This is a genomic window from Novosphingobium anseongense, assembly GCF_037482895.1.
Taxonomy (GTDB): domain Bacteria; phylum Pseudomonadota; class Alphaproteobacteria; order Sphingomonadales; family Sphingomonadaceae; genus Novosphingobium; species Novosphingobium anseongense.
The window spans coordinates 1,695,205-1,808,108 of record NZ_JBBHJZ010000001.1; the positions used below are offsets into that span (position 1 = coordinate 1,695,205).

General features: G+C 63.2%; 109 protein-coding genes and 1 pseudogene (2 of these 110 only partly in view). 53 read left to right on the forward strand and 57 right to left on the reverse strand.

The genetic code is table 11. The features are described 5' to 3' along the window. Nucleotides 1-140: the 3' portion of an HU family DNA-binding protein gene (locus WG901_RS08005; RefSeq protein WP_339586480.1), read on the forward strand. It extends 136 nt beyond the left edge of the window; 140 of the gene's 276 nt are visible here — the last part of the coding sequence; the start codon falls outside the window, past its left edge; its stop codon occupies nucleotides 138-140. A gap of 153 nt (nucleotides 141-293) precedes the next feature. On the opposite strand, the gene rlxS is transcribed toward WG901_RS08005, so the two are convergent. From rlxS to WG901_RS08020, 3 genes are all read right to left on the reverse strand, one after another. After that, nucleotides 294-2,273 (reverse strand): relaxase/mobilization nuclease RlxS, encoded by a 1,980-nt coding sequence (rlxS, locus tag WG901_RS08010; protein WP_339586481.1) that lies wholly within the window; start codon nucleotides 2,271-2,273, stop codon nucleotides 294-296. A 349-nt stretch (nucleotides 2,274-2,622) separates the two neighbouring features. Further along, a complete protein-coding gene (locus tag WG901_RS08015; protein ID WP_339586482.1) occupies nucleotides 2,623-2,757 on the reverse strand; it encodes a hypothetical protein in 135 nt (44 codons plus the stop codon). 332 nt (nucleotides 2,758-3,089) lie between these two features. After that, nucleotides 3,090-3,410, reverse strand: a complete 321-nt coding sequence (locus WG901_RS08020; RefSeq protein WP_339586483.1) for a DUF736 domain-containing protein — start codon at nucleotides 3,408-3,410, stop codon at nucleotides 3,090-3,092. A 363-nt stretch (nucleotides 3,411-3,773) separates the two neighbouring features. Between WG901_RS08020 and WG901_RS08025 the strand changes: the two genes are divergently transcribed. Then, complete coding sequence (locus WG901_RS08025) at nucleotides 3,774-3,998, forward strand: hypothetical protein (RefSeq protein ID WP_339586484.1); 225 nt, start codon at nucleotides 3,774-3,776, stop codon at nucleotides 3,996-3,998. An 11-nt stretch (nucleotides 3,999-4,009) separates the two neighbouring features. Here WG901_RS08025 and WG901_RS08030 read toward each other — a convergent pair whose 3' ends face one another. The 6 genes from WG901_RS08030 to WG901_RS08055 form a co-directional block, all read right to left on the reverse strand. Then, complete coding sequence (locus WG901_RS08030) at nucleotides 4,010-4,537, reverse strand: Ros/MucR family transcriptional regulator (protein WP_339586485.1); 528 nt, start codon at nucleotides 4,535-4,537, stop codon at nucleotides 4,010-4,012. A 221-nt stretch (nucleotides 4,538-4,758) separates the two neighbouring features. After that, on the reverse strand, nucleotides 4,759-6,534 hold the full coding sequence (locus tag WG901_RS08035; RefSeq protein ID WP_339586486.1) for a ParB/RepB/Spo0J family partition protein: 1,776 nt from the start codon (nucleotides 6,532-6,534) through the stop codon (nucleotides 4,759-4,761). Between the two features lie 88 nt (nucleotides 6,535-6,622). Beyond that, nucleotides 6,623-7,087 carry a DUF2958 domain-containing protein gene (locus WG901_RS08040; RefSeq protein WP_339586487.1) on the reverse strand — a complete coding sequence of 155 codons (465 nt, stop codon included), beginning with the start codon at nucleotides 7,085-7,087 and terminating at the stop codon, nucleotides 6,623-6,625. Beyond that, on the reverse strand, nucleotides 7,084-8,037 hold the full coding sequence (locus WG901_RS08045) for an ArdC family protein (protein WP_339586488.1): 954 nt from the start codon (nucleotides 8,035-8,037) through the stop codon (nucleotides 7,084-7,086). Before WG901_RS08045 ends, WG901_RS08040 begins: the two co-directional genes overlap by 4 nt. Before the next feature lie 461 nt (nucleotides 8,038-8,498). After that, a complete protein-coding gene (locus WG901_RS08050) occupies nucleotides 8,499-8,933 on the reverse strand; it encodes a hypothetical protein (RefSeq protein WP_339586489.1) in 435 nt (144 codons plus the stop codon). Between the two features lie 75 nt (nucleotides 8,934-9,008). After that, nucleotides 9,009-9,449: a Ros/MucR family transcriptional regulator gene (locus tag WG901_RS08055; protein ID WP_339586490.1), complete on the reverse strand. Its 441-nt coding sequence runs from the start codon at nucleotides 9,447-9,449 to the stop codon at nucleotides 9,009-9,011. A 400-nt stretch (nucleotides 9,450-9,849) separates the two neighbouring features. Here WG901_RS08055 and WG901_RS08060 point away from each other — a divergent pair, with 400 nt between their 5' ends. Both WG901_RS08060 and WG901_RS08065 read left to right on the forward strand, forming a co-directional pair. Further along, nucleotides 9,850-10,188, forward strand: coding sequence for a helix-turn-helix transcriptional regulator (locus WG901_RS08060; RefSeq protein ID WP_339586491.1), 339 nt, complete (start codon nucleotides 9,850-9,852; stop codon nucleotides 10,186-10,188). Continuing rightward, on the forward strand, nucleotides 10,178-11,512 hold the full coding sequence (locus tag WG901_RS08065) for a type II toxin-antitoxin system HipA family toxin (RefSeq protein WP_339586492.1): 1,335 nt from the start codon (nucleotides 10,178-10,180) through the stop codon (nucleotides 11,510-11,512). The genes WG901_RS08060 and WG901_RS08065 overlap by 11 nt, the downstream gene beginning before the upstream one ends. A gap of 70 nt (nucleotides 11,513-11,582) precedes the next feature. Here the strand turns inward: WG901_RS08065 and dinB are convergent, their stop codons facing one another. Next, nucleotides 11,583-12,668 carry a DNA polymerase IV gene (dinB, locus tag WG901_RS08070; RefSeq protein WP_339586663.1) on the reverse strand — a complete coding sequence of 362 codons (1,086 nt, stop codon included), beginning with the start codon at nucleotides 12,666-12,668 and terminating at the stop codon, nucleotides 11,583-11,585. A gap of 236 nt (nucleotides 12,669-12,904) precedes the next feature. Beyond that, entirely contained in the window at nucleotides 12,905-13,147 is a 243-nt protein-coding gene (locus tag WG901_RS08075) for a BrnA antitoxin family protein (RefSeq protein ID WP_339586493.1), read from the reverse strand. Nucleotides 13,148-13,651: 504 nt separating this feature from the next. Here WG901_RS08075 and WG901_RS08080 point away from each other — a divergent pair. The 8 genes from WG901_RS08080 (at nucleotide 13,652) to WG901_RS08115 (ending at nucleotide 19,575) form a co-directional block, all read left to right on the forward strand. Continuing rightward, a complete protein-coding gene (locus WG901_RS08080; protein WP_339586494.1) occupies nucleotides 13,652-14,401 on the forward strand; it encodes a LuxR family transcriptional regulator in 750 nt (249 codons plus the stop codon). 123 nt (nucleotides 14,402-14,524) lie between these two features. Beyond that, on the forward strand, nucleotides 14,525-15,160 hold the full coding sequence (locus tag WG901_RS08085; protein ID WP_339586495.1) for an acyl-homoserine-lactone synthase: 636 nt from the start codon (nucleotides 14,525-14,527) through the stop codon (nucleotides 15,158-15,160). Then, a complete protein-coding gene (locus tag WG901_RS08090; RefSeq protein WP_339586496.1) occupies nucleotides 15,157-16,086 on the forward strand; it encodes a phytanoyl-CoA dioxygenase family protein in 930 nt (309 codons plus the stop codon). The genes WG901_RS08085 and WG901_RS08090 overlap by 4 nt, the downstream gene beginning before the upstream one ends. Nucleotides 16,087-16,123: 37 nt before the next feature. Beyond that, nucleotides 16,124-16,726 (forward strand): GntR family transcriptional regulator, encoded by a 603-nt coding sequence (locus tag WG901_RS08095; RefSeq protein WP_339586497.1) that lies wholly within the window; start codon nucleotides 16,124-16,126, stop codon nucleotides 16,724-16,726. A gap of 107 nt (nucleotides 16,727-16,833) precedes the next feature. Beyond that, on the forward strand, nucleotides 16,834-16,962 hold the full coding sequence (locus WG901_RS08100) for a benenodin family lasso peptide (RefSeq protein WP_339586498.1): 129 nt from the start codon (nucleotides 16,834-16,836) through the stop codon (nucleotides 16,960-16,962). Nucleotides 16,963-17,032: 70 nt separating this feature from the next. Further along, nucleotides 17,033-17,158 carry a benenodin family lasso peptide gene (locus tag WG901_RS08105; protein ID WP_339586499.1) on the forward strand — a complete coding sequence of 42 codons (126 nt, stop codon included), beginning with the start codon at nucleotides 17,033-17,035 and terminating at the stop codon, nucleotides 17,156-17,158. 54 nt (nucleotides 17,159-17,212) lie between these two features. Further along, nucleotides 17,213-17,842 carry a lasso peptide biosynthesis B2 protein gene (locus WG901_RS08110; RefSeq protein WP_339586500.1) on the forward strand — a complete coding sequence of 210 codons (630 nt, stop codon included), beginning with the start codon at nucleotides 17,213-17,215 and terminating at the stop codon, nucleotides 17,840-17,842. Further along, nucleotides 17,839-19,575 (forward strand): asparagine synthase-related protein, encoded by a 1,737-nt coding sequence (locus WG901_RS08115; protein ID WP_339586501.1) that lies wholly within the window; start codon nucleotides 17,839-17,841, stop codon nucleotides 19,573-19,575. Before WG901_RS08110 ends, WG901_RS08115 begins: the two co-directional genes overlap by 4 nt. A gap of 37 nt (nucleotides 19,576-19,612) precedes the next feature. Here WG901_RS08115 and WG901_RS08120 read toward each other — a convergent pair whose 3' ends face one another. From WG901_RS08120 to WG901_RS08155, 8 genes are all read right to left on the reverse strand, one after another. Next, entirely contained in the window at nucleotides 19,613-21,790 is a 2,178-nt protein-coding gene (locus tag WG901_RS08120; protein ID WP_339586502.1) for an Atxe2 family lasso peptide isopeptidase, read from the reverse strand. Continuing rightward, entirely contained in the window at nucleotides 21,787-24,342 is a 2,556-nt protein-coding gene (locus WG901_RS08125) for a TonB-dependent receptor (RefSeq protein ID WP_339586503.1), read from the reverse strand. The genes WG901_RS08120 and WG901_RS08125 overlap by 4 nt, the downstream gene beginning before the upstream one ends. A 156-nt stretch (nucleotides 24,343-24,498) precedes the next feature. Then, entirely contained in the window at nucleotides 24,499-25,641 is a 1,143-nt protein-coding gene (locus WG901_RS08130; RefSeq protein ID WP_339586504.1) for a FecR family protein, read from the reverse strand. Continuing rightward, on the reverse strand, nucleotides 25,538-26,149 hold the full coding sequence (locus tag WG901_RS08135) for an RNA polymerase sigma factor (RefSeq protein WP_339586505.1): 612 nt from the start codon (nucleotides 26,147-26,149) through the stop codon (nucleotides 25,538-25,540). Before WG901_RS08135 ends, WG901_RS08130 begins: the two co-directional genes overlap by 104 nt. A gap of 582 nt (nucleotides 26,150-26,731) precedes the next feature. Beyond that, nucleotides 26,732-27,358, reverse strand: coding sequence for a lytic transglycosylase domain-containing protein (locus tag WG901_RS08140; RefSeq protein WP_339586506.1), 627 nt, complete (start codon nucleotides 27,356-27,358; stop codon nucleotides 26,732-26,734). Beyond that, the gene (locus WG901_RS08145) at nucleotides 27,346-27,885 is read right to left on the reverse strand and encodes a S26 family signal peptidase (protein WP_339586507.1); all 540 of its coding nucleotides are present in this window, start codon (nucleotides 27,883-27,885) and stop codon (nucleotides 27,346-27,348) included. The genes WG901_RS08140 and WG901_RS08145 overlap by 13 nt, the downstream gene beginning before the upstream one ends. After that, nucleotides 27,878-28,105: a helix-turn-helix domain-containing protein gene (locus tag WG901_RS08150; RefSeq protein WP_339586508.1), complete on the reverse strand. Its 228-nt coding sequence runs from the start codon at nucleotides 28,103-28,105 to the stop codon at nucleotides 27,878-27,880. The genes WG901_RS08145 and WG901_RS08150 overlap by 8 nt, the downstream gene beginning before the upstream one ends. A gap of 137 nt (nucleotides 28,106-28,242) precedes the next feature. Further along, nucleotides 28,243-28,992 carry a helix-turn-helix transcriptional regulator gene (locus WG901_RS08155; RefSeq protein ID WP_339586509.1) on the reverse strand — a complete coding sequence of 250 codons (750 nt, stop codon included), beginning with the start codon at nucleotides 28,990-28,992 and terminating at the stop codon, nucleotides 28,243-28,245. A 260-nt stretch (nucleotides 28,993-29,252) separates the two neighbouring features. On the opposite strand from WG901_RS08155, the gene WG901_RS08160 reads away from it, so the two are divergent. The 3 genes from WG901_RS08160 (at nucleotide 29,253) to WG901_RS08170 (ending at nucleotide 35,039) form a co-directional block, all read left to right on the forward strand. Continuing rightward, nucleotides 29,253-30,164: a nucleotidyltransferase and HEPN domain-containing protein gene (locus tag WG901_RS08160; RefSeq protein ID WP_339586510.1), complete on the forward strand. Its 912-nt coding sequence runs from the start codon at nucleotides 29,253-29,255 to the stop codon at nucleotides 30,162-30,164. 704 nt (nucleotides 30,165-30,868) lie between these two features. After that, a complete protein-coding gene (locus WG901_RS08165; RefSeq protein WP_465263047.1) occupies nucleotides 30,869-31,555 on the forward strand; it encodes a Hachiman antiphage defense system protein HamA in 687 nt (228 codons plus the stop codon). Further along, nucleotides 31,539-35,039: a DEAD/DEAH box helicase gene (locus tag WG901_RS08170; RefSeq protein WP_339586512.1), complete on the forward strand. Its 3,501-nt coding sequence runs from the start codon at nucleotides 31,539-31,541 to the stop codon at nucleotides 35,037-35,039. The genes WG901_RS08165 and WG901_RS08170 overlap by 17 nt, the downstream gene beginning before the upstream one ends. Before the next feature lie 44 nt (nucleotides 35,040-35,083). On the opposite strand, the gene WG901_RS08175 is transcribed toward WG901_RS08170, so the two are convergent. Then, nucleotides 35,084-35,641: a hypothetical protein gene (locus WG901_RS08175; protein WP_339586513.1), complete on the reverse strand. Its 558-nt coding sequence runs from the start codon at nucleotides 35,639-35,641 to the stop codon at nucleotides 35,084-35,086. A gap of 383 nt (nucleotides 35,642-36,024) precedes the next feature. Here WG901_RS08175 and WG901_RS08180 point away from each other — a divergent pair, with 383 nt between their 5' ends. The 7 genes from WG901_RS08180 to WG901_RS08210 all read left to right on the forward strand — a co-directional run bounded on the left by WG901_RS08180 (nucleotide 36,025) and on the right by WG901_RS08210 (nucleotide 44,007). Beyond that, on the forward strand, nucleotides 36,025-37,191 hold the full coding sequence (locus WG901_RS08180; RefSeq protein WP_339586514.1) for an ABC-three component system protein: 1,167 nt from the start codon (nucleotides 36,025-36,027) through the stop codon (nucleotides 37,189-37,191). Further along, on the forward strand, nucleotides 37,188-37,679 hold the full coding sequence (locus WG901_RS08185; protein ID WP_339586515.1) for a three component ABC system middle component: 492 nt from the start codon (nucleotides 37,188-37,190) through the stop codon (nucleotides 37,677-37,679). The genes WG901_RS08180 and WG901_RS08185 overlap by 4 nt, the downstream gene beginning before the upstream one ends. Nucleotides 37,680-37,963: 284 nt before the next feature. Continuing rightward, nucleotides 37,964-39,652, forward strand: a complete 1,689-nt coding sequence (locus WG901_RS08190) for a DUF3732 domain-containing protein (RefSeq protein WP_339586516.1) — start codon at nucleotides 37,964-37,966, stop codon at nucleotides 39,650-39,652. Nucleotides 39,653-39,689: 37 nt separating this feature from the next. Continuing rightward, the gene (locus WG901_RS08195; protein WP_339586517.1) at nucleotides 39,690-40,493 is read left to right on the forward strand and encodes a hypothetical protein; all 804 of its coding nucleotides are present in this window, start codon (nucleotides 39,690-39,692) and stop codon (nucleotides 40,491-40,493) included. A 34-nt stretch (nucleotides 40,494-40,527) separates the two neighbouring features. After that, nucleotides 40,528-41,805 carry a hypothetical protein gene (locus WG901_RS08200; RefSeq protein ID WP_339586518.1) on the forward strand — a complete coding sequence of 426 codons (1,278 nt, stop codon included), beginning with the start codon at nucleotides 40,528-40,530 and terminating at the stop codon, nucleotides 41,803-41,805. 50 nt (nucleotides 41,806-41,855) lie between these two features. Further along, nucleotides 41,856-43,481: a hypothetical protein gene (locus tag WG901_RS08205; RefSeq protein ID WP_339586519.1), complete on the forward strand. Its 1,626-nt coding sequence runs from the start codon at nucleotides 41,856-41,858 to the stop codon at nucleotides 43,479-43,481. Nucleotides 43,482-43,797: 316 nt separating this feature from the next. Then, nucleotides 43,798-44,007 carry a hypothetical protein gene (locus WG901_RS08210; RefSeq protein ID WP_339586520.1) on the forward strand — a complete coding sequence of 70 codons (210 nt, stop codon included), beginning with the start codon at nucleotides 43,798-43,800 and terminating at the stop codon, nucleotides 44,005-44,007. A gap of 329 nt (nucleotides 44,008-44,336) precedes the next feature. Here WG901_RS08210 and WG901_RS08215 read toward each other — a convergent pair whose 3' ends face one another. From WG901_RS08215 to WG901_RS08245, 7 genes are all read right to left on the reverse strand, one after another. Next, nucleotides 44,337-46,544 (reverse strand): CHAT domain-containing protein, encoded by a 2,208-nt coding sequence (locus tag WG901_RS08215; RefSeq protein WP_339586521.1) that lies wholly within the window; start codon nucleotides 46,542-46,544, stop codon nucleotides 44,337-44,339. A gap of 329 nt (nucleotides 46,545-46,873) precedes the next feature. Beyond that, the gene (locus tag WG901_RS08220) at nucleotides 46,874-47,419 is read right to left on the reverse strand and encodes a GNAT family N-acetyltransferase (RefSeq protein WP_339586522.1); all 546 of its coding nucleotides are present in this window, start codon (nucleotides 47,417-47,419) and stop codon (nucleotides 46,874-46,876) included. A gap of 1,192 nt (nucleotides 47,420-48,611) precedes the next feature. Next, a complete protein-coding gene (locus WG901_RS08225; protein WP_339586523.1) occupies nucleotides 48,612-49,526 on the reverse strand; it encodes an extracellular catalytic domain type 1 short-chain-length polyhydroxyalkanoate depolymerase in 915 nt (304 codons plus the stop codon). 108 nt (nucleotides 49,527-49,634) lie between these two features. Continuing rightward, the gene (locus tag WG901_RS08230; RefSeq protein WP_339586524.1) at nucleotides 49,635-50,039 is read right to left on the reverse strand and encodes a hypothetical protein; all 405 of its coding nucleotides are present in this window, start codon (nucleotides 50,037-50,039) and stop codon (nucleotides 49,635-49,637) included. After that, nucleotides 50,036-50,305: an usg protein gene (locus tag WG901_RS08235; RefSeq protein WP_339586525.1), complete on the reverse strand. Its 270-nt coding sequence runs from the start codon at nucleotides 50,303-50,305 to the stop codon at nucleotides 50,036-50,038. The genes WG901_RS08230 and WG901_RS08235 overlap by 4 nt, the downstream gene beginning before the upstream one ends. Then, nucleotides 50,302-50,538 (reverse strand): hypothetical protein, encoded by a 237-nt coding sequence (locus WG901_RS08240; RefSeq protein ID WP_339586526.1) that lies wholly within the window; start codon nucleotides 50,536-50,538, stop codon nucleotides 50,302-50,304. The genes WG901_RS08235 and WG901_RS08240 overlap by 4 nt, the downstream gene beginning before the upstream one ends. 33 nt (nucleotides 50,539-50,571) lie before the next feature. Further along, the gene (locus tag WG901_RS08245; protein ID WP_339586527.1) at nucleotides 50,572-50,736 is read right to left on the reverse strand and encodes a hypothetical protein; all 165 of its coding nucleotides are present in this window, start codon (nucleotides 50,734-50,736) and stop codon (nucleotides 50,572-50,574) included. A gap of 71 nt (nucleotides 50,737-50,807) precedes the next feature. On the opposite strand from WG901_RS08245, the gene groES reads away from it, so the two are divergent. The 3 genes from groES (at nucleotide 50,808) to WG901_RS08260 (ending at nucleotide 54,061) form a co-directional block, all read left to right on the forward strand. After that, nucleotides 50,808-51,122 (forward strand): co-chaperone GroES, encoded by a 315-nt coding sequence (gene groES, locus WG901_RS08250; RefSeq protein ID WP_339586528.1) that lies wholly within the window; start codon nucleotides 50,808-50,810, stop codon nucleotides 51,120-51,122. Nucleotides 51,123-51,173: 51 nt separating this feature from the next. Further along, nucleotides 51,174-52,793, forward strand: coding sequence for a chaperonin GroEL (gene groL / locus WG901_RS08255; protein WP_339586529.1), 1,620 nt, complete (start codon nucleotides 51,174-51,176; stop codon nucleotides 52,791-52,793). 131 nt (nucleotides 52,794-52,924) lie between these two features. Next, nucleotides 52,925-54,061 (forward strand): calcium:cation antiporter, encoded by a 1,137-nt coding sequence (locus WG901_RS08260; protein WP_339586530.1) that lies wholly within the window; start codon nucleotides 52,925-52,927, stop codon nucleotides 54,059-54,061. Between the two features lie 439 nt (nucleotides 54,062-54,500). Here WG901_RS08260 and WG901_RS08265 read toward each other — a convergent pair whose 3' ends face one another. The 4 genes from WG901_RS08265 to WG901_RS08280 form a co-directional block, all read right to left on the reverse strand. Then, complete coding sequence (locus tag WG901_RS08265; protein WP_339586531.1) at nucleotides 54,501-56,735, reverse strand: hypothetical protein; 2,235 nt, start codon at nucleotides 56,733-56,735, stop codon at nucleotides 54,501-54,503. Between the two features lie 245 nt (nucleotides 56,736-56,980). Continuing rightward, a complete protein-coding gene (locus tag WG901_RS08270; RefSeq protein WP_339586532.1) occupies nucleotides 56,981-57,247 on the reverse strand; it encodes a hypothetical protein in 267 nt (88 codons plus the stop codon). After that, a complete protein-coding gene (locus WG901_RS08275) occupies nucleotides 57,244-57,762 on the reverse strand; it encodes an inorganic diphosphatase (protein ID WP_339586533.1) in 519 nt (172 codons plus the stop codon). Before WG901_RS08275 ends, WG901_RS08270 begins: the two co-directional genes overlap by 4 nt. Further along, the gene (locus tag WG901_RS08280) at nucleotides 57,762-58,955 is read right to left on the reverse strand and encodes a DUF2252 family protein (protein ID WP_339586534.1); all 1,194 of its coding nucleotides are present in this window, start codon (nucleotides 58,953-58,955) and stop codon (nucleotides 57,762-57,764) included. Before WG901_RS08280 ends, WG901_RS08275 begins: the two co-directional genes overlap by 1 nt. Nucleotides 58,956-59,607: 652 nt before the next feature. On the opposite strand from WG901_RS08280, the gene WG901_RS08285 reads away from it, so the two are divergent. Further along, nucleotides 59,608-63,012, forward strand: a complete 3,405-nt coding sequence (locus WG901_RS08285) for a PAS domain S-box protein (protein WP_339586535.1) — start codon at nucleotides 59,608-59,610, stop codon at nucleotides 63,010-63,012. A gap of 644 nt (nucleotides 63,013-63,656) precedes the next feature. On the opposite strand, the gene WG901_RS08290 is transcribed toward WG901_RS08285, so the two are convergent. Further along, nucleotides 63,657-64,169, reverse strand: a complete 513-nt coding sequence (locus WG901_RS08290; RefSeq protein ID WP_339586536.1) for a hemerythrin domain-containing protein — start codon at nucleotides 64,167-64,169, stop codon at nucleotides 63,657-63,659. 278 nt (nucleotides 64,170-64,447) lie between these two features. Between WG901_RS08290 and WG901_RS08295 the strand changes: the two genes are divergently transcribed. Continuing rightward, nucleotides 64,448-65,068 (forward strand): cysteine hydrolase family protein, encoded by a 621-nt coding sequence (locus WG901_RS08295; protein ID WP_339586537.1) that lies wholly within the window; start codon nucleotides 64,448-64,450, stop codon nucleotides 65,066-65,068. Between the two features lie 45 nt (nucleotides 65,069-65,113). Here the strand turns inward: WG901_RS08295 and WG901_RS08300 are convergent, their stop codons facing one another. Next, entirely contained in the window at nucleotides 65,114-65,290 is a 177-nt protein-coding gene (locus tag WG901_RS08300; RefSeq protein WP_339586538.1) for a DUF3606 domain-containing protein, read from the reverse strand. A gap of 145 nt (nucleotides 65,291-65,435) precedes the next feature. Here WG901_RS08300 and ligD point away from each other — a divergent pair, with 145 nt between their 5' ends. Together ligD and xth are read left to right on the forward strand one after the other, a co-directional pair. Continuing rightward, complete coding sequence (ligD, locus tag WG901_RS08305) at nucleotides 65,436-67,319, forward strand: DNA ligase D (RefSeq protein WP_339586539.1); 1,884 nt, start codon at nucleotides 65,436-65,438, stop codon at nucleotides 67,317-67,319. A 10-nt stretch (nucleotides 67,320-67,329) separates the two neighbouring features. Continuing rightward, a complete protein-coding gene (gene xth, locus WG901_RS08310; protein ID WP_339586540.1) occupies nucleotides 67,330-68,145 on the forward strand; it encodes an exodeoxyribonuclease III in 816 nt (271 codons plus the stop codon). A gap of 79 nt (nucleotides 68,146-68,224) precedes the next feature. On the opposite strand, the gene WG901_RS08315 is transcribed toward xth, so the two are convergent. The 3 genes from WG901_RS08315 to WG901_RS08325 form a co-directional block, all read right to left on the reverse strand. Continuing rightward, nucleotides 68,225-68,494, reverse strand: coding sequence for a DUF6894 family protein (locus tag WG901_RS08315; protein ID WP_339586541.1), 270 nt, complete (start codon nucleotides 68,492-68,494; stop codon nucleotides 68,225-68,227). A gap of 193 nt (nucleotides 68,495-68,687) precedes the next feature. Next, nucleotides 68,688-68,996 carry a hypothetical protein gene (locus WG901_RS08320; protein WP_339586542.1) on the reverse strand — a complete coding sequence of 103 codons (309 nt, stop codon included), beginning with the start codon at nucleotides 68,994-68,996 and terminating at the stop codon, nucleotides 68,688-68,690. Between the two features lie 88 nt (nucleotides 68,997-69,084). Then, complete coding sequence (locus WG901_RS08325; protein ID WP_339586543.1) at nucleotides 69,085-69,411, reverse strand: hypothetical protein; 327 nt, start codon at nucleotides 69,409-69,411, stop codon at nucleotides 69,085-69,087. Between the two features lie 272 nt (nucleotides 69,412-69,683). Here WG901_RS08325 and WG901_RS08330 point away from each other — a divergent pair, with 272 nt between their 5' ends. Further along, entirely contained in the window at nucleotides 69,684-69,893 is a 210-nt protein-coding gene (locus WG901_RS08330) for a dodecin (protein WP_339586544.1), read from the forward strand. A gap of 166 nt (nucleotides 69,894-70,059) precedes the next feature. On the opposite strand, the gene WG901_RS08335 is transcribed toward WG901_RS08330, so the two are convergent. Further along, nucleotides 70,060-70,200: a hypothetical protein gene (locus tag WG901_RS08335; RefSeq protein WP_339586545.1), complete on the reverse strand. Its 141-nt coding sequence runs from the start codon at nucleotides 70,198-70,200 to the stop codon at nucleotides 70,060-70,062. Between the two features lie 147 nt (nucleotides 70,201-70,347). Then, on the reverse strand, nucleotides 70,348-72,546 hold the full coding sequence (locus tag WG901_RS08340; protein WP_339586546.1) for a DUF1543 domain-containing protein: 2,199 nt from the start codon (nucleotides 72,544-72,546) through the stop codon (nucleotides 70,348-70,350). Between the two features lie 136 nt (nucleotides 72,547-72,682). Here WG901_RS08340 and WG901_RS08345 point away from each other — a divergent pair, with 136 nt between their 5' ends. From WG901_RS08345 to WG901_RS08370, 6 genes are all read left to right on the forward strand, one after another. Then, entirely contained in the window at nucleotides 72,683-72,976 is a 294-nt protein-coding gene (locus tag WG901_RS08345) for a hypothetical protein (protein WP_339586547.1), read from the forward strand. After that, nucleotides 72,960-73,163 (forward strand): DUF2256 domain-containing protein, encoded by a 204-nt coding sequence (locus WG901_RS08350; protein WP_339586548.1) that lies wholly within the window; start codon nucleotides 72,960-72,962, stop codon nucleotides 73,161-73,163. The genes WG901_RS08345 and WG901_RS08350 overlap by 17 nt, the downstream gene beginning before the upstream one ends. Before the next feature lie 26 nt (nucleotides 73,164-73,189). Beyond that, nucleotides 73,190-73,462 carry a DUF3253 domain-containing protein gene (locus WG901_RS08355; protein ID WP_339586549.1) on the forward strand — a complete coding sequence of 91 codons (273 nt, stop codon included), beginning with the start codon at nucleotides 73,190-73,192 and terminating at the stop codon, nucleotides 73,460-73,462. Nucleotides 73,463-73,605: 143 nt separating this feature from the next. After that, complete coding sequence (locus WG901_RS08360; RefSeq protein WP_339586550.1) at nucleotides 73,606-74,205, forward strand: carbonic anhydrase; 600 nt, start codon at nucleotides 73,606-73,608, stop codon at nucleotides 74,203-74,205. Nucleotides 74,206-74,444: 239 nt separating this feature from the next. Beyond that, entirely contained in the window at nucleotides 74,445-74,855 is a 411-nt protein-coding gene (locus WG901_RS08365) for a hypothetical protein (protein WP_339586551.1), read from the forward strand. 241 nt (nucleotides 74,856-75,096) lie between these two features. Continuing rightward, nucleotides 75,097-75,312 carry a hypothetical protein gene (locus WG901_RS08370; RefSeq protein WP_339586552.1) on the forward strand — a complete coding sequence of 72 codons (216 nt, stop codon included), beginning with the start codon at nucleotides 75,097-75,099 and terminating at the stop codon, nucleotides 75,310-75,312. 549 nt (nucleotides 75,313-75,861) lie between these two features. Here the strand turns inward: WG901_RS08370 and htpG are convergent. Next, nucleotides 75,862-77,754, reverse strand: coding sequence for a molecular chaperone HtpG (htpG, locus tag WG901_RS08375; protein WP_339586553.1), 1,893 nt, complete (start codon nucleotides 77,752-77,754; stop codon nucleotides 75,862-75,864). 474 nt (nucleotides 77,755-78,228) lie between these two features. Next, nucleotides 78,229-80,064, reverse strand: coding sequence for a YbhB/YbcL family Raf kinase inhibitor-like protein (locus tag WG901_RS08380; RefSeq protein WP_339586554.1), 1,836 nt, complete (start codon nucleotides 80,062-80,064; stop codon nucleotides 78,229-78,231). Between the two features lie 170 nt (nucleotides 80,065-80,234). Here WG901_RS08380 and WG901_RS08385 point away from each other — a divergent pair, with 170 nt between their 5' ends. Further along, a complete protein-coding gene (locus tag WG901_RS08385; RefSeq protein ID WP_339586664.1) occupies nucleotides 80,235-80,531 on the forward strand; it encodes a plasmid stabilization protein in 297 nt (98 codons plus the stop codon). 270 nt (nucleotides 80,532-80,801) lie between these two features. Here WG901_RS08385 and WG901_RS08390 read toward each other — a convergent pair whose 3' ends face one another. The 10 genes from WG901_RS08390 to WG901_RS08435 form a co-directional block, all read right to left on the reverse strand. Continuing rightward, nucleotides 80,802-80,930: a hypothetical protein gene (locus WG901_RS08390; RefSeq protein ID WP_339586555.1), complete on the reverse strand. Its 129-nt coding sequence runs from the start codon at nucleotides 80,928-80,930 to the stop codon at nucleotides 80,802-80,804. A gap of 90 nt (nucleotides 80,931-81,020) precedes the next feature. Then, nucleotides 81,021-81,230, reverse strand: a complete 210-nt coding sequence (locus WG901_RS08395; protein WP_339586556.1) for a hypothetical protein — start codon at nucleotides 81,228-81,230, stop codon at nucleotides 81,021-81,023. Next, entirely contained in the window at nucleotides 81,190-81,579 is a 390-nt protein-coding gene (locus WG901_RS08400; RefSeq protein ID WP_339586557.1) for a hypothetical protein, read from the reverse strand. The genes WG901_RS08395 and WG901_RS08400 overlap by 41 nt, the downstream gene beginning before the upstream one ends. A gap of 635 nt (nucleotides 81,580-82,214) precedes the next feature. After that, complete coding sequence (locus WG901_RS08405; RefSeq protein WP_339586665.1) at nucleotides 82,215-82,625, reverse strand: low affinity iron permease family protein; 411 nt, start codon at nucleotides 82,623-82,625, stop codon at nucleotides 82,215-82,217. A gap of 96 nt (nucleotides 82,626-82,721) precedes the next feature. Next, nucleotides 82,722-83,729: a hypothetical protein gene (locus WG901_RS08410; RefSeq protein WP_339586558.1), complete on the reverse strand. Its 1,008-nt coding sequence runs from the start codon at nucleotides 83,727-83,729 to the stop codon at nucleotides 82,722-82,724. Between the two features lie 417 nt (nucleotides 83,730-84,146). Then, on the reverse strand, nucleotides 84,147-87,458 hold the full coding sequence (locus WG901_RS08415) for an error-prone DNA polymerase (protein ID WP_339586559.1): 3,312 nt from the start codon (nucleotides 87,456-87,458) through the stop codon (nucleotides 84,147-84,149). Then, on the reverse strand, nucleotides 87,455-88,999 hold the full coding sequence (locus WG901_RS08420) for a DUF6504 family protein (protein WP_339586560.1): 1,545 nt from the start codon (nucleotides 88,997-88,999) through the stop codon (nucleotides 87,455-87,457). The genes WG901_RS08415 and WG901_RS08420 overlap by 4 nt, the downstream gene beginning before the upstream one ends. After that, nucleotides 88,920-89,651: an ImuA family protein gene (locus WG901_RS08425; protein WP_339586561.1), complete on the reverse strand. Its 732-nt coding sequence runs from the start codon at nucleotides 89,649-89,651 to the stop codon at nucleotides 88,920-88,922. Before WG901_RS08425 ends, WG901_RS08420 begins: the two co-directional genes overlap by 80 nt. Nucleotides 89,652-89,815: 164 nt before the next feature. After that, nucleotides 89,816-90,931: a glycoside hydrolase family 130 protein gene (locus tag WG901_RS08430; protein ID WP_339586562.1), complete on the reverse strand. Its 1,116-nt coding sequence runs from the start codon at nucleotides 90,929-90,931 to the stop codon at nucleotides 89,816-89,818. Continuing rightward, the gene (locus tag WG901_RS08435) at nucleotides 90,928-91,686 is read right to left on the reverse strand and encodes an SDR family oxidoreductase (protein ID WP_339586563.1); all 759 of its coding nucleotides are present in this window, start codon (nucleotides 91,684-91,686) and stop codon (nucleotides 90,928-90,930) included. The genes WG901_RS08430 and WG901_RS08435 overlap by 4 nt, the downstream gene beginning before the upstream one ends. A 533-nt stretch (nucleotides 91,687-92,219) precedes the next feature. Between WG901_RS08435 and WG901_RS08440 the strand changes: the two genes are divergently transcribed. Next, nucleotides 92,220-92,543: a response regulator gene (locus WG901_RS08440; protein WP_339586564.1), complete on the forward strand. Its 324-nt coding sequence runs from the start codon at nucleotides 92,220-92,222 to the stop codon at nucleotides 92,541-92,543. Nucleotides 92,544-92,577: 34 nt separating this feature from the next. Here WG901_RS08440 and WG901_RS08445 read toward each other — a convergent pair. Beyond that, nucleotides 92,578-93,138 (reverse strand): annotated as a pseudogene (locus tag WG901_RS08445) (ClpP family protease). Between the two features lie 838 nt (nucleotides 93,139-93,976). Between WG901_RS08445 and WG901_RS08450 the strand changes: the two are divergent. From WG901_RS08450 to WG901_RS08460, 3 genes are read left to right on the forward strand one after another with little or no spacing between them, the layout of a single operon-like run. Next, a complete protein-coding gene (locus WG901_RS08450; RefSeq protein ID WP_339586666.1) occupies nucleotides 93,977-94,534 on the forward strand; it encodes a PRC-barrel domain-containing protein in 558 nt (185 codons plus the stop codon). After that, complete coding sequence (locus tag WG901_RS08455) at nucleotides 94,531-97,656, forward strand: TRCF domain-containing protein (protein WP_339586565.1); 3,126 nt, start codon at nucleotides 94,531-94,533, stop codon at nucleotides 97,654-97,656. The genes WG901_RS08450 and WG901_RS08455 overlap by 4 nt, the downstream gene beginning before the upstream one ends. A gap of 2 nt (nucleotides 97,657-97,658) precedes the next feature. Then, nucleotides 97,659-98,585 carry an NAD(P)/FAD-dependent oxidoreductase gene (locus WG901_RS08460; protein ID WP_339586566.1) on the forward strand — a complete coding sequence of 309 codons (927 nt, stop codon included), beginning with the start codon at nucleotides 97,659-97,661 and terminating at the stop codon, nucleotides 98,583-98,585. Nucleotides 98,586-99,102: 517 nt separating this feature from the next. On the opposite strand, the gene WG901_RS08465 is transcribed toward WG901_RS08460, so the two are convergent. After that, complete coding sequence (locus WG901_RS08465) at nucleotides 99,103-99,363, reverse strand: hypothetical protein (protein ID WP_339586567.1); 261 nt, start codon at nucleotides 99,361-99,363, stop codon at nucleotides 99,103-99,105. A gap of 299 nt (nucleotides 99,364-99,662) precedes the next feature. On the opposite strand from WG901_RS08465, the gene WG901_RS08470 reads away from it, so the two are divergent. Further along, entirely contained in the window at nucleotides 99,663-100,559 is an 897-nt protein-coding gene (locus WG901_RS08470; protein ID WP_339586568.1) for an iron-containing redox enzyme family protein, read from the forward strand. 124 nt (nucleotides 100,560-100,683) lie between these two features. On the opposite strand, the gene WG901_RS08475 is transcribed toward WG901_RS08470, so the two are convergent. Then, nucleotides 100,684-101,106, reverse strand: coding sequence for a DUF3597 domain-containing protein (locus WG901_RS08475; RefSeq protein WP_339586569.1), 423 nt, complete (start codon nucleotides 101,104-101,106; stop codon nucleotides 100,684-100,686). A gap of 126 nt (nucleotides 101,107-101,232) precedes the next feature. Between WG901_RS08475 and WG901_RS08480 the strand changes: the two genes are divergently transcribed. The 4 genes from WG901_RS08480 to WG901_RS08495 all read left to right on the forward strand — a co-directional run bounded on the left by WG901_RS08480 (nucleotide 101,233) and on the right by WG901_RS08495 (nucleotide 102,769). Beyond that, a complete protein-coding gene (locus WG901_RS08480) occupies nucleotides 101,233-101,796 on the forward strand; it encodes a DUF4142 domain-containing protein (RefSeq protein WP_339586570.1) in 564 nt (187 codons plus the stop codon). A gap of 65 nt (nucleotides 101,797-101,861) precedes the next feature. Continuing rightward, complete coding sequence (locus WG901_RS08485; protein WP_339586571.1) at nucleotides 101,862-102,146, forward strand: c-type cytochrome; 285 nt, start codon at nucleotides 101,862-101,864, stop codon at nucleotides 102,144-102,146. Nucleotides 102,147-102,240: 94 nt separating this feature from the next. Then, on the forward strand, nucleotides 102,241-102,447 hold the full coding sequence (locus WG901_RS08490) for a hypervirulence associated TUDOR domain-containing protein (protein ID WP_339586572.1): 207 nt from the start codon (nucleotides 102,241-102,243) through the stop codon (nucleotides 102,445-102,447). Between the two features lie 4 nt (nucleotides 102,448-102,451). Continuing rightward, complete coding sequence (locus WG901_RS08495) at nucleotides 102,452-102,769, forward strand: hypothetical protein (RefSeq protein ID WP_339586573.1); 318 nt, start codon at nucleotides 102,452-102,454, stop codon at nucleotides 102,767-102,769. A gap of 14 nt (nucleotides 102,770-102,783) precedes the next feature. On the opposite strand, the gene WG901_RS08500 is transcribed toward WG901_RS08495, so the two are convergent. Together WG901_RS08500 and WG901_RS08505 are read right to left on the reverse strand one after the other, a co-directional pair. Beyond that, entirely contained in the window at nucleotides 102,784-104,037 is a 1,254-nt protein-coding gene (locus tag WG901_RS08500) for a glycosyltransferase family 4 protein (RefSeq protein WP_339586574.1), read from the reverse strand. 174 nt (nucleotides 104,038-104,211) lie between these two features. Further along, nucleotides 104,212-105,420 carry a DNA topoisomerase IB gene (locus WG901_RS08505; RefSeq protein WP_339586575.1) on the reverse strand — a complete coding sequence of 403 codons (1,209 nt, stop codon included), beginning with the start codon at nucleotides 105,418-105,420 and terminating at the stop codon, nucleotides 104,212-104,214. A gap of 99 nt (nucleotides 105,421-105,519) precedes the next feature. Between WG901_RS08505 and WG901_RS08510 the strand changes: the two genes are divergently transcribed. After that, a complete protein-coding gene (locus WG901_RS08510) occupies nucleotides 105,520-105,696 on the forward strand; it encodes a hypothetical protein (protein ID WP_339586576.1) in 177 nt (58 codons plus the stop codon). Between the two features lie 205 nt (nucleotides 105,697-105,901). After that, a complete protein-coding gene (locus WG901_RS08515; RefSeq protein WP_339586577.1) occupies nucleotides 105,902-106,627 on the forward strand; it encodes a dienelactone hydrolase family protein in 726 nt (241 codons plus the stop codon). A 1-nt stretch (nucleotide 106,628) separates the two neighbouring features. Here WG901_RS08515 and WG901_RS08520 read toward each other — a convergent pair whose 3' ends face one another. Next, nucleotides 106,629-106,898: a hypothetical protein gene (locus WG901_RS08520; protein ID WP_339586578.1), complete on the reverse strand. Its 270-nt coding sequence runs from the start codon at nucleotides 106,896-106,898 to the stop codon at nucleotides 106,629-106,631. 178 nt (nucleotides 106,899-107,076) lie between these two features. Here WG901_RS08520 and WG901_RS08525 point away from each other — a divergent pair, with 178 nt between their 5' ends. From WG901_RS08525 to WG901_RS08540, 4 genes are all read left to right on the forward strand, one after another. Beyond that, nucleotides 107,077-108,555 (forward strand): ATPase domain-containing protein, encoded by a 1,479-nt coding sequence (locus tag WG901_RS08525; protein WP_339586579.1) that lies wholly within the window; start codon nucleotides 107,077-107,079, stop codon nucleotides 108,553-108,555. After that, nucleotides 108,555-110,606, forward strand: a complete 2,052-nt coding sequence (locus WG901_RS08530) for a hybrid sensor histidine kinase/response regulator (RefSeq protein ID WP_339586580.1) — start codon at nucleotides 108,555-108,557, stop codon at nucleotides 110,604-110,606. The genes WG901_RS08525 and WG901_RS08530 overlap by 1 nt, the downstream gene beginning before the upstream one ends. A 78-nt stretch (nucleotides 110,607-110,684) precedes the next feature. After that, nucleotides 110,685-111,608 (forward strand): non-homologous end joining protein Ku, encoded by a 924-nt coding sequence (ku, locus tag WG901_RS08535; RefSeq protein ID WP_339586581.1) that lies wholly within the window; start codon nucleotides 110,685-110,687, stop codon nucleotides 111,606-111,608. Beyond that, nucleotides 111,605-111,856 (forward strand): hypothetical protein, encoded by a 252-nt coding sequence (locus tag WG901_RS08540; RefSeq protein WP_339586582.1) that lies wholly within the window; start codon nucleotides 111,605-111,607, stop codon nucleotides 111,854-111,856. The genes ku and WG901_RS08540 overlap by 4 nt, the downstream gene beginning before the upstream one ends. A gap of 5 nt (nucleotides 111,857-111,861) precedes the next feature. On the opposite strand, the gene WG901_RS08545 is transcribed toward WG901_RS08540, so the two are convergent. Continuing rightward, a complete protein-coding gene (locus WG901_RS08545) occupies nucleotides 111,862-112,119 on the reverse strand; it encodes a KTSC domain-containing protein (RefSeq protein WP_339586583.1) in 258 nt (85 codons plus the stop codon). Between the two features lie 102 nt (nucleotides 112,120-112,221). Here WG901_RS08545 and WG901_RS08550 point away from each other — a divergent pair, with 102 nt between their 5' ends. Next, nucleotides 112,222-112,904, forward strand: the 5' portion of a protein-coding gene (locus WG901_RS08550) for a GNAT family N-acetyltransferase (protein ID WP_339586584.1). Its footprint extends 247 nt past the window's final position; only the first 683 of its 930 coding nucleotides appear in the window; the start codon lies at nucleotides 112,222-112,224; the stop codon falls past the right edge of the window.

Consider the following 112,904-nt stretch of genomic DNA (forward strand, 5'->3'; position numbering starts at 1 on the left):
GTTTCGGCAAGTTCAAGGTAAAGGCCTCGCCTGCGCGCACGGGTCGCAATCCGACCACTGGCGAACCCATCCAGATCGCCGCCTCGAAGAAGCTGACCTTCGCGGCGGCCAAGGCCGTCAAGGACAAGCTCAACGGCTGACCCACCTTCGTGTCGGGATTGTACAATTCCCGAAGCGCAGTCGTGATATGCTGAAGCTGCGACCGGGGTATCTCGTCGCAAGACTGGATGCCTCATTGGGGCCTGCTCGCATCGACGCGCAGGCCCTCTTCTTTTGCAGTCTTGGTCGGCCCCTCAGGAAATGCCCGGGCCGCCACGTTGCCGTCCGAACGTCCAGCTGATGCCGCTCTCCCGAACGAGACCGCTGACGACCTTGTCGGCATGAGGCTCGAGTACGGGCCGCCATGGCACCAGCGTGAACTCGCGGCTTTGCTCGATCAGCGCAAAGCGCCCGCTCACCATGTCGATGCGCCGCCGGTAGATCCCCTCGATCCGCTCCCCGGGCTTGCTCTCCGCAAAGCGAAGACCGAGCTCTCTCGAGAGCTGGCCCGCCACGCGCAGGAGTTCGCGGCGACGGAGCCGTTCGATGAGGTCAGGCGCATATCGCCATTCCTCTCCCTGGCCGCTAGCGAGGCCCTGCTCGACGAGCCATGCGCATCGGGCTCGCAAGGCCTGGCTGAGGTCGCGCCCGAATCCGGTGTCGGCTCGGTCCTGCTCGTCAGACGAGACCAATTGCCGATCGAGCCAGGTCGCGGCGTCGGCTACCGAGAGCTGACGGACCGGCACGGGCGAGAGGACCTCGACGCTGACCGGCGCCTCTCTTGCTCGCACGGCTTCGAACTGTGCCGCGCGCGCCAGATGATCGGTGCCGACGCGCCAGGTTCCATCCGCCTCCCGCTCGGGGGCCCCGAGCGCGCGGCGCATCGCTTCGAGGCGGCGGACATGGGTCTCGGCAAATGCATGGCTCGCATCGGGGTCGTGATCACGGTGCAGTTCGGCCGAGTACAAACCATCGTTTGACCGTGCGACGTCGGCGATCGTGCGGTCCACCGCGCGCGGCGAGGCATCGCGCGGCGATACCGCGACCACGCCTTCCCTTGGCAGGTCGCCGGTCGCCTCGGCCTTGCCGATGTCGACGTAATGACTTCGGCCATCGGCTCCGTCGATGATCAGGTAGTGGCGGTCCTGGAACTCGTCGGAGAGGCCCCGCGAGACGAGGCGGCCGACCAGCGGGGCCGGCCGATCCGAGGCGGGCTCGAAGATCACCCGCGACCGCGCCGGCGGCGGCTCTTCGCCGCGGGCCGTATAGGCACGCTGCATCGTGCGGATGATGTCGCCGCGTTCGCCCATCGCCTGCAATGTCGCGGTGAGGTCGGACGAGAGACGCCAGCCGCCTTCCTCGCGAGCCGCAAGGCCAAGGCGCTCGAGCTCGCGAAGACGCCCGATCTTCACAGTCTGCTGGAATGGATCGTGCGCCGTAGGCGTGATCAAGCCATTGTCGGCTTCGCGCACGAGCATGCGATCGATGCTTGTCAGGCGCTCCTGCCCGACCTCGGCGACCAGCCTTTCGCGTATCGCAACATCGCTGCGCGGTCCTAGATCGAGATCGACGAGTTCGACCGCGCGCGCGCGCATGCCGTGCCGGATATAGTCACGCGCTATGACGAGATCCTTCCCCGCCTCGTCCTTGCCGCGAACGATCACGTGGACGTGTGGATGGGCCGTGTCGAAGTGATCGGCGGCCACCCAATCGAGCCGTGTTCCGAGATCCTCCTCCATCCGCGACATGAGGCGCCGCGTCAGGCCCTTGAGATCATCGTATTCGCCCCCGTCCTCGGGCGAAACGATGAAGCGGAACTGGTGGCGGTCTCCCGACGAGCGATCGACGAAGGCCTGGCGGTCCGCTCGGTCGCTGGCCGCATCGTAGAGCGTTTCCCGCTCCCCCGATCGGCTCGTGCCGTCGCGCTCGATATAGCGCAGATGGGCCTTGGCCGCCCCCATCCCCTGCGCCCCCAGCCGGACGATCCGCGCCTTGACGATGACACGCCGGCCGCGAAAGGCGGCAAGCCGGTCGCGGCCCGCGAACACTTGGCCCATGCCGACGCCACGGCCGATCCTGCTGCCGGTAAAGCCTCGCGAGCCCTTCACCGCGCGGCCGCCCCGGGCGCGGTTGGTGGCAACGAGGATCGCGTGAAGCGCGGGACGGGCAAGGCGGCCTCGGCCGCGCGCATTCTGCCGGCCAAGTCTGGGCTCGAAGTCGTCTTCGTTGGACATGCCAATCTCGCGGGAACGGTTTAAGGCGGCCTAGCCTGCACCAGGTCGGCCTTCACGAAAATCGGTGCCGCCAAAAACCCAGCATTTCCGCGCCTCTCGCTAGGAGACGGCACCGTCCGACTCGGCACGGCACTGTTTGCCTCTTCCGAAAAACGATGTGCAAACAACAGCTTATGGCACGATATCCGCCAGGACAGTGCCATTGCTTTATATCTTGCCCTCCGCCCGCTCTCGCTTTTCCGGCCTCACTCTCACCTTCAGCTCACCGGGCAACATCCCCAGGATCCGCCGCCTGGGACCACGCAAAAGGGCTCCCGAGCGAAACCGCCCGGAAGCCCTGATCTGCTGTTCAAGCCCGTTGTTCTTGCTTGGAAAATTCCGCCTTGGCCAGTTCCAATTCGGCTGTGATCTGTTCGCGCTCGCTGGGATCGTCGCATGCCGAAAGCTCGGCGCGAAGCTCTTCGATCTGCTGCTCGATGGACATGAGTTCCTCCTGATTGTCGTGATGACGGGAGGCGCGCCCGGCGCTGCGCGGCCCGGGTCAAGGACCGCGAAGCGGCCGCGTCAGCGGCGATCGGGGTAACGATTTTTTGCGGGCGGACAGCGCTCGCGGGCGCGCGCAAGGCCCGCGCCGCCCGCAAAAAATGGTGGGTCCCGATCGTCCTTGAGGCGGGCCGCGCAGCGCCGGATACTGGGCGGACCCGAGCAGAAAATCCCTTCTCCACCTCGCCAGTCCGAAAAGGAATCGCCGCGCATCCGGGTGTCGCGAATGCAAAAATAGCCCCGCGCGGATCGCTCCGCGCGGGGCTTGCCGGCTCAGTTGCCGGGGTTCCAAATCAGGGCGAAGGTATCATCGTCGTCCTGGCCGGCGGCGCGACCGAGGTTGGCAAAGAGCGGCCGATTGCCGAGTTCCGGCGCTGAGATCGAGACGCGAATATACTCGTTGCCGCTGACCTCGCCGGTGCGGATCCAGCCACCGCCCAGTTCCACGCCGCTGGCGAAAACGCGGTAGTCGGGCTGATCGCCCATCTTGGACCGGTTGGGCACGAGCTGGATGTCGGCGCTGACCGAAAGCGTGCGGATGTTGCCCTTGAAGCTGCCGTCGCTCTGGCGCGTCACGTGTCCGATTGCAGGCATGATAGTTCTCCTTGGTTTCGATCGTCCGGACCACTTCCGGGCGATGGCCGACCGAGGGGAACGGCGAGAGGACCGGCGGCGAACCGCAGGCCGAAGCGCAGCGAAGGACCGGAGCGGGCGGGCTGATTTGGACGCGAAGCGGGCGCGAGGAGCCGCCGTCAGGCGGCGGGGAAATCAGTCGGCACGCGATGGTTTAGGCCGCCGGGCCTGCCGTTCCAGGTCAGGGCCTGAGCCACGAAGGAGGTCCGGCTGGAACCGGAAAATCATGCCGGCCTCGGACCCGCGACAACGCCCGGGCGATCCCGAAAGGGGATAACCCGGACCATTTCATATGACCGATCAATCGCTTATAGCCGCCCGGCAATGGGGGATCAGAACACAACACTGGAACGCGTCCGGCGACTGGTCGAGCGCTTGGCACCGACACCGATCTGCGACGATTGCATCGCGGACCGGATCGATGACGGACACATCGAGGAGGTCCGGCCCTGCACGCAGGAACTCACGGCCGAACGGGGCTTCGAACGTGACAACGATGCCTGCGGTCTATGCGGCGAGCGCCATACGGTGATCCGCAAGAACCGCTAGGCCGAAGACGGTCAGGCCGCTGGCGTGTTCGCCGGCTTGCGGCCGCGGCGCGCAGGACTGGCTTTGGCCGTATCGGCGGCGGGCTTCGTCGATCTGTTTGCTTTCTCCCCGGGCTTGCGGCCAAGGCCCAATTTCTTCGCGATGGCGCGGCGCTGCGCCGCATAGGTTTCGGCGACCATGGGATAGTCGGACTTGAGCCTGTAACGCTCCCGGTATTCGGCCGGTGTCAGACCGTGCGTCGACAGGTGACGCTTCAAGGTCCGGTAGGGCTTGCCATCGATCAGCGAGATCAGGTGATCCTTCGACGCGAGCGAACGGCGAACAGAAACCGCGCCGACAAAATCGGGCTTTGATGCAACTACTTCCTCGCTGACGGCAGGCACCGTGGCGAGATCTTTGACTGCACCATGCATGGTCTGGAGAAAGGCCGGAACGTCCTCGGCAGCGGCGCGCGTATTGGGATTGGAGAGCCAAGCGATGGTCAACTCGGTCGCGAATTCGAGAAATTCGGTCGGGGAATTCGAAGTGTCGTCAGCCATGATGCGCGCCTTTTCTGCTGCTGCTCCGATCTACCCCGACTAACACAAAGGTCAACGCGGGACAGGATTGAGAGATTTCTTGCCGTGATCTGCAAAGACAGGCCAGAAGCCGAATACCCTACGAAAAATATTGCGCCGCGAGGCCGAAGGCCGCGCGGCGCGCGAAAATATTGGGCCGGATGAATGCCCGGCGGCGACCCGCGTCGCCGCCGGGATGACTTTCAGGCGGCGAGCGGTGGCGCCGTTTCGGCCTCGGGCGGCTCGGGGGTAACGGCGAGATCCTCCGGCAATTGCGCCCGTGCCGCTTGCGCCCTTTCATTCGCCAAGACCGAACCGACGCCGCCCCGCGACGTGTAGGCCGAAGGCGGGAAGGCCATCCAGCGGGGCACCCAGCCCTCGACCTTTTCGCGGCCATCGGCACCTTCGAGGTGGGCACTGATGATACCCTTCAAGGTCTTGCCCTTTTCCTTGGCATTCGCCTCGGCAACGCGCGGGCCCGCGACGTCTGCGACCATGGCGAGAAGGACCTCGCGGTCGCGCAACTGCGCGAAGAGCGCATCGTCGGCCTGCCAATGATCGGCCATATCGACACCGATTTCGGCGGCGACGGCATCGACGGCGGGGCTGCCCGCCTGCAGTGTTTCGCCCATGACCACGGCGAGCACGGCCATCACATCGTCGTCGCCCAGCGCCATGAGCCGCAGGAACAGACCGACAAGGCCAAAGGCGTCGGCACTGCCGCCGGTCACCCCCGGTTCCTCCTCGGACATGGCGAGCAGACGCAGGACCTTGACCCGGGCGTGATCGAACACGGCCTCGCCGCTCGCTTCGGCCACGCTGCGGGCGATGTCGTTGTCGCGCGTGGCCTGTGGTTCTGGCCGCACGGTCCAGAGAGGCGAGCCGATGATGGCGTGCGCGACCATAAGGCGCAGCGCGGCCCCCGGATGGCCGAGCAATACCGCGCGTGTCGCCGCGTGGCGATGGAGGTCTATATAGGAGCCGAGATTGGCGGTAACCTCGGCGCGCGCGGGCTTGGACTCGGGCTCGCTGGTCTCGCCCTTTGCAACGACGCGCGCCTCTTTCTGGCTGACATAGCCCTCGTGGAATGTGACCTCGCCGTTATCGCGCACGTCGATGAAGACGCGCCCGCCCTTGCGCTTGGGCGCCTTCTCGTGCTGCCAGGCATGGAAGTATTCGCCGCGAGGCACGACGACCACCTCGCGCCAGCCGGCTTCGAGATAGGCCGCGCGCCGCGCCTCGATCGCCTCCTCCTGCCGGGTCCAGAAGTCTTGTGCGTCGGCAAAATAGGCGTCCTCGCCGAAGAGATCGGCGACGAGCGTGACATCGGTCGTATCGAAAAGGGCATGGCGGGCGGGAATGGACTGCCCGCCGAGCAGCCAAGTCTTGAGGCCGTGGCCGGTGGGCGTGCGCTGATCGGCATCGTCGTGGATAGCCAGCCACTCGCGCTGGCGCGACTTGCTCGCGAGCGTCAGGTGGCGGACGGTCGCGCGGTCGATCTCCTCGCGCCGGTAGAGGTCGCGGATGCGCGGCAGGAGGTTGCCGAGCGCGAGGACGCGTTTGACCATGAGGTCGGGCATGCCAAAGGTTTCGGCGATCTCGGCGGGGTCACGGCCTTCCTTCACGAGACGCACGAAGGTTTCCCACTGGGTGACCTCGTCGGGATCGCGGCGGGCGACGTTCTCGATCAGCGAGGCCTCGATGGCGGCGGCATCATCGCCGTCTTCGAGGACCGCGCAGGCGAGCGCGCCGTGGTCGAAGCCGTCGGCAGCGGCGAGGCCGTGCGCGACCCAGCGCCGGGCCCCGGCGACGATCCCCCATGCGCCATCCGCGTTCGCGGGCTTGACGATCAGGGGCTGGATGACGCCGCGCTTGCGGACGGTGCCGATGATATCCGACACATCGGGGGCCTTGCGCCCGTAGCGCATATTGGTCTTGTCGATGAACAGCTTGCCGTGTTCGATAAATTGAAGTTTCATTGCGGGTACCTCAACATGGGTGCCGGTCCGCGTTTCATTAGCGTGCATCGCGGACCGGCTTAGGTTGGGCGGCGAACGGCCGCCCGCGTCATCCGTCTGCTGACGGAAGCTCGTCGTTTTGGGCGCCGGGGTTGGCGGCGGGATCGGCAGGCAGGCCGCCATTGGGATCGCCCTGATTTCGCCTGAGTAGGGCCTCGGCCTGAATGATCGAGCCGAGACGGCGCGCGGCCTTGGCCCAGACCGACAGGGCGTGGGTGCTTGCAAAATGCTCGTCGCGCTCGATGCGGAGGCCGAAGGGCAGGCGCACGTCGGCGATCTCGGCGAGGCTGAACGAGCCGAGTTCGGGGCAGCCGAAGCCGAGATCGGCAAGGCCGAAGAGCGTGTCGCCATCGGCATCGAGTTCGGTTGCGAGCCATGTGCCCGCCCCCAAAGGATTGAACAGCTTGAGCACGGGAACCGGATCGGGCTCGACTTCCTCGCGCCGCTGGGCGGCGCGGTGCGCGGCGTCGTTGGTGCGCAGCGCGATGCGGGTTTCGGGAGTGAGGAGGATCATGCCGCCGCCCTCCCCTCGACCATCGTGTCCGAAGCATCGGCGAACCGCGCAAGCAGCCATTCGGCGGCCTTGCTGGCTTGGCTCGCGGCGCGGAAGATCGCGCGGTTATCCTCGTGAAGGACCTCGAGCCAAGCGCCGATGTAGTCGGCATGCCTGACGGTCGGCACGATGCCGAGCGAAGCGCAGAGGAAGGCGCTGCCCATTTCAGCCACGAGTTCCTCGCGCGCATAGTCCTTGGAGCCGAAGGCGTTCTTGAGATTGCGCGCGAGCCGCGAGGCATGTCCGGTGGCGTGGGTCAGTTCGTGGAAGCAGGTGCGATAGTAATTGATCTGGTCGCGGAACGCGGGTTGCGGCGGCACCCCGACAAAATCGGCCTCAGGCGCATAGTAGGCGCGGCTGCCGCCGACGCGAAAGTCGATGCCCGAAGCCGTGATCAGGCATTCGCCGATGGGCTCGACCTCACGGTCGGGCAAAGGCGCGGGCTCGGCAAAAAGCCCCTCGGGCAAGCCGTCGATCTGCGCAGTATTGAACACAGTGAAGCGTTTGAGGAACGGGACGGCGCGCGCCTCCCCGCCCTCCTGCGCGGCGCGGGTCTTCTCGGCTTCCGGCGTGAAGCGGTCGGCATAAACCACGCAGGTCCCGTGCTCGCCTTTGCGCACCGATCCGCCTGCCGCGATGGCTTGGCGGAAGGTGAGCCAGCCTTGCGAGGGATAACCCGCCTCGATGACCGCGCCCCAGAGGATCAGGACGTTGATCCCCGAATAGGGCCGCCCGCTCACGGCATTGCGCGGCAGTCCCGCACAGGGGCCCGCCCCGACCGTATTGCTCCACGGCTGGACCCATGGCAGGCGCCCGGCTTCCAGCTCGGCGATGATCCGTCTCGTCACCTCGTCGTAGAGGTTGCGCGGCTCGGCCTCGCGGTCCGCGCGGCGGTTCGGGGTATGCGGCATGGCTTCCTCCAGCACCGCCCCCAAAACCCTCCAGGGCTTCCCCGCGGAGCGGGGTGGGCGGCGCCCAGCGACCTGAAGGCGGGGCCAGGGAGGCGGGCCGCACCGCAGGCCGGAACGCCAGTGGAGGAGCCGGCACGAAGTGCCGGCTTGCGGCTCGCCGGGCCCCGCCCAGAAGGGCGCGCCGCCCACCTCGCGACGAGGGGAAGGCCCACAAGCAACGGCGCCGCGCCCACGAGGCGCGGCGTCCGCTTGTCGGGGCAAGGCCCCGACCCCACGCCAGTCGATCGTCACCGAAGGCCGGGACGCGCGAGCGGCCCGGCGAAGCTTGGCGCGCCCTAGGTAGGCCTGGGCGCGCCTTAGCGTAGTAGAGCGCGGTCGCGCTTCAGACGCGAGGCGCAAATCCTCAATGCAAGGTTGACGGGACTAGCCGAGCCTATCGCTTGGATCCGCTCGGCCTCGAGTCAGGAAAAAGTCTCGACCACTTCGGCATCGTCGACGATCGAACGGGTCGCCCAGGCGCCTCGCAGGCCATTGATAAGACCGATTAGGACGGCGACGTAGACGACGAACCACCCGCCGCGCGCCGTGCCGCTCACGACCTTCGCGAAGATCTCGAACGCGAAAAGCAATCCGACCGCGGATCCCGCGATCAGCCCCTTGGCCTTCCTGAACCGCCAGGCGGCAAAGAGGATGAAGCTCATCTCGATGAATATGCCGATGCCGGCGCTCGCCACCTCGCTAACCACCTTGCCGCTGCTCGGCATACGGCCAGCGAAGAGCAGTAGGGCGAGGCCTAGAAGGTTCATGCCGGCAAAGGCCAGGCAGGCATAAAATCCGCCGTTCAGCGCCGACTTCACGCCGGCGGGAGACCCGACGTCCGGAAACCACTTGGACATGCTCACGAGCCCTTCAGAAGTCCGGTCATGACGATGCGCGTTGCACGACAACCGGCAGTGGTGATCTACGCCAGCTTAGCTGGCCACCGGTTTGCGACTGCGACGGGCTGCAGGCTTGCGGCCAAGACCGATCTGCTTGGCGAGATCGCGGCGTTTGGCTGCATAGTTCGGCGCGACCATGGGGTAGTCGGCGGGCAGGTTCCAGCGCTGACGATATTGTTCGGGTGTAAGATCGTAGTGCGTCATGAGATGACGCTTGAGCATCTTGAGCTTCTTGCCGTCCTCGAGACAGACGAGATAGTCGGGCTTCACCGATGCCCGGATCGAAACGGCGGGTTCCGGAACGATGTCGACCACAGCCTGGGCCTCGCCAAGTCCTGCCAACGCGCCGAAGACCTTGGTTATGAGCGTGGGCAGATCGTCGACCGATACGTCGTTGTTGCCGACGTGGGCCGAGACGATGTCCGCGGTCAGCGTGATCAGGGCCTCGTTCCTGTCGTTCGGCGAAGTTTCCATGTCCCAGTCCTGTCGTTCTCGATGCGGTTCGTACGGCCCTTAGCGCCACAAGGATCCGATCCACGCGCAATTCACTCCGATTTGGAGAAAATATCCAGGAATCTCAGTCGGCCGAGACGGAAAATCCGCGAAGGAAAATCCACAATCCAGCGCCGCAAGCTCTGCCAGGATCCACCGGGCAGGTGCTTCGCCCAGTAGTCGTTCACGACGGACCGGTCGGCGCCGATCGGCCAACGCGCGCGCTTCGAAGTCGCGCACTACCGTATATTTGATCGATCCATCGCTCCGATTGCCACGATACGATCGATGCATAGGTCATTTCATTGACTTTTAAGGGTAGCACACTTATTTATGTCGATACATCGACCCGATGAGGCCGATATGATCGATGGATAGATCAATGCCTGCTGCCAAGAAAAGATCCTATGCGCGCTATACCCAAGCCGCCGTCACGCTCGTGGGCCAGTTAATCCAGGCCGAGCGCAAGCAAAGACGCATGCCGCTGCAGGAGCTCGCCGAGCGTGTCGGCGCGTCGCGCGGGACCTTGCAACGCCTCGAGGGCGGTGACCCCAAAGTGGAAATCGGGCTCGCCTTTGAAGCCTGCACGATCCTGGGCATACCGCTGTTCCAGGAGGATCTGGTTGGCGTGAAGGACAGGGTCGAGGTCATGCGTCAACGCCTGGCACTCCTGCCCAAGTATGCAAGACCGCTCCAGACGGAGGCCGATGATGACTTCTGAGCCCGCGGTGCAAGTGCCCCCCCGTGCCGTCCCGCGCAGCGCCTTCGTCTGGACCTGGCTCCCAGGCAGCAGCGAACCGGTCGTCGCCGGACGTCTCGATCGCGTCGGTGACGAGATCCGCTTCCAGTACGGCCGCACATACCGTGCTCGCGCGGACGCCATTGCGCTCTACCTGCCCGAACTGCCCCTCGGCGCTGCACCGATCGCCCCTGCTCCCGGCCTCGCCATGGCTGGGGCCATTCGCGACGGCTCTCCCGATGCCTGGGGCCGGCGTGTGATCCTCAACCGGACCTTCGGAGGCCGTCGCCAGGACCTCGACGAGGCAAGGCTCGACGAGTTGACCTTCCTCCTGGAATCGGGTTCCGATCGCATCGGAGCGCTCGATTTCCAGCAGGCCGCCGATCGCTATGAGCCGCGTGGCGGCGGGCAGGCCTCGCTCGAGGAACTGATCGAATCAGCCGAGCGCGTCGAGCGCAACATCCCGCTCTCACCCGAGCTCGACCAGGCTCTACAACACGGCACGGCGATCGGGGGTGCCAGGCCCAAGGCGCTCATCGTCGATGGCGAGACCAAGCACATCGCCAAGTTCTCGAGCAGCACCGACATCTACAGCGTGGTAAAGGGCGAGTTCCTGGCGATGCGCCTCGCCGCGCTCGCGGGACTTGCGGTCGCTCCCGTCCGGCTGGTCGAAGCCGCAGGCAAGGACGTGCTGCTCGTCGAGCGGTTCGACCGCACACACGCCGCGGGCCGGTGGCACCGCAAGGCATTGGTCTCCGCGCTCACGATCCTAGAACTCGATGAGATGCAGGCGCGTTACGCGAGCTACGAGGACCTCGCCGAAAAAATCCGCCTGCGTTTCGACGAGGTGCCGGCAACGCTGCGCGAGCTCTTTGGCCGGATGACGTTCAACGTGCTCGTCGGCAACCTTGACGATCATGCCCGCAACCACGCCGCATTCTGGGACGGAAACCGGCTGGCGCTGACGCCCGCTTATGACATCTGCCCGCAGCCGCGGACCGGCGAGGAGGCAAGCCAGGCCATGCTGATCCGCGGCCGGGAGCGGATGAGCCAGATCCGGACCTGCCTTGCCGCCGCTCCTCAGTTCCATCTCGACGAGGCGACCGCGATCGCCACGGTCGCAAGGCAGGTCGAGATCATCGGCGAAAACTGGCTCGAGCTCTGCGCCCAAGCCCGCCTCGGCGAAGTCGACCGCAAACTGTTCTGGGGCCGACAGTTCCTTAACCGCTTCGCCTTCTATGGCCTGGAAGGCGCTGCGGCCCCGCTCGCCGAGCGCGCCGCCTATTGGCGCGAGCACAACGCATAAGAACGCTTCCTGGCCGTTATCTCGCTTTCTGGCGCCCGGCCGAGCCAGACGCCGCGACAATACCCGCAGCTCAGTCGGCCTCGAACAGGGGAAGACCGGGCGTCACCGGCGATGTCAATCTCTCGAAGTTGGAGACCGTGACGCCAACGAGGCGTACGCCTTTTGGCGTCGGCAGCACCGACCGGATCAAGACCAGGCTCGCTGCCCGGAGAGTATCGCGCGAAGTGACCAAGGCCGGCTGGGTTCTGCTGCGCGTGATGTTCTGGAAATCGCCGTACTTCACTTTGACGGTCACGGTGCGCCCGAACTCCTCTGCCCTCTCGCACCAGGACCAGACGTCGTCAGCCTGTCGCAGCACGCGCGCCTCGATCTCGCCATCGTCGATGAGGTCTCGATCGAAGGTGGTCTCCGATCCCGAGGACTTGCGCTCGCGATCGGGATTGACGGGCCGCTCGTCGACCCCGCGCGCGATGCCGTAATACCAGTCGGCCGAGCTCCCAAAATGCTGCTGCAGGAAGCGGAGTGACCGAGCGCGCAGGTCCGCGCCCGTCTCGATGCCGAGCGAGGCCATCTTCCTCGCGGTCACGGGGCCGACACCGTGAAACCGCGACACCGGCAAGGTCTCGACCCAGGCAGCGCCCATGTCGGGCGTGACCGCGAACTGGCCGTTCGGCTTGCGCTGGTCGGAAGCGAGCTTGGCGAGAAACTTGTTGTAAGAAATGCCCGCCGAAGCGGTCAGCCCCGTCTCCTCGAAAATCCGCGCCCGGATTTCCTTGGCGGTCTTCCAGGCGGTCTCGATGCCGCGGCGGTTCGCGGTGATGTCGAGATAGGCCTCGTCGAGTGAGAGCGGCTGGATGAGATCGGTGTAGTCGGCGAAGATCGCGTGGATTTGGGCAGAAACCGCTTTGTAGACGTCGAAGCGCGGCGGCACGAAGACGAGCTCGGGACATTGGCGCAGGGCGGTGACCGATGGCAGCGCCGAACGGACGCCGAACTTCCTCGCCTCGTAGCTTGCGGCCGCGACGACACCGCGCGCCGCCGCATAGCCCACGGCCACGGGTCGTCCGCGTAACGACACATCGTCGCGTTGTTCGACCGACGCGAAGAAGGCGTCCATGTCGACGTGGATGATCTTTCGGTCGGGCGTCTGCGCCATCGGCAGACCATATCCGACCTCGAACATAATGGGAACATGCCACCACCCATTTTCGCTCAGATCGGCAGCGAAGGCCGAGTGGACGATGCGAGCGTCGCTTTGCTGGCTCTGGACGCGCCATACCGGCCGGCTGCCCGTCACCGGCACTCGCGCGATCCTCGACCAGACCCGACACTTGAGTCTGATTCCTGCTCCGAGCCCGAGACCGCGCTCGATGGCCGCTCAGGTGTTCCCACTCACCCCTTCGGCATCGCCTTGCGCAGCACATCGTTCATGCGTCTCTGCCAACCGGGTCCGGAAGCACGCCAAGCTTCGAGCACCTCGCGGTCGAGCCGCAGCGTTTGACTGACCATGGCGGGCTTCTTGCCCGGCCCGCGCCTGCGCACGGTCTTCGCCAGTTCTGGGAAAGCTTCCGCGAACGGCCGCGCCGCATCGATCTGTTCGGCGGTCAGCTCCGGATTGTCCGAAACCGCGTCCATGTCCGTCTCGGTGTACTTTCGCGACGTCATTGCAGCAGGTTCCTTTCAGTCTGGCGCAGGGCGGGCGGAGATGATCGAACCGTCAGAGCCTAGCGTCGCGAATATGACGACTCGCTCCGATGAAGTTCAATGTATTTCGTTACTGCATTTTGCCTCTGTCTGACGTGGCCCCCCGCCACACTGATCAAGCCCGCCTCGGCGCGCGCCCGGTCAGGCGCTCGAAGATAGCCGCTGGCACCTGCGAAGGCACCGCAGTCTTACGCCCCTGCAGATGCCCCCTGCGATTATAATCCAAATATAATTGGAGACTCGGGCGACCGCCGATTATTATTTTTTCCGTACAGTTCAATCGAGGAGCCCCATCTACTTACCTTCGCAAAAGTCGAAAGTGTCGCATCCATCGCTTGCCAGCACGGTGTCGGGACCGCCCGGCTGGACTTGACTTGAAAGGCGGCAGGCGGGTTGCCGGCACGAGACCGTTCGCCCGCTTGCCGGATGATTGTCATGGAAATGCTCAAGATGGCGCTCGCCTGGGCGGATCGGCTTGCCGAGGCCCGCTCGACCGACGTGCTGCGCGATATCATGGCCGAAGCCGGCGAATGGCTCGGCGCCCGATACTTTGCCCTGTCACAGCACGCCGATTTCTCGAGGCGACCGCGGGCGCTGCGCCTCCACAACTACCCCGAAGGCTGGGAAACTTACTACGACGCACGGTCGCTCGGCCTGTGCGATCCGATCCACCGCGCGAGCCAGCGGCGTGGCCGCGGCTTTCATTGGCGCGAAGTACCGCAGATCATCCGTCTCGATCGCGCCGACCGACACATGTTGCTGCTCGGGCGGCAGATCGGGCTCGGCGAAGGGCTGACCGTACCGTTTCATGTACCGGGCGAAGCGCGCGGCTCCTGCAGCTTCGTCGCGGAGATCGGCAACGATCTCGCCTATGGCGCCCTGATCTGGGCCGAAGCGATCGGCGCCGCGGCCTTCGAGCGCCTGCGCCTGCTCCACCGAGATCCCACCCGAGAAAACCTGCCGCGTCTCAGCCCCCGGCAACTGCAATGCGCGGCACTCGCGGCACGTGGCTACACGAACCCGCAGATCGCGCGATATCTCGGCATCAGCGTGCAAACCGTGATGGATCACCTGCGCGAGGCATTCAAGCGCCTGGAGGTCGAGTCCCGCATGGAGCTCGCCATGGTCCTCCTCGAAGCGGGAGACCTGTGCTTCGACGACGTCCCGCCGCGCTGCGCCGCCTGACGCTCGACCACACTGCCCCGGCAAACGGGACGAATTGAGCAGATCCCCCTCGGCCAAGGGGTGCAAGCGGAAGCGCCGATCTGATGACCTTCCCCGATCAGCAACCACCTGGAGGGGAAGGCAATGATCCGCACGATCGACCGCATGAGCGAAGCCGAGGGGGCCGTGCTGCGCTCCATGTTCGAAGCGAGGAAGCGGGTCTTCGTGGACCTGCTCAAATGGGACGTGCCCGTTCTGGCCGGTACGTGGGAGATCGACCATTTCGACGACCGCGACGCGACCTATCTCATTCTCACCGACGGCGAGAGCGGCCACGTGGCGTCGACGCGCCTGCTCGAGACCACCCGTCCCCATCTGCTCGACAGTCTCTTCCCGCAGCTCGTCGATGGCCCGATACCCGCTGGCCGCACAGTCCGGGAAATCACCCGCTTCTGCCTCGACCGATCGCTGCGCGCCGCCGAGCGGCGCCAGGCGCGCGACTGGCTGGTGAGCGCACTGGCCGCGCACGCTCTCGAACGCGGCATCACGCATTACACAGGTGTCGCCGAGCTTCCCTGGTTCCAGCAGATCCGCGCGTTCGGCTGGAACTGCCTGCCGCTCGGCGCGCCGATGCGGATCGACGGGCGCATGCTGACGGCTCTCGTCATCGCGATCGACGAAGATACTCCCGAGCGCCTCGCAGACCGCGGGATCTGGCGCACGGGCATGGCCGTGCCGGCCGGCCTCGCACGCGACATTGCGCCGGAGCACCGCGCATGACGCCGCGCCGCCCCGCTCCCATCGCCCTGGCTCCCGTCACCGCGACGCCCGCGGAATTCACTGGTGAGATCATGACCGAGCTGCGCTCCCAGGGTTTCGCGATCCTGCGTCACGCCGTGCCTCCCGAAATCCTCGCCCATGTCGATGCCGAGCTTAATGACCATTTCGCGCGTACGCCGTTCGGCCAGGGCGACTTCTACGGCCGATCGACCAAGCGCTTCGGGCGACTGCTCGTGCGCTCGCCGGCATCGAGGCTCCTCGCCGGCCATCCGGCGATCACGGCCATCGCCCGGGAAATCCTCGCGCCGCTGTGCGACACGATCCAGCTCAACGTGGCCCAGGGAATCGAAGTCCATCCTGGCGAGATCGCGCAGGTGCCGCACCGCGACGAGGATATGTGGCACGGTCCCAAGGGACAGTTCGAATATCTGGTCAACGTCATGTGGCCGCTGACTCCGTTCACGCGGGAGAACGGCGCGACACGTCTCTGGCCCGGCAGCCATGGCGGCCAAGGAGCGGACGCTCCAACCGACGATCCGGGCCAGGCTGCGACCTGCGAGCCCGGCGACGCCATCGTCTTTCTGGGATCGACGCTCCATGGCGCCGGCGCCAATCGAACGAACCTCCCGCGCCGCAGCCTGGTGATGGGTTACTCGCTGGGCTGGCTCAAACCATACGAAAACCTCTGGCTCGCCTATCCGCCCGAGATCGCGCGCAGCTTCGCGACCGAACTTCGCTCGCTCGTCGGCTATCGCCAGCACCGTCCCAACCTCGGCAACGTGGACGGACTGTGCCCTTCGCTCCTGCTCGACGATCGCATGCCCGAATACCCCGCCGCGATCGACGCCCTGACGCCCGAACAGGAGGCCATGGTGCGAGCCCATGCCGAGCGCGAGCGCTCGCTCGAAGCCGCGCGTGAACCGTGAGCATAGGTCGGCACTCGCCTGACACGAGAGGCTGCGCATGAGCCCGGGCCGCACAACGCAGCTGGCCTACCATCTGTTGAAGGAGCAGATCGTTAGCGGCGAATGGCAGCCGGGCGTCAGGCTCGACCCCGCGCAGATCGCGCGAAAGCTCGGCATGAGCGCGACACCGGTGCGCGACGCGCTTCACCAGATGCTGGGCGAGCGGTTAATCGAAGCCTGGCCACGCGAGGGGTTCAAGATCCCCATCCCGAGCGAAGGGGCCTTGCGCGAACTCTACGGCCTGAACGGGGATATCGCAGCGACCGTGCTGCGGAACCTGCGTCCGATGCCCCAGACGAGGCCCCCACCGACCGACCTCGGGCCGCAGCCCCGCGCGCTGTTCGATGAGATCGCCGCCGCGGCAAATGCGGAATACCGCGCCCTTCTTCACCAGACGAGCGATCGACTCCACCGGGCCCGGCTCGTGGAACGATACTTGTTCGCCGATCACGATGAGGAGCACGCGGCGCTGGTCGCCGCTTGGTCGAACGGTACCATGGCTGATCTCAGCAAACTGATGGCGCGCTATCACCGGCGCCGGCAGCATGACGTGGCCGGAATTGTCGCGGCGCTGCTGAAGCCCGGCACGCCAGCTCGATAACTGGAATATATTATTGTTATAAATCAATAACTAAGTTCTTACACTCATCAGGCCAGCTATCATTCGAACTGCCGCAGAGTCGCGGCTAACTCGAAAGGAAAGATGTGATGGAACGTGAACACGACACCGCCGACCTGATCGAGCTCGGCACCGCCAGCGTCGAGACCCAGGGCCCGTTCGGCGTGCTCTATGACGAGCAGATCGCCACGCTGCAGCAGGGTCTGTCGGACGACTGACCGCCAGGGGGCGCGCGGGCGACTTTCCCCGCGCGCCCTTTGTCTTCAAACCCAGCACGGGAGTTCTGACATGGACCGCCAGGAAGAACCCGACGTGATCGAACTCGGCATCGCGTCACACGAAACCCTTGGGCCGATCGGCTTCATCATCGAGGAACTGCTCGGCATGGTCGTCGCGGGTCTCGACGACGACTAGCGCCCCCGCGGGCGGGGCTTGCCCGGCCCGTGCCGCCCGGAAGGCACGCCCACCATGCCGCAATCGTCGACAGTCTCGTTCTGCGAAGTCCAGGATCGCTTCGTGTTCCTTGACGTCGCAACCGATCGCTACTTCTGCCTCGGCCGGGAGACGGAGGCGGCCTGGCGTGCCGTGCTCGCCGGCACGCCGGATCCGGGCCAGGCCGCTTTGCTCAAGCAACGGCGGCTTGCCGTATCGCCGCCCTGCCCCCGTGCGATCGCGACAGCTAGCCTGCTCGATCAGGCGGCCACCCGATCGGTCGATGTCCTCACCATGGCGGCGCTGGTCTGCAGCATATGGAGGACCCGCGCTCGCCTGCGCCGCGGTGGTCTTGCCGGCGGTCTCGAGGCGCTGCGCCAGGCCCGACGCCGCGCCCCGCGGCGAACGCCTCGCGGATTTGGCGACCTAGGCTCGGTCGCCCGCGATTTCGCGCGGCTCGCGCTGTTCGTCACGCCGCACAATCAGTGCCTGCCCCACTCGCTGGCCCTCGCGATCCACCTCGCGCACCGCGGTCACCAGCCCGAGCTTGTGTTTGGGGTTCGCTTGGGGCCTTTCCGCGCGCATTGCTGGGTCGAGTGCGAGGGGCATCTCGTCAATGACCGGTACGAGCGGGTGCGCGCCTATGCCCCGATCCATCGCGCATGAGACACCTGCGCTACATCGCTGCCATCGGCGAGACCGACGCCTTCGGCCTCAAACGATCGATCCAAGAACGGGCGATCGGTATCACCGGGCTCGAAGGTGCTTTCACGGCGCCCGGCGTCGCGCTCTTTGCGCAAGGCGGTCGCCGCGCGCCACTCGCGCATGACGCTGGTCTTGTCCTGGGTCGGATTCACCGACGAGCGGGCGCGATGCCCTGCGTAGCCGCGTTCTCGCCAGACGAAACCGATGCCGTGCTCGCCACGCGCGGCCAAAGTATCATCGATATGTTCTGGGGCGACTTCCTCGCTTTCGTCGTCGCCGACGGATCAGTGACGGTCATACGGCCACCATTCAGCGACCTGCCCTGCCTTCACCTCGAGCGCGGTGGTCTCCACGTGCTTGCGTCTGACCTCGCTCTGCTCAAGACCTGTCTGCAGACGCGCATCTCCCCCAATTGGGATGCCATCGCCTTGCATCTCATGACTTCGGGGCTGCGCCAGGAGCGTACCTGCGTCGAAGGCGTCAGCGAGCTGCTGGGCGGCAGCCGGCTGACACTCACGAACAGCGCGATGTCGATCGAGCCATGCTGGTCTCCCTGGCATGCCGCTGGCAAGCGCGACCGGCGATCCTCCGAGGATCTGGCCGACATGCTCTGGAAAGTCGCACGAACGAGCGTCGCCGCGCAGATCGAGGATCTCGATCACGTCGCGGTCATGCTGTCAGGCGGGCTCGATTCCTCCTTTCTCGCGGCGCTCGTCGCGGCGACGGGCACACGCATGACCTGCGTCAACATCGGATCGAACGATCCGGCCGGCGACGAGCGCCATTTTGCCACGGCCGTCGCCACTGCATTGGCGGCGCCCTACAAGGAGGTCGGGCGCGATCTCGCCGAGGTCGACGTGACCAAATCGCTGGCCAAGGGACAGCCGCGACCTCTCGCGCGATCCTTCGCCCAGGCGAGCCGCATCGCACGACAAAGCCTTGCTGCGAGCCTCGGCGCGCAGGCCATTCTCGACGGAGGCGGCGGCGACAACCTCTTCTGCGCGATGCAGTCGGTCGTCCCGGTCGCCGATCGGCTCCTGATGGAAGGGCTAGGCACCGGCGCGCTCAGGACGGCCGCAGAGATCGCCGAGCTCACCGAGGCCAGCCTGTTCACCGTCCTGGGCCGAGCGTTTCGCCGCGCCTGGTTTCGCCCGGCAGGCTATCGCTGGCCGATCGAGACTACGTTCGTGACGACCCAGGCAACCGAGCGCGCTGGCCCGCCCTGCCATCGCTGGCTCAAGGCACCGCACGGCGCGCTACCGGGATCGGCCGGACACATCGGCTTCATGATAGCAGTCGAAAACCTGCTCGAGTCCTTCGATGGCGACATAGCCGAATGGTCGCCGCTGATCGCCATGCCCATCGTCGAATGCGCGCTCGCCATCCCGACTTGGCGCTGGTTCGAGCGCGGCAACAACCGTGCGATCGCGCGGCGCGCGCTGGCAAGGCACGTACCCGAACACGTCGCATGGCGACGGGGTAAAGGGTCGCCCGATGGCTTCGTAGCCCAAGTCTTCGAGACCAACCGCTCCGTCTTGCGCGACCTGCTCCTGGATGGTGCGCTGGCTGCCGAGGGCATCCTCGACAAGGCCGCGGCGGAACGCGTGCTTTCAGGCAACGGTCCGGTTCGCAGCCATGAGCACGGGCAATTGCTCAAGGTCGCCGATGTCGAGGCGTGGGTGCGAACGCTATGAGCTTCGCGCCGACCCACGCCTCTCCTCCGCACCCGGGCTAGTCCATATCCGGGCGCGCGGGATTTCCTGGCAGGTGATCCGTACCGGTGTCGCGCAACCGCCGAAGCGCATCCCACCGCTCATACTGTGCCGCCTTGGCCGTATCGGGATTGCGCTTGCCGGCAAGCCAGTAGTCGAACCAGTCGAGGCTGCGGACATAGGTCGCGAGACGGTGCGCGGGCTGCCACCTGTTATGATATTCGTCGGGATAGACGTACATCTCGACCGGCTTGCCCGCCTGCTTGAGCGCGGCCCATGTCTCGAGACCGAGCAGATATTCGCGGTCGGCAAGTTGCATCAGGATCGGAGCGAAGATCCTGTCCGCATTGCGCGACACCGACATAGGCCGCCAGAAGTCGGCGTCGCCGGGGCCGAGTGGCGGGAAGCCGTCGAGCAGGAGCTGCCGGGCCCGCGCCGGACCGCTCTGGACCATGACCGTGTTGGGCTCGATGCAACAGCTGCTGATCGCCGCAGCCGCGAAAGTCCGCGAGTTCACCAGCGCGAAGGCGCTCGTCGTCGCGCCATCGCTGAGGCCCGTAATGCCGATCCGCCGAGGATCAGCGACGCCCAGCTCTATCGCCTGAGCCACCAGCCCCTCGACCGCTCCGAGCAGTGAGCGACGGTCCGCCCAGCCTTCGACATTGGCACGATTGACCGATTCCCCAGTGGGCGGCGTTGCTACCGCCCGATCACGCCTGTTCGTCCCGGCTGCGGCCGGACGTTCGAAGCTTAACACCGCAAAGCCCCGCGCGGCGAAGGCATGGACAGGATAGTCGTCACCCGTGCCGCCGCGCAAAAACCCTCGGCTGTTGTATTGCACCACGACCAGAGGCAGCCGCCCACCCGCGTAACCCGGCGGTAGAGCCAGATCGCCCCAGGCCTCGATGCCGAACTGATTGCGGAACTTGAGCCGTCGCACTTCGCCGAGCGCGATGCCCGCGAATTCCGGATTGGGATCATAGACCGGGCTACGCGCTCCGCTGGCCGCGTCGATCGACACGATCCGCCTCGGCGTCGTCGCGTTCTCTACGAGACAAAGGATGCGCCGCTGCGCAGGGACACAGCCGTGAACGGCATCGGTCGTGGCCATCACGCGACGCGGCTGTCCGCGATCGGGTCGCCAAACGTAGAGCGCGGTCGTTTCCCAGGCCCAGCCTTCCCGTCGCAGGTAGTAGAGCTGGTCGCCTAGCCACAGCAGCGATCGGATCGAGCCCGTGCAAGTCTCGGCCAGACAAACAGGCGATGCGCCAGTTCCAGCGGGCGCGCTCACAATCGAGATTCGCATCGGACCGCCCGGTTTGTCATCGCGCACAAGCTGTGCAGAGAGACCTGCCGGGGAGACAGCGACGGGAGACCATACCCGTGTCGGATCGACAATCGCCGGCACGCGGGTAGCGTCCTCGGCTCCGGCGTTTCCGAGCGTGTCGCTCGCGATGTCGAGCGCCCGATAGTCGAGCGGCTCGCCCACGCCGAGCAGCGGCCGGGCGGATTCGTTCGGCGAGACGCGCGCGTCGTAGACATAGCCGGTCAGGCCCTCGCGATCGATCGCCTGCGCCTGGGCGGCGAGTCCGGGCCTCGATGCCAGCACGAGCCGGGCGCCATCCTTGCTCCAAGCGAGCGCTTCGACATCGACTTCGAGCCTGGCGGCTCGGCGCGTAGCCGACCCGTCTGCCGAGGCGATCCAGGCTTCGGTCCGACCCTCGATCCGCTTGCGATAGGCGAGGCTCTGTCCGTCAGGCGACCACACCGGTGTGACGACCTCGGGCGCTCCGGTTGCGATCAGCGATCCGCGCGTCGGATTCATCATGGTCATGAACTCGCCGCCGCTGTCGACGACACGCAGGCCTGCTCCTGCAGCGAGATCGAGCACGACGAGCGCGCGGCAGTGGCGATTGGCCGCGGCATCGCCTCGCGTGATGACGAAGGCGAGCCGCTTGCCGTCGGGCGAGACGGCGAGCGGACTGTCGCCGATGGCAAAGGCGACGTCGGGATAACCGATGTCGCGAAGACCCACGAGGTCTTCCGGGGTGACGCGCCGCTCCCGGATCTCCGTCGGCAAAGCCGCTTGCGGCAGGAGCGCCTCGCAGGCCGCGAGGGCTGGCGCCGACCACGACAGCGCGCCCCAGGACGTCGAGGCAAGGACGAGCGTCAGCCGCCGCGGCAACGCCGCCCTCACCACGTCTTCGCCAGGGTCAGGCTGACGAAGCGCCCGGTGGCGGCATAATTCGTGGAATCGTAAGGGTAGTCGTAGAACAGCGTCGTACGGATAGGGTCCGGCTTCGCGTTGAAGGCGTTCTCGACGGCGAGCAGCAGATCGAAGCCGCGCGCGCCACCGCCCGGCTGCAACCGGATCGCGAAATCGAAGGTCGTCATGCCGCGAACGCCGCGCTCGGGCACGAAGCGCGTGTCGCGTACGCCGTCGATATGATTGACCGCGGCGGCGAGGTTGACCGGTCCTTTCGCCCAGCTGGCGGTCAGCCTCCCGCGGAAATTCGGCGGGTTGAAAATCGTGCCCGCGAGATTGGTCACAGCTTGTCCGGGGCCGCGCTGCTGCTCGCTGTCGAGCAGGCTCGCATTGGCCGAGAGCGACAACGCCCCGCCCGCAAGCTCGCCCGCGTAGCTTGCCAGCAGATCCACGCCCTCGATCGCCTGGGCCGCGGCATTGGCATAGGCATTGTTGACGATGGCCGCGATATTGGCTGGGTTCACGCCGCCCACGGTGTTGGTGAGCACGTCGACCGAAGCGAGCGCCGCGGCGACCTGAGCCGGGCTCGGCGCGCGCAGGACGAGGTCGGCGAAGTCCGGATTGCTGAGCGCCTGGACCGATCGCAAAATCGGCGTGACGATGCGGTCCTTGTAGGTCGTGCGGAAGACGCCGGCCTCGATGCGCAGGCCGCGCGCAGGTTCGAGCGCCGCGGTCACCGACCAGGACTCGGCACGTTCGGGCTTCAGCTGCGAGTTGCCGCCATTCAAAAACAGCACGGTCGCGCCCGGCGCAAATCCTGTCCCCCCGAAATTGGCCGGGGGCGATACGAGACCGCCGGTGACCGAGTTCAGCTGCAGCAGCGTCGGCGCGCGGAAGGACTTGCCCCAGCTCCCCTTGAGGCTGAAGCCTTCGACCGGAGCATAGATCAGGCCGATTTTCGGCGTCGTCACATTGTCGATCCCCGGATAGCGCTCATGCCGCAGGGCCGCGCTCAGGTTGAGCCGGGCGATCCCACCGACGCCCATGTCCGGCGATACGAAGGGCAGGTTGATCTCGCCGTAGGCATAGCGGCTGTCCTGCTTGCCCAGGACATTGCGATTGGGCGTCAGCGGTGCGCTGCGGCGCAGGACGTTCTTGCGCCAGCCGGCTCCGATCGCCAGTTGCGCGTCCCCGCCCGGAAGCGCGAAGAGCGGCCCGTCGCCGCCGATCTCGCCCGCGTAACCGGTATTGCAATAGCAAGCGTTGCCGCCGTCGATGAAGGTGGCGCCGAGCACCTGGTCAGTCCCGAACACGGCCCGATCCTTGCCGTACATCGCGCTCGCCAGGAGACGCCAGCCCCCGCCGAGCTCCGCCTTCAGCGACGGTGCCAGCACGAAGGACCGCGAAGACGTATTGGCCTCTGCGCGGCTGACAGCGAGATCGCCGGCCGGGTTGAGCGGAAATTCAGTCTGCGTGGAGCGTCGCCCATAGAGCGCGTCGAGCGCCAGGGTGACGCCCGGCGCCAGATCCTGATATCCCGTGACCATCACGCTGTGGCGTTTGATCAGTGGGAAGAAGGTCACGCCGGGCACGACGGCGCCGTAGTCGCGCTGGCGCGACAGGATGCGCGTGTTGCGCGCGAATTCGTAGGCGACGAGAAGGCCCCCGTCCTTCCAGGTCTTCCCCCCGACCAGATCGTACTGCTGCTGGAAGTTGCCGCCGTCAGTCGAGGCGCCGAGCCGGGCGCTCGTGCGAATCCCGTCGAAATCGCGTTTCAGGACGATGTTTGCCACACCCGCGACCGCATCCGAGCCGTAGAGCGCCGAGGCGCCATCGGCGACGATCTCGATCCGATCGACGGCGTCGAGCGGAATGGCCGATATATCGACCGACTGGAAGGCGGCCGAATAGGGCAGCCGGCGACCGTTGAGCAGGGTCAGGGTCGCATCGCTGCCGAGGCCGCGCAGGTTAATCGACGAGCTGCCGCCAATGTTGGAGCCGTTGGCCTCGGGGACGTTGTTGCCGATGCCAGGGTTCTGCCCGCCCCCGAAATTCTGCGGCACGGCGCGCAGGATATCGGCGACCGAGGCCTGCCCCGTATTGCGCGCCGCTTCGGCATTGAGACGCACGAGCGTCGAGGCGACCGGCGCGCCGCGGATTCGCGTGCCGGTCACGACGATCTCGCCATCGGCATAGGTCCCGTACGAACCATCGCCATTGTCGCCGCGAACGGCGCGCTTGATCACGTAGTTGTCACCCGCGCGCTCGACGACGAGGCCGCTGCCCTCGAGCAAGCGGCGTATGGCGTCGATCGGCTCGTATCGGCCACTGATCGCCGGCGCTCGCCGGCCCTCGACCAGTTCGCTCGGCGCGATGATGGAAACGCCGGCCCGCTGCGCCGCAGCCGAAAGCGCCACGCTCAGCGGCTGCGAAGGAATGTCATAGGCCTGAACCGGCGCCTCGGCGCAGGCCGGACTCGCGGCCAGGAGCGCGGCGGCGCTCAGCAGAATGTGCGCGCGGGTGCGCGGCGAATAGCGTGACATCGTAAGTCCCTCCTGTTCGTGCCGCTCGCCGGGCGAGTGGCTGTGAGGAGGAGGACGAGGTCAGGCGCCGGGGACCCTACGATTTAATTTCAGGCCTGAACGAAGCGGCCAGTCCCGCCCAACCAAGGGCACGTGCCAGGCCGACAGAGTGCCAAATCAGGGGATCGCGCTTGGCACCAGCGGCTTGATCGGTTCGGGCGTCGGACCGACCTGCACTCTTGCCGCTGGCGGCAGCGGCGCTTCGACAGCACGTGACAGTACGATCCGGCCCGAGGCCTGCTCGCTCACCTTGAGATCGAGCGCGGCGGCAAGTCCGGCGGCAAGCGACCGGGTATCAGACAAGACGAAACCGCCGGTGACGCGCAGATTGCCGAGCGAGGGATCGGCAAGGACTATGGCCGGCGAGGAAGACCGATTGGCGCGCGCGACCAGATCGGCCAGCGGCATGCTCTGCGCGGTAAATATCCCGCTCGTCCAGTTCACCGCCGGAGCCGCAGAGATTCGCGGCGAGGCCTCCCTTCCGACAAAGAGCGCCGTCTGACCGGGCACTAGGCGCCCAACGCGAAGGCCCGCCTGCCCGCTGCTGCGCCGCTCGAGATCGACGGCGCCTTCGATGAGCGCGACCTCGGTCCGATCGCTCGCGATACGCACGTCGAACATGGTGCCGCGCGCGATCACGGCATGTGACGCGGCAACGACCACGAAGGGCCGGGCCTGGCCGTGCGCGACGTCGAAACGCGCGCGGCCCGCCAGCAGCTCCACCCTGCGCTCGTCGCGGCCGAAGCCGGTCCGGATCACGCTGGCGGCATCGAGTGTCACTTTGGAGCCATCGGGGAGAGCGACGAAACGCACTCCCGATCGATCGTTCTGGAAGGTCTCCCCGGGACTTTCCGATCCGGGGCGCCCCAAACCATGGACGAACAGCGCGATGGTGACCGCGGCCGCGAGACCAGCCGCAATCAATCCCGGACGCAGCCGCTGTGGCCGGGCCCTGCCCTTGCCCGCCGGCGCACGCGCCGATACGGCCCAGATCGCCTCGATCTCGCGGTAGGCGGCCGCGTTCAAGGGATCGGCCCGCCAGACCTCGAACTCCTCGCGCGATGCCTCCGCGTCGGTGCCACGCATGCGCGAGAACCAGTCGCTCGCCTCGCCGAAGCGATCGCGATCGAGATCGCCATTCATGGGCGCCTGCCGGTCATGGTTTTCCTCCGCTCGCCCGGTGCAGGGCGCGCAGTGCCAGCGAGATGTGCTTCTCGACCGTCTTGACGCTGATCCCCATCCGCGCAGCGATCTGCGCATAGGTCAGATCGTCGAAACGGTGCGCCAGGAAAATCTCGCGGGTGCGGTCGGGAAGGCGATGGATCGCGTCGTCGACGCGTCGCAAGATATCGCGGGCCTCGAGCGTGGCCTGGAAATCGGCCGCCGCGGGATGGTCGCCCTGCTCCTCGATCGCGACGAAGGTCGCGCGCGCTTCCGCCCGCCGCATCTCGTCGATGGCCAGATTGTCGGCAACGCGCGCAAGATGGCAATAGGGTCGCTCTATCGCGTCGCGGCGCCCGCGGCCGATCCGCAGCAGGCGCAGGAACGCCGACTGGACGAGGTCCGCGGCACGGTCCGGGGTCGCGCTGCGCGTAAGCCGTCGCCGTAACCTCGGTGCCTCGGCTTCGTAGAGCGCCGCGAGATCCTCATCGGCATTGTCGCCACCTTCTGCGAGAGCTCGGCGGTAGCGCCAGATCTTCAGACGCACGAGAGGGCTCGGGCCGCGCGCCAGCGCGCGATGCTCGTCGCCATGGGCCTCTCCTGGCAAGGCGCCGGCGTTGCCGGAAATCGGGACCCTCGCGCGAGGCCAGCATCGGCGCCTTTAGCATGGGGGCCATGCCTGTACATGCGCGCCAATCACCCGGGGCCATGAATCTTTCCATGCCGCCTGGCGAGACTGTCTGACCTGTGCGAGGATCTCGCGCCTCGGCGCTTCGAATGAGCGCAATCGAAGATTCTAGAGTCCGGCCCGCCTATTGCAAGTCTCCCTCGGCGTCGGCACGCCGGAGATGGCGGGGATGCTTCAACAATGGAGGCGATTGCCGTCGAAAGGCCGCCGCGCGGACTTGGGTTCTTTGCCGCTTGTCCGCACATTTTCCCGGGGCATCCGGGTAGCCGGCGCCATGTCCAGGCCCAGCCCAAAGCCCGGCGCGTCCCGGTCCCGGGACGACTCGTGGCCCGGATGTCCCACCGCCTCGTCACAATACGGACCGGCTCTCAATATCGCCCCCAACCGAACGACCACCACAGCCAGCCAAGCCGCTGGCACCCGCAAGATCGACGGAAACGGCGACACCCCAGCTGAAGCGAGTGCAAAGGCAGCCACCGGGCCCCGTAACCGCACGCCGGGTCAGGGTCGCGGGCGAACGAAGATCCCATCCTGTCCCGACGACCCGGGCGCGGCCGAGAGATCGTAGAAGATGCCGGCGGGCGACGGTCTGGCGCGTTTTGCCCCACCCTCACCTATGGGACCGCCGATCGCGTCAGAACCCTCGATGAAGCGGCGCGGATGAGAACCGGCCGTCGCGGCCATGTAGGCCCAGGTTTCGCCGGGGAGCGAGCGTCCGCCGCCAAGATACTCGGCATAGCGTCCCGGCCCCGCATTGTAGGCGCCGAAGAGGCCCGGATAGCCGAACTGGTCGTACATGAGCCGCAGGTAAGCGGTCCCTGCAAGAATGTTGTCACGCGGCTCGTGGGGATCGCCGCCGAGCCCCAGCTTCGAACGCATGTCTGCCCAGGTTCGCGGCATGAGCTGCATGAGGCCCATCGCGCCGGCCGAACTGACGATCGGGCGTCCACCGAGCTGCGTTCGTCCCGCGCTCTCCGTCTTCATGACGCGCTCAATCCAGGTCACAGGTACGCCGAACCGGATCGATGCCTCTTCGACGAACGGCCGCCACCGCGCGACCTCGTCGCCGCGCACCGGTGCAGCCCAGGCGACCGCGAGGGCAACGGCCCCTAACCTCAGGAGCGCCACAGTAGCCTCGCTTCACCCAGGACCCCAGCGCTCTCGATCGGCCCGAAATAGCGGCCATCGAAGGAATCTGGAGCATCGCCCAGGAGGAACACCCGCCCCGGCAACAATCGCTCGCAGCCATGCCAGTGCGGCAAGAGGCGCCCTGCCGCGTCCCGCTGCCGGCGCGATGCAACGGGGGCACCGTTCACGGTAACCTGCGCGCTCATTCCACAGACGAGATCACCGGGGACGCCCGCGACGCGCTTGATCACGGGCACGCTGGCGGGGACATATCGCCGCTCCGCCGCCAGCGCCCGCACCCGCCCAGGCAGGTGGGCCGCGACGAGGTCACCGCGCTCGATCGCGGCGGTTCCCGCCAGACCATAAAGTCCTGTGGGCACACTGGTCGTCACGTTCCACAGGAGAACCGGAGACGGATGCGCCGCGAGCGGAACCGCAAGCAGCGCGAAGGCGAGCAGGCTCGGCGCCAGAGTCCGCGACCGAACGGTCGCGCCAGTTTGCGCGAGAGGACACGTCCGTTCAGGCATTGAAGGGTCTCCCGCTCGTGCTCTCGGACCAGCGGATGAGATCGTCGACATGATACCAGACGTAGCGGGAATGGCGGCGGAACCGCGGCCCTTGTCCGCGGCTGCGCATGCGCTCGAGATGGCGATGCGACAGGCGCAGGAACTCGGCGGCCTGTGCGGAATTGAGGAAGGGATTTGCCCGCCTTGCACGCGTGGCTCGCGCCATTTCGTCATCGATCACAAACGCCTCCTGCATCCAGGCCGCGCCCTGAAATCAGGGACACGCCTTCGGTCGAAGCCGCTCGGCACCCGGCCCAATCGGCCGGAGTCGAGATGAGGGTCTATTGGGCTACGAGAACGGACCCCGCGCAATCCCCCCTAAATGGGGAGGTTTGCGCCAAGGACCTCCTGGGCGCTGATGAGGCCAAAGCTTGCCACAGCCGCGGTAAGCTGGGATCGCTTCGTCACACCGAAGCGGCGGCGGGCATCATTGATGTACTCGATCACTGTCTCCCTGCTTATGCCGAGGATTGTCGCGATCTGAGCGTCGGTGTGCCCTTGCGCCATCAAGAGCACGCATTGCAGTTGGCGCGGAGAGAGCCGCGGCACGTCGAGGACCGCCGGATGAAGGATGTCGAACAGGCGAGCGAAGGCATGCCGGGCGATCATCTCGGCAGCTGGCAAGGCGATCGTCGGCAGAGGTTCGTCAGGTGCGCAAACGAAGGAGCAACTCGCCTGTCGATCGCCATGGGCATAGAGGCTCACCGTAAAGCCCTCACCAAGCCCGGCCGCCTGCGCGCGCGCCAAGACATCGAGCTCCTTGCGCGACAAGGTGAGACGTGCGGGCAATTCACTCCAGACAAACGTCCCGGGACGAAGTCCTGCGAGGCGGCGCACCGGGTCATGTCGATAGAGGCCGGATGAGGTATATTCGTCGACCCAAGTCTGAGGATAGTTTTCGAGCAGCAGGAAGCGATTTGGCGCATTCGCCGGGTCGGTATGATGGGCGAGCGCAAAATATCGAAAGCCAGCATCTCGCGTGAATTGTTCGAGAAGGTCGGACACCTCCTCAATTGTGCGGGCTCGATCGATCTCACCGAGGCGCTCGGTCAAATAAGTCAGACCCACCGCTCTCATGATCGGATGCCTTCACGATAGGGCATGTGCGATTCCCGATTATTAATATATTTGAAGTATACTCAAATCCCCTTGTGCACCAAGCCTTTTGCATGGTCCGCAGGCGAAGAATCGGCTCGATATTCGATCAATCGACCCGCGACGTCTTTCGAAAATCACGAATTCATTCTATCCTGGAGCAAGCCTAGAGACCGTGGCGGAGGGCGCCGCCGCATCTCGACGCGCCTCAGCGAAAGCGGCATAGGACAAGCGTGCGCGACGACCTTTCCCACCTCCCGGCCAAGCAGCAGGATGAACTGGCCCGCGCGACGAAGATCCTCATGGAGGAGTTCGACAAGGCGATCGCGCTCGGGACCTCGGCGTGGAAACGCAGCGGCAAGATCCTCAAGGTCATCCTGTTTGGCTCGTACGCCCGCAGCGACTGGGTGGACGACCCGGTCGGCGGCTACCAATCGGACTTCGACCTGCTGATCATCGTCAGCCACGAGAAGCTGACCGACATCGCGGAATACTGGTACATCGCCGAGGACCGCATCCTGCGCGACGAAACGATCGGACGCCAGGTCAACATCATCGTCCACGACCTCAGCGACGTGAACAAGGCCCTCCAGCGGGGCGAATATTTCTGGGCCGACATCGTGCGTGACGGCATCGTACTCTACGAGCTGCCCGGCCACGCACTAGCGGCAGCGAAACCACTATCGAAGTTTGACGCAGTTCAGATGGCAGAACGGTTCTTCGATCAGTACATGCGATCTTTAGATCAATGGCTTTACTTGACCAAGGTTGCGATCGACCAGATTCCCTCTGATCCGATGTGGGCCAACAAGGCAGCTTTCAATCTCCATCAGGCCGCTGAAACTGCATACGCCTGCTTCTTACTCACATCGACTTTCTACTTCCCAAAATCTCACAATATCAAATTCTTGAGATCGCTGTCAGAGTCGAAAGAGCCCCGCCTTATCGAGGCCTGGCCTCAGGCAACGAAACTGGACCGCCGACGGTTCGAACTCCTCAAGCGCGCGTACGTCGACGCGAGATACTCGCCAAACTACCACGTTACGATCGAGGATCTCGACGCCATATACACATCGGTGAAGCGACTTCGAGACCTCGTTGAAAGGGTTAGCGCAGCGCGGATCAAGGAGATCGTCCGCAGCTAGATGGCTGCGGCTTTGGACGCCTCTGCCGGCGCTCGCTATCCTGCTCGTGCTGTCGTGCTGGTGGCGGATCCGGCTGGCCGATCATGGCAGAAGACCAACGGGATCCGCGCCTTGCACCCTAGGAGTTCTCCCTTGAGATTCGGTTATCGACCAGCTCGTTGGACTGTCCGGACTTAGAAGCGAAATCGCGGTAAGCTGCCCGTCGTACAGGCGGACCGAACCGGCCTTGTGAACGTCGCCTTCGTTGGACGATCCGGAACGGCGGGTTTTAGGGCGTAGTTTGCGGATAGCTGCCCTTCGATGCGCCTACCTCCGACGGCAGCTATGCGCTCCATTTCGCTCATTCGAGCGACAGGAGTTCGTGCCTGAAAGCCGATATTCTTTCCGGAGCTGCATTCGACACGGTTGCCGGAGAGCGGAACTGCCTACGCTTTTACCAAGTATCGGCCAGTACGCAGGCCTGCCTTTGAGACAAGAGAGGACGAGGCTCGGTTGCGAGCCCAACAGTAGCGTCGTTAGGAGACGATTGCGCAAATAAGCGCCTCATCAGAACAGTGCCCGAAATGCTCCCATCAAAGCGTGCAGCATGGTAGGGACCATTTTGGGGAGGTAGACGGGTGGCAGACATCAAATCCTGGTGCGAACAAAGCTCGACGAAGATCAACTCGCACGATCTGATATATTTAGAGGCGAGCAGCACTACGCTGCACACTGGCGTTGCCGCAGTGGCAGCCGTCGTGCCGGGGCATTATGCCGCTCCGGACCGCGTAGCCGATATCTTGCGACGGCTCGGCAAGCCGGCGGTCGCCGACTATGTCCAGACCAAGCTCCCCCAAGGCGCGAAATCGCGATCGGGCGATCTCGGCGAGATTCTCGCGACAAGCTATGTCACCGAGTTCACCGGCTACGGCATCGGTGTCTACAAGCTGCGCTGGTCGGATCATCGCGAGATGGCGATGCGCGGCGATGATATCCTGGGCATCCGCCTCGACCCCGCGGTCAGGGTCAAGTTCCTCAAAGGCGAGGTCAAGAGCCGGGCGACGCTTGGCAAGCAGACCGTCGACGAGGCGCGAGCCGCCTTGTCGTCGAGCAACGGCCGCCCCACCCCGCACGCCCTGGCGTTCGTCGCCGACCGGCTGTTCGAGACCGGCGAGACCGCACTCGCCGAGATCATCGACGAATATCAGCTCAAGGCGCGGATCGAGGTCAAGCAGCTATCGCACCTCATGTTCATGTTCACCGGCAACAATCCGAGCCCGCTGCTGACCGCGAACCTAACCGCCTACGCCGGCCGTATCCCGCAAGTCGCGGTGGGTCTGCGGGTCTCGACTCATCAGGCCTTCATCAAGCAGGTCTTCGACAGGGTGATCGCCGATGGCAACCACCCCTGAGGCCATTGCCCAGCTCATCGCCGAAGCGACCATGCCGGGCTTCCGCGACGATCTGCTGGCAAAGGGTCAGGCGCGCTCGATGGTGTGGCGGGACGGCGTGCTGCCTCCCGAGGCGCCGCAATTCTCGACGCTGCTCACCTACGACCTGCTGTCCTACGCCTATTCGCTCATGACCCAGGGGCTGCGGCTGCTCGACCAGGGCGCTGAGCTCGTCGCCGCGCGCTCGGCCTTCGAACATGCCGCCTCGGCGATCGAGGCGGCGGTCTCGCGCGGAAGGTCGAGCACCGAACGCGATTTCCACCGGTTGCTGGCGGCGGCCTGCTATCATCTCGCCCGCTATGCGGCGCGCGCCTTCTCGCTGCTCCACGAAGGTCTCGCCGAGTCCAATCTCAGCCTGCCCGAGCGCGCGATCGCGCTGCTGATGCTGCGCGACCTCGACGGGCTCGAGGACCTCATCACCAGCGCGCGCCTGGCGGACGAGACGACCGAGCAGGCGATGATGGCGCGGCTCGACGCCAGCGGCCCGCTCGACGCTGTCGCGGGCGCAGACGACGACCGCGGCGGCGGCGGCGCCGAGGATGCGCTGATCGGCGTTGTCGACCAGGCGCTCACCGACAATTTCCTGGGCGCGCTCGCCACCGCCCTGCTCGCCTTCGAGCGCGGCGCGCCGGATCTCATCGCGGCCGCCATCGAGCGTCTGAACATCGGGCTCGCCTCGGCCGCCGAACTCAATCTGGTGCCAAGCTGGTGGTGCCACCGGCTCGCCGTTCATCTCCTCGGCGACCTATGGTCTTCGAGCTTCCACGTCCGGTTGCCGAAGGCGCCGGCCGATGGCGACGGAGACTGGGCGGCGTACCGCGAATTGTTCATCGCGACGCTGCTGCGCCGGGGCCGTGCCGAGATCGACCTGTGGCCCTCGCAGATCGATGCCGCGACCCGCGCGCTCAACCTGGCTGACAATATGGTGGTGTCGCTGCCGACCAGCGCGGGCAAGACGCGTGTCGCCGAGCTTTGCATCCTCGCCTGTCTCGCCGCCGGCCGCCGCGTGGTCTTCGTTACGCCGCTCAGGGCCTTGTCGGCGCAGACCGAAGTCACGCTCCAGCGCACCTTCCAGCCACTCGGCAAGACCGTGTCGAGCCTCTATGGCGCGATCGGGGTCAGCGATGTCGACGAGGATTTCCTGCGCGAAAGCGACATCATCGTCGCCACGCCGGAGAAGCTCGACTTCGCGCTGCGCAACGACCCCGAGCTGCTCGACACGGTGGGTCTGGTGGTGCTCGACGAAGGCCATATGATCGGCCTGACCGAGCGCGAGGTCCGCTACGAGGTGCAGATCCAGCGGCTGCTGCGGCGTAGCGACGCCAGGACGCGGCGGATCGTGTGCCTGTCGGCGATCCTGCCCGACGGCGATCAGTTGCAGGATTTCACTGCCTGGCTGACGGGCGATCAGGACGATGGCCTGATCAAGCTCGACTGGCGGCCGACGCGATTGCGCTACGGCGAGGTCGAGTGGCGCGGCGAACATGCCCGGCTCGAGATATCGATCGGCGCGGAGAAGCCGTTCGTCCCGAAATTTCTCTCGGCAAGCCTGCCCAAGGGCCGCAAGACGCGGCACTTCCCGTGCGATCAGCGCGAACTGTGCATCGCGACCGCCTGGGCGTTGCTCGCCGACAAGCACTCGGTGCTGATCTTCTGCCCGCAACGCCGTTCGGTCGAACCCTTCGCCAAGGCGATCGTCGATCTCGCGGGACGCGGCGCGATCGCCTCGGCGCTAGAGCATGATCCCGCCATGCTCGCCAATGCGATCGCGATCGGCACCGAGTGGCTGGGCGCCGACAGCCCGGTGCTTGCCTGCCTCAAGCTCGGGGTCGCGATCCACCATGGCGCGCTGCCGACGCCGTATCGCAAGGAGGTCGAGCGGCTGCTGCGCGAGGGTGTCCTGCGCGTGACGATTTCCTCGCCGACGCTGGCGCAGGGTCTCAATCTGTCGGCGACGACGCTGATCTTCCACGGCCTGATGCGCGCGGCCGAGCCGATCGACATCGCCGAGTTCCGCAATGTCGTCGGGCGCGCGGGGCGCGCCTATGTCGATGTCGAGGGCCTAGTGCTGATGCCGATGTTCGACCGCGTGGCGAAACGGCGCGCCGACTGGAAGGAGATGGTCGAGAACACCAAGGGCAAGGAGATGGAAAGCGGCCTGCTGCGGCTGATGATGTTCCTCGTCCGGCGAATGGTGCAAAAGACCAGGGTCAAGACCGTGGACGCGATGGTCGAATATCTGGCGGGCGTCACCGCGTGGGACTTTCCGCTGCTCGCCACCGAAGGGCCCGACCTTGCCGAGAGCGAGCGCGACCGTTGGGCCGGCTATCTGACGACGCTCGACACGGCGCTGCTCAGCATGCTCGGCGAGCAGGACGTGCCCGACGATGCCGTCGAGACGATGCTCGACGATGTGCTGGCGTCGTCCTTGTGGACGCGGCGCCTCGGCCACCGCAACGCCCAGACGCAGAAGCTCCTGAAGGCCGGTCTCGCCGCCCGCGCCAAGTTCATCTGGGGCCGCACGACCGCGACGCAGCGCCGTGGCTATTTCCTCGCCGGGGTCGGGCTGGCGACCGGCGAGGCGCTCGATGCCGCCGCCGCCGCGCTCAACGAACTGCTCGCGGCCGCCAACACCGCCGTTCTGCTCGAGGAACCCGATCAGGCGATCGCGGCGATCACGAGCTTCGCCGAGCGCGTGTTCGCCATCCCGCCCTTCGTGCCCGATGATCTGCCGGGCAACTGGAAGCCGATCCTCAAGGCGTGGCTATCGGGTGAGGCGCTCGCCGCCCTGGCGGTCGGTCAGGAAAACGCGGTCTTGAAGTTCGTCGAACAAGCGCTGGTCTATCGCCTGCCCTGGGCGATGGAAGCCCTCAGAGTCCGGGCGCTCGCGCATGGCGACGAGCTTGAGAGCGGGCTCGCGATGGAGGACCTCGAACTGGGGGTCGCGGTGGCGGCGGTCGAGACCGGTTCGCTCGACATTTCAGCGGCGATGTTGATGCATGCGGGCTTCAGCTCCCGGCTCGCCGCGATCGCGGCCGTCACGCAAACCGGCGCCGATTTCACGACGATGGCCGAGCTGCGCGGCTGGCTGCGAAGGGACGATGTGGCGGCGGGGGTCGACGATCCCGACTGGCCCTCGCCCGAATCGCACGGCTTGTGGCTGCAGTTCATCGACAGCATGGCCCCGGCGCGGCGGCGGACCTGGAGCAGCAGCGATCATGAACTCGCCGTCGTCTGGACGGATCACGACCCCGACATCGAAGTGCCGGTCCGGCTGCTCGACCGGGACGGTCAGACGCTGGTCTGCGCGCCCGACGGCAGTCCGCTGGGGCGCCTCGCGGGCCCACTCAACCCCATGCGGCTCGGCCTTGCCGTCGCTACCACCACGTGGGATGACGACTTCCTCCATGTCCGTTATCTCGGCCCCGGCGACCTTATCGAATGAAGTGCCCGACCGACCAACCCAGAGCCCTCAGAAAAGGCCGCCACCTATCCCCCCCGAACGGTGGCCAGCGCCGCGGCCAGGTCGATGGTGCCGGCCTGGTCTAGGATGGCGGCCTCATAGGCAGACGTTAGTGGCGTAACGATGCCGGCGTGCATGGCGTTCATCAGATAGCTGATCCCGTCCTTCCCTGGCGCCGCTTCGCGAGCGCTCTTTATCGCAAGCGACGCCAAAATGTCGGCCGTCAGCGGGTCGATGTTGGCGCCGATCCGCGTGAAAAGTACCACCTCAAATCCTGCGAGATCGGCGAAGCGTTCAATGATCACCGTGTTGTTCGTATGATTGGCTGGTTCGACATATTTGCGTCCGGTGCCGATCTTGTCGATTTCGCGCCGGTAGACAATGTCGGCGGCTTCATCGACGCTGACGGCAAGCTCGAAAATCGTGGCGAGGACGGATGCCCCGCCCGTCGCGACCGGAACCAGCGTCGGCGCGCCCTTCCGTCCCCCGCTCGATCGCGCATATTCCACGGAGAACGGCGTCAACACCCCGTCGCGCCGCGATAGAATCACTGCTTCCAACTCGGGCCCGGGATCGGTGATCAAGGACCCATAGGCCAAAACGCCAATCATCTGCCGTTACCACCAGTCTCTAATGCCACTTACCGGCAGGATAGCATCGTTGAGGCCAAGAGCGATCGCAAACCGCGCTCCACCGCTCCGCGATTGGTAGAGGACCTATTCGCAGTATGGTCGCACCAGCGGTGGACCAATAGCCAGGTTCTAAGACTGATAACCGCTGACGAGCCCATCTCATATTGGGTCATAATGGTTCTAAAGCGCATGCGCTCGGTGGCGCGGCCGCCAAGTTTCTAGCAAATAGTCATTGCGCAGGAAGCGCTTCATCATATCCTCTAATGGGGAGAGGCGTTTGTCATGGTCCGCCTGTGCGGAAGTGACGGGCGTACAGCGCGCGCAACCGGGGGCAAATGGCAACGACAGTCGTCAAGTCAGCGAACAGCACGGCGCCTGGCCAGTATCTGGGCTACGGCCTGCAGGACGTTCGCTTGTGTCGGCACCTGCTGACGGCGTCCAAAGGCTGCGTCGTTTCGCTTGAATATGTCGACGACACCGCGATCCACCGCCCCGATGGCGAGATGATGCTCGAGCAGTCGAAAAGCGCAGTCTCTGCGAGCAATCCGGTCACCGATAGCTCGGTCGAACTGTGGAAATGCTTTGCAAATTGGGCGAGCCTCTGTGCCGACGGCGAGGTGAAGCCAGCAATGACGCGATTTCGGCTCTATGTTTGCCCCAAAAAGGATGGACCGCTTGTCCAGCGTCTGCATGCTGCCAGCGATATCGATGAAGCCAAGGCGATCCTGACCACGATCGCCAAGAAAATCACTCCGTCGACCAAGCTGAAGGGCTGCAATCCCAAAATCACCGAGTTCCTCGGTGCGGGCGAAGATATCTGCACGCAGATCATCCTCAACTTCCGTCTGGTGATGAGCGACGATCCGCTGGAACCGATCCGCGAGGTGCTTCGCCTCCATGTGCTCGACGATGCGCTTGATGATTTTTGTGCGCATGCAATCGGCATGGCGAAGAACCGGATCGCTGCACTGATACGCGCCAAACAGAAGCCTGCCATCGATGCCGACCGGTTCCGCCAGGATCTGCGCGGCTTCATCCGCAAGCATGGCGCCTTGGGGTTGCTGATGCCGACAACAGGCAAGCCAACGCTGGAGGAGGTCGATGCGACGCTTTCGTCGTCCCCGATCTTCGTGCAACAGCTTGTGCGGGTGAAGATGCCGACCGAGCATGTCGTACGCGCGGTCAGCGACTATCTGCGCTCGACCGCCGATCAAACGCTTTGGGCGGCGGACGGCCGGATCGTCGAGGAAAGTCTCGATGAACTCCACGACACACTTGAAGCCCATTTCCAGATCACGCGCGACGAGATCGAGGAATTGCACGGTGCGCACGATGCAGAAACCCGCGGGCGACAGGTCTATCGCCGCTGTGTGTCGCATCAGGCACCTCTGCAGGGCCTCAGCGTGCCCGGCTATTTCATCCCTGGCAGCTTCAACATGCTGGCGGACGCGATGCGCGTCGGCTGGCATCCCAATTTCGCCGACTTTTTCCCGGGGGAATGATGGCGGACGCGGATATTTCTTCGGTTGAGGCCGTTCAGAATTCGGCGCTTGGTTCCGTAATCCTGTGGTCGTTTGGCCGCGGCTATCAGGAGGAGGTGCTCGGCCGGTTGGCGCTGCTTCACCTCTCCTTCCTTGTTCTGCCCATCGTCCTGCACCGCCCGACGCTCGATCGCGTGACGACGACGTTTCCGTCATCGGGCATGGGCAAGTTCATCGAGAAATTCGAGCGGCACCGCGAGGATCTGATGGCGATCCATACGCGCGCGCTTTCGATGCGACGCCTCACGCTCGAGGCGCTGTCGACCGGGATAGCATCCGGTCTGCTCAGCTTGAACTATGAGGAAGGGTTTCTGCGCGCGAATGTCGTGAAATTGCGCAGCCCGTCCGAGCGGATCAAGCCCTACACCGCCGCTGCCGACAAACTCGGCCGGTGGATGGCCCGCGTGCCGCCCGCAAATGTCTTTTCCCTGCTGCGCGTGAGGCCCTAATGCATTTCCAGATCCTCAAGCTCGTATTGTGGTCGCGCGCGGGTCACCAACCGCGGATCGTCTCGTTCGAGCCCGGCATGGTCAATGTGATCAGTGGTGCATCTAAGACCGGCAAGTCCGCCGTCATTCCGATCATCGACTATTGCCTGGCTTCGACCAAATGCAGCATTCCGGTCGGCACGATCCGCAAGGCCTGCTCGTGGTTCGGCGTCGTCATCCAGACGATCGAGGGTCAGAAGCTCCTCGCGCGGCGCGAGCCAGGAGATGCCAAGCAGACCGGCGACATGATGCTGATCGAGGATGACGACGAGGTTGTTGTCCCGCTCGACACCCCAGTGAAAAACACGACCAGCGACGGTGTGAAGCGTATCCTCGATCGCCTGTCGGCCTTGTCCAATCTCGATCTGGAGCCGACCGGCGAGCCGGGATTCAATTCACGCGTCAGCTTCCGCGATCTCACCGCCTTTATGTTCCAACCGCAGTATATCGTCGCCAACCCCGCGGTACTTTTCTTCAACGCCGATACCTCCGAACATCGCGAGAAGCTGAAGGCGATCTTCCCCTATGTCGTCGGCGCCTTGACCGCCGAAATGCTGTCGGCAAAATGGGAGATCGACAAGCTCACCCGCCAGCTGCGGCGCCGCGAAGCCGAGCTCAATGCGATGCGCTCCTCGGTCCGAACCTGGCAGGTCGAAGCGCAAGGCTGGATCCGGCAGGCGATCGAACTCGGTCTCGTCCCGCCTGGCACGGTAATTCCCGACAACTGGCCCGACGTGCTCGGAATGCTGCGCCGGATCGCCGAAGGCAGCAGCCGGGGCGCCCAGCCCTCGATCGCCTCGATCGAGACGACGTTGGCCGAACTGCAACGGCTGCGCGATGCCGAGCGACGATCCGCTGCCGAACTCGCCGAGCGTCGTCAGCGGTTGAATGAGATTCAGCGACTGATCGACAGCAGCCTCTCTTATGGATCGGCGATGCAGATACAGCGCGAACGCCTCGACGTCGCGAACTGGCTAGGAGAGCTGGTCGAAGGATCGGATGATCCGATCGTGGCTCTCGGCGGTGGCGGACGCGACAAGATCGAGGCGCTGCGCGAGGCTTTGGTTGGTGTCGAGTTTCAGTTGCGCACGCAGCCGGCGCTGTCGGACGCCTTCGATAAGGAAAGGCTGCGCCTGCGCGAAACGGTCGAGGAAGGCACCGCTCTCCTTAGCGGCATCCGGCGCGATATGGCATTGCTCGAACGCCGCTCGCAGCAGGTTCGGGCCGAAACCTTCCGGTCGGACCGGATCGAGCGATTCCTGGGGCGGCTCGAGCAGGCGATCCTGCTCTACGAGCGCACCGGCGAGGATGCGAAACTCCCGGCGGACATCGATGCGATGAAGACGCTGATCGCTGACTATCGCAAGATCTACTCCGAGGGCCAGGTCAGGCAGAAGCAGACGGCGGCACTCAAGATCATCGAGAATTACGCTTCGCGAATCATGCCAACGCTCGATGCAGAGTGGCCGAACGCGCCGATCGAGTTATCGGTCGAGGACCTGACCGTCCGCGTCGTCCATCCCGATCGGAAAGATTATCTGTGGGAGATCGGCAGCGGCGCGAACTGGCTGGCCTATCATGTCGCGGTAATGATGGCGCTGCAGCGCTATTTCCTGACCGACATCGGCCATCCGGTACCGGCACTTGTTGTGCTTGATCAGCCGAGCCAGGTTTATTTTCCGCGCGGGTTCGAGGGCGAGCATGTCAGCGAAGTCGGGCGAACGCGCGACCAAGACATCCTCGCGATCCGGTCAGTGTTCGAGGCGATCGGAGTCGAAGTCGTTCGTGCGAACGGCCAGCTGCAGGTCATCATTCTTGACCATGCCGGACCGGACGTGTGGGGAGAAATCGAGGGAGTGACTTTGGTCGCCGAATGGCGCGGGGACGAAAAGCTGGTGCCCCTGGCCTGGATCGAACCCGGCGAGATCGCTTGATGCAGCAAGTCTGTATTCCCCCAAGTGTGGATATCGCATGAAGCGAATCGATCTCGCCAATGTCTTGGCGTCTTCCTCGAACATCGCGATGTTCGCCGACAAAATTGCGCAGATGAGTGAACGGCTCGGCGAGCATGGTATGGTCGAGTTGCAGCGGGACCGCATCGTGCTGTTCTTCCAGAGCATCTGCGCGGTGATCGATACCGCCGAATGGCTCGAACTGCCGGCCACGACGTCAGCGGCGAAGCGCGCCCAGACGCTCGTCGGGCGGCTTGCGCATGCCGATCGCGTTCTGATTGGGCGACAGATCGGGCGCGAGATCGTTGCCGCCGCTTACCATCTGACGACATCGATGACCGCCGAACTTGAGAAGCACCACACGTATGTTGTTATGCCGCGCGAAGGGCTGCTGCTCGATCATGGCCCTGGCGCCTTCGGCATCGAGTTGCTCGAAGTCTTCCCCGAGGTGCGCCAGGACGTGTCGGCCGCCGCGCATTGCCGCGCATATGAATTGTGGACCGCCTGCGTCATGCATTTGATGCGGGTCGCCGAGGTCGGCATCGAACGGCTCGCCGATCATGTCCAGGCACCGCGCGGAAACAGCTGGGGCGCGACCGCCGCTAATCTCAGCAAGGCTCTGGAAGGCGCGCGCAAGGTCGAGGGCGACGGTACCGCCAAGCAATGGCTATCCGAGGCGGCCATTTACCTCAATTTCGTCAAGAACGGCTTCCGCAATCCGGCAATGCACCCTGAGAAGACCTTTGATCGCGAGCAGGCGATAGCGATCTACGATAATACCCGCAACTTCATGCGGCTGATCGCCGCGCGCCTCGCGCCGTGAGGCCCGCCCGGCCAAGCGGGGGCGCCGCGTAGTGATGTCCGTCGATCCAATCCGCATTTTCTATTCCTGGCAAAGCGACCGTGAACGCGATGTCTGCGGGCGCTTCATCGCGCTGGCCCTCGCTTCGGCGATCGATGCATTGCAGCCGCAGTATACGGCCGAGTTGCTGCTCGATTCCGATACCGCTGGGGTCGCGGGCACACCACCGGTGAGCGAGACGATCCTGGCAAAAATACGCGACTGCGACCTCTTCATCGGCGACGTCAGCTTCGTTGGGGCAACCCCCGACGGCAAGAAGCTGCTGCCGAACCCAAACGTAATGACCGAATTCGGCTATGCCCGTCACGCGCTCGACGACCAGCAGATTATCCTTGTTATGAACACCGCTTTCGGCCTCGAGCGGGATCTGCCGTTCGATCTTGCCCATCTGCGCCACCCAGTCTCCTATGCGCTGGAAGAAGGGGCAAGCGACGGCCAGCGGCGGCAGGCACGGGCGGCCTTCGCCACCAAAATCGCGCACTTTCTTGATGCGTCCATAAAGGTCGTGCTGGCGCGGCGGACGTCTGCGGTCGTCGACAAGGATGTGCTGGCGCCTGCCGAGGCATTGCTCACCGAACTCGACCAGCTGGCCACGCGGGGTGACGTGCCCGCAATCGTCCCAGGACCACGCCTCATCTTGCGGCTGGCCCCAGTGCGGGCAGCGGAGGAGCCCTATCTAGAACCAGCCAGGGTCAAGGCTGCGCGGCGGCTGTTCGTGCCCGGCGATTATGAGCTGACCCATGATATGGTCAACGCCGGGCAATGGGCCAATTTTGACCCACCGCGCCACGTTGCCGATCGCCCCAACCCCGAGGCGCGCTGGTATACGCGCCTGGTGCGCCCCGGCGTGCTCGAGACCGCCATCATGGTCGGCGCGCGGATCGACGATGACAGCGCGATCCTGGTCGAGGGGAGATCGCTCGAGGGACGGATCGTCGAGGCGACCAAACGCATGGCGGCGGTCGTCGCGGAGATTGGTCTTAGCGGGCCGCTGTTGGTCGGGGCGAGCTTGCACGGGCTCGAGGATGTCCAGATGTCGAATGGACGCCAGGCAAGCCATCCGCTGCAAATACCCAGCCTCTACCTCGGCACGGTCGCCTTGCCGTCGGGCGAGGCGGTCAGCGGTCAGGCTCTGCGCAAACTCTTCGACGCGCTTTGGCTCGGGTGTGGGTTCGATGATGGCTCGCCCTCGTTCAGCGGCGAGGGTTGGGAAGGCGATACCGCCAGCAACCTTTATGCGCCACAGACGATCGGCGGACGGGCCTGGCAGTGAGCGCAATGCCGTCAAAATTGGGAGCGATCGCGCCCACCTTGATCGAACCCTTGGCCGATACGCTGGCCGCCCCGACCAGCTTCGCCGCGACGCTCAAGGCGCATGGCCTCTACAGCACGACGCAATTCGTGCTGCGGCTGAGCCCCCGTATCCACGAACTGGTCGATGCGATTACCTGCGGGGCGACCGACGGCTATTCGGCGGACGAGCTCTACACCGCCTATTCGACATATCTGCACGAGACGATCCACTGGTGGCAGCATGTCGGTTCGACCGCCGGCCTGATCCTTAGCCTGTGCTATCCCGCTCAGTGCGTCGCCAATATCGAGGCGCTCAGCGATATCGTCCGGCTCGTCGGTGCGAAGAAGTCGGTCAGAAGCTGGGCCGAGAACGCGCTCCGCGCGGGACACGACCCGTTGGACAAAGCGCTGATACAAGCCAATCGCACCGTCAATAACACGATCGACACCGAATTCTACAAGGTGCTGGCGGTGACGCCGATGCGCGCGCCCGAGCTGTTCGACGATCCCTACTTCGAGTGCGTCGGCCACAGCTATGCCATCGCGTATGGAAATACGCTCCACGCGCTGATCGACAGCTGCGACTTCCTGCCGGGCTCCTTGGCGGATCCAGAGAGCTGGTCTGCGTCGCTCGATCGCCTGCGCGAAGCCCGGCATGAGGGTTTCTATCATGGCTCGCCGATCCGGCGCGCCCGTGTCGGACTGCTCGATATTTTCGAGGGGCAAGCGCGCTTCAATCAGCTCCAGTTCCTGCACCATGTCGGCGGGCCTTCGGACTGCGCGCATTACCGCGAGGCGGGCTATTTCAACGGTGTCTATGTCTCGGCGTTCGACGAGTTCCAACGCCTTACTGGCTTCGACTGGCCCGCCCGCATCGATGACCCGCTAATCGGGCTGTTCCTCCTGATCTGCGACATGGCGATAAATCCGACTCGCGGCTTCCCCTTCGCCTTCGGATCGCTTGAGGACATGATCATCGACGTCGATCCCGGCGCGCGCTTCACGCGGCTTTGCGAGGCGGCGCGGGACAATCCCGCACTGGCAATGGCCATCCAGACATACAGCGTCGAAGAATATGCCGAGGTTGCGGGCGCGCTGGCCTATCCGTGCGGCTATGACCATCCGATGGCCGCTCTTGAGGCATTGATCGACCTGATCGACGAAGATCCTGGTGCGGCTGCGCTGATGCGGGAATGGCAAGACTTCAACTACACACCGTCGAACCTGCCCATCCGGGTGATGGTGTCACACTTTCTCGCCCTTGCCCGCGACAAATATGATCATCCGGAGTTCTTCTGCTGGCCGGGTGCTCATGGCGCAGGCACCCAAGCTAACCCCGCCTATGTCGGACCCTTCATCCGCAATCTGTCGCTGTTCTCGGACCGGATGGACAATGACGGAATTTTTCCCCGCGCTATTCCAGGACGCGAGCAGCCGGCCATTCAGGAGACGCTCAATCGCTTCTTCGCGTCGACGCTACTCTACGATCTGACCCGGCAATGGATTTTAGAGGATGGACCGTTCCGATATGATTTCCATTGGCTGACCGGCCGACATGACAATGCCGCGCTTATCACCTGGGCGAAGGCCATGTTCGAGGCGAGTTTCGGGGCGCATCCCGACGCGTTCGAAGAGGTGACGCGGCAGGCATCGTGATCGTTTCGGTCCTGGTGGTCATTCCAGAATGCCCGCCTCAGCGAGAATCAGATTCTGGAGAAGTATGCGAAACGTCAAGGCGTTGGGTTGCGGCGGCTTCCTGGCGAGCTCAGTTTCGGCTCTGCCCTAGCGGGCGCGAAAAGATGACGAAACATCGGCGCAATGCCGCCACTCTGAGATCAAATGAACGATCGGCGGGTTTTAGGCGTCAAGATCGCAACTGCGAACGGCCGAAAGGTCGGCGCTCCTGTCGAAACTAGACAACCAAAATACATTTTGCCTAGTGGACGGGCTTCTAGATGATTCGGAGGCGCGCATGGCAACTTACCGCGATATCCAGGCCCGAGTAAAAGCCACGCATGGCTTCGTGCCGAAAACCTGCTGGATTGCCGACATCAAGGCTAGGCATGGCCTTACTCGATCACAGGCTCCCAATCGCTACCATCCGCTTCGCCGCGAGCATCCGTGTCCACCCGCCAAGCGTGCAGCAGTTGAAGCAGCCTTGAGCCACTTCGCGATGATTTAAGGTCGGCCTCGATCTGGCGGAGTTGTCATAGCGAGAAATTAAGTGCCGCGGTGACAGGTGAACGAATGACCGCTGTCAGACAACAGATCGGCCTGTCTGCACGGCAGCTGTGTCGGCGGGGCTGGCCGAGCCCATCCACGCCGGCTCGGATTGGCTGCTCTCGACCAGAATTAGGCGTTCGCCAGCGCGGCTCTGAATGGCAGTTTATTCTGGAACCTGCCATTAGAGCGGCGAAAGCGGTTCGACGTGACGCACGGAGCGGACTTTCGCCAAGGCCCGCACATTAAGATTATGATGCACCTAATGCCGCTTGTGTAAGTGTGGCAAGATCAGGTCAGTAAGACCGGGCAGCCCCACGCCAATATGCTTGAGAGTTCGGAAGCTGCACGAGTGATTACAGGTGCTCCGGGAAACGCTATTCCCGATCGTTCTTCTATTAGCCCGACAATCTTGTCGGGATCGCGGAGTTCAGCGAGCGTGGACGCGAAGGCGCCGGTAACGTCGTCCTGAACGAGGTTGGACGCGAAGAGCCCGCCAAACGCGAGACCGAGCGCCGGACTCGCTGGCCAAAGGTGGGCCAAAACCATTTGGGTCGGCTGCACCAGACTTTGGGCGAGTCCGATCCGTGCCATTCCGGCCATACCTTGCGTGGTAGCACCGTTGCACGTGTTGAGGACGAGTAAGCGACGATCTGCCTCTGGGACCGAGAAACTAGCGATGGTCTCCATCGGCAGGATGACGTTCTCGTAAGTATCTCCCTGCCTCTCAGCACGCGGCGTGCCGACAACGATCCCAGTCTCTGCCAACCGGTGCGCTACGAACTCGCCGTGCCCGCTCACCCACAGAATGTCCGGCTCCACCTGTTCATAGAAGTCGCGAAAATCGTCAGCGTCGCCATCTTCACTGCCCGGGAATACCGTGGCCGACCACCCATTTCGCGCCGCTACGGCCTGGATCACCTCGACTTCGAAATGCGTGAAGTATGTGAACGCTGCCCAGATCGATATCGTGCGCATGGCGCGCATCGGTCGCGTCGCTGCCAAGCTCACCTCCAGTGGCAGGGTTAGCGACAGCTCGCGCGCAAGCAATGCCTGGAGCGGATCCGATACCGAGGGGAAGACCACTAGTGATCGCGGCTCGGCAATGCGCTTGAAGTGCTGGGCAAGCTCGCCTGGTCGATAGTAGCGCATCATTGCCGCCTCGACAGCTGGCCCTTGGCTGTAATCCAGGATCCCTTCGCGGTGCTCCTCGATATCGTCGATCTCCGGGTCGCGGCCAATGCGCAAGGATTTTTCGAGCGCGCGCACGACGATCTCATGTCCTCTGTCCACGGTCTCGAAACTGATGCGCGCGCGACCCGGCCATAAGGTCGCCACTCCGTCGCCGAGCGCCGGATGGACAAAGAGGACATTATCGTCGCAGGGCTCCGTATCCGGCGCTTTGTACCACGCACGGAGAAGATCCATGGCGGCCGCCAGATCCTGTTCTAGCACGAGAAGGCGGATGAGCGGCTTGATGACGTCGATCCGAGCGTCGCGGGCAAAAAGTGCGCTGGAGCCCACTTCTGACGCCGCTACCGAGCGTTCGTTGAGGCTCTCGATCTCGGAAAATACGTTTGCGCGCTCTGCGCGCCAACGTTCAAGCGTGTCGATCGTCGCGACCAGATATTGAAGGCGCTCATGCTCGCGCAACGTGTCACCGAACCCCTCAAGGACATCCAGAGCCCAGTCACGGATACTGCGTTGGGTGACGCCATTGGCTTTGGTGAGGAAAACAGTCGCAACAACGGAGGCAGACTCTCGCGGCACCTGACCGGTGTTCCAGGCTTGCTCAAGCGCTACGACCCATTCGTCCCCGCGCTCATAATCCTCGCTGACTGCCCAGCTCGCAAGTGACGCCAGCCCGAAGAAGATCTCGACCCTAAGCTGTTCGTTCCCCGGCCCGTCGACCGCGAGCAACTCCAAAAGAATGTCCCAGCAGACCGCATAGGTTTCGACGACCTCCCGCCGGATATTGGCATCTCTTGCAAGCAGAAAGAACGTCGTACACCAGCGCGGAAGCCAACGCATAGCGATCCCCCCGACGCGAGGGTCGCCCTCCTGACGCCACGGCAGATAGGCGTAACCAGAATTGAGCCGCCGCTCAGCGTCGTAATCCGTCGAGAGGCCTCGGAACGCCCAGTCGTAGGCCGGGCCGCGTCGGCCCAGGCCCTGCGCGGTTTCCATGGGCACAATGGAAAACAGAAACCGCAGGAAAAGCAGCGATCGCCGGGTGACTTCCTCCTCCGGCTCTCCTCTCTCTGTCGCTTCACGCAGCAGTGCGTTGATATCATTGACTGCTGCGATGGAGATTTCCTCAAGCCAGCCCAAGTCGCGAGCGGCCGCAAACTTTTGACGCTCGAGCACCGTCATTGTGAAATAGATGATCGCCTCCTCATCAGCCCAGGAAAGGGCAGATACCCAGGCGAGTTTGGGGGCCAGCGGCATATGTGGGCGGATCGCGTGAAGTTGGGGGAACGCGTCTTCAAATGCTATCATCGTAGGTCTTTCAGCGGCGGCGTCGCGAACAGGTATCAAAGGCAAGGTTGTTGCAAACAGGTCAAGGGCTGCCTTACGCGGCTCGGCGAAAGCGACGCGGCGAGCATCGTTCCGCTGCTGGCCCAGTTTCTGTCGTTATGCGCAGCCGGGCAAACGCCGGATGTCGGCTTTTGATACATCCCGTCTTTCGACACGTCGCTGAAGAATGGCAGGAAAGTCCCAAAGCAGGTCGATAAGCCGGTCGCGACAGCTTCATGAATGATGGGCAGGTTTCAGGGACCCGCCTCTGGCCGTCGGATGTCGCCTATGTTGGCGTTGGCGATCATCCGTCAGGAAAATTGACTGGTCGATGTTTGAAGCTCACCGGATCCACAGGGAGAGCATTTCGCGGGTCGGAACCGATGCATCAAAATTGCGCGGCCCCATCGTGTGTTGAGTGGCCCATCTACAGTGGAAAATCCGGCTTTCGTGAAAGCGCGCCGGGCACGATCGTTGTCGGGATGGGGATCGATGCCTACCGCCGGCACTCCCATCGCAAATAGGTGGTCGACATGTTGCCGCACGATCTTTGTCCCGTGCCCCCGGCCAACAGCATCCTCCTCACCGACGTAGAGGTCCATGCCGCGCGAACCCGGGGGAAGGTAGTCAAAGTGGTGGGGTGACCAGTCAGTGACGACGTAGTCCTGAATAAAAGCGATCGGACGCTTGGCGGCCAAGACGATCCACATCGCAACCCGCCCCTCTTGCAGCTTTTCCGCCTCTGGCTCGATTTCGGGCGGGCCCCACCACTGTCGGACATGGGCATTTTGTCGCCATGATGTGAGCAGCGGTAGATCGCCTTCATTCACCGGGCGTATGCAGAAGCGGTCTTCCATGCTGGCTGGGTATCAAGCGCAATCGGCATTGAAAAGGAGCATTCCGGGTGGTCGCAAGGCGGGGCTGCAATGCCTCCACAGAACAAGCAGTCATCGCAGGGTTTGATGAACCGATGGCCGCTTTCAGGAAGATGATAAACTGGTTGAAGCGACCGAAATGTTGGCGCGAACGTACCTTTCGCGCCAGGCGCATGACGGGCAACAGATGCCTCGAATCATAGCGTTCACTCGCACCGGCACTTTTCGTGTCACGCCGCAGGGAGAGCGTGAAGCATTCGCAACGCTGGCGCCTGGATGAAGAGCCAGCCAAGGATGGCTCCCAGCTGGAATGCGATCAACCCGAGCACCTTTAAAGCAACAATGATGGATGGCTAGGATAATATGCGAGAGCATTAATCCCCAAGTCGATGGGCCTCGTCACTGTCTGTTTATTGCCTGAACGAGAGGCGATTTTAGGACACCGCGGATGGCATGCCCACCGCTGCAGTGTCGGCGGCGGCAGGAAGCGGCAGTAAAAAGATTCGATCCATTTTCGGTCAATTATGTTCGAGGAAATGTACGTTTTTGAACGGAAGCTCGGTCAATGATACCGTAGCGATCATCCTTTGAATTTTCGGTATCGGGGCTAGCAAACGTTAATGCTGTTGGGGGTGCAAACACGCTCGTATCCGTTCGTGTCTGTCCGAGTGAACGGCAGCTCGCTGGAGTATTCGGCGTGCCTGCTGGTGTGCGGCGACCTTCGGTTGATTGAAGAGCTAAGCAGGCATAGATCCCTGGCAGACGCCTGCTCAAGCTTGGAGAAATTTGAAAAAGCTATGGACGGGTCGGGCTTTAGACAGCGCAAACCGGGACAATGGATGGACTCAGCAAAGTAGGCCGTTCCACCGGCGGTCGCATTTAAGATCAGAAGGCTGCTTCGCAGTGCACGGCTTTGCCGCGGATCGGCGGTGATATCTTGTGCAGCTACCTCGTCAGAATATCTGCACGACCCGTGACTTTCAGGTTTTTTAAGTCGCGCGCCGGAACGGTTGCTCAAATGGTAACTTCTGCCGATGCGATCGCGGTGACTACGAATCTGTACCGGCCTTGCTGGCTCACCGGCGAAGGACCGATCGCGTGCGCGGACGCCTGGCGGACGAAGCCTTGGCCGTAGGCTTTCGAGTGGCGCGCTTGCGGGCAAGAAAAAAGCGCATCATCGCGCGCGAAGAATTGGGTCCGGCGGGATCGTTGAAGGAGCCCTGCCACTCCCGCCCGACCAGGCGTGACCTGCGCCATGAACCATCCATGCCTCCAGCAGCGGCTTGGCCTTGCCCTTCGCATAGATGGTGCGCGTGTAGGGTCGAGCATTTCCCGGCGGCACGTGCACCGTCCGATCAAGCGCCAGTCGTGGATTGGATAGGGTCAACGAGCGAACGAAGCCTTCAGCGCTCGACGGATGCACGGCTCGATCGCGATCACCCTGGAACAGGATGGTAGGTGCCGGTCTCCTCGACCGAGCCGTATCGACGCCCGCCGCGACGCCTCTTGTTGCCGCGAACGCCGCCCTCGCACCGGTGGTGTTGCCTTTCGCCACCGCCGAATGGACGCCCACCGCGACGTAGAGCTCGGGATAAGCTGCCGCTATGATGGCGGCGGCGCTGCCGCCAGCCGATATGTCGGCGATGTAGACGCGCGCCGGATTGGCCTTGCAGCGGGCGATCGTCTCGCGGGTCATGCCCGCAATGGTCGCCGCCTCGCCGCTCCCTCGACGTTGATTTTCAGGCCGAAACCAGTTCCAGCAGCGCATCATATTGGCAGAGATTGACTGCTCGGGATAGAGTACCAGGAAACCCAGCTCATCGGCCAATCTGTTCATCTCGGTGCCTGCCGCAAAATCGGCCGCGGTCTGTGTGCATCCGTGGAGCATGACCAAGAGCGGCAAGCGCCGCCGGGCCGACCCGGTCGGGGTGTAGAGCTTGTAGGCAAGCGCACCAGTTGGACATTTGTACTGTCCATCGACTAACGAGCCTGGAGCGGGCCTGCGAACGCGCTCGGCGCGTTGCGGGTTCCGAGACCGCTTGGCAGCAGCCTTCTTACGCGCCGGCTTTCGCGGGGGCGGCGCGAGCATTTGCGCGATCCCTGACGCTTGACGTCTGGCGAATGTGCCTCGGCGCCAGCCGCAGATCCTGTGGCACTGGCCCGCAGCACCGACCAATTCTTTGATGACGGAGCGGCCTCATCGTCGTTCCGTCACCTGCCTTAGGGTCTTCCGCGCCTTGGCTTGAAGCGCGGCTTCGTCGAGTGCCCTCAAGACACGATCGATCATACCGGCGTTACTCGCGGACTTGGGCAATTCGCGAACAGCGAATTGCTGCAGGCACGTTAGATCAGCTTTGGGAACGGCGATTTCGATTGGCATCTTGCTCAGCTCCTCCGACTTGACGCCCTGTGCCGCCCGCCCGGATGCCAGGAAATGATCGAGGAAACGCTTGCGGTCAGTGAAGGTCCATCCGAGCGCTTCAAGCTCCTCCGGATTGATCGTGAGCAGCGCAATTGCAAACTCCATGATGTCGTCGAACGGCAGCTGTAGCCGCACCTCATTCTTGCGGGACCGAACCCGCCCGATCAGGTCGTTTTTCATTGAACTGAGATCTCGCCGTCGACCGCCCGCCATTCGGTCGGTCGGATCAGGTGGTCATGGGCGATCCGCACCGAATGGAGAGCGGCCTCGATCTCGCGCCGCCAGTGGTCGAGAAACTCGAACAGCACAGGAAAATCGGGCGCGAGATCATAGTCCTGCCACACGAACAGCTGCAGGAGCGACGGTGCGTCGAGCCGGTAGAAATGGATTTCCGCCGTCGTCAGGCCGTAACCCTGCAACTGTGCGAGGAAGCCTCGGTCGGTCATCGTGGCGACTCTGCGGAATCGCGATTTTTATCGAGGTCATGCATCGCTGCGAGAATGTCGTCGATCGAGACCGCGCGCTTGGCGCCAGCCGGCTTTCTCATCGCTGGCTGGTCGCGCACCGCGGATCGATCGGACGCCCAGGATGCGAGGATGGCGCGTTTCACTTCCGGCTCCAGGCTCGGATGACGCGCAACGTCGAAGGGATGTAGAAAACGGGAAAATGGCTGCGACATGGCCGTGCCTCCTTTCCTAGTGTCGCTCCTTTCTCATGCGCGGGCTCGGCCCACGCGGCACAAGATTTTGGTGCGAACTTGGGCCGCGTCAAGAGGGAATTTGGCGTCCCAAACAACGGCAAAGGGCGAGCATTGGCGCTCACGGACATCGAGCGATTTTTTCCATTTGGCCTCTTGATCGTCAAAATCGGTTTTCATATTTCTGCCCCGCTCCTCGCTGAAGCGGCGGGGAGATCATCACATCATGTTTTTGCATCTGGAGGTTATGCATGCATTTCCGCCCCTTGCACGACCGTGTGGTCGTCCGCCGCATTGAAGCCGAGGAGAAGACCTCGGGCGGCATCATCATCCCCGACACGGCTAAGGAAAAGCCGCAGGAAGGCGAAGTCGTCGCCGTCGGCCCCGGCACCCGCGACGATAGCGGGCGGCTCGACGAGACGACGGTGAAGACCGGCGATCGCGTGCTTTTTGGCAAGTGGTCGGGAACCGAGGTCAAGATCGACGGCGAGGATCTGCTCATCATGAAGGAGAGCGACATTCTCGGCGTGATCGAGCCCAAGGCAGAGCTCAAGCAGGCGGCTTGAGCCTGACCTGTCCCACCAACACTCAGGAAGGAATTCGAAGGAGACGAAGCAATGGCTGCCAAGGAAGTGAAGTTTGCGTCGGACGCGCGTGATCGCATGTTGCGCGGCGTGGATACGCTGGCCAACGCAGTGAAGGTGACCCTTGGGCCCAAGGGCCGGAACGTGGTCATCGAGAAGTCGTTTGGCGCGCCGCGCATCACCAAGGACGGCGTCACCGTCGCCAAGGAAATCGAACTCAAGGACAAGTTCGAGAACATGGGCGCCCAGATGCTGCGCGAAGTTGCATCGAAGCAGAACGACAAGGCCGGCGACGGTACGACCACCGCGACGGTCCTTGCCCAGGCCATCGTGCGTGAAGGCTCGAAAGCAGTCTCTGCTGGCATGAACCCAATGGACTTGAAGCGAGGCATCGACATCGCCGTCAAAGCGGTGGTCGAGGATCTTGAAGCCCATGCCCGGAAGGTCAGCGCCAACAATGAGATCGCTCAGGTCGCGACGATCTCTGCCAATGGCGACGATGAAGTCGGCCGCATTCTCGCCGAAGCGATGGAGAAGGTCGGCAACGAGGGCGTCATCACGGTCGAGGAAGCCAAGAGCCTTGCGACCGAACTCGAGACAGTCGAGGGCATGCAGTTCGACCGCGGCTACCTCTCGCCCTACTTCGTGACCAACACCGAGAAGCTCAAGGTCGAGCTCGACGATCCTTATATCCTCATCCACGAGAAGAAGCTCTCGAACCTGCAGGCGCTGATCCCGCTCCTCGAGCAGGTGGTCCAGTCAGGCCGGCCGCTTTTGATCATTGCCGAGGATGTCGAAGGCGAAGCGCTCGCCACGCTCGTCGTCAACAAACTGCGCGGCGGCCTCAAGGTCGCGGCGGTCAAGGCGCCAGGCTTCGGCGATCGCCGCAAAGCGATGCTCGAGGATATCGCGATCCTCACCGCCGGCAACGTCGTCAGCGAGGAGCTCGGCACCAAGCTCGAGAGCGTTACGCTCGGTATGCTGGGCCGCGCCAAGAAGATCGTGATCGACAAGGACAATACGACCGTGATCGACGGCGCAGGTGCCCGCTCGGACATCGACGCCCGCGTCGCCCAGATCCGCGCGCAGATCGAGACCACGACCAGCGATTACGACCGCGAAAAGCTGCAGGAGCGCGTCGCCAAGCTCGCCGGCGGTGTCGCCGTGATCCGGGTAGGCGGCGCGACGGAGGTTGAGGTCAAGGAGAAGAAGGACCGCGTCGACGACGCGCTTCACGCCACCCGCGCCGCGGTCGAGGAAGGCATCCTCCCGGGCGGCGGCATTGCGCTGCTGCGCGCTCTCAAGGCGCTTGAGGGCCTCAAGGTCGGCAACGACGACCAGCAGTCAGGCATCGATATCGTGCGGCGCGCCCTCCGCGCACCGGCGCGGCAGATTGCCGACAATGCAGGCGAGGACGGCGCGTTCATCGTCGGCAAGCTGCTCGAGAGCGGGGACTACGCGTGGGGCTTCAACGCCGCGACCGGCATCTATGAGGACCTGGTGAAGTCGGGCGTGATCGATCCGGCGAAGGTCGTGCGAACCGCGCTTCAGGACGCCGCATCGGTTGCCTCGCTGTTGATCACGACCGAGGCGCTCGTGGCCGAACTGCCGAAAGAGGAAAAGGCCTCGCCCATGCCGGCCATGGAGTATTGAGTTGGGGATCGGGAGAGCGTCTGCTCTCCCGGTCTTTCGGACCAGCGAGCCCATGCGGCCGATGCTGCATCCCGCTTCGCTATCGCGTATCCGTGTTTGCAAGCCTGCGCCTAGGCCTGACGAGCTGAACCATGTTTACTGTCTTGCCGCCTCGTCTCTCGACCAGATGTACCAGGGCGTTCGTCCGCGTCTATCGCCAATCGCTGGGCAATTGGCCGGCTTGGATCCCGATCGTGGCCCTTGCCGCGCTTTGGCGGCTGCCACCCCAACCGACGGCAGTGACCATTGGCGCGACCTGTGGCATTCTCGTCATGTCGGTGCTCGCCGCCGTTCATCACGCCGAAGTCGTGGCGCATCATACGGGCGAGCCCCTCGGTACTCTGATCCTCGCGATCGCCGTCACCGTCATCGAGGCATCACTCATTCTTTCGATGATGGCCAGCAGTCCAGCCAGCGCGACACTCCCGCGCGACACCGTCTACGCTGCCATCATGCTGATCCTCAATGGCCTCGTCGGGCTATGCCTGCTGGTGGGCGGCATAAGGCACCGAGAACAATATTTTGTGCTGCAAGGGGTAAACGCTGCGCTTTGCGTCCTGGCGGCGTTGGCGACGCTGGTCCTTATATTGCCGACGTTTGCGGCGGATGCGGTTGCCGACAGCTATTCCCGCGCGCAACTCGCTTTCACGGCGCTTGCCTCCTTGACCCTCTACGGCACGTTCGTGTTCGTCCAGACCATCCGACACCGCGACTACTTTCTGCCGCCGGGAGAGGGCGATCTTCAGCCCGACAGTCACGCGGTACCTCCGACAGGCTCTCGCGCTTCCGCGTCGTTGGCGCTGCTCTTCCTATCGCTCGCCTGCGTCATCCTGCTCGCCGAGCATCTCGCGGCGCCGCTTGAGCTGGCGATTGCTGCCGTATCGCTGCCAAGAGCGTTCGTTGGGGTCGTCGTCGCGACACTCGTTCTGGCGCCGGAAAGCGTCGCTGCCTATCGGGCCGTTCGTCGTAACCGCCTACAGACCAGCCTGAACCTCGCCCTGGGCTCCGCTCTCGCGACCATCGGCCTCACAATCCCTACGGTCGCAACTGCCGCCCTCGCGATGGGCTGGCCTCTTTCGCTGGGCATCGGGCCACGCGAGGCGACCCTGCTCGCATTGTCGCTCGCCATTGCGGTGCTGTCGTTCGGCACGGGCCGGACCACGATTTTGCAAGGCGCCGTGCATCTGGTTCTCCTCGCGACCTACCTTTTCACCATAGTCTCGAGTTGAGGGCGGTGACCTGACCGCTTTAACTGCATGATCAGAAAGGAGTTCGTATGTTGTATTCGTTGTACCGTCAGGGAGAAGAAGGCGCTGGCGCAGTGAGTGTTCAAACCGCGTGTTCCGAGCTCCGGGCGATGGAGCAGGCAAGGTCATGGCTTGAATCGCAGGCCGAACACGACCGCTACGTTCTAGTGCCGGAAGACGGCTCGCGAAGAATACTCATGGTACGAACCATCGCTGGCCCTTGGTACGCGATCCCCTCTACGGCTTCTGGCCTGTAAGGGCAAAGTCGATCTTCTTCACGACTCAATTAACGGGCCATCCGACCAGCACGTTCCGGCGGGGGCCCGGCCATTCATTGGCCATCATGCGGCTCAATGAATTGGGTCTGGCGAGCCTTGTGCTTGGCGAGATGGATGCTCGGATTGCCGCACTGCGAGCTACGTCACGTCTCCCAGCTCAGCACATATCGGCCGCTCGCCGGCACGCGGAATTCAACGCGGTCACTTGCGCGCTTGCGCGCCCGGACGGCATCGCCGCTGGCACTGACCAGGCGGCATCGGGGTAGTGCGGCCTTGCCCGAACGCACGATACCAAGGGCAGCAAGGCAGGTTTCGCCGCCATCGAGTGTAATGCTGATGGCGCGGTCGCCGGTGCGTTCGCTCGCCATGATGAAGTGATCGCAAAACAAATGGAAGGACGCACCGGCGACAGGGCGGAACATCCGGCTTGCAAAGACAAATGCCGCACCCGCGCCGTAGATCTCCTGCCCGACCTGGCCGGCGGGTTGCCCATCCACATAAAGATCTTCCAGCGGAAACGAGAGATCGCGGTCGATATGGCCATTGCGGTTTTCCGCCGCGAGCAGATCGGCGGGCAAAGCGTCGGGGTAGTAGAACCACGCCCGGTCCAGCGCGAATTTACAATATTCGCTGATCAGCATGCGAGCCGCGGGTTCGAGTTCGGGTCCACTGTCGCGTAGATAGCATTCGAAGGCGGCGAAGCTGTCGAAGCACTCGTAGATCGCCATATAAGGAGCGTCCTGCAGGCACGTCACGCCAAGGAAATTCCGGTAGTGCGCCGCGCCGTCTATATCGGACTCCCAAATGGCGGCGTTGTGGAAGAAGCTCGCAAGATAGACATAGCTTTGTTCCAGGTAGCGATGGACGTTGGTAATCCTCCAAAGCCGAAGGCAAGCGGCTGCGCCCCAGGCAGTAAGGTTCGCCTGGTAATTGAGACTGAAACGCATACCGTTGGCGGCGTCGATCGCGGCCTGAGCCTCTAGCACAAAACGCTGATCCTGCGTGATCTCGAAGGCTTGCAACATCACCCAAGCGTATATTCCGCCAACATCTGTCTGACCCTGGCCATCAGCCCCGGCAACCGCGGTGATGATTGTGAAATCGGTTACCTTGAACTGGATCGGCCACTTGTACTCAAAGTGATGCGCTGCCTTGATGCCGTAATCGACAGAACGAAGGAACAGGTCGCGGGCCTTGTCGTCGCCGGCCAGCGCTAACCGGGCAAGATTGAGCAACGGATGATAAAGGTACCAAGAATCGACGGCATCGGCGTCCTTGTCCTTACCCACGTTGGGCAGATACCGCCGGATGGTCTTGAGCTTGGGATCGTAGAATTTTTCCAGCCCGGCTGCGAATTCGGCCTCCAGGTTCGCGGGCTTCTCCCGCCAGGCGGTATATTCGCGCATCGAGGTCAGCAGCGACAATTGAACCATGCTATCAGGATATTCACTCCCCGTGTAGGGATGCGCATAACGGTGGCCGTAATGCCGGATCGTCGCCTTTGGCGACACATCGAGATCGTGGAGTGTCTGCTCTGCACGCGCGATCCAGTCGCGATAGTCCGGCTCGGGCAGGTCGAGCGCGGTGTAGACCGCACCGAGCATCTGCACAAATAGTCGTGCATTTTCGCACTCGTCACCGCCAGGCTGATCACGAAAGATGAGTATGGCATCTGAGATCGTGACCTGTTCTCCTCGGGCCAAAGCTTGGTTCGGTGGCGGCGTGCCGCGCTGCGGCGGCGTCGGCAGGAGATACCCGATTTCTGGCCATTCCCCCCCCACAGTGCCATCAGGCTTGGTTTGCGTCGCGGCGAAGTACGGGTTGAGTGACGTTAGGTTCTGAAAATAGAGGACACTACCGAAAGCCGGCTCGTCCAGGTGAAAATAAAGGAGACCGCTGTTGAGGCCCCGCTGGGCAGCTTCAATGCGACCGATCGTATCTTGCGGGTCATCGTCACGGCCGAGAGGGTAAAGATCGCGGGGGTAGAAGGGCATCAGGAGAGTTGAAGCTGGCGTGAGAGCGACTGTTATCCGCAGGCGGTGAAGGTCTAAGCCGTCCACCCGCAGCTTGACCGCAAAGGTGCCGCTGGTCGTTTCCGCGTCGAAAGTGGTTGTCTGTCCGCTTTGTTTGAAACGATGGCATTTCATCGTCGATCCCGGCGAATGGGCGAGACGTACCGCCAGGCCGCCGCGACCAGGGCGGCGTACGAGTGCCCAAGCCGAAGTGGTACCCGCACAGAGCTCTATGCAAAGGTCGCCGAGGGAAATCGTGCCCAGAGCGTTCATCGAATTGCTCTTGAGCTCGTCTCTGAAGGCGAGAAGATAGGGACTGACGGGCCGGGCTTCGCGAACGGCCTTCGAGGCGATCTTCTGCGTCATTCTCTTCTCCCGCGATCAATGGCTGCGATCGACAACTGGATCGTTTGAGGCTCAGGCCTGCGGGCCCGCGCCTTGGAATAACCGGCTCAATCAGAACTGGTTTCGCACACATGGCTGGGATTTTCCGGCGCGCGGTGGACGACGGTCAGGCTTGGCCGAGATGTTGCATCAAGAGACCAGAATGTCCGGCTTCAGCGAGCACGAACCCCTTTGTAAGTTTGCAGAGCTACCGCGCCTATCTGGCCTCAGGAAGCCTGATTGCGCTGCTTTGCGCGCTCTTCGATTTCGTAGGAGAGCCAGCGACAGAACATGCCCATGATCGATGTCAGCGCACCGCCGACGAGGCAGGCTAGAAGCACTGGATCCTCCTTGGCTTTTGGCCAGGAGACGATTGCCAGGAGAATGACGCTGGTTGTCGAGATCAGATAACCGAAGGTCTTGAACGCCGGCAGAGATATGAATCCCAGCAGTTTTGGCGACGGAGGCTCAGGGGGCACAGGTGCGGCGTTCATCGGCTGCCCTCCGCGATCAACTTCGCCGCCCGTTCGGCGTCAGCGATAGCCAGAACCTCAAAATGATGATCCTTCAGGGAATTGTATACCTCAAAGAACCGGGCCAATTCGGCACTGAATGGCTCGCCGAGATCGGCGATGCCATCGACGCCGGCGAACAGGCGCGACGCTGACGCCTTGGCTATGATCCGATCGTTGCGGACCGTGCTGTTTCCTTCCGTCTGCCTGGCTTCGATCACGCCGAGAAGCCGGACAGGGAGCAGGCACCCGATGGGCAGATCCTCCTCCGCGAGTACGAGGACATCGATGGGATCGCCGTCTCCGCCAAGCGTTCCTGGAATGAACCCGAAGGCCAAGGGAAAGCTCATCCCGGTCGGCAGTATCCCCGCCAGCTCAAAAAGGCCGCTTTTTGGGTCGTAGTCAAATTTGCCTTGCCGACCCTTGGGGGTCTCGATGATCGCGCGGCAGGTCAATGCCTTCCGATCGAGCTGATGGGGAAGGTCCAGCAGGTTCATCATGCGACGTCCGACAGGGCATAGCGACGGCAATGCTCGAGATACCCAGCTTCGTGGCTCGCCGTGAGATCGACCACGCTGTCCCAGAGCCACGACGGCGCATCGATCTTGTCCAACGGTCTGTGCGCGATGGTACGGCGCCAGGCGCGGCGATCGTCCCGGTTCATTTGCCTAGCATGGGCAACGCCCACGACATAAGCGAGGTAGCGTGCCGCTTTCGTCGCCTCTGCGCGCGAGAATTGGTCGACTTCGAGCTTCAGGTCCTGCGGCATCAGTTCGCGAAGGACGATGGGCTGTCCCAAAAGGCAAGTGGCCAGCATCCGCTCGCCAAGGTTCGGGGCGAGCGCCTGCGCGCCTGCGACTACGCGCTCGGCGTTGTCCGCGGGCATTTCGGCATGGGCCGACGCGGGCGCGATCGCGCCCACGGCCTCCTTCAAATCGATCAGTGCGTATTCGCCCGGCGTTTTCTTCGACCCGCCGATCCCGACGAGCACGGCGTAGCGAAGCTTGCCGAGCGAACTGCATCCCTTCATCCAGTATGCGGCGTCCAGAAGCCGGACCCGGTCGTTAACTTCGCGGCCATTGAGCGAAAGGATCGACGATCGCACGGCGTCTTGCATGAACAGCCGTTCAAGCTCTTCGCGCTCATTGTCTTGAAGGGCCCAGAATTTCCGGCCGAGCGGCAAACGTGGTTGGACCTTGGTCAGACGTTCATCGGCCAAATGACGCCACCGGCGTCCCAGCGCGCGCCGGCGCACGGTCCGGACCACGTTAGGCTCGGGCGTTTCGTCTTCGTCACCCAGGGCCAGGGCGTGGTCATATCCTTCGACCATTTCCTCCATCATTCGCGCAGTCGTTACGCCGGGGAGAGCGGACCCCCGCGCAGCGGTGGCAAGCGACAGTCCCAGCCGGATGAGATCATGGGCCGGGTTCCCAATCACGGTTTGATCGAGGTCGCGGATTTGGATGTCTACATTGCCGTTGGCACTGGCCACGGGCCCAAGGTTTCCAAGATGGCAGTCACCGCAGATCCAAACGGGTGGTCCCGAAGGGAGCCGCGCCGCAGACCGGGACCCGGCAAGCCATTCATAGAATTGGATAGTATTGCCCCGCACATAGGCGTGCGTCGAACGCGCCATCTTGAGCGCGCGCATCCGCTCGAGTGTCGAAGCTCGGTTTGCAATGTCTTCCATCCGCTCACCTTCGTTGCTGCATTGTGACAACGCGCGAAAGACAATGTCGCTTCAATGGTTTGCGCGTCACGTCGCTGTCGAATGATTTTGCGCGCCCGTGGCAAAGGGCGGACAGACGCATGAAGACAAACACCTATGACGCTGTCCCTCCGGGCAAAGCGTCGAAGATGGCAAAATCGAGGACAAATCGGGAAGGGGAATCAATTTGCGTTCCGGTTCAATACAGTGCGCAGAGTCAGGCGGTTTATGGGCTGTCGCCCGGCGCGCGCCGGCCCCTCGTCGCGCGCGTGACCAGCCCGCCTCCGCCACGGCAGGCCGGTGTGGCCTTCGAGCGGTAGAGCCGGCCGCCGGAGGCGCAACTATACGTACGACCCTGGCGGACGGTGGCCATCGCGGCGTCGCGCTTCGCCCTGTTACCTTGGGCCTTCGATGGCCGATAAGTCTGATTCTCGGACACGGATTTACGGGGGTAACGGCTCTCTGCGGCCCGACATGTAACCCGTGTTCGCAACGTCAAGCTGTCCCCAACCCCGTTGCCAGTCGTACCATCCATCCTGTAGCAAGGCGCCGCCGCAGCCGATGCGATCCTTGACAGTCATATGCGATCGAACTGTTGGGGGACCTGCATCTATTGGCGCGGCGATGAGGTATAATGAGCGTCGAAGCCGAGCTTGATCCGACCAAATCAACGGCGCTTTTCGCTGCCGCGGATCGCCTCGCACGTGCGCGCTCGCTCGACCAGGTCGTCGAGATTGTCCGCAGCGCGGCCAGAGAGATTGCCGGAGCAGACGGCATCACCTTCGTGCGGTGTGAAGGTGATCGTTGCCGTTATGTTGCCGAGGACGCCATCGCTCCCCTGTGGACCGGCCAGGACTTCGCGTTGTCGCAATGCATCTCCGGCTGGGTGATGATCCACGGCCGGCCGGCAGTGATACCCGACATCTATGCAGATGACCGCATCCCGCATGAGGCCTATCGAGCGACTTTCGTTCGAAGCCTCGTGATGATGCCCGTGATGGCGGGAGCAGCGCGAGCCGCCATCGGGGCTTACTGGGCGCGCGAGGGCGAACCCGATCCCGTAGCCGTCGAAATGCTCCGTAGGCTCGCAAGCCTGGCCGGCGCCGCAATCGGCAATGTGTCGCTGCAGAACTCGTTCGAAATCTTGAACCGCACGGCGGCCGCAGTCGCCGCTGAACGCGACCTCGACACGATCGTTCAAGCCATCACCGATGCGGGCGTCGAGCTGACCGGCGCGGAGTTCGGCGCCTTCTTCTATAATCTCGTCGACGATCACGGCGAGAGCTACATGCTCTACTCGCTGTCCGGCGTTCCCCGTGAAAGTTTTTCGCGCTTCCCAATGCCGCGCAACACCGAGGTATTCGCGCCAACTTTCGCCGGCAAAGCGGTGGTGCGTTCGGACAATATCCGTCTCGATCCGCGTTACGGCAAGAACGCGCCGCGAAAGGGGATGCCCGAGGGTCATCTGCCGGTGACCAGTTATCTTGCCGTGCCGGTCGTAAGCGCTTCGGGCGAAGTTCATGGCGGCCTCTTCTTTGGCCACCATCGCGAGGGCCAGTTCACCGAAGAGCATGCTCACGTCATTTTGGGCGTCGCTTCGCATGCTGCGATCGCGATCGACAATGCCCGGCTGCATCAGAAATCGGAGCGAGAACTTGCCGCGCGGTGGGCAGCTGAGGCCGACCTTCGCGTCAGCAACCGCCGTTTTCAGGCAGCCGTCGAAGCGGTCCAGGGCGTGCTCTGGACCAATACTCCTGATGGGAAGATGGAAGGCCAACAGCCAGGATGGACGGCGCTGACGGGACAGACGGAGACCGAATACTCGGGCTACGGCTGGTCACGGCGGGTCCACCCCGACGATGCCGATTCGACCGTAGAAGCATGGGAAAAAGCCGTTGCGGCCCGCGAGCCGTTCGTTTTCGAGCACCGCCTAGAGCGCAGGGACGGAGTCTGGCGGGATTACGGTATCAGGGCGGTGCCGATCTTCGATGACAGCGGAGAGATCGAGCAGTGGGTCGGCGTCCATACGGACATTACCGAGCAGCGCGAGGCCGAGGCAGCGCTGCGCGATCTCAATGCCACGCTGGAGGCCCGGATCGAAGAACGCGCCGCCGAGATCCGCACGGCCTTCGAAAAGCTGGAAGAAAGCGATCGCCGGTTTCGCATGCTCGTGGACGGTGTCACCGACTATGCGATCTACATGCTCGACCTCAATGGACACATCACCAATTGGAATGCCGGCGCCGAACGGATCAAAGGATACCCGCAAAACGAGATAATCGGCCGCCATTTCTCGAAATTCTACACCCCGGAGGATCGCGCAGCCGGACTTCCCGCTCGCATGCTCGATACCGCGCGCCGGCAGGGGCGAGTCGAGGCGGAAGGGCTCCGCGTCCGCAAGAACGGCGAGCAGTTCTGGGCCAGCGTCATTGTCGGCGCCATTCACGACGAGAATGGCCAGCTCATCGGCTTTGCGAAGATCACGCGCGACCTCACCGAGAAGCGGGCCGTCGAGGACCAGCTGCGCCAATTTCAGAAAATGGAAGCGGTCGGCCAGCTGACTGGCGGCATCGCGCACGATTTCAACAATCTCCTGACGATCATTACCGGCAACATGGATATTGCTTCGCGGGCGCTGGACACCGAGGAAGGCGCTGCACGGGCGAAGCGGGCGATGGGCAATGCCATGAAGGGTGCCGAGCGCGCGGCCGCCCTCACCCAGCGGCTGCTCGCTTTTGCAAGACGCCAGCCGCTCTCTCCCAAACCTCTCGATCTCGACAAGGTCGTCTCGGGGATGTCCGATCTACTCAATCGGTCGCTGGGCGAACTCGTGAAGCTGGAAATCGTCACCAGTCCGGGCCTCTGGCCGGTTGAAGCCGACCCGAACCAGATGGAAAATGCGCTGATAAACCTGGCCGTGAATGCGCGTGATGCCATGCCAAGCGGCGGAACGCTTACTATCGAGACCGCGAACGCGCATCTCGATGGCGACTATTCCTCAGCCCACACCGAGGTACCTCCGGGCAACTACGTCGTTCTGTCGGTGAGCGACACCGGGGTCGGCATGCCGAAGGAAAATCTGGCAAGGGTGTTCGAGCCCTTCTTTACGACCAAGGAGATCGGCCGCGGCACCGGGCTCGGCCTCAGCCAGGTGTATGGGTTTGTCAAACAGTCCGGCGGGCATGTGAACGTCTATTCGGAGGAAGGGGATGGTACGACCGTCAAGATGTACCTGCCCCGTTTCGCCGGCGCGCTCGCCGAGGAAGACGCCGTGGAGGTCGGGCGGATCGAGGGGCGCAGCATCGCTCATGAAACCATTCTCGTTGTCGAGGACGACGACGAGGTGCGGGCCTTTTCCTGCGAGGTACTGCGCGAGCTCGGCTACGAGGTCCTCGAAGCCAGCCATGGAGCTGCGGCGCTTCGAATCTTCGGACAGTCGCCTGGGCGCATCGATCTGCTCTTCACGGACGTCGTTATGCCAGGAATGTCTGGCAAGGAACTCAGCGACGAGGCACGCAAGGTCAAGCAAGACCTCAAGGTTCTTTTCACAAGCGGTTACACGCGTAATGCGATTGTCCACGGCGGCCGCCTCGATCCCGGCGTATCCCTGCTCGCCAAGCCTTTCACCTCGAGGGCGCTCGGTGAGCGGATACGCGAGCTCCTTGATGTCGGTTTGTCGAATCGGCTTTTGATCGTCGAGAGCGACCCGACGGTGCGATTGCTGGCGAGCGAGGCCATGAGCGCGGCCGGCTACCATCCCGAGCAGGCAGCTTCGGGCGCAGAGGCTCTCAACAAGTTACGCGCCGCCCAGGGTCGATACGACGCCGTCATCATCGACGCCCAATTGCAGGACAAGAACTGGCGCTCGTTCCTGGAGGAGCTGCGCAGCCTGTTTTCCGACCTGCCTGTTGTCGTCACCGGCGCGTCGTTGAACGAAAGCGTGGGCCTCATCGGACGGACTGGGATGGTTGCCAAGCCTTATGGCGCGGCCCTCATTATCGAGGCGCTCGATGCGATCGGAGTAAAGCGGGCCTCATAAAATTCTTGAAACTTCCGCAAGGTTCGCAAGCGGCCAGCCGATGGGATGCTGCGCCATTGCGCTATGCCGACCATTAGCATGGCTGCTGCGCTCCGAGGCTCCGAGGCTCCGAGGCTCCGAGGCTCCGAGGCTCCAAAGTCGTTGCGCTCTTCGCGAACGAAATCAACGTCGTACCTGCGGCCTGCGCCTCACCATTGGTAAAGCCAAGATTGACCAGACGGCACACTAAGCCGTCATCGCAATTCCTAATGGCGGACGCCTTCGCCAGGCCCTGCTTCTCGCATGGCTGAAGGCAGCAGCCATCAGGAGGGACCGCGGGTTAGGCGGATCGCACAAAATGCAAAGGCGACAGCGGACGCAATGCGGTATCGGGCCGTTGTACGCCTCGTGCAGCGCTGCGGGAAGGGGAATGGTTACAATGCGCGGGGCATTCGCTGCGGTCCGGTTTCCCTTCAGAGGCAGCGCGCAATGGCGCGAGCATCTTTAAGGCGCGCGATGTCATTCGCTACAAGTCGATCCAGGTCTTGTCGGACTATGTGCGAGATGCCGACTTTTTCTGCCACCTCGTCCGCGCAGCCTTCCTTTAAGAAGGTGAGCTGAACCCGGCCGGGAGGGTCCACTCTCCCGGTCAGGAATCCTTATGTTCAGGCGGCCACGAGCCGGACGGCCGTAGGCTTGGCAGGCGGCAGGGCCCCGGCCTTCGCCTGAGCGAGCAGCTCCTGCTTGCGGGCGAGCATCTGGTCGCGCAAGGCCACAAGGTCGACATCGGTCTCGCGGCACTGGGCGAACATGCCTTCGCCGCGCGCCTCCTCTTCCTTCACGTGATGTTTGATTTCCTCGGAGAGCACCGTGACCTTGGCGTCGTAGAAATCGTCCTCAGGCGATCCAGAGGAGATATCGTTGATCAGGACCTTGGCACCGTCATGCTCGACGTAAGCCTCGTCGAGGGTGTCGTCCTCGATTTTTCCCCGGAAGGCAGGGTAGAAAATTTCTTCCTCGAGCAACGTGTGAATCTTGAGCTCGGTGCAGATCTGTTGCGCGAGCTGACCTTTCTTGCTTGCCGCGGTCGCGCTTTCGAATTTTTCGAACAGCTCCTCGACCTTGCGATGGTCGGCTTTGAGCAGGGCAATCGCATCGGTGAATGTCTCAACGGCCATCGGGAGGCTCCTTCCAGGTTACCTCACGGGGAAGCGCGAAAACGAGGCACTGGTTCCGCGCGAACGACTCGCAACTGCAGTGCACGGAAGCGAGCACTGACAGGATCGCCTGGCAAGGGTGTCCGACCGGGCAGTTCCGCAGGCGTGTTCGCGCTTATTTCAGCGTCCTAGCTTGGCACGAAGGTCGCTCAAGCTCGTTTCCTTGATGCCAGACAATGCCAATCCGTGATGACGCGCGGCTAGGCGAGACGGAGACGAGGCGAAACGGAGCGAAGGCAATGCAAGCCGAAATCGGGGAAGACGACAAGGCGCCGCGCGCGCCCTCACGCGATCAGGATAGAGCCCGGGGCGCGCTCCTGATCATCGACATGATCAACTGCTTCGACTTTTCGGGCGCTGAGACAGTGCTGCCCAAGGCGATCCTTGCGGCCGACGCGATCCTCGGTCTCCGGGCGGCATTCGAGCGGCGCGGATGGCCGATTATCTATGTGAATGATAATTTCGGAGAATGGCACTCGGAGCGATCGCGCCTGGTGGAAAGAGCCTTGTCGCATCCCAATCCCGTGTTGGAAAAGCTTCGGCCCCGTGACAAAGATTTCTTCGTCATCAAACCGCAATTTTCCGGTTTCTATGCAACGAACCTTCCAGTCCTCCTATCAAAGCTCGGCGTCGACCGGCTGGTCCTGACAGGGATCGCCACTGACATTTGTGTGCTTTTCACGGCGGCCGATGCGCACATGCGCGACTATCGGCTCTGGATCCCGCGCAACGCGGTTGGCGCCGAAACGGCAGAGCACGACCAGTGGGCGCTCTCGATCATGGAAAAGAGCATGGCGGCAGAAACGGCACCCACCGACGACCTTAATGCCGAGACCTGGTTCGAGCGGCGGCTGGGATGACGATTGGCGGCGCTGAAGACAGCGCCGCCAACGGCAAGGTCGATCTCAGGCGTTTAGGTGCTCTTCGACAGCCTTGGCGCTGTTACCAACCGCCTTGACGGCTTCCTCGAGCCGGCCCTTGTCGACGCCAAACTTCTTCGTCCAGTACGCAACTTCATAGTCTTCGCCCAGCGCGATGCGTGACGCATCCTGCGGGGCGCGGTTGGTTTTGTCGTCAGCCATGACAGAACATCTCCTTAGATCGCTGTGACTTCACAACGCAGCGGGCCCCCTGCCGTTTCATGGAGCCTGTATTGACCTAGGCTACGGCGGCAAGACGAGTCAGACGAGCGTTGGAACGAGTCTCGGCAGGAGGCATTTCACGGGGATGAAAGCCGAAATTCCAGCGGCGAAAGGCCCGAGGCGCCGCCGGGCTGACCAATCCACCGCCGAGGCTGCGCGGCCGCCGGCGTTTCGGCCGCTGCAACTCGCGGCGCTCGTCGACAGCGTCCCTGCCGGAAACCGCTGGCTTCATGAAATGAAGTATGACGGTTACCGGGTCTTGCTGGCCGTGGGCGGCGGCGAAGCAAGAGCCTACACGCGCTCCGGCCTGGACTGGTCGGAAAAATTTTCGGGGCTAGTCGAGGCAGCGGCTGACCTCAGCGTTGGCAGGGCATTGATCGACGGGGAAGCGGTCGTGCTCGATCAGGAAGGCCGGTCCAATTTCCAGGCGCTGCAATGGGCGCTGAAAGGCGCACCGGAGAGCATCGAATTTTTTGCGTTCGACCTGCTCGAACTCGATGGCGAGGATCTGACGCAATTACCCTTGGTCGAACGCAAGAAGCGCCTGGCCAAGATCCTCACCCACGCGAGCAGCCGCCTGCACTATTCTGATCACATCGTCGGCAATGGCGAGAAGCTGCTCGCCGGTTTTTGCGAGGCAGGGCTCGAAGGCGTGATCTCCAAGCAGGCGGAAGGTCGCTATGTCGGCTCGCGCAACGGAGGCTGGCTCAAGACCAAGTGCATCAAGCGCCAGGAATTCGTCGTTGTCGGATGGACACCTTCCCAAACGTCGCGCCTGTTTCGATCACTTATCCTGGCCGTGCATAACGAAGGAGAGCTCAAATACGCCGGTAAGGTCGGCACAGGCTTCGGGATAGAGGAAATACAGCGTCTCATGGCGCTCATGAAGCCGCTGGAACAATCCGAGCCGGCGGTGAAGGCGCCGCGCGCCGAAGTTCGCGGAGCTCACTGGCTCAGGCCGATGCTCGTAGCCGAAATCGCCTTCACTGAAATGACGAACGAGGGAACGCTACGCCATCCGAGCTATCTCGGCCAGCGTGAGGACAAGAAGCCGGAAGCAGTCGTGCTTGAAACCGAGGCGCGTACATCGAGCCTGCGGCCGGCGAGTACGAGCGTCAAGATCAGCAATCGCGAGCGGGTCATCTTCCCCGAAAGCCAGATCACCAAAGGCCAGCTCGCCGACTACTACGCCGCCGTCGCGCCGATCATGCTGCCATGGCTTGGCTCTCGGCCCATGAGCATGGTCCGTTGCCCTCAGGGGCGCGCCAAGAAATGCTTCTTCCAGAAGCATGACGCCGGCAGTTTCGGGGAGACCGTTCGACAAGTCGGCATCGCCGAAAAGGACGGGCACGAAGAGCCCTATCTCTACGTCGACACGCCCGAGGGCCTGCTGACCTGCGTCCAGATGGGCACGATCGAATTTCATGGGTGGGGCGCACGGATCGAGGACGTCGAGAAGGCGGACCGGCTGGTTTTCGATCTCGACCCCGACGAGGGTCTCGACTTCGAGAATGTGCGGAGCGCAGCGTTCCAGTTCCGCGACATCCTGAAGTCGATCGGTCTCGAAACCTTTCCCATGTTGACGGGCGGCAAGGGTGTCCACGTGATCGCGCCGCTAGTGCCCAAGGCGGAGTGGCATGACGTCAAGGATTTCGCTCATCGTCTTGCCCAAGCGGTCGCGCAGGCCGATCCCGCCCACTTCACCGCTGCCTTGCCCAAGGCCCAGCGCAAGGGGCGTATCTTCGTCGACTACTTGCGAAATCAGCGCGGGGCGACGGCCGTCATGCCCTATAGCGCGCGTGCGCGGGACGGCGCGCCCGTGGCGGCCCCCGTCACCTGGAAGGAGATGGAAGCGATCGACAAGCCCTCGCACTTTCATGTCGGTGACGAGAAGGAACTGATCAAACGTGCCGCCTCTAAGGCGCTGTCCGGATGGGGCCGTGCCGATCAGGTCCTTCCAGACCTGTGATCCCGCGTTGATGAAAATCGCCACCTATAACGTGAACGGCGTGAACGGCCGGCTGCCGGTCCTGTTGCGGTGGCTCGGCGAGGCTCAGCCCGACATTGTCTGCCTGCAGGAACTCAAGGCGCCCGACGACCGTTTTCCTGAGGGCGCGATCCGGGATCTTGGCTACGATACAATCTGGCACGGCCAGAAGAGTTGGAATGGCGTTGCGATCCTCAGCCGTGTGGGCGAAATTCACGAGACTCGCCGCGGGTTGCCCGGAGAACCTGAAGACACGCACAGTCGCTACATCGAGGCCGCGGTGAACGGTATACTGATCGGCGGGCTCTATCTGCCGAACGGCAATCCCAGGCCTGGGCCGAAATTCGACTACAAGCTACGATGGTTCGAGCGCCTCATCGCCCATGCCGCTGAGCTTCTCGCAACCGGCTTACCGGTCATGCTCGCGGGCGACTTCAATGTCATGCCCACCGATCTCGATGTCTACAAACCGGAGCGTTGGCTTGACGACGCGCTGTTCGCCCCCGAGGTCAGGGCTGCCTACTTTCGCTTACTCGATCAGGGTTGGACCGATGCCTTGAGGACGATGCATCCAGGCGAGACGATCTACACGTTCTGGGACTATTTTCGCAATGCCTACGCTCGAAACGCCGGCCTGCGCATCGATCATCTGTTGCTTAGTCCGCCACTGGCCGAACGGCTCGAAGCGGCCGGTGTCGACAGCAACGTTCGCGGATGGGAAAAGACGAGCGACCATGCGCCTGTCTGGATCGAACTTGCCGACTCATCCACGCGGAAAAGGCGCAAAGCTAAGACCGAAGCGTCGTAGCCTCAAACGCGCGCGGACGCCGACCTCGCTTACGAATGCTCTGTCAGGGGCGCGGCCCTTAAAGCCGTCATTAGAGGCTTCAGAGGGGCCGCCGCTCCTGAGAGCCTTCAGTCGGCTTGATCTCGACGACGTCCTCGAAACGGACTTCGCCAACCTTATCGCCGCTCTCGTCGCGCAAGACGATGCGATGATCCAGGATGAGATGACCACGCTCGCGGATGGATTCCGCAGCGAGGTTTTGTGCTTCGGCCCGGGCGCGATGCATCGCCACATCGCGGTCCGCAAACTCCATACCGTCCTCGTCCTCGGTGACGAGATCATTGTATATGTCGAAAAAGAACAGTGGCATCGCTCACTCGTGTTTGCCCGCAACAGGCACGACGCTGCAAAGGCTCTGTAGGATCTTATTGGTAATGCGACGCAGCGCGCACCGTTCCCCAAAGCGATGGTCCGACGAGATTATTTGGTCAGATCTTCGCTGATGGATATGCTGGCAATGATCGGGGATCCCCAGCGCCCGCGTCGAGGACGTTCGGTGATCGTTAGCGATAGGTGACTTCAGTTGCCCCCACATCTCGAAAGGCGTGGATGACCGCATCGCTTTCGTCCTCGTTCATGTCGACCGAGACGATAAGCGGCCCCTCGTAAGCCGCACCCGTTGCATCGGGCTCGCTATCGGGGTGTCCGCTTTCCAGATCGGCTCCGCCGACTTGGTCGCCGGCACTGTTGTCGTCGCCTTGGGGTTCGATGAAGATGTCGGTCCGCTCGATGCCGTATTCCTGAACCAGATGCTCGACGGCGAGCTCGACCTCGCGGCGGCCGGGAAACAATGCTTTGATAGTGGTGGCCATATCTTGCTCCAAAACTCCTTCATGAGATCGCGGAACCGGAAACATAGTTCCCGTTTGCAAAGAACAATCGACCATGTGGCGATCGGGTTCAGGCGCGCTCGGCATACCAACGGGCATAGGGCGTATTCTTCACGAGATGCCGGTTGAAGTCTGGACTTTCATCATCCCACCATACGGGGCCGCGTTCGCCCAGAGCCCGTTTGGCGGCGTCGACCTCGCCGCGGGCTCGCTTCTCCGCTTCCGGATCTGCAGCTAGGCGCGCCGACCCGACACGCCTTCGGGCCTGCATGAGCGCATCGACAAGCGCCTGGCGCTGCGCTTCTGGCAGGTTCGGGTTGGACCGACGCCACAAGCGACCACGAACGACGATGTATCGGCCATCCGGCGTGGTTGGCGGTTCTTTCGCGTGCGTCATCATCGTGACATAGTAATACCTGGACGCGTCAAGAGTTCTCGTCACCCGTCACCCGCCGGGCGGCTGAACGCGCAAGGCCCTTTGCCGGCCCAACACTTCACTCGCTGCTTCGCGTTCTTCCGAGAGCGCGCTCGTAAGCTGCGGCAACTCTTCGCAAGACGCCGAATGGCTTCTCCTAAGTGCGTGCTGCGCACCGCCAGTTTCGATCTCTCCCGCAACCGACCGGCGATCCGCTCATTTCGCATCTGCACGATTGCAAGGGAGAGTCTTTTATGGGCGATGTTGCCAAGGTTATCGAACTGGTTGGTACCTCCAAGACTGGGATCGAAGATGCCATCGAAGGGGCGATCGCGCGGGCCGCAGAGACCGTGCAAAACCTCGAGTGGTTCAAGGTCGAAGAAATTCGCGGTGCAATCGAAGGCGGGAGCATCGATCGCTACCAGGTTATCCTCAAGGTCGGGTTCGGCTTGAACGACGACTGACGCCGCCTCTCCGCGTCTGGCATTGGCGCAGTGCCGCTGACGCCAGACGGGACTGAGGGTGAGCGATCGGTTCGCTGCGCACCGGCGCCGGCCTTCAACGCAAAAACGTGACGGGCCGGGATGAGCCAAGATGAAGGACAGTATCATGCCAACATCGAAATCGCTCTCAAATCGCCAAAACAGGGGCGCCGCAGCGAAAAGAATGGTGCGAAAGATCGCGCGTGAGCGGGGGATCACGGCATCCATGCTCGGCGCGCTTACCCGGCTCGTCGGCGATGACCGGGCGAGCCTTGAGAATGCCGTCCATTCGCTTCGCCATAGGCCGTAGCGCTGAAGGGAGCGAGAGCGTTCCGATCAGCCAGAAAAGGGCGCGCGTTCAGCGTCCAGAGCGGTGTCGGTTTCTGACGAGGTGAGCGCGGTCTCCCCCGCCGGCATCGAGGCGCGAGCCGCAACCCTACCGCTTTCGGCCGATCGGGATGTACCGGCAAGTGAACGCGGGCTGCCCGCTCGGCCCGCCTGCGGAAAGATGCACGTATAGGCGCTTTTCGGCCGCGGCCTCGCTAAGGCAGAAGACGTGTTCGGCCTCGTACATTTCATCGCGATGCGGCTCCGCCCAACCTCGTGCGAACCTGATCGCCCGGCGCTTCGCCTGGGCTTCGCTTTCGGAAACGACGAAGACGTTACGATGCTTTTCGGCGAACTCCTCGGGATGGTAGCCGCCCAAATTGACGAAATAGAGCTTGGCTTTTCCTGCAAAGGGCTCCGGCCTGAGCGAAACGGCGTAGCCGTCGGCATGGGATAATTCGGCCCAACAATCGATGTGCAGACTCCTGGGAATACCCCACCATTGCCGACGCAGCTGCGGATAGGCCTCCTTGATCGAGGCGGCGACGACAAAGCGGACGTCGTGAAGCTCGATGTTGGCGCCTTCCAACTCACCCCCGACATAGACCGCAAGAAGCCGAGCGCCTGCATCGGAGCTGTCGGTGCCTGCCAGGATCGCCGCGTTCGCAGCGGTGTCGAAATCCTGGTCCACTGCTGCGGCGAGCTTCTCCCCGACGACCAGGCCCATTTCGTGCGAACTGGTGATGCCTTGGATGAAGGGATGTCGGCCGAGCAGGAAAGGCAGGCTCAGGCAGAACAGCTGATCCTCGGGAATATCATCGGAGACAGGGTGAAACTCGTCATCGATGACGATCCCGCGCGGCGGGCCTTTCGAGCCTGGCGCCTGCGCGTCGCGGACGATTCCTTGCTTTATGAGCGAAGGGAATGGAAAATCACTCACGGAGAGCGCGCGTTGCCCCGTCGCTTCGATGAAAATCGGGAAGTGGACTTCCACGCTGCCGACTTGCAGCACCGCGCCGCTCTCCGGTCGCCGGCTGTCGATGTGGTAGTCGTCGCCGACCGCGATCACTTCGAGCTTCCCGGCACGGTGAAGGGCCAGCATGCGCTTGATCGATTCGTGCGGGACGGTCGCATAATCGTCGACGAAGACAGGCTTGAAGTACTTGGAGAAACGCTTGAAGTCGGCTTGTTCGAGATGCGGCACCAGCAGTTCGATGACCTCGTGCATGCGCAGGATCGCATAGCGCCATGGGACAGCATGATGCGCCGCATAGTCCGCTTGCGCTTCCACGAGATTCCGCTCTGCCCAAATGAAAGGGTCAACGCCAAGCCGCTCCTTGAAATAGCTCTCGCAAAAGGTTTCGAGCGTCAGGCCCGACAGGCCGATCCGGCGTGCGTAATCGGGATCGGCCGCAGCGAGCTCGCGCTGAAAAAGAAAGAAAGCGTCATCGAGCAAATTGCCATCCTCGGACGCCAGTAAGGCGGCAATCGCTTCGGGCGTGCAGATCGACAGCGGTTCGTAGGGAATGGGAAAATAGAAGTCTGCCTCGGGAAGCAGCCCCTTGCGCGACAACATGGTCATCCGGAACGCTTCCGCATCGGGGTTCGGTTGATAGGCGAGCTCGCCCTCGCCCTCCTCTACGAACTCGCCATGGGAGACCGACAGTGCGACCGCGGCATCGATCGCGCTGAGCGACGACCCGCGGATGCCGACCGAAGTGGGAGGAATGTCGCTCAGCGCCGAAGCGGGCCAGGGGCTGAGAAAGTAGCCGGGTCGCACCTCGGGTTCTTTCGGCCATTGGTGTCCGGTGGCGAGGACGACGTGATCGAAGAGCTGGCGATAAATCTCCCCGCGTTTGGGTTGGACGACCAACGTCATCCCGCCATCGCCGCTTATGGCGTCTACCACGCGGCAGCCCGTCCTGACGGTCACTTCACTACCGTTCGCGCGGGCGCGCTCTAGGATCGCCTGCAATTGATCGAAAAAGAACTCGCCAAGCGCCAGGCGCGGATAAAAGGTCCGTTCGTCAATTGCTCCGCGATCGATGCCGAGCTCGGCGAGGCGCGCTTCGCTCTGGCTGTCGAGCCATTCGACCAGCGTTTGCTCGAGGGGCGGTATCTCGACGCTTGCTATATTGGACAGCATGGCGGGATCGTTCCAACCGGGTCGATAAGGCGTCCCGCGACCAGCGCTTCCCTGCTGCTCGAAAATGGTGATCGACATCGGCCGCGCCGAGTGGGCCATCAAGGCATTGAGCGTGTAGATCGTAGTTGGGCCGGCTCCAACAAAGGCTATCGCAGAGGTCATTCAAGCGGAATGCGCGAACTGGCGAGAAGTTACCTCCCAAACGACAGCGACGTGGCAGCCTCCGCACGACGTGAGCGGCCGGCCGAATGCACCAAAGCCTTCTCGGCGATTGCCATTCGCATCCAGGGTCGCATTCGTGCGTTGTTCGGAAAGCGAAACCATCCAGGTGACCATGTCTGAAGACTATGCCCATGGCCGGCGCGATGGCCTGCGCCTCGCCCTTTCCGTTCTCGCTGCCGAAGAAGCGAAATGGGCTGCGCTATTGGGCCAAAGCCGCTCATGGCGCACAAATGCCACCCGCGAAGTTCGCCACAAAACCCTGCAGGTGGCACAGCAGCGGGTACGGACGCTGCTCAATCGCCTGACGCCCAAGGATCGGGACGTGGCGCAAGCCGAGCTTGCCTCGGCCCTCGATGCCCTCGGACTGTGATGAGACATTGACGCACAAGAAACCTCACCTGCCCGTGAAAATCTGCGCTGCATGCGAGCGGCCGTTCACTTGGCGCAAGAAGTGGGCGCGGGACTGGGAGCAGGTGAAGTACTGCTCGCAGCGTTGCCGTTCGGGCTTGATGCGTGCGCCCTGCGTGGGCGGACTGAACGGAGATGCGCAGCCTTGAGCAGGCCGGCGCACGATGCAGCTCGCGTGGCCGCAAAGGCGCTTCTCGCGGCGCGGGCGCCGAGCGCGACGGTCTGCCCGAGCGAGGTAGCCAGGGTCCTTGCTCGAGAGATCGGGCGAGACGCGGACTGGAAGGATTTGATGCCGATAGTCCACGAGGCCGTGGATGCGATGGTCGAGGAGGAAGCGCTCCAGTTGAGCTGGAAGGGGGCCTTGCTGAACCGGCGCACGGGGCCCTACCGAATTGGCCGGGTCGGCGCGATTGTCGATCTGCGATCGGGCTCGGAGGTCGAGCGTTAGGTTCTGCGTCAGAAGTCCAAAGGCGTTTTGCTGATATCAACTTGGCCCGGCGCTCTCGTATCGGAAGGGATCTTGCTTGACGCACCGGCCCTCGATGGAAACAAGCGCGCCCAGACAAGGATGATAATCTCGGAAAAGGCTCGATGATGACACCCGACGAGGCTCTGGCGCGGTTGAAGGCCGGGAATGCCGCTTTCGTGGCCGACCACCCAGTCGAAGCCGACGTGTCGCGAGAGCGACGTCTTATGCTTGCCCGCAGTCAGCAACCCTTTGCCACGCTTGTGGGATGTTCCGATTCTCGCGTAGGTCCCGAGCAATTGTTTGGCGCCGGCCTGGGTGAGCTGTTTATCGTGCGAACTGCCGGTAACAACGTTGATACGGCCGGCATGGGGTCGATCGAATATTCGGTACTTGCGCTCAATGTCCCTCTGATCGTGGTCCTTGGCCATGAGCAGTGCGGCGCCGTCGCCGCGGCAAGCGAAATCGTCATCGAAGACAAGCGCTTCCCCGGCAGCATCAGCAAGATGATCGAACCGATCATCCCTGCCGTTCTCGCCGCACAGCGGGCCAATGGCACGTCGGACCTGGTGGATCGCGCCGTGGAGGAGAACGTGCGGCGGATGGTCGAGCGGCTGCAGACCTTCTCGGAACCGATGCTTATGGAGCCCCAAAGGCGCGGGGAGCTCAAGGTCGTCGGCGCTGTCTATAGTCTGGCCACTGGCGAGGTGCGTTGGCTCGATTAAACTGGCGTCAGCCGACGCAGCCTTGAACGACATGTTCCGCGCCGCGATCGAGGTCGAGACGCGTCATTGCCCAGAATATCCGTGTTTTTCCCAGCAAGCCGCCTCCACCGATGCCGATTTGCGGCCAGAGTCATGGCCGATCGGCGCGCCGACGGATCTTTTTTCCAATTCTTACCAGCGGAGCGAGGCCGGCGGAATTGAAAGCCTCTCGGGATCATATCTCTATATAGGAGATAATCATGAAAATCGGATTGTTTGCCGCCCTCACGCTGAGTGCCGCGCTATTGGCATCATCACCTTCCATCGAGGCTAAGCCGCGACCGCCTCAGGATCAACTGGCCAGGATCACCGCCGGGCGCACGGCCGGGGAACCCATGGACTGCATATTTCTGCGCGACATCAGTTCGAGCGAGATCGTTGCCCGCACGGCCATCGTCTATCGTCTGAGCAACGGCACCGTCGTGGTCAACCGGCCGTCCTCGGGGGCAAACTTTCTGAACCGTGGGGATGTCCTCGTCACCGACACCCATTCGTCCCAACTGTGCAGCATCGACACCGTGCGGTTGGTCGACAGCGGCACTCACATGCCGAGTGGTTCGGTCGGGCTTGGCAAGTTTATTCCTTACCCAAGGCTGCCGCGGAGAAATTAACGCGGCGGCTTAGTCAGGAAAGGCTGCGCGCCCGGCTGAGCCCAGCCTGGACGGGTCTTATGCAGCTGTCCCAGGCGATCTTCCACAGACAGCGATCGCGGCCCGAAAGCGGGGAGGCCTCTTGCCACAGGCGCGCGCCATCGCCCTTCAACCGGCTTTTTCGTGCCGCCGATCGGCCTTTGGCCCCGAACCGGGGAACACGAGGCGCCCGAAAGCGCTTGGCGCTTCAAAGGAGCATCCCATGCACACGGAAAAGCACGGAACCGAAACACATCTCAACAAGATTGAAGCGCGCGCCGGGTCGCGAAACAAGACCAACCGCAATGCCCTGGCCGCCGGCCTCGTGCTCGTGGTCATAGTCTTCGCACTGATCGTAGGCTTTGGCTTTTTGCAAACTGATCGGACTGGCGCGGATGAAGTCACGGCCGACAATGCGGCCGCGAACACTGGTCAATGAGCGGATGGGCCTTATAGCAGGGCATCTTATGGGGTTCGTCGGCTAGGCTGCACTGTCCCGGCCAAACGGTGGTCCGCAAAAGAGCTTCCGCTTCTTGCCCCAACGCGGGAACCCCTTCAAACCGTTCGACGTTAGCAGATTGACCGCCAATGACGGGGAAGCTCGCATGGATGGTTGCAGGAGCTCCGTGCCAGCCGCCGGAGCTCCTTTCATGTCATCGTTGGGGTTTCCATGATCTTGGCATAGCTAGGGGCGAACATGTGGCGTGTCACGGACAGGCTGAAAACCCGGGATGACGAGGGTCTAATTCATACCGTCGTCGTCATGAAGAACGGCTTGGAAACAGACTACATCATGGCTGATGGCCGTGCCGTGACGAGGCAACCGGACGGGACGTTCCAAATAGACGAGACGGGAGAGTCGCTCCGCCTGGGAGCTTGACCCCCGGCCGGCAAGGCATCGTATTCAGCCAGATTGCGCAGCGTCCTCGCGCGACCGTTCTCCGGCCCCAATCCGAAGTGCCGGCGAGCATGGCCGGCCGGCAATCGGTCAGCCGGCGCGAAGACCGCGTAGTAACAGGCGGCCGAGACGCGCCGCGAAAGCGCGTGGGTCGGTCGGCAATTCTCCATCCGCGACACGGGCTTCATCGAACAACAGGTGTGCAGCGTCGGCGCGAAGATCCGCCTGATCCTCTTTCAAGGCGCTGAGCCGTGTGATCAAATCATGCCGTGGATTGATTTCGAGAACGGGCTTGCTTGCCTGGCCCAGTTGCCCCGCGCTGGCCAGCAGCTTCTCAAGCTGACGATCCATACCGCTGTCGGGCGCTACCAGACATACGGCACTTTCGGTCAGCCTATCCGAAACCCGGACATCCGACACAGACTCGCCGAGCGTCGCTTTCACGAAATCGACGAAGGCGGCGACATCGTCCGGAGTCTCGAGGCTCGAATTTTCGCCCTCGGGCAAGGGGATCATACCAAGATCGGACAGTCCTTGGGTCACCGACCTGAACGGCTTGCCGTCGAAGTCGATGCCCGATGCGGCCCAGAAGCTGTCGACCTGATCGGTTAGAAGCAGGACCTCGATGCCCCGGGCGCGGAAGCCCTCAAGCTGCGGCGAGGACGCGAGGCGCTCGAGATCGGTTCCCACCGCAAAGTAAACCGCTGTCTGGTTCTCCTTGAGCGACGCCGCGTAGTCGGCGAGCGAGCGCCACTCATGGCCCGAAGTGCTCGTCCTGAAGCGGGCGAGCTTCAAGAGTGCCTCGCGGCGGCCGTAGTCTTCGTAAAGACCTTCCTTGAGTACGGCGCCGAAGTTGTTCCAGATCGCGAGGTAGCGATCGGGCTCGGACTGCGAAAGCTTCTCGAGCTCACTCAGCAGCCGGTTCGTCACCCCTTTCTGGATCGCTGATAGAACCGGACTTTCCTGGATCATTTCGCGCGACACGTTGAGCGGCAGATCTTGGGAATCGACGAGTCCCCGGACGAAACGCAGGTAGCGCGGCAGGATCTGTGCCTCGTCCGTGATAAAGACGCGGCGCACATAAAGCTTTATCCGGCCCGTGCGATCGGGATCGAACAGATCGAAAGGGCGCATTTCCGGTACAAAGGCGAGGACATTGTACTCGTGCACGCCTTCCGCGCGATAGTGCAGCGTCAGGGCGGGACTGTCGAACTGGCCAGCGTTCGTCCGGTAGAAATCGGCATAATCTTCCTCGCTTATATCGGACTTGGCGCGGGTCCAGAGCGCGGCGCCATCCGAGATCTGCAGAGGCTCAGCATAAGGGTTCTCACGCAGGAAGATCGGCACCGGCACATGACCGGACTGCGCCTTGATCCTGGGCTCGACACTGAACCGCTGCGTGTAGTCCGCCGCCTCCTCCTTGAGGTGAAGAACGACGCGGGTGCCACGGATCGGCCAATCGCCGCCCTCCGATTCTCCAATGGTGTAGGTGCCCAAGCCATCGGATGACCAGAGGGACGCGGTCTCGGCGCCGGCACGGCGTGAGATCACGTCGACGTGGTCGGCGACCATGAATGCCGAATAGAAGCCAACGCCGAATTGTCCAATGAGCTGGCCGCCTTCGCCGCTTTTGCTCGCGGCAATCTGCTCCATGAAGGCCTTGGTACCCGAACGTGCGATCGTACCTAGCGCCTCCGTCATTTCCGCAGCGCTCATGCCGATGCCGTTATCCTCGATCACGAGTTGGCGCCGATCCGCGTCCAGCGTCACCAAAATACGTGGCTCGGGATTCTCGCCCAGCAACTCGGGCTTGCCCAGTGCTTCGTAGCGCAGCTTCTCGCAGGCGTCGGCGGCATTCGACACGAGTTCGCGAAGAAAGACGTCCTTGTCCGAGTAGACCGAATGCACCATCAAGTGCAGCAATTTGGCGACATCGGCTTCGAAAGAGCGGGTATCGGGCGCGGCACCGGTCATCGTCGTCATGGGTACTGTTCACTCTCCAAAGTGTCTCTTGCGCGCAGTTGGTTTTCGATCTCGACGATTTCAAGGCTGGTACGCGGCTCGCTTTCAACCAAGGCTGCCATCGAGTTCGGCTACCGGCTCCCTGTCATTGGATCTGGTCCAATCGCGGGGGGCACCGGCAGGTTCGAGCGCATTAGGGTGCAAGCACCGGACAGGACCGACAGCCCGGCACGACAGGTCCTGATCTGCCGACGAGATTTTAGAGGATCGGACGAAGCCGTAAGATCCCGCGGTTCTACCGCCAGGTGCGGCCTTGTAGCGGTAATGGTGCCGCTCAGGCTCTCTTCGGATATTGTTGATGGCTGACGACCTTGCTCCACACGACACAGGATGTCGTGCGCCGGGGCAGCTTAGCCCCTCTTCGTCTGATACCCGTTACTATGGACCCGCGAGCAGGATATCGTAGCCCGCGACCGAAACCGGGCAGAGGTTCCGTCATCGCTTCTGCGGCGGAGCAGACTGAGCATATGTGCCGATGATCTCGCCGCTCGCGACCACTTTGCCGGCCATCGCATTCAGCAATTGCTCGCGGGTCGCGCCGACCTGAAGATCGAGTGGCCCGGACAAGGCGAAGGCCTGAAAATGATAATCGTGAGGCCGATCACCGATCGGTGGGCGCGGACCGTAATATCCGATCGAGCCCCGCGTGTTGCGCCCCTGCCGGATGCCCTTAGGGTCGTTCAACTGCAGTTCCTTAGGCAGCCCTTCGGGCAGCGCGCCAAGGCTGGCTGGAATATTCCATGCGGTCCAGTGGACGAACGGGTGGCCCGAAACGGCATCAGGATCCTCCATCAGGATCGCGAGGTGAGTGGCGCCTGCCGGCGGAGCGGTCCAGCGAAGCGCGGGCGACTGGTCTTCGCCATATGCGCTGTACTTCAAGGAAATCGGTCGATTGGCGATGAAGCTCGAGCTGCTCAAAGAGAGCGGCGTGGCGGTGCGGGTCTCGTCGCGCGCCTTGGCCAGTGCGAACCCTTTCGGCCGCGCTTCCATCTCGGGCGCCCGGCGCGCCACCGGCTCCAGCATCGTGCCGGCGCGGTCGCCGCCGGTGTAGCTCACGCGGTAGATCACCCCATTGATGTCGTCAGTGAAGAGTAATGCGCCGTCCTTTGCGACCGCCAAGCCGACCGGACGGCCCGACTGGCTTGGGCCATTGGCACCTGTTTGCAGGAAACCACGGAGGAACGGCTCGAACGCGGTCGGCGCGCCGCTCGCGTCGAAGCGCAGGCGTGCCACTTCGTAGCCCGATGGTTTCGATCGATTCCAGGACCCCCGGAAGGTGACGAAGGCATCGCCCTGATAGGCGCCAGGGAACATGGCGCCACGATAGAACGCCAGCTGCATGGGGGCAGCATGTGCCGTGTAGCCGAGCACGGGGCGGGTCGCCGCCTGGTTGAGCTCCGCCATGGTCAGGTCGTTTGGCGGATCGTCCTGCGGGTTCTCGCCGCCCATGCCGTAGATATACGGCCAGCCATAAGGCTTACCCAACTCGATCCGGTTAAGTTCCTCGGGCTGCTGCTCATCGCCGAGCCAGTCGATGCCATGATCCATGCCGTAGAGCGCGCCGCTGCGCGGCTGCCAATCGAAGCCCACCGTATGGCGCAGACCCGAGGCGTAGATCGTCCGGCTTTTGCCGTCGGGGGTCATGCGCAGGACGGTCGCGCTTTCGGGACTCGTCTCGGTGCAGGCGTTGCAGGTCGAGCCGACCCCGAGATAGAGCATCCCGTCGGGTCCTATTGCGATCGAGCGCGCGCTGTGCTGGCCAGCATCGGGAAGGTCCCCGGCAAGCAACTCCAGCGGTCCGAGGCTGCCGTCGGGCAGGATCGGGGCTTTAAGAACTTCCTTCTGAGCAACGAGATAGACTGTCCTGCCGCTGATCGCGATGCCGTGCATGCCGGGACGGCGCGCTACCGTGCGCTGCACGTCTGCGCGGCCGTCGTCATTGGCATCGCGCAACATCACGACATCGCCTTCGGCGCGGCGGGTCAGATAGACCGTGCCATCATCGGCGACAGCGAGGAGCCGCGCATTGCCCAGGCCCTGCGCGAACATCTCCACCTTGAAGCCTCGAGGCACTTCAAGCTTCGCCACTGTCGCCGCGTCGGGTCTCATCGCGCGCGGCTCGAGGATCATGCCAGGCACGCGGACATTGGCGGCGTTCGGCTCAGGCAGGGTCTGACCTGCGGGCTCGACCACGCGGCCACCTACACTGCCGGCCTGCTGCGCTAAGGCGGAAGAAGAAAGAAGGGTCAGGAGAATGGCCAGTCGCCGCATGATGCATATCCCTGTTCGTGTGGTCGAAGCCCAGGTTCCGCAACGAGCAAACTATGTCGATGTTTCTGAAGTTAAGCGAATTGCGGCGAGCCGATTTGACTTTCGCCGAAGCCAAAGGCGTGTCTGGCGCGTTCGGACTGCGTACATGGCATCAAAAAAGGAGATGCAGCATGCCCCGCGGTGACAAGTCGAGCTACACGGACAAGCAGAAGCGCAAGGCCGAGCATATCGAGGAAGGCTACGAGGATCGCGGTGTCGGCAAGAAGGAAGCCGAGCGGCGTGCCTGGGCGACGGTGAACAAGGAATCCGGTGGCGGCAAGAAATCAGGATCGGGCCGCGGCAAGGCCGAAAATCACGCAAGCTCACGCAAGGGCGGCCAGAAATCCGGATCGAGCCAGAGCGCAGAGAAACGCTCGGCAGCTGCCAAAAAGGGCTGGGAAACCCGTCGCAAGCAGGGCAACGCCTGACTTCGCCTAAACCCGCGCGCATTTAACATGTGTGGGTCACAAATGACCGGCCAGAACTGCGCGAGCGCCATGCTAGGGTCTGCGTCAGAGCGACGCCGCGTTCAGCTGGGTCTGCGGAATTGCGCCACCGCGCTGGCCGTTTGGGCGGGCTAGAAGCCATGGCGTGAGAGATGCGAGGAAGGTAGCACTCGCCCAGCTCCGACAAAGTCGATTTGCTTTCGCGCCCGGACTGCCTGGATGGGATGCACGTGAAAAATTCTTAGCTAGCCTTCACAGCGAGGCAGAGTTCTGGTCGTCGAACGACTGCTCAAGATTTTCTTTGTAGAGCATATATTCATCGGCCATGCGCTCCACCGAATAGCGCTGTTCGCGGGTTTCACGAAAAGTTAGCCGATCCATGTCGCCGAACGAGACCGTGTGCTTCTAGCGCTGTTGCGCGATTCCTTACCAGGAGGCCGGTCATGCTATATGGCAACCGTCGCTGATCGATCAGCGCGTCACGCCGGACCTTATCGTTTCGCCTTGCATGATCGCTGCGGGACACTCGCTCACCACGAACTGGTTGGTCTCGCCGCCAGCATAAGTGATTACGCTACCACCGCCGTTCTCCGTGCCCGAGATGCTCACGACCTGGTCAAGGTTGACGTAGATCACACGGTCAGGGCTGTTGAACGCGCTGCATTTCACCCAGTTTGCCATTTTGCCTCCGTTGTTGGGGCGACGGGCCATCGACATTGTGCCAAGTGGGGAAGCCGCGGAGCAAAGCCATCTGAGTGAGCCATGTGACGATCTCCTGGCGCGTTTCAGCCTCGAACATATCGGGCTCCTCTTTCGCCACGCGGTCCGGACATTCGATCTGCGCGAATGCGAAACCACGCCAGCCCGCGCTGTATCGCTCCAAATGACCAAAAAACTGGGCACCCTCGCAGGCACGCAATTTCTCTTGATGCATCGTTTCCGTCGCCGTTTTTGAACTATCCGGTCGACCAAATGCAAAATGTGCCTTGCCGGTTCCAAGAAAATTGCGACTGGTGCGCGCCTCTTGCACGCGTTACCAATAGCAGGCCAATCCAGCCTCCGCCAAATCGATGAACAATTGCGCGCCTACTCCCGCTCGATACTGGCTGCACCAGCTGCTATAGGCGAACGTCGGAGTAGGGCGCTCGGTGCTTTTGCGACCGAGCCATGGTATTCTGCTTGGCCCGCATCTCCGGTGGAAGCGGGTTACCGGGGGGTGACGCAACGTTGCCGAAGCCAAGGTAAACATTTGACGGACCCGGACGACAGCGCAAGCTGCTATCACGAGCGCTAATTCCAGCTACCTTCGACCTTTGGAGACGTTGGGCCAAGGCTCTGGTTCTCGCCATCGCCGAGGAGTACGCAGGCTAAACTGTCTGCTAGCTTCGGTTGGATTGCCTCGCCGCTTGTCAGTCTGGCGGCGGACGGCTCCTGTGGCAGCTTGTCTGGCTCGTTCCGGCCTGCCCGGCCAAATTCGGGGGTTTCCTGATTGGGGCTCAGCTCGGGGGTATGGGGGCACTCGGGAGACTTGGCACCTCAGCCGCATCGATCTCAAGTATCTCGGCAGTGAAACCATGGGCTACTTGCTTGTCCGTTTGAAAATTGCGGCTGGGTAGTAATGAGCTGACATTGTGAGGTTCACATTGCCGACAGCTAATTGGCCGGCTACCGGCGTCGCAGAAGTTTATCGACGGAATCATCCGCGGTCTTCTGCTTGTCGGTCCGTGTGCCGACTTCCTGCTCCAGACTATCGCGGATTTTTGTGATCTCCTCATCTGTCAAATGCTCGATACCGATGAACTCTTCGCGAGCGGAATCGACCGCGCGCACCAGTTCGTCGAGCTTGGCCTGCATGGAAGCGGCATCACGGTTCTGTCCGTTCTGAATGAGGAAAACCATCAGGAATGTGATGATCGTTGTTCCGGTATTGATAATAAGCTGCCAAGTTTCCGAATATTGGAAAATAGGGCCGGTCACCGCCCAGATGATGACAGCCGTCATCGCCAGAATAAAGGTGATTGGCTGCCCCGCAGCGAACGACATCGCTGACGAGAACTTAGTAAAGAGCTTACTCATCGCATTGCCTCCGAGCATGATAACGCGCAGCCCTGCGCCAAGTGCCAGGTGTGGCTGCAATGGGAACACTCGGTCGCGCGTGTGTGCCGCCGCACCCTAGTCGAGCGACGCTGCGGGCAGACCAAGGTGATCCGCCAAGGCGCTGACCAGGACGGCATGCTCCTGCCGGGCCCGCAGAAACGCCTCCAGGTCGGCGTCTTGCCGGATGGCGTAGCCCGCCGCCATCAAGCGCGATTTCAACCCGTTCGCGCCTTCAAGAGCTTTGGCTGGAGCGGCGGGTGGCAGCTTCAGCAAGGTCACAAGTTCGCTGGCCATGCGGGCCCCCTCCTCCCGCATCAGCGCAGCGCAGCCGCGCGCCTCGCGAAAATCGAGCAAGTGCTCGACGATGAGCGCCAGATCGAGGAGCGCACCAAGCGCCGCTGGCCATCCCGCGCCCGTCCCGACCGACCTGAAATAGATCAAAGAAGGATGCGCGGCATGGCTTTGCTGAACACTCGCACACCAGTCGCGGCCGTCGTCGAGCACCCGCGAAATCCCGGAGACGTTTTCGATCGCAGCATGCCGTTCCAAAAGGCGCAGGGCCGAGGGCGGATTTCCCGCTGCGGTCATCAGTTTCAATATACCCGTGTCGCGGCCTGCCAGGCTGCTTTGCACGACGAGCAGGTAGGTCACGGCCATGGTCATGACCGCAAGGCCGCAGAAGCCTGAGCCCAAAACCACCCAGCGAGCACCGCCCAAGGCATCGGTCTCGCTAAGCCCCACTGTAACGAGGCCGCTACCGACGAGATAGACGGCTTGGGAAAAAGATCGAAGCGGCGGATCAAAGGACGTGCTCAGCGCATGAGCCATCATGCCAAAGGCCAGCGACAATAGTCCCATCCAGATCACGAATGAGAGCACCAAGATCATCGGCGCAAATGTCGTTGAAATCCCTGCCCGGTGACGAAGATGCTTCCAAAGCGGAAGTAACAGCGCCACGCATCGCCTCGCCACACGCAATGTCGCTTTGCTTCCTCCCGGCACCACCACAGTATCGAAAACGTCGCGAAGCGTTACTATCGCCAGCACCTGGCCGGCTAACAACTCGATCGTTCGAAGGCTCATGGTAGCTATAACGCTTGAGGTAGCGCGCAGTGGCGGCTCGTGATCGAAGCGCCGGGGTCGAGGCTTCGGCGTCATTGGATCTTATGGAGTGGCGGGTCCGGTTACGGCTAACGCCGGCCCCACTGCGCAGCCTTTCGCACGAGATGATTGGGAAAGTCCTACGAGCCGCCGGTTCTTAGCCACGCGGCATGCATCCAGACATGATTACGTCGAAAATTCCATGACATTTCAGTGCAGTGTGCAATTGCAGCGGCAGATTAAGGGCACCGAACTTTTATGGGCCTGCTCTCCTCAAAGGATCCCGGCCCGCCGCGGGGCGCTTCTTTTCGTTGCAGCAGATAGTGCGCGATCGATGGGCTCGCGTCCCAGAGGCCGTTCCGTGTTCGTCGTACTCTGCCGCCGCCTTTGCAGCGAGACTCATCGGAAGTCCCGCGGCTTGACCTTGATGCCTTCCGTTGGCTGGCCGGGAATGATCCCAGAGCCAAGGCGCAGGTCGGGGATGAAGATATCGCGCGGGTTCCGGCCGAGCGGACGATTGTCCGGATCGCGGGGATCGGGAGCGGCCCCATGTTTCACCCCGTCCGCCCGTACCATGCGGTAGATTTCAGAGACGTCGTCTCTTCGTCCCACGCTTGCAAGCATCGCAGACAGATCGTCTATGCGCTGGGCGATGACGTGAATGACCTCGCCCTCGCGCTGCACCTGGCCTCGTATGCCCATCATGGAAGCGCTCAGGACCGTGCGGCGATGCTTCTCGAAGACATTGGTCCAAACGATCAAATTGGCGACGTCGGTCTCGTCCTCGAGCGTGATGAACATGACGCCCTTTGCCGAGCCGGGTTTCTGACGAACGAGGACAATGCCGGCAAGCTCGATCCAGCGGCCATCCTTCGCCTGCTGCAGGTCGCGGCAAGCGATGATCTTGCGAGCCTTCAATTCATCGCGGAGGAATGCGAGCGGATGGGCGCGCAGGCTGAGGCCTGAGGCGCGGTAGTCCTCGACGACTTCCGCCCCCTCCCCCATCGGCGCCAAAAGCACATCGGGCTCCGCCGCATCAGGGAGCAGCCTGCCTGCACGCTCATCGGCGGCGGCGAAGAGCGGTAGCGCGCTCTCGCTCAGGCCCTTCGCGCCCCAGAGACCCGCCCTGCGAGAAAGTCCCATTGAGCCGAAGCCATCCGCATCGCCGATCCGGTCGAGCGTGCCGCGGCCAACGTGCGCCCGGCGCTGGACTTCCTCGACCGAAGTATAAGGCTGGTCGCCCCGCGCAAGCACGATCGCGGCAGCCTCTGCATTGGCGAGATCGCGCACCATCCGCAGGCCAAGCCGAACTGCCAAATAGCGGCCGTCGGTCGGCTCGAGCGTGCAGTCCCACCTGCTATGATTGACGTCGACCGGCCGGACCTCGACCCCATGGGTGCGTGCGTCCCGCACGATCTGCGCGGGCGCGTAGAAGCCCATTGGCTGCGCGTTCAGGAGAGCGGCACAAAAGGCATCGGGATGATGGCATTTTACCCAGGACGAGGCATAGGCAATCAGCGCGAAGCTAGCAGCATGGCTTTCGGGAAACCCGTATGAGCCGAAGCCCTCGATTTGTTTGAACGTCTTTTCTGCGAAATCATGATCGTATCCGCGCTTCACCATGCCGTCGATCAATTTGTCGCGGAAGTGAGAGACCCCGCCCGTGAGCTTGAAGGTGGCCATTGCGCGGCGCAGCTGGTCGGCCTCGCTCGGGGTGAAGCCGGCACATTCGATCGCGACCCGCATCGCCTGTTCCTGGAAAAGAGGAACGCCCAGGGTCTTCTTGAGGACGCGTTCGAGTTCCGGCGTTGGATAGGTCACCTTTTCCAGCCCTGCCCGCCTGCGGCGGTAGGGATGAACCATGTCGCCCTGGATCGGGCCTGGCCGCACGATGGCAACCTGGATGACGATGTCGTAGAATGTCCTGGGCGCCATCAAAGGCAGCGACGCCATCTGGGCCCGGCTCTCGATTTGAAAAACGCCCAGGGTATCGGCCTTGCGGATCATCGCATAGGTCGCCGGGTCTTCGGCCGGGATCGTCGCGAGGTCCAGGTCAACGCTCTTGTCCTGCGCCATGAATTCGAAGGCCCGGCGCATGCAGGACAGCATGCCGAGCGCCAGCACGTCGACTTTCATAAAGCCGAGCGCGTCGATGTCGTCCTTGTCCCACTCGATCACCTGGCGATCCTCCATGGCCGCGGGCTCGATGGGGACCAGCTCGTCAAGGCGGTCGCGGGTCAGGACAAAGCCGCCAGGATGCTGGGACAGATGGCGGGGCGTGTCGATGAGAAGACGGGCAAGCTCGAGCGTGAGTGCGAGCCGACGATCGCCAAGGTCGAGGTTCAGTTCTTCGGCGTGCCGCTCCTCGACGCCGTCGCGGCTGTAGCTCCATACCGACGAAGCGAGTCCCGCGGTCATGTCCTCGCTCAGCCCCAGGGCCTTGCCCACGTCGCGGACAGCACCGCGAGCCCGAAAGCGCGTGACCACCGCCGTAAGCGCCGAGCGATCCCGTCCGTAGGTTTCGTAGATCCATTGAATGACCTCTTCACGCCGCTCGTGTTCGAAATCGACGTCGATGTCGGGAGGTTCTCGGCGCTCGGCCGAGACGAAGCGCTCGAAGAGCAGTTCCGAGCGCACCGGGTCGATCGAGGTGATCCCGAGGACATAGCAGACTGCCGAGTTGGCGGCTGAGCCCCGGCCCTGGCACAGGATCTCGCGCCTGCGAGCTTCCGAAACTATCGCATGCACCGTCAGGAAATAGGGCGCGTAATCGAGCTCGCCGATCAGCCGAAGCTCGTGTTCGAGCTGAGCGCGAATGCGATCGTCGAGGCCTTCGGGATATCGGTCGGGGGCCTTTTCCCACGTTAGCCGTTCGAGCTCCTGCTGCGGCGTACGCCCGGGCACCCGGATCTCATCCGGATATTGATAGCGCAGCTCCTGCAAGCCGAACCGGCACCGCTCCGCAAAAACGACGGTGCGCTCCACCGGCCCCGTGTCTTTCAGATAGCGTGCGAAGAGCCGCATCATTTCCGTAGCGGGCTTCAGGTGGCGATCGGCGACGCGCTCACGCTGATCGCCAAGCTCGTCGATCGTGCATCCCTCACGAATACAGGTCACGACATCCTGCAGCATCCGCCTGTCGGGACTGTGGTAAAGGACGTCGCTCGTCGCGAGCGTCGTCACTCGGGCTCGCGCCGCCATCAAAGCCAGGTCGCGCAAGCGAAGCGCATCGCGAGGTTGACGGCGCAAATTAAGCGCAAGATAGGCGCGGTCACCAAATATCCCTGCAGTCCGCGCTATCTGAGATTCCGTCCGCGCATCGGCACCATCAGGAAGAAGGAGCCCAAGCAGGCCCTCGTTCCATTGCTCGACATCGTTCCAGTCGAGATGGCAGCCTCCCTTCCCCGCCCTCCCCTTGCCGACGCTCAGCAATCGGCACATGCGGCCATAGGCCGCACGGTCGGTCGGATAGAGGAGCAGCGCGGTGCCATCGACGAGGTCGAGCCGGCATCCGGGGATCGACCGCACGCCGGTAACCTTTTCCGCGTCCCATGCGCGCACGAGGCCAGCGACGGAATGGCGATCCGTAATGCCGAGCGCCGGCAGGCCCAATAGGGCGGCCGCTGACAGGAGCTCCTCCGGGCTCGAGGCGCCGCGCAGGAAGCTGAAGTGGGTGGTCACTTGCAGCTCGACGTAGCCCGGAGCATTCATGCGAAGGCCCCGTGAATGAACCAGCGCATCGGGCCGGTCGCAGGATTTTCGCCGTCTCCAAGCCTGAAGATCCAGTAGCGGCCGCCCGTTGCCGTCTCAACCTGAAAATAGTCGCGCACGGCATAAGGATTGTCCGCTTCGTGCCCGGCCTCGCGCCACCATTCTCCTTGCATGCGCTCGGGACCATCGGCGCGGACGACACGGTGCCGTTTGCCTCGCCACACAAACATGGCAGGCGGGTGATCGGGAAGCATCGCCGTCACCTGGACCGGCTCGGGCGGCGTCAGCATCCTGCTCGGCCGAGGATGATCGATACGCCAGGATGCGCCGCCGGGCGGCGCAAGCGGCCCGGCTTGCGCAATGGCGCGCTCCGGCATGGCACTTGGCCGCGGCGTGTCGCGATACAGGCGACGATGGCCGAACCGATTGGCCAGCGCGTCGACCAGCGCGGCAAGATTTGGTCCGCGCTGCACGTCATCGGCAAGCCCCTCGGCCTGCCTCGAACCCATGGTGTCCATCAGGGGTACCGCGAGGGTAATCGCCTCCACACCGAAACCAGGGTCTACCGTTTCCAGTCGTGAGATGACGAGCTTGGCCAGATGCGCGATATCGCGTGAGGGTGCCGCCGTTCCGACGCGAATGGTCTGGGTGATCCCATCTACCCGGTGAAAGAAACAGTCGAGCCGGCGCGCGCCCTTGCCGATCGCGGTGAGCTGCGCCACGACGTCGGAAGCAAGATCGCCGATCACTTGCGCGAAAGCTTCCGACGTGCCGATCGGCTCGAGCAAACCCCGGCGCGCGCGGGGAAGCGAGTCTGCAAACAAGGGATCGATCGGCTCTGGCACCATGCCGAGCGCCTGGTCGAGACGGCGGTAAAGGCCGCGCCCGAAACGCTTGGCGAATGGCCCGCGCGGCTCACCCATCAGCTGCTCGATCCGCTCGAAACCAAGCTTGCGCAGCGCCTCGGCTACGCCGGCTTCGATCCGCAAGGCGCTGATCGGCAGCAGGGCCAAGGCTTTACGGCTCTGTCCGGGCTCAATGATCACCGGGCGGCCAGCCGGCACATGCCGCGCGGCGGCGTGCGCGCATCCGGCCGTGTCCGCCACGCCAATCTGCAGGGACAAGCCAAAGGCCACTGTTCGGCGATGGAGATCCTTCACCAGCGATGTTTCATTTCCGAAGAGCGCGGCGCAGCCGGTTATATCGACCCAGATACCGTCGGGTGGATCGGGCGCGACGATAGGCGAGTACCGGCGGCCCGCCCACAAGGCCAGGCTGCGCAGGCCCGCAGCGTCCGCCTCGGGATCGGCGTCCATCGCCTGCAACTCGGGCACGAGCGATCGAGCCTTCGTCAGCGTCATCCCGGGCGTCAGACCGTGGCGGCGCGCTTCCAAATCGACGGCCGCGACAACGCGTCGACCATGGTCGGGAACGACTGTTACGAGCGGGAGTCTGGCGCCGTCAGGCGACGGCCCGAGCCCCTTCCTGCGCAGCCGGTCGGTCGACCAGTGCGGCAGGAAGAGTGATACGACCCTGCGCATCTGCTCCCTCCACGATCCAGGCGCGGCAATCTGCGCCGCGCGCGCGTTCCAGCGCGACGTGCCATCGCGGCCGGCCGAGCGATGGCAGGCCGGTCTCCTCACTGGCACTAGCCGTTATCCGCCATCGCGTGTTCGCAGCCGTGCCTTGGGCGACATGTTCGCGCCTGCAGCCGCGTCGAAAAACGAAGGCGGTCACACCATTTTTCTCCGCAGCGAGTTGCAGGCGCTTCGAAGCCGTGGTCGAATATTTCGCCACTTCTCCCACAACCCCGCCAAGCCCGGCATGACGCAGGCACTCTTCCATCGCCAGCAGGACGTTCGTATCGCTACCAGCCTCGACGAAGATCACCCGATCGGGATGAAGTCCAGCCTGGTGCAATGCCGGGATGAACAAATCGCGCCATCTCAAACACCAGAATATTGGTCCCTCCAGACGAGCCAGGACGGCTGCCAGGAAAACCGTTGCGGCGGCATCGTCAGCGAGCTCGGGACTGCCGGCAATCTCGTGAAGAGCCGCTGCCGCCAAGCCCCCACCAGGCAGGTGGCCATCGATCTCGTCGACCTCGAATGGAAGGAAGCTGCGCTCCCCACGCCCACCTTCGATCTGCGCGATCTGGGCGCGGAGGCCGTGAAGGACCGTCGAAGAACGCATTGTATCTTGAAAGACTCTCGTAGGTGATTCATGTTCCCTTTATGTTCTGGATGAGATTGATAGGAGTCAAGTGCGAGGCGGCCAATCTCATTCGAACCTGAGTGCGGCAAGCGCCCCACAAGGCCTTAAAACCTAGGGGTTGGCCCTGCAGAAATTATTTTGCGCTACTCGAAGACAGTCTTTGGCACGTGCGTGATCCGGCAGGCGAGATCCGCTTCGCCCGAAGCTACGACGTAGTGGTCGCCGGCATCCGCGATGCCGGTCGTGAAGACGACGTCGCGAACATACATCTGATGCTCGAGGTGCCGCGTAAGCTCCGGTGCCGCTTCGAGCAGCGGTTGATGCTGGGTAACGACCGTCATGCTAGGATCGTCTTGGTCGAGGACCGACCAGTACGTCCGATAAATGCCGACGATCTCCTTGGGCTCGACACCGTGCCACAGTGTGAGCCAGCCCCTATCGGTGAGGATCGGCGGCGTGCCGCCCCCCATCCTGGCTGTGGCGACCGTTGCGGAGTGGGGGCGGATGCCCGGACCGCGGTGCGGCTTCCAATGGAGGGCGTCCGGTGACGTCGCGAGGTTGATCGATGGCCCGGCGCGCCATTCGCTGCCCGGCGGATAGGCGAAGTACAAGTCGCCCAGAGGACGTGTCTGCGCCCAGTACTGGCCGGCAATCCGCCCCTCGAAAATCAGCATGTCCTTGTTCTGGTGATCGAGCACAATGTCCTCGAAGACCCAATCGAGGGCGTTCTGCGAGCTGTAGAGCGTCGTCGAGTGCCGTTCCGGGCTTACCGAACAGGTCGTCATCAGCCAGCGATCGTCGACCTTGCTTATGCGCGCGTCTTCCAGTCCGTACATCTGGAACGAGGCATGCGGCGCGACCACCTTGTCGTAGTGATGCATCACGACTTCGCAGCCGTCCGCCGACAGCTCGACCGGCAGCAGCCAGGACAGAGAGGTAAGCGCCATGATCTTCCAGCCCCCGCCGTGGAGGACGAATTTCCTCGGATCGGCGGTGTTGGCGAGCTCCAACGGCCAAGCATCCAGGACATAGCCGTCTTCGGTCCAGCGGATGTTGTGAACCTTGCCGTCAACGATCGGATGGCGCAGCGCCTCAGCGACCCGAACCATCATCAGCAGATTGCCGTTCGGCAGCCGTGTCAGCGCTGGGTTGAATGCGCCCAGGCAATATGTCTCTACCCCAAGCTGACCTGCCAAGGGGGACCGCGAGAGATCGATATCGTCCGGGACGAGGACGAGCTTGTCGACGGGAAAACTCATTCCTGCGGCTGTTGGCGAGGTGCGATCGTCAACTGCTGCACCACCGCGCGGCGTGGTTGCGTCAGCAGGTAGTGCACGCCGACGGCGATGTCCTCGGCACGGAGCATCTCCTCCTTGTGGATCATCTCGCGCTGTTTCTCGGCGGGGATGTCGGGATACTGGAAGTCGGCGCCGGTCTTTCCAGGCTCGACCAGGCTAACCTTGATGCCCTTGGGTCCAAGTTCCTTGCGAAGTGCTTCGCAGAAGCCCTGGATGCCATATTTCATGCCGGCGTAGACCGTCGAAGCGGGCTTCAGTGTGTGCGCGCTCATCGATCCGATCAAAACGATATCGCCGTGACCGCCCAATGCCTCGGCAGCGGCATGAGCGCTGAAAAGATAGGCCGTGAAATCGGTCGCGACTGCGTAGCGCAAATCCTGCTCGGACATTTCGAGGAGGCCCTTGGCCGGGACGGCGGCATTGATGACTGCGATGTCGAGACCGCCAAGATAGTCCCGGGCGGCATCCACGAAGCGCTGCGAGCTGCTGGGTTCGGCCAGATCAATCGTGATCCCGTCGCCCTTGCCCACTGTCCGGATCCGTTTCAGCGCGTCATCGAGGTGCTCCGGCGTGCGCCCGCAGACGAAGACGTCGACGCCTTCGCTCGCCAGAAGCACGGCGATCGCGCGCCCGATTCCAGTAGTGCCGCCGGTGATGAGGGCTTTCTTGCCCTTGAGGTCGGGTTTCTCGGTATGGGCGTCGGCCAGGTCGGTCATGGGGAAGGCTCCTTGATGCCCCTCTCGGAAAGCGCAGCGCTGCAGTGGGTTCCCTCGCGGAGTGTCAATCAAGCACCTAACGGCAACTCGCTCTAGCGGCGGATTCGGGGTTACAAGATCGATGTCTAGAGGTGGTGATCCCACCCGAGTAATCGGTTATTTCCTCGCCATTGGCGTCCTTACGCTGCTTCGGGATAGATTTTGCATCGTTCTTTGATATTATTTCCCAAGTCTCGTGTTTAAAAGTATCCGTAATTTTGGCCCCTGCTGCCTCGCCCTGAATATTCACCAACCCTGCACTCTTTGGGCTCGACTTGCGCATCGGGTTTGTTTTCGCGGCTGTCCCACACGCTTGATCGAAGATGGTGCAGGATGCGTGGCAAGCCGCCATCGCTCGATCCTTCAGGTGCAGGTCGACATCGGACCAGCCCACTTGATTTAGGTTAAGGCGAAACCCACTGGCTCTATTCAGGGCGCTGCGCTAGCAACCTCGTGTGATTGCCGCGCCAAAAGTCCTTATCGTCGAAGACGACATGCTGATCGCCCTCCTCCTCGAGGATTTTCTCGAGGAGCTCGGGTTCGCGTCGGCCGGGACGATCGATAATGTCGCCGACGGTCTCGCGCGCTCGCTTGAGGGCGGTTTCGATCTCGCGATCCTCGATGTCGACCTGCGCGGCGAGCCGTGCTGGCCGGTCGCCGATGCTCTCGCCGACAACGGCATCCCATTCTTGATCGCAAGCGGCGGCAGCCTCGCTCCACCGCCCGGCCGGCACGCGAGTGTGGTCACTCTTGCCAAGCCTTATACGTTCGATGCCGTCCGGGAGGCGTTCGATCGAATTCGCCCGAGCCTGAGCTGACGAAACCGGAAGGCTCGGCACTTCCGTCCGCGGCTCAAAGGACCGCCTCGATTAGTCCGAGTTCCAAGGCTTCGTTCGCATCGATATACCAGTTCGACGGCGCTCGTTTCAGCACGTCGTCCATGGTGACGCGCGAGCCGCGGATGAGATTTTCAAAGCCTTCATTCTGGATGGCGATCGAGGCGTGGATCTCGTTCAAGGTCGCCTCGAGGGATGCGATGCACGATGTCAGCGGCCCTTCGATCTGCAAGGTCTTCGACAACTTGCGCTCGTGGATCATCAGCCGGGTACCGCGGGTCAAGTAGCGATTCTCGCGCGCGAAAAAGCTCATGAAGGTCGTGCCAGCCGAATAGATCGCAGCCTTGCCGAGAAACACGATCCGCCGTTCCGGAGATATCTCACTCTAAAAACGGATGTCTTCCCCCATAAGCCTGGCGACTTCGGGATCACCTCCCAGGGTCGTCAATTCGACGGAAATCAGGCCATCGGAGGGAGCCGCGTCGAGCTGATCACGAAAGCTTCGGTACATCTCGTAATCGACAGGGCCGGATAGAAGAATCGAAGGGCAACGAAAGTCGGCACTGGCGAGGGTCATGGAACGCTCCTGGCGATTGGCGGAAAGGCGGAAATGAGCCGCGCGCCAGCCTAACCGGGAAAATTGCCGCCGGTTCCCCAGGCATCCTTCCCGAGCTCCTGAAGATTTTCTCCTTGAATGACTGTGACACTGGCCGGTTCGGCCGGCCCAGTTAGGCGTTCGCGCATTAGGAAAAACGTAGCCCGACACGCTGCCCGATCCCGCATCTGGGAAACTGTTTGGGACCGTGGCGCATTGTCACTGCAAACGGCACGGCACGGAGAAAGAAATGCTCAAACCCCTAGTGATGATCGGTCTGACCTGTGCCGCACTTGCGGGTTGCGGTCAGCAAACCCCCACGACGACAGATGGTGCTGGCAAGGTCGACGAGAACAGCTCCTTGACGGAAACCGCCTCCGGCAATCCGCCTGCAGCAGTTACCGCGTCCCAAGCTGGCGGGGGGCACAGCGCGCAGGATTCTGCGGGCAGCGGCGAGGGCAATAGTGCAGTCGGCACACCGGGCAAGTAGTCTTGCTGCGAGTTGTCGTCAGGCCCGGCCTGGCGGCTTGCTCCAGAAACCTGGCGCACTCCATATTACGCTTCACGCAAACCGTAGAGCGGCCCTCCGCCGGGACACCGCCCAAGCCCCGCGCAGCCATTCCCGCTTGCGCTAAATTGCGCGCCGCGCTCGCTTTTTCAGCGTCGAAGAGTTCTCTTAAAAGCCGCCTCAGGGGGGCAAAGCGAAAGCTACTTTTTGAGGGCACTAACAAGGCTGGATCGCGTTCCTCGGTTCTCTCCCCTCGATGATGGAGCCACCTGCTTGAACGACATTGCCGGTTGGATTGCCCCCGCTGCCACGATGATCGCCGCCATGATGACCGCGGCCAATCTCGGCGCGCGCGTCACGGGATGGGGTTTTGTGGTCTTCACGATCGGCTCGATCGCCTGGTCGGTGATCGGGCTGACATCCGGGCAAACCAATCTTCTCGCGAGCAACGGCTTCCTGACGATCGTCAATCTCATCGGTATCTGGCGCTGGCTCGGAAAACAGCGGGCCTATGAGGACGGCGGCAAGTCCGCCACCGAAGCGAGCCGGCGCTCGGCATTTCCGACGCTGTTCACCGCAACCGGCATCGCCGGCATGCCCGTCGTACTCGGTGATGGCGAGGCGCTCGGCAAGGCTATCGAGGCGCTCGTCACCTGCGAGAGCGGTAGCGTCAGCTACATCGTGATTGCTTCGAACGGCATCGGTGGGCTCGGCGAAGAATTGCGCGCCGTGGACCGGGCGGAGATCGATTTTGCCTGTGACCGGCTGAAGCTGAAGCGCTCGCGTGCATGGTTCGAAAGTCTTCCACCATTGGCGGAAGGAGACTGGCCCGCCGCACCCGATAAACTGGCGGGGACGATCGCGCGATGAGCGCAGCGCGCGGAGTGGGCGAGACCGCTCTCCTGCTCGCGGCCGAATTGGTCGCGAGCGACATCCTCTATCTCGCCGACGACGAGCAGGAAGGCGAGGCGGTCGCCGCCGCGCTTTCAGCGCTGGTGCCGGAGAGCCCGGTCGTCTTCGTACCGTCGAGCGACACCCTCCCCGGGGACCGCGCGCCCGCTTCGCCGGCGAACATCGGACGCCGTATCGCCGCTCTGCGTCATCTGCGCCGCATCGTTCAAGACCGCACGTCCGCGCGTCGGGCCGTGGTAGTGAGCGGTGAAGCGGCGGCCCGTCGCTATGCCGAGCCCGCCGCGTTCGATGCCGCGCTTCCGATCCTGCGGTCAGGCGATGCCATCGATGTCACCGGCTTCACGGCGGAAATGGAGGCCTTGGGCTACGTCGCCGATGAACGCGTGGACGAACCAGGCGAAGTCGCGGTGCGAGGGGATGTCATCGACATCTTCCCCGCAGACGCGGGACTGCCGGCGCGGATCGACGTCGCCGATGGACGGATCGCTGGAATCCGGCGGTACGACCCTGCGACGCAGCTCAGCGAAGAACCGTGCGACAGCCTTGAAATCGGGCGCGCCGCTGAGCCTGAATCTTCAGCCAAGGTGTCCATATTGGCGCATTTGACGCCCGGCCGGCTCATCCTTTCCCCCAGAGCCGACAAGCGGCGGCAGCGTTTCGTGCGCCTTGCCCAGGAAGCTGCCGGTGCCGGTAAGGACGTCGATGCGGTATCCGACGAACTCTGGGCGAGGGATCTGGCCTCGTGGGATCGGCATGAAGCCGCGAGCGAGACCTCGCCCGTGCCGCGCTTCGCCGAGCAAAAGGTCCCTTTGTCCGCGCTGAAGCGCTATGCAGCTCCCCGGTTAGAGGAGGGACAGCGGCTGCTTCTCGTCGGAAGCGAACGCGACATTCGCTTCCTGAGGCCAAAGCTCGGCAAAACCTTCAAGACCGATGTGGCGACTGTCACGGCGCTCCAAGAACTGGCGAAAATGCCGGCAGGCACCATCGCAGCACTCGTTGGCCCGATCGATCGCGGCGCGGTCGCGCCGGGACTCGTGATGATCGCGGCGGCCGATCTTCTCGGCAGCCGGGCGATCATCGGCGACGTTCCAGAAAACGCATCGGACCTGCAGCTTGCGAGCGGCGATATCCGAACCGGCGATTTGATCGTTCACGAGGACCACGGCGTCGGGCGGGTCCTCGGGCTGGAGCGCGCGCCAGGCGATAGCGGGTCCGAACTGATCGCGCTTGAATATGCCGGCGAGGCTCGCCGGCTCGTCGCCGTCCGTGAAGCCGGCAAGCTGTGGCGCTACGGCGCCGACGGCGAGGCCGTCAGGCTCGACAAACTGGACGGCTCGAGCTGGGAGAAACGACGCGCTGCGATCGATGAGGCCATTGCCGAGAGCGCTCATGCGCTTCTGAGCCTCGCACAAGAGCGCGGCCAACTCGAGGCACCGGTCATCGATCCGGACGCGGCCGACTACGAACAGTTCGTCGCCACCTTCGCGTTCAACGAGACTGCCGACCAAGCCAGGGCTATCCAGTCCGTCCGAGACGACCTCGGGTCAGGCCGGCCGATGGACCGGCTCATCATCGGTGACGTCGGCTATGGCAAGACCGAGGTCGCCCTGCGCGCTGCCGCGCTCACAGCCCTCGCGGGGTATCAGGTCATCATCGCGGCGCCCACGACGGTGCTCGTCCGCCAGCACTTGCAGACCTTACAGCGCCGCTTCGCTGCGACCGGGATCAAGATCGCCGGGCTCTCACGGCTTTCGAGCGCGGCCGAGAAAAAGGCCACCAAGGCAGGGCTCGCCGACGGCTCGATCGCCATCGTCGTCGGCACGGCCGCCGTCATGGCCAAGGACGTGTGTTATGCCCGGCTTGGTCTCGTCGTCATTGACGAAGAACAGCGCTTCGGCGCGGCCGACAAGGCCCGGCTGCGCGGCCGTCCTGAGACACACCTCCTCGCCATGAGCGCCACGCCTATCCCGCGAACGCTCCACCGTGCGATGATCGGTCTCCAACAGATTTCGATCATCGCGACCCCGCCTGCGCGGCGCCAACCCATCCGGACCAGCCTTTCCAGTCCCGACGACGCCATGATCAGGACCGCTTTGCTGCGTGAACGCTCACGCGGCGGCCAGAGCTTCGTCGTCGTTCCCCGCATCGAAGATCTTGGGGCCCTGGCCGATCGATTGGCCCGCATCGTGCCCGATCTCATGCTCATCGAGGCGCACGGCAAGATGGCCGCCGCCGAGATCGACGAAGCGATGGTCCGGTTCGCCGATGGTGACGGCGACGTGCTTCTGGCGACCAACATCATCGAAGCCGGGCTCGACGTGCCCCGCGCCAACACCATGATCGTCTGGCGCGCCGATCGCTTCGGCCTCGCGCAGCTCCACCAGCTTCGCGGTCGGGTCGGGCGCGGCAACCGCCGCGGCCAGGTCATCCTCCTGACCGAAGGCAGCGAAATCGCGGAGCGCACCATGAAACGGCTGCGGACGCTGGCGACCTTCGACCGCCTCGGCGCGGGCTTCGAAATCAGCGCGGCCGATCTCGACCAACGCGGCGCTGGTGATCCGCTGGCCGACACCCAAGCCGGCCATATGAAGCTGATGGGCGTCGATCTTTACCAGCATTTGTTCGAAGCCGCGCTCAAGCAGGCCCAAGGGCAGGACCCTGGTCTCTGGATGCCAGACCTCAACCTCGGCGATACCGCCTGCCTGCCGCAGGACTGGATCCCTGACAACGACATCCGGCTCGGTCTCTACGTCAGGTTAGCACGTCTCACCGACGAAGCATCGCTCAATGCTTTCGAGGAGGAGCTCGCTGATAGGTTCGGGCCTCTTCCGGCTGCAGCCGAGCAACTCCTCGCAAGTGCCCGCATCGGCATTCTCGCCCGTATGGCAGGGATCGAGCGCGTGGATGCCGGTCCCGCCGCCATTGCCCTGACGCCGCGCAGCGCAGACCGCCCGGCTCCGGAGGGAGCCGATCTGTTCCCAAAAGACGGGCGTTGGCTGCTCAAGGAGCGGACCGACGAGCCAAGCCGACTAGCGCGCGTGATCGAGCTGCTCGAAACGCTTGCGCCCGCAGGAGGATAGGAATGTCCCGAGCGCAAGCGGACCCCCTCGACTGCCTGATCATCGGCGCGGGGCCCGCCGGTCTGACCGCTGCGATCTATCTCGCCCGCTTTCGCCTGCGAGTGGAGATGCTCGATGCGGGGAAAAGCCGGGCCGCCATGATCCCGCGGACGCACAACCATGCGGGCTATCCAGGAGGAATTCCCGGATCCGAACTGCTCGGCCGCATGCGAGACCAGGCCTCGGAGTTCGGTGCGGTCGTTCGTTCGGCCCTGGTCGAACGGCTCGAACGCTACGGCGACATCTTCTCGGCGCACTTTGAGGGGGGCCACATGCAGGCCCGCACCGTACTCCTTGCGACCGGGGTCGTGAACAACCGTCCGAAAATCGCGCCGGATGTACATGATGAAGCACTGGCGCGCGGCCTCCTTCCCTATTGTCCGATCTGCGATGGCTATGAGGTCACCGACAAGCGGGTCGGCGTCATCGGCTCACGTACGCATGGTCACAACGAGGCGCTGTTCCTGCGTATGTACACAAGGGACGTGACGCTCATTGCGCCCGACGGCGGTCATTCCCTGACCGAGGAGGAGCATGAACGGCTGCAGGCAGCGGGTATCACGCTCCAAGACGGGCCCTGCGCGCCGCTCAGGATCGAAGGCGATACCATCCTGGTGCCGGCCTTGGGTAACACCCTGGCCTTCGACACGGTCTATCCGGCTCTGGGGTCGGTGATACGCTCGGAACTCGCGGTAGTGCTCGGGGCAAATGCGACTGAAGAAGGCTGCCTTGTCGTCGACGAGCATCAGCGCACGAGCGTAGCCGGGCTTTACGCTGCGGGGGATGTCGCCAAGGGCCTCGATCAGATCAGCCATGCCATGGGTGAGGCCGGCGTGGCGGCAACGACCATCCGAAACGACCTCGCGACGAGGTACTCCCTGCTGCGCTGAGCGCTATCCTTCGGCCAAGCACTCTCCTCATGACGAGGCCCCGCGCGCCCTGCCCATCGGTCCGATCTTCTTTATCCCGTCCTCCTTGGATAGCCGAAGAAACCTCGGCAGCGATCGCGACACCCCGGCAATGTACTGTTCCAAAGGGGGTACCATTTGCGAGGACGCGGCAAAAGATGGCGGCACATCCGCGATTTCAGCGTTTCGGCAATACCTGACCTGCCGCCGATAGCCGGCGAGCCCGCCTCCCCGGCCGCACCAATTTTGGCCCGGCGGCTCTGGACGCTCATGGAGGCGGCGCGATGCGATGTCATCCCGCCGCCCGCGCAAGAAACCGAGCGCACCTTTACCCAAGCTCTCGATGCCGTCGTCAGCGCCAAAAATGCATTCGAAATACCGGGCGGAATACTCCTGCTCAGCGCCTTTGGACCCGCAGCGGGCCGCTTAGGGACGGTGAAATCGCCGCCAGGCTTCGGCAAGATGGCAACGGAAGGCAGGGGTTCATTCTCCTCTTCGGTCAATCGGTTTCGCCCCGCGCGGTTTTTCTCGGGCATGCCTCCCCCTCATTGTCGAGGAAACGATCGAAGGCGAACCCACGCTGCCAGAGCCCTATCGCGCGCTCTTTGTCTCCACGCTCGAACCCACCGGCAAAGCGATTGTGCTGCGCGGATACGCCCAGGCCATCGCCAGCGGGAGAAACTTCATGCCGATCCTCAATGCTTTCGAGGGCGACGTGCTTTTCGTGCTTGGCGAGCTTCAGGAAAGGCTCGCTGCGCATGGCGCGAATTGCACGCTTCGCCGTAGCTGGACCCTTGCTCCGGTGCGGGCACTGACGTCCGGATCGAGGTGGAACGCGGCGGTGCCTCGCTCCCGCCCATCGCGGTTCACATAGATGCCCAAGCGAAAACCCGCGGAAATCGGGATGGGCGGACCTTTACCGTCAGGCCGAGCGACATGCTGGACGGGTCTTTCGTAACCTGGCTGCAAGTCTGCTTGGCCCGGAAAAAGACTAGAAAACGAACGCTTAAATCGGATGTGCCGTCAGGAACCCCGGATCCATGCTGCCGTTACTAGGGCATGGCAACCCAATTCGACCCACGCGCCGCAAGCGGCGCTTCGCAGTTCCTGAACGACCGTTTCCAGCAGGGCCTCGCGCACTGGAATCATGAACGGCTCGCGCCTAGCCTGCCCCCAGAGAACTGGCGCAGCGTCGAGGACCGCGACACGCGCATGCATCGGCTCGAGATCGGTTTCATCGAAGAGCTTCGCGCAGAAGTGCAGGGCGAAGCTGCAGCCGTGCCGACTGATCCGGACGGGTTCATCGAATGGTTCGAAAATCTGAAGGACGATGGCCCGGGACAGAACGATCCCCTGTTTCCCTGGCTCGCCGAAAAGGCGACGCGGGAGGAGCTGTGCTGGTTCTTCGAGCAGGAAGCGGCAGGTGAGGCCGGGTTTGACGATCTCGTCGCCTATACGCAGGTAAAGCTCCCCGTGCCCGCCAAGCTCGAACTCGCGCGCAACTATTGGGACGAGATGGGCCGAGGCAATGCCAAGGGCATGCACGGACCGATGCTCGCTCGTCTGGTCGAGACGCTCGGGGTCGATCCTGCAATCGAGACGACGGTATGGGAGAGCCTTGCTCTCGCCAATGCCATGACGGCGATGGCGACCACCCGCCATTATGCCTGGCACTCGGTCGGGGCGCTTGGCGCAATCGAGCTGACAGCGCCCGGACGCTCTGCGATGGTCGCCCAGGGACTGCGACGGATCGGTCTCAGCGACAGCGAGCGACGATATTTCGACCTTCATGCCGTCCTCGACGTCAAACACAGCGCCGACTGGAACCGAGAAGCACTCCGGCCCTCGGTCGAACACAACCCGGCGCTTGCAACCGCAATCGCGGAAGGCGCGCTCATGCGCCTGCGCTGCGGCGCTCGCTGCTTCGAACGCTACCGGGCCCACCTCTGGGCCTGACCGTAATGCTGGTTCTTCAACACTAGAAACGGCGCCTGAGGCCGCGAAGCCCATTCAAACCGAACAGCATTTGCGCGCCGGTGCGCTGAAGCTTTTCATGAGTGTTCAGTTTCAGGCGATCACTTCACTGTCGCAGGCTGTCCGGCACAACCCCGCCGTTCTCCGCGAGCTTGTCCATCACCGCCCGGTGCAGCGCGATATTCTGCTCGGCCGTTCCGTCGTCGCCAGCATGGACGCCGAGTTCCTGCCCCAGCTCCTTGCGAGCGGACAGACTGGAATCGAGATCCAGGAGCTTGAGCAGATCGACGATCGAGCTCTGGTAATTGCCGCCAGGATCGTCTTTCATCGACGCCATGGCCTCCAGCACTTGCCCGACATCAACCGCCGGTTGCGGCGCTGCGGTCGCGGGGGCGGAAGACGATCCAACCGGCGGTTGCGCGGGCGTCTGCGATGCGGCCGCCGGCGCAGAGGCGGGCGATGGAGTCGGAGCGCTCTCGGCACTGCGGTGATGAAAGATCTTGCCCAGGATGTTGCCGAAGATGCTCATTGCTCGCTCCTAGCCTGTGTCGTTCGGAGGCTGGCCCATTCGCTAAACTCAAGGATGTCAGGAACGTCCTTTGGCCTCCAACAGTTAAGCTGCCGAAACGCGCCTGGTTCCTTTGGGAGTTGTCACATGAAACATTCTGTCCTGCTTGCCGTCTCGATTGCCGCTTTGGGTCTGGCGGGCTGCAGCAAGAAGGCCGAGACACCCGTCGCCGACAGTTCGCCGGCCGCGAGCGATGTCAGCCTCACGCCGCCTGTTGCCGCTACGCCCACGAGCCCGGGTCAGGCCTTTGCCGACACGGCCGCTGCCAGCGACGCGTTCGAAATCCAGTCGTCGAAGCTCGCCGCGACCAAAGCGCAGTCGGCCAAGACCAAGCATTTCGCCGAGGAAATGATCAAGGCGCACACCGATTCGACGGCGAAGCTCAAGACCGCGTCAGCGGCTGCCTCGCCCGCCATCACGCCGACGCCAACGCTGACAGCCGCGCAGCAGCAGACGCTCGACGACCTGTCGTCGAAGTCCGGGGCGGACTTCGACCGCGCTTACGCCGATGCACAGCGCGCTGGCCATCAAGCGACGCTCGATGCCCTCAAGGCCTATTCGGCGACCGGCGACGTTCCCTCGCTCAAGACGTTCGCCACAGAGCTGGTTCCGATCGTGACCGCTCATCTCAATATGGCAAAGGGCCTCTAGTCCACAGCGGAGGGGCTGGAGGCGTCTCGAACCTCCAGCCCGCAGTGATGCCTGCGCAACAAGCCTTGGTCCGCAGTACGCGCCACTCGCTCGCGCGTAAGCCTGACGTCAGCCGAGGACTAGCAACTCGCAGGGCCGCCATCGATGGCACGCTCGGCGAGGCCCGCCCCGATCTTACCCATATCGGCCAGCGTGCGGCGCTGGCCGGGTCGCTCAGCAGCGATCCCGGCAGTTTGACCGCCTGGATCATGCATCCTCAGAAGCTGCGGCCGGGCAGCGGCATGCCCGACCAGGGGATCGACGTCCGTGAGGCGCGGGATGTGGCGGCTTATTTCTATGCCCAGAATTGATCGCACGCGTCGCCCGTCACGGCGCGCCGAGCCGATCAGCACGTGAACCCGCCTTCACTGCGAAAGTTGTCCTACCATCGACAGGAGAAAGCAGATGGCCAAGGCATTGAAGAACGGCGACGCGGTAAGCTGGAAAAGCCACGGCGGCGAAGCGCATGGCAAGGTCGTGCGGAAGATCACGAAGCCGACGGCGATCAAGGGTCACAAGGTCGCGGCTTCCAAGGACAACCCCGAATTTGTCGTCGAGACCAGTGAGGGCAAGCGCGCCGCCCACAAGCCCGGCGCCCTTACCAAGGAGTGAGACCATGCCCCAGGAGTTCCAGCCGACACTGCGTATGGCGTCCGCTGCCCGGCGCGGGCTTCGCTTGCGCGAGAAGTTCAAGCGCGGCGGCACCCAGGTCGGTGTCGATCGCGCGCACCAACTCGCCGACCGGCGCACTCTCAGCACCGCCGACGTCAAGGCGATGCACAGCTTCTTTGCGCGCCACGCCATCGACAAGGAAACCGAAACCCACGCCTGGAACTCGAACACCGACCCGTCAGCAGGCTTTATCGCGTGGCTTCTCTGGGGCGGCGATGCTGGCAAGGCGTGGGCCGATCGGAAGGCCAAAACCTTGGGCTGACGCCCGCCTCGGGCTCAACCTGCAAGCTTCATCCCGCCGCCTCGCAGATCGAGAACCGCCCGGTGCGCCGGGCACGGCAAGATATGGGTATCGTCTCGGCCATGCGAGGGGCGTTTCTCGAAAGCAAAAGCCGATGCCCCTGCCTCCGTAGCGAAGACGGCCTTCGACACCAATTCGGCGCTTGCCTGGGCGAAGCGCGGCCAGATCGTCCGCCTGCCCTTGGCATAGGCACGTTTCTTGATCGCGCTGAGTTTGGCGGGCTGATCCAGCAGATCGTTGACCGTGGCGGCGATCGCCGCCGGATCGCCTACAGGCACGAGCACGCCCACGTCATCGGCAAGCAGTTCCCGCGCATGAATATAGGGTGTCGACACGACTGCCTTGCCGAGCGCCACGGCATAGCTCAGCGTTCCCGAAGTCGATTGCTGAAGATTGGGATAGGGGGTTAGGTAGATGTCGCACGCTTCGATCTGATCGAGCAGTTCATCGGTGTCGAGGAAGCGATCGTCCCAGGCGACGTTGGCCTCGATTCCGAGCTCCGTCACTCGAGCCTTGAGACCATCTCGGTAGGTTTCGCCTTGCTCGCGCACGAGATTGGGATGGGTTGCGCCGACGATCCGGTACAGCACGTCGGGATGTTTCGCGGCAATCGCGGGAAGGGCCTCGATCGCGTGCTCGAGGCCCTTGCCGGGGCCGAGCAAGCCGAACGTCATGAGCACCGGCCGGCCTGCAAGTCCTAGCTGCGCCTTGAACTGATCCTCGCGGCCGAACGGCCGATCGGGTGCGCCATGGGCGATGACAGTTATGCGATCGGGCGAAAATCCATAGAGCTTGATGAGCAGATCCCGCCCATGCGCGGACATGACCATCGCCTCAGCGGTGCGGCTGAGGATCTGCCGCAAGACTTCACGCTGGCCCGGCGAAGGCTGCGTGAGGATCGTATGAAACGTGACGATCAGGGGCGCTTCGATCCTGTCAATGAGCTCGGTCACCATCGCCCCGTCAGGACCGCCGAAAATACCGTACTCGTGCTGGAGCCATACCGCATCCACCCCCGAGCGACTGATCCGGCGAGCAGCGTCGCGGTAGCTCTGCAGCTCATCGACCCGGACGAATTCTACCGAGCCCTCGTAGAGGGGCGCGGCCTCTCGTCGATCGAGCGCGTAGATGTCGAAGGACACGCCAGGGTGAAAGGCTTCCACCTTCGTTTTCAGGTCCTCGGTGAACGTGGCGATGCCGCACTTGCGGGGAGCGAAGGTGCCGATCACGGCGACATTGAAATTGTGATTGTGGGGTCTGGGGGACAGAGCAGCCCGGCTCTGGGCAGCGGTCGAGACAAATTTCGGGAAAGCGTTCTGCGAATGAAGCATGCCGTCACCATGATGGAGGGTTCAGCAAAATAACGACGAATACGCCGCAGCGTTCCACCGGCTATCGCATTGTTAAAGTGCTGGTACTTTCGCCTTATCCGCCAGCCGGCGCTGCAGGAATGCGAGGACGACGGCTTCTTCGGGGCGGAGCCGCGCGACGTCTTCCCTGAGCTCCATCTCAACCGCGTCCCGCGCTTCTAGCACCAGCCCATCGCTCAGGTAGCTCTCGAAAACCTCGGGGTGGATATAGCATTTGCGGCAGACTGTCGGCGTGTTGCCCAAACGCGAGGCGACGGCCTCGATGGCGGCGCGAACATTGCGCTTGGCCGCAGCCTGACTGTCGACCTTCTCGTACTCCGCTAGCGCTAGGGCGGCCAGCACAGTGCCGTTCCAGGTGCGGAAATCCTTGGCCGTGATGTCGGTCCCGGAGATCTCCTTGAGGTAGCTGTTGATGTCGCTCGACGTGACCTCGTACTGCTCGCCGTCATCTCCCAGGTACTGGAAGAGATGTTGCCCCGGCAGGTCCTGGCTTGCCTTAACTATTTTGGCGATCCGCCGATCCTTGAGTTTGAGCTTCCACTGCTTGCCGCTTTTGCCTTTGAAATTGAAGCGTAGCTCCGCGCCATCGATAGCAACGTGGCGGTCCTGGAGCGTGGTCAGACCGTAGCTCTTGTTCTGCTTGGCATAGTCGGCATTGCCGATCCGGATCATCGTCGTCTCGAGCAGATGGACGACGGCAGCGAGCACTTTCTCGCGCGGCAGCCCGCGCTTCTTCAAGTCGGCATCGATCCGCTCGCGCACGGCCGGGAGCGCCTTGGCGAAATCAAGCATATGTTCGTATTTCGTGCTGTCGCGCACCTCGCGGAAGCGGGCGTGATAGCGATATTGTTTGCGGCCCTTGGCGTCCCGTCCGGTGGCCTGGATGTGACCGTTTGCCTTTGGGCAGATCCACACGTCCGTGTAGGCCGGCGGTATCGCGAGCGAAGCAATGCGCTTGAGTGTCCTCTCATCCGTCACGATGTTGCCTTTCGCATCACGGTAGCGGAACCTGCCGCGAAAGGTCTGCCGAGTGATCCCCGGACCATCATCGGTCACATAGACAAGCCCCGCATTTTCGGCAGCCTCCTGGGCATCGATGATCGCCCCCGCTTCGCCGACCTCTGCCACATCCTCGTCTCGCTTTGTCATAGCGGCAGAATCGTTCGGAAAGCCGGTGCGTTCCCTGAGACGCGGCTTTTCGCGCCGTCGCTCCCAGTAGCTGGCCGATGAAGGCTGCCTCACGCGCGAATGGGACGAGCCGTTGCAAGTACGGGAGCTTCCCGCGGTTTCGGGAATTCAAGCACGTGTCACTATTTCGTGGCTCCAGACAGGAGATAGACCATGAGCATCGAAGGAAAGGCCAAGGAGGCCGCCGGCTACGTCAAGGAAGAACTCAACGAACACGGCAAGTCGCCCGAAGCGCAGAAGAAGGCGCAGGAGGGCCGCGATCTGCGTAATGAGGGTCGGCTCGAAGATGGCAAGGCGCCGCTTAGCAAGGAGCCGGGCACCGGCTCCTGAGCAAGGAGACCCCCGCTTCGGCGGGGGTTTTTCTTCGCATTCGAAGAAGCGTCCACCCACCGGCCCCCTTGGCCTTACCCTGAACGCCCCGCGTTCATCAGAAGCTGCGCTTTTCGAAAGCTACCAATCGACAGGCAACCTGACTTGTCGATCCAAAGCCTTCGGCTCGAGCGACAGGAAGGACGAAAAACACGAGGAGAGGCATATGGCTGAGGGAGCCGACGCCGCCCAATGGCGCTATCACGACGGTTCACTGGAACTCGTAGGCGAAATATTCGAGCCGAGAGGCGAGCCAAACGGACAGGCCGTCCTCGTGGTGCATGAAGCCGATGGTATCGGTGGCAACGTTCGCCGTCATGCCAGAGGCTTGGCCGATCTCGGTTATATCGCCGCGGCCGCGGATATGCACGGGAAAGGCCGGCCGCTCACAGATGCGGAAATCCCGGCAGCCCTCGCCGCCTTCAAGAACGACGCCGATTTTTTCCGGCGCCGCGTGCGGTCGGCTTATGCTGCACTCAAAGACCGCTACAGGCTTGCGGACTGCGCGATCGGCGCCATCGGCTATTGTTTTGGAGGCACGGCGGTCCTCGAACTTGCGCGGGACGGCGTTCCGCTTGCCGGGGTCGCAAGCTTCCATGGTTTGCTCACGACTGCGGCACCCGCGATGCCGGGCGCGGTCAGAGCCCGCGTCCTCGCCTGCACCGGCTGGCGCGATCCCCTCGTCCCGGCGAGCGATATCGACGCCTTCCAGCAGGAAATGGACAGCGCTGGCGCCGACTGGCAGCTCACCATATTCGGCCGAGCGCACCATAGTTTCACGAACAGCGCTGTCGACGATCTCGGCGATCCGCGGATGGCATTCGACGCGGGCGCAGACGCCATGTCGTGGACGATCCTGCTCCAATTCCTCAGTCAGAGCTTCGCGCGTTAGGCTAGACGCTTGAACGTGAATCGGGCTCGTAATCGTCGAGCGCCGCGGTCACCATGCGGCTCCAGACTTCGACGTCGCCGGCATTCGCCATCACGATGTCGGGCTCGCGTAGCGTTTTGAGGACGGCAACCGCATCGGCGCGGTAGTTGAACCACTCGGCATCGACCTCGTCGGATACCGAGGATTCGTACCCTTCTGCGTTGATGCTGAGCCGCTGTGCGGCAAGGACGCGCGCTATGCGCTCGATCGCGCTCAGTTCGGAGATTGGCATTCATCCATCCCTTCTGTGACCTAGCCATCAAAGCCAGGGAGCGCCGCCGGGTTCCGAATGCATTTCCCGGTCACCACTCAATCCGCCGCAGCCGCAGAGACTTGAGCGGGGAATGAATGGCTTCCCGGCGATGAAATCGCTAGAGAAAGCAAGCTGAGGCTTTGGCGGATTGGAACGAATGACTGGCAGTAGGACAGGCGTAGCGGGACTGGATGATATCCTTGCCGGCGGGTTCGCACCCGGGCGGCTCTATCTCCTGGAAGGCAGTCCCGGTACCGGCAAGACGACGATCGCCACGCAATTCCTGCTAGCCGGCGTCGAGGCAGGCGTAAAAGGCCTCTACATCACCCTTTCCGAGACAGACGATGAATTGCGTGAAGGCGCAGCGTCTCATGGTTGGGAAATTCCGGCGGAGCTCGAAGTGTTTGAACTCGTCCCGCCCGAAAGCTTGCTCGATGAAAAGCAACAGCAAAGCCTGCTCTACTCATCGGATCTCGAACTCGGCGAGACGACCCGGCGCATATTCGAGGTCTACGAGCGGCTGAAGCCTCAGCGCGTCGTGCTCGACAGCCTCTCGGAGATCCGGCTGCTGGCGCAAAGCTCTCTTCGCTACCGCCGCCAGATTTTGGCCCTGAAACACTATTTCGCCAAACAGAATACCACGGTCCTGATGCTCGACGACCTCACGTCCGACGCCCTGGACAAAACCGTGCACAGCGTCGCGCATGGTGTGATCCGGCTGGAGGAACTCGCGCCCAATTACGGAGCCGAGCGACGACGCTTGCGCGTCCTCAAATATCGCGGCCGGAAATTTCGCGGCGGGTTCCATGACTTCGTAATCACGAGCGGGGGCGTGCGGGTCTTTCCGCGACTTGTCTCGGCCGAGCATCGTGGGCCTGTCGATCGCGCTACCGTCTCGTCGGGTGACCCGACCTTGGACCTGCTCTGCGGCGGAGGCTTCCAGAGAGGGTCGAGCACCTTGATCCTCGGGCCCGCGGGGACGGGTAAGTCTCTTTTGGCCCTTACATTCGTCGCAGCTGCGGTCGCGCGCGGCGAACATGCGGCCATGTTCATATTCGACGAGGAGCTTGGCCTGTTCTGCGCCCGGGCGGCGGGGCTCGGTATCGACGTCCAGGGCATGATCGATGCAGGTAAGCTGACACTTCTGCAAGTCGACGCCGCCGAGCTATCGCCAGGCGAATTTTCCGATCGTGTGCGGACTTGCGTCGAAGACCACGACGCGCGGACGGTCGTGGTCGACAGCCTCAACGGCTACCAGGCAGCGATGCCCGAGGAACAGGCGCTTGTGCTGCATATGCATGAGCTTCTGCAATACCTGAACCGTCAGGGCGTCGCGACCTTCCTGACCGTCGCGCAGCACGGCCTCGTCGGGGATATGAAGGCGCCGGTCGACGTTACCTATCTTGCCGATACGGTGGTTCTCCTGCGCTATTTCGAAGCGTTGGGACGGGTGCGCCGCGCCATCTCGGTGGTGAAGAAGCGCACGGGCGCGCATGAGGATACGATCCGCGAGTACATGATCGGTTCCAACGGCATCACCCTGGGAGAGCCACTCACACAGTTCCAGGGCGTGCTGCGCGGGGTACCGACCCTTGCAGGCGAGAACATGCCGCTACTCGATACGAGCGGCGCCTGATGGCCTCAGGTCGATCGGCGTCGGAAAGCGCGGTCGTTCTGGCGCCGCTCGGCCGAGATGCGGACGTCGCAGCCGAACTTCTGAGAGAATCCGGCATCGAAGCGATAATTGCGCCATCCGTCTCCGCGCTGGCTGCTGAACTATCCGCCGGGGCCGGATTTGCGGTCGTCACAGAAGAAGCGCTGCGATTGGCGGACCTGCGCGACCTTGTCGGCTTCATCTCCGGGCAGGAGGAATGGTCCGATCTTCCCTTCATCGTGCTTACCGCGCGAGGCGGCGGCCTCGAACGCAATCCGGCAGCTAGCCGGCTTCTCGACCTACTTGGCAACGTAACCTTTCTTGAGCGGCCGTTCCACCCAACCACGCTGCTGAGCCTGGCGCAGTCGGCGCTCCGCGCGCGCCGCCGTCAATACGAGGCCAGGCGCCGCCTTGAGACGATCCGTGAAGGTGAAGAGCGTCTCCGCCTTGCGCTAGCGGCGGGGGGCCTTGGTGCCTGGGAGCTCGACATTTCTGTCGGCGAGCTCGATGCCTCGGATGAATGCAAGGCCCATTTCGGTCGGCGGAAAGGGGACCCGTTCACTTACGCAGACCTTCTGCTTTCGGTCCATCCCGACGACCGCGCCTATATGCAGGCGTCGGTCGCGCATTGTCAGGAGACGGGCGAGGATTATTCGGTCGAATATCGCTGTATCTGGCCGAACGGTGACGAGCATTGGGTCCAGGTCCTCGGCCGCCTCGAGCGCGATGCGTCGGGCACCCCATTGCGCATGGTCGGCGTATCGCAGGACATTACCGATCGCCGCCAGCACGAAGCGGCGCAGCGCGATTTCATGGCAGAACTCGAGCGTCAGGTCGCCGAGCGCGCCCGGCAGCACGAAACCGTGACAGCCCAGCTTCACGAGGCCCAGAAACTCGAGACGCTGGGCCAGCTCACTGGCGGTGTCGCTCACGACTTCAACAATCTCCTGACCCCGGTGATCGGCAACCTCGACCTCCTGCGCAGGCGCCACGACGACGAGCGCTCGCAGCGCCTGATTGCGAGCGCGCTCCAAGCATCCGAGCGCGCCCGAACTCTCGTTTCGAGATTGCTGTCTTTTGCGCGGCGCCAGAACCTTGAGGCGCGCCCCGTCGATACGTCCGCCCTTCTTGAAGGCATGCTCGAGCTGGTTCGACGTTCGCTCGGTCCCTTGATTGCGGTCCGGGTCGACATCAGCCGGGCCACGCCGCCGGCGCAGGTCGATCCCAACCAACTCGAACTCGCCCTCCTCAACCTGGCCGTGAACGCCCGCGACGCCATGCCCGAGGGAGGCGAACTCACTTTCTCGATCGAACCCTCCACGCTCGGAGCGGATAATCCGTTGAGCCTTGATGCCGGCGATTACGTGACGATCGCCGTTCGTGACACGGGAATGGGAATGGATGCCGAGACGCTGCGCCGCGCGGTCGAGCCCTTCTATTCGACCAAAGGTGTCGGGAAAGGCACGGGGCTGGGCCTTTCGATGGTGCATGGTCTTGCCGCGCAGTCCGGCGGCAAACTCGAATTGGAGAGTCGTCCGGGAGAGGGCACTACGGCCCGGATATGGTTGCCGGTCGCCGAAGCACCGCATTCCTCGATCGAGGAAACCGGCGATGACGCGGGACCCGAACTTGATCCCCTGCACATCCTTCTGGTGGACGACGAGGAGCTGGTGCGGAGCGGGACGGCCGAAATGCTCGAAGACATGGGCCACCGGGTGGACCAGGCCGCCTCCGGCGCGCAGGCATTGCAGAAGCTTCGCGACCAGGCGTTCGACGTGCTGATCAGCGACTATCTGATGCCCGGCATGACCGGCGTTCAGTTGATCGAGGAAATGAGGCGGCAGGATAACGATCTCCCCGTGCTCCTCATAACCGGGTTTGCGGCTTTTGCCTCCGCCAGCGACGCGCAGTTTGGACGCATCGCGAAGCCCTTCCGTCGAGGCGAGCTTGCTCGAGCTCTGGCCGGGGTTGTCTCCCAAGCGGAAAAGTTAGCCCTCGCAACCGAGGCCGATGTCACGCCGTCGCAACCCTGACCCGGTCGGTTGCCTTGCCCTTCCTGGGAACGAGACCCGTTTTGCGGGATTATGCGATTCTAACTGAGGAGAAGCGCATTGGCCGCCCGCCCCTATTGGAAGGGTCAGATCCGACTGGCCCTTGTATCGATTCCGGTCGAAGTCTATTCCGCGACGAAGAGCGGAGCGACGATCGCCTTCAACCAGATCCATGAGCCGTCGGGCAAGCGGATCAAGTATGAGAAGGTCGTGCCCGGCATCGGCCCGGTGAACGTGGACGAGATCGTCAAGGGCTTCGAATATGCCAAGGGCGAATATGTACTGCTCGACGAGACCGAAATCGAAGGCGTGAAGCTCGAGAGCAAGAGGACGCTCGAACTCACGCAGTTCGTCGATGCGCAGGACATCGACATGATCTATTTCGAGAAGCCCTACTATGTCGTGCCAGCCGACGACCTCGCCGAAGAAGCCTTCATCGTTCTGCGCGAAGCGCTTCGCCGCAGCCGCAAGATAGGTCTGGGCCAGCTCGCGATGCGCGGGCGCGAGTACGTCGTCTCGATCAAGGCCTGCGGGCGCGGCCTTGTCATGGAGACGCTGCGCTATGCCGACGAGGTGCACAAGGCGGCGAGCTATTTTCGCGACATCGCCGATAGTGATCCCGACGAGGAGCTGCTCGACCTCGCGACGACGCTGATCGACAAAAAGACCGGAAAATTCGACGCGAGCGACTTTCACGACCGCTACGTCGATGCGCTCAAGGACCTTATCGAGCGGAAGAAGAAGGGCAAGACCCTCAACATCGAAGGTGAAGGCGGCGACAAGGAAAGCCGCGGCAACAACGTGATCGACCTCATGGCAGCGCTCAAGAATTCGCTCGGTTCCAGCGACAAGGGCAGCGGCGCGAAGAAGGCGGCTGCCAAGCCGGCCGCGAAAAGCGCCGGCAAGACCGCAGCGAAGAAGCCCGCGGCAAAGGAAGCCCCGGCAAAGGCGCCTACCCGATCCACCGGTCGAAAGCGCGCATGAGCGACGTGATCCCGGCAAACGATGCGGACGACGACACGGCTTTCGCCGAGGGGGCCATCACGCTCTGGGGAAATCTCCTGACGATGATCGGGTTGCAACTGATCGAGAACGGCACTGCGCGTGAAGAAGTTCTCGAAATGCTGACGATGCTTCATGAGACCAACGAGGAAACCGTGCGCTCGCCGCGTGCGAGGGCCTCGGCCTCTCGTCACCTGATGTCGGTCTACCGCGCGCTAGCCGAAGCTTGACCTCTTCAGGCGTTCGGGCCGAAGCGCCGGCGCTCTGGATCCCGGCGGCAGCGAAAGCGGCCTTTGATCTCGGTATTGAAGAACGCACCGACCGAAACCGCCTTGCACAAAGCGTCGAAGACTTGCGCGGGAACGTCATAATAGACGTACTTGCCGGTCTGCTTGAATGACAGGCACAGGCTTTGCACGTCCTCGTCATAGGCGGCCCGCTCGATCATCGATGACTGTTTGAAACGGCAGGCGCGCATATCGGTGCAGCGCAATGGCGACTCGAGCGTTCCCGTGCCAAGCGGCCAACCGAATCGATCTTACGCCCAGACGAGTCGAACGTGGATGTCGAACAGCCGGGCCCGCAAAGGTGACAGATGGCAGATGATGTTGCCCAAAGTCTGAAGGAGATGGCCCAGCACCGCGGGCTCAAGCTCGTCAAGTCTCGCCGCCGGAAACCCGGAACTGGCGATTTCGGGAAATTCGGCCTCATCGACGACAAGGGCAAGGAGCTTATCGGCTTCGGCAGCGACGGTCTTTTGACCGCCACCGCCGAGGAAATCGAAAGCTATCTGCGCGCGGGCGCCTTGAGCACCTGGCAACAATCCGCACGCGTCACGCCCGAAAAACTGCCCACCAGAGCCAGGCGTGCCTCGGCTCCCGACGACGCGGAACCCGCTATCCGTCGCCGCGCGAGACGCGGCGCCGTACCCGCCCCGGCCCGCGTTCCCGCTTCCGCGACAACGGCACCCCCCAGCCCGGAGAAGGCAAGCGACAAGGCGGCCTTGGCCAGAAAAGGACAGCTACCAACGCCGCGCGCAAAGCCCAAACTCGCGATCGTCCGAAGTGAACCCGTGCTGGCGCTTCGCCCCGCCAAGCCCAGCGATGCGCCAGCGGTGGCGGGGCTGCTTTCCCAGCTTTCCAGGGCCGGTCCCGACGCGAAAGCAGTGGCACGAAATTTGGCGAACCTGCGCAAGGCGGGGGGCGACATGCATCTGGCCGAGTTCGGCATAATTGCCGGCTGTATCGCCTGGTCCGTGATCGCAACGCCGCATCGCGG

Bases quoted from the DNA above. Each gene is read 5' to 3' on its own strand.
- WG901_RS08170 (WP_339586512.1), top strand. From the start codon at position 31,539: ATGGCAACCACCCCTGAGGCCATTGCCCAGCTCATCGCCGAAGCGACC.
- WG901_RS08410 (WP_339586558.1), bottom strand. From the start codon at position 83,729: ATGAGCCTTCGAACGATCGAGTTGTTAGCCGGCCAGGTGCTGGCGATA.
- WG901_RS08325 (WP_339586543.1), bottom strand. From the start codon at position 69,411: ATGACGCACGCGAAAGAACCGCCAACCACGCCGGATGGCCGATACATC.
- WG901_RS08045 (WP_339586488.1), bottom strand. From the start codon at position 8,037: ATGCCGCATACCCCGAACCGCCGCGCGGACCGCGAGGCCGAGCCGCGC.
- WG901_RS08425 (WP_339586561.1), bottom strand. From the start codon at position 89,651: ATGCGTTCTTCGACGGTCCTTCACGGCCTCCGCGCCCAGATCGCGCAG.
- WG901_RS08265 (WP_339586531.1), bottom strand. From the start codon at position 56,735: ATGACGCAGAAGATCGCCTCGAAGGCCGTTCGCGAAGCCCGGCCCGTC.
- WG901_RS08370 (WP_339586552.1), top strand. From the start codon at position 75,097: ATGCACACGGAAAAGCACGGAACCGAAACACATCTCAACAAGATTGAA.
- WG901_RS08285 (WP_339586535.1), top strand. From the start codon at position 59,608: ATGAGCGTCGAAGCCGAGCTTGATCCGACCAAATCAACGGCGCTTTTC.
- dinB (WP_339586663.1), bottom strand. From the start codon at position 12,668: ATGGCGCAGACGCCCGACCGAAAGATCATCCACGTCGACATGGACGCC.
- WG901_RS08350 (WP_339586548.1), top strand. From the start codon at position 72,960: ATGCCCTCGGACTGTGATGAGACATTGACGCACAAGAAACCTCACCTG.
- WG901_RS08215 (WP_339586521.1), bottom strand. From the start codon at position 46,544: ATGATAGCATTTGAAGACGCGTTCCCCCAACTTCACGCGATCCGCCCA.
- WG901_RS08230 (WP_339586524.1), bottom strand. From the start codon at position 50,039: ATGAAAAACGACCTGATCGGGCGGGTTCGGTCCCGCAAGAATGAGGTG.
- xth (WP_339586540.1), top strand. From the start codon at position 67,330: ATGAAAATCGCCACCTATAACGTGAACGGCGTGAACGGCCGGCTGCCG.
- WG901_RS08365 (WP_339586551.1), top strand. From the start codon at position 74,445: ATGAAAATCGGATTGTTTGCCGCCCTCACGCTGAGTGCCGCGCTATTG.
- WG901_RS08050 (WP_339586489.1), bottom strand. From the start codon at position 8,933: ATGTCCAAGTGGTTTCCGGACGTCGGGTCTCCCGCCGGCGTGAAGTCG.
- WG901_RS08465 (WP_339586567.1), bottom strand. From the start codon at position 99,363: ATGCGCAGCGAGCCTTTCCTGAAGCTCGCCAAGCACGAAAAGCACGTC.
- WG901_RS08330 (WP_339586544.1), top strand. From the start codon at position 69,684: ATGGGCGATGTTGCCAAGGTTATCGAACTGGTTGGTACCTCCAAGACT.
- WG901_RS08335 (WP_339586545.1), bottom strand. From the start codon at position 70,200: ATGGACGGCATTCTCAAGGCTCGCCCGGTCATCGCCGACGAGCCGGGT.
- WG901_RS08490 (WP_339586572.1), top strand. From the start codon at position 102,241: ATGGCCAAGGCATTGAAGAACGGCGACGCGGTAAGCTGGAAAAGCCAC.
- WG901_RS08210 (WP_339586520.1), top strand. From the start codon at position 43,798: ATGGCAACTTACCGCGATATCCAGGCCCGAGTAAAAGCCACGCATGGC.
- ligD (WP_339586539.1), top strand. From the start codon at position 65,436: ATGAAAGCCGAAATTCCAGCGGCGAAAGGCCCGAGGCGCCGCCGGGCT.
- WG901_RS08235 (WP_339586525.1), bottom strand. From the start codon at position 50,305: ATGACCGACCGAGGCTTCCTCGCACAGTTGCAGGGTTACGGCCTGACG.
- WG901_RS08060 (WP_339586491.1), top strand. From the start codon at position 9,850: ATGCCTGCTGCCAAGAAAAGATCCTATGCGCGCTATACCCAAGCCGCC.
- WG901_RS08395 (WP_339586556.1), bottom strand. From the start codon at position 81,230: ATGGCAAACTGGGTGAAATGCAGCGCGTTCAACAGCCCTGACCGTGTG.
- WG901_RS08085 (WP_339586495.1), top strand. From the start codon at position 14,525: ATGATCCGCACGATCGACCGCATGAGCGAAGCCGAGGGGGCCGTGCTG.
- WG901_RS08110 (WP_339586500.1), top strand. From the start codon at position 17,213: ATGCCGCAATCGTCGACAGTCTCGTTCTGCGAAGTCCAGGATCGCTTC.
- WG901_RS08185 (WP_339586515.1), top strand. From the start codon at position 37,188: ATGATGGCGGACGCGGATATTTCTTCGGTTGAGGCCGTTCAGAATTCG.
- WG901_RS08280 (WP_339586534.1), bottom strand. From the start codon at position 58,955: ATGGAAGACATTGCAAACCGAGCTTCGACACTCGAGCGGATGCGCGCG.
- WG901_RS08275 (WP_339586533.1), bottom strand. From the start codon at position 57,762: ATGAACCTGCTGGACCTTCCCCATCAGCTCGATCGGAAGGCATTGACC.
- WG901_RS08025 (WP_339586484.1), top strand. From the start codon at position 3,774: ATGGGGGATCAGAACACAACACTGGAACGCGTCCGGCGACTGGTCGAG.
- WG901_RS08190 (WP_339586516.1), top strand. From the start codon at position 37,964: ATGATGCTGATCGAGGATGACGACGAGGTTGTTGTCCCGCTCGACACC.
- WG901_RS08515 (WP_339586577.1), top strand. From the start codon at position 105,902: ATGGCTGAGGGAGCCGACGCCGCCCAATGGCGCTATCACGACGGTTCA.
- WG901_RS08435 (WP_339586563.1), bottom strand. From the start codon at position 91,686: ATGACCGACCTGGCCGACGCCCATACCGAGAAACCCGACCTCAAGGGC.
- WG901_RS08145 (WP_339586507.1), bottom strand. From the start codon at position 27,885: ATGCCTGAACGGACGTGTCCTCTCGCGCAAACTGGCGCGACCGTTCGG.
- WG901_RS08295 (WP_339586537.1), top strand. From the start codon at position 64,448: ATGCAAGCCGAAATCGGGGAAGACGACAAGGCGCCGCGCGCGCCCTCA.
- WG901_RS08130 (WP_339586504.1), bottom strand. From the start codon at position 25,641: ATGCGCAGATCGCTGCGCGGATGGGGATCAGCGTCAAGACGGTCGAGA.
- WG901_RS08405 (WP_339586665.1), bottom strand. From the start codon at position 82,625: ATGAGTAAGCTCTTTACTAAGTTCTCGTCAGCGATGTCGTTCGCTGCG.
- WG901_RS08075 (WP_339586493.1), bottom strand. From the start codon at position 13,147: ATGGACGCGGTTTCGGACAATCCGGAGCTGACCGCCGAACAGATCGAT.
- WG901_RS08105 (WP_339586499.1), top strand. From the start codon at position 17,033: ATGGACCGCCAGGAAGAACCCGACGTGATCGAACTCGGCATCGCGTCA.
- WG901_RS08015 (WP_339586482.1), bottom strand. From the start codon at position 2,757: ATGTCCATCGAGCAGCAGATCGAAGAGCTTCGCGCCGAGCTTTCGGCA.
- WG901_RS08495 (WP_339586573.1), top strand. From the start codon at position 102,452: ATGCCCCAGGAGTTCCAGCCGACACTGCGTATGGCGTCCGCTGCCCGG.
- WG901_RS08540 (WP_339586582.1), top strand. From the start codon at position 111,605: ATGAGCGACGTGATCCCGGCAAACGATGCGGACGACGACACGGCTTTC.
- WG901_RS08480 (WP_339586570.1), top strand. From the start codon at position 101,233: ATGAAACATTCTGTCCTGCTTGCCGTCTCGATTGCCGCTTTGGGTCTG.
- WG901_RS08360 (WP_339586550.1), top strand. From the start codon at position 73,606: ATGATGACACCCGACGAGGCTCTGGCGCGGTTGAAGGCCGGGAATGCC.
- WG901_RS08450 (WP_339586666.1), top strand. From the start codon at position 93,977: ATGATCGCCGCCATGATGACCGCGGCCAATCTCGGCGCGCGCGTCACG.
- WG901_RS08430 (WP_339586562.1), bottom strand. From the start codon at position 90,931: ATGAGTTTTCCCGTCGACAAGCTCGTCCTCGTCCCGGACGATATCGAT.
- groES (WP_339586528.1), top strand. From the start codon at position 50,808: ATGCATTTCCGCCCCTTGCACGACCGTGTGGTCGTCCGCCGCATTGAA.
- WG901_RS08220 (WP_339586522.1), bottom strand. From the start codon at position 47,419: ATGGAAGACCGCTTCTGCATACGCCCGGTGAATGAAGGCGATCTACCG.
- groL (WP_339586529.1), top strand. From the start codon at position 51,174: ATGGCTGCCAAGGAAGTGAAGTTTGCGTCGGACGCGCGTGATCGCATG.
- WG901_RS08100 (WP_339586498.1), top strand. From the start codon at position 16,834: ATGGAACGTGAACACGACACCGCCGACCTGATCGAGCTCGGCACCGCC.
- WG901_RS08320 (WP_339586542.1), bottom strand. From the start codon at position 68,996: ATGGCCACCACTATCAAAGCATTGTTTCCCGGCCGCCGCGAGGTCGAG.
- WG901_RS08415 (WP_339586559.1), bottom strand. From the start codon at position 87,458: ATGAATGCTCCGGGCTACGTCGAGCTGCAAGTGACCACCCACTTCAGC.
- WG901_RS08180 (WP_339586514.1), top strand. From the start codon at position 36,025: ATGGCAACGACAGTCGTCAAGTCAGCGAACAGCACGGCGCCTGGCCAG.
- WG901_RS08225 (WP_339586523.1), bottom strand. From the start codon at position 49,526: ATGCTCGCGCCGCCCCCGCGAAAGCCGGCGCGTAAGAAGGCTGCTGCC.
- WG901_RS08470 (WP_339586568.1), top strand. From the start codon at position 99,663: ATGGCAACCCAATTCGACCCACGCGCCGCAAGCGGCGCTTCGCAGTTC.
- WG901_RS08475 (WP_339586569.1), bottom strand. From the start codon at position 101,106: ATGAGCATCTTCGGCAACATCCTGGGCAAGATCTTTCATCACCGCAGT.
- WG901_RS08290 (WP_339586536.1), bottom strand. From the start codon at position 64,169: ATGGCCGTTGAGACATTCACCGATGCGATTGCCCTGCTCAAAGCCGAC.
- WG901_RS08200 (WP_339586518.1), top strand. From the start codon at position 40,528: ATGTCCGTCGATCCAATCCGCATTTTCTATTCCTGGCAAAGCGACCGT.
- WG901_RS08035 (WP_339586486.1), bottom strand. From the start codon at position 6,534: ATGAAACTTCAATTTATCGAACACGGCAAGCTGTTCATCGACAAGACC.
- WG901_RS08455 (WP_339586565.1), top strand. From the start codon at position 94,531: ATGAGCGCAGCGCGCGGAGTGGGCGAGACCGCTCTCCTGCTCGCGGCC.
- rlxS (WP_339586481.1), bottom strand. From the start codon at position 2,273: ATGTCCAACGAAGACGACTTCGAGCCCAGACTTGGCCGGCAGAATGCG.
- WG901_RS08065 (WP_339586492.1), top strand. From the start codon at position 10,178: ATGACTTCTGAGCCCGCGGTGCAAGTGCCCCCCCGTGCCGTCCCGCGC.
- WG901_RS08440 (WP_339586564.1), top strand. From the start codon at position 92,220: ATGCTGATCGCCCTCCTCCTCGAGGATTTTCTCGAGGAGCTCGGGTTC.
- WG901_RS08530 (WP_339586580.1), top strand. From the start codon at position 108,555: ATGGCCTCAGGTCGATCGGCGTCGGAAAGCGCGGTCGTTCTGGCGCCG.
- WG901_RS08080 (WP_339586494.1), top strand. From the start codon at position 13,652: ATGGAAATGCTCAAGATGGCGCTCGCCTGGGCGGATCGGCTTGCCGAG.
- WG901_RS08020 (WP_339586483.1), bottom strand. From the start codon at position 3,410: ATGCCTGCAATCGGACACGTGACGCGCCAGAGCGACGGCAGCTTCAAG.
- WG901_RS08095 (WP_339586497.1), top strand. From the start codon at position 16,124: ATGAGCCCGGGCCGCACAACGCAGCTGGCCTACCATCTGTTGAAGGAG.
- WG901_RS08390 (WP_339586555.1), bottom strand. From the start codon at position 80,930: ATGGATCGGCTAACTTTTCGTGAAACCCGCGAACAGCGCTATTCGGTG.
- WG901_RS08270 (WP_339586532.1), bottom strand. From the start codon at position 57,247: ATGAACGCCGCACCTGTGCCCCCTGAGCCTCCGTCGCCAAAACTGCTG.
- WG901_RS08340 (WP_339586546.1), bottom strand. From the start codon at position 72,546: ATGACCTCTGCGATAGCCTTTGTTGGAGCCGGCCCAACTACGATCTAC.
- WG901_RS08380 (WP_339586554.1), bottom strand. From the start codon at position 80,064: ATGCGGCGACTGGCCATTCTCCTGACCCTTCTTTCTTCTTCCGCCTTA.
- htpG (WP_339586553.1), bottom strand. From the start codon at position 77,754: ATGACGACGATGACCGGTGCCGCGCCCGATACCCGCTCTTTCGAAGCC.
- WG901_RS08260 (WP_339586530.1), top strand. From the start codon at position 52,925: ATGTTTACTGTCTTGCCGCCTCGTCTCTCGACCAGATGTACCAGGGCG.
- WG901_RS08125 (WP_339586503.1), bottom strand. From the start codon at position 24,342: ATGTCACGCTATTCGCCGCGCACCCGCGCGCACATTCTGCTGAGCGCC.
- WG901_RS08315 (WP_339586541.1), bottom strand. From the start codon at position 68,494: ATGCCACTGTTCTTTTTCGACATATACAATGATCTCGTCACCGAGGAC.
- WG901_RS08090 (WP_339586496.1), top strand. From the start codon at position 15,157: ATGACGCCGCGCCGCCCCGCTCCCATCGCCCTGGCTCCCGTCACCGCG.
- WG901_RS08510 (WP_339586576.1), top strand. From the start codon at position 105,520: ATGAGCATCGAAGGAAAGGCCAAGGAGGCCGCCGGCTACGTCAAGGAA.
- WG901_RS08420 (WP_339586560.1), bottom strand. From the start codon at position 88,999: ATGCGCAGGGTCGTATCACTCTTCCTGCCGCACTGGTCGACCGACCGG.
- WG901_RS08030 (WP_339586485.1), bottom strand. From the start codon at position 4,537: ATGGCTGACGACACTTCGAATTCCCCGACCGAATTTCTCGAATTCGCG.
- WG901_RS08245 (WP_339586527.1), bottom strand. From the start codon at position 50,736: ATGAAAACCGATTTTGACGATCAAGAGGCCAAATGGAAAAAATCGCTC.
- WG901_RS08055 (WP_339586490.1), bottom strand. From the start codon at position 9,449: ATGGAAACTTCGCCGAACGACAGGAACGAGGCCCTGATCACGCTGACC.
- WG901_RS08525 (WP_339586579.1), top strand. From the start codon at position 107,077: ATGACTGGCAGTAGGACAGGCGTAGCGGGACTGGATGATATCCTTGCC.
- WG901_RS08240 (WP_339586526.1), bottom strand. From the start codon at position 50,538: ATGTCGCAGCCATTTTCCCGTTTTCTACATCCCTTCGACGTTGCGCGT.
- WG901_RS08385 (WP_339586664.1), top strand. From the start codon at position 80,235: ATGCCCCGCGGTGACAAGTCGAGCTACACGGACAAGCAGAAGCGCAAG.
- WG901_RS08115 (WP_339586501.1), top strand. From the start codon at position 17,839: ATGAGACACCTGCGCTACATCGCTGCCATCGGCGAGACCGACGCCTTC.
- WG901_RS08300 (WP_339586538.1), bottom strand. From the start codon at position 65,290: ATGGCTGACGACAAAACCAACCGCGCCCCGCAGGATGCGTCACGCATC.
- WG901_RS08195 (WP_339586517.1), top strand. From the start codon at position 39,690: ATGAAGCGAATCGATCTCGCCAATGTCTTGGCGTCTTCCTCGAACATC.
- WG901_RS08520 (WP_339586578.1), bottom strand. From the start codon at position 106,898: ATGCCAATCTCCGAACTGAGCGCGATCGAGCGCATAGCGCGCGTCCTT.
- WG901_RS08040 (WP_339586487.1), bottom strand. From the start codon at position 7,087: ATGATCCTCCTCACTCCCGAAACCCGCATCGCGCTGCGCACCAACGAC.
- WG901_RS08460 (WP_339586566.1), top strand. From the start codon at position 97,659: ATGTCCCGAGCGCAAGCGGACCCCCTCGACTGCCTGATCATCGGCGCG.